Annotated in this window: 118 protein-coding genes, 1 pseudogene and 2 riboswitches (2 of these 121 only partly in view); of the genes and pseudogenes, 68 read left to right on the top strand and 51 right to left on the bottom strand. The window is 66.4% G+C overall.

The genetic code is table 11. From position 1 onward, the window contains the following. A protein-coding gene (locus KWG56_RS09610; RefSeq protein ID WP_219354584.1) for a 3-deoxy-D-manno-octulosonic acid transferase crosses the window boundary here: on the top strand, positions 1 to 147 show its final stretch. Its footprint begins 1155 nt before the window's first position; 147 of the gene's 1302 nt are visible here — the last part of the coding sequence; its start codon lies beyond the left edge, outside the window; the stop codon is at positions 145 to 147. Next, positions 144 to 1160, top strand: coding sequence for a tetraacyldisaccharide 4'-kinase (gene lpxK / locus KWG56_RS09615; protein WP_219354585.1), 1017 nt, complete (start codon positions 144 to 146; stop codon positions 1158 to 1160). Before KWG56_RS09610 ends, lpxK begins: the two co-directional genes overlap by 4 nt. Here lpxK and KWG56_RS09620 read toward each other — a convergent pair. Next, positions 1145 to 2470, bottom strand: coding sequence for a metal-dependent hydrolase family protein (locus tag KWG56_RS09620; protein ID WP_219354586.1), 1326 nt, complete (start codon positions 2468 to 2470; stop codon positions 1145 to 1147). The genes lpxK and KWG56_RS09620 overlap by 16 nt on opposite strands. A gap of 249 nt (positions 2471 to 2719) precedes the next feature. On the opposite strand from KWG56_RS09620, the gene KWG56_RS09625 reads away from it, so the two are divergent. After that, the gene (locus tag KWG56_RS09625; RefSeq protein WP_244999454.1) at positions 2720 to 3277 is read left to right on the top strand and encodes a murein L,D-transpeptidase catalytic domain family protein; all 558 of its coding nucleotides are present in this window, start codon (positions 2720 to 2722) and stop codon (positions 3275 to 3277) included. 183 nt (positions 3278 to 3460) lie between these two features. Here the strand turns inward: KWG56_RS09625 and KWG56_RS09630 are convergent, their stop codons facing one another. From KWG56_RS09630 to KWG56_RS09650, 5 genes are all read right to left on the bottom strand, one after another. Then, on the bottom strand, positions 3461 to 4252 hold the full coding sequence (locus tag KWG56_RS09630) for a TSUP family transporter (RefSeq protein WP_219354588.1): 792 nt from the start codon (positions 4250 to 4252) through the stop codon (positions 3461 to 3463). Between the two features lie 29 nt (positions 4253 to 4281). Continuing rightward, on the bottom strand, positions 4282 to 5556 hold the full coding sequence (gene purD / locus KWG56_RS09635; RefSeq protein ID WP_219354589.1) for a phosphoribosylamine--glycine ligase: 1275 nt from the start codon (positions 5554 to 5556) through the stop codon (positions 4282 to 4284). Between the two features lie 50 nt (positions 5557 to 5606). Then, positions 5607 to 6056 (bottom strand): hypothetical protein, encoded by a 450-nt coding sequence (locus KWG56_RS09640; protein ID WP_219354590.1) that lies wholly within the window; start codon positions 6054 to 6056, stop codon positions 5607 to 5609. A 16-nt stretch (positions 6057 to 6072) separates the two neighbouring features. After that, positions 6073 to 6234, bottom strand: coding sequence for a hypothetical protein (locus KWG56_RS09645; RefSeq protein ID WP_201099184.1), 162 nt, complete (start codon positions 6232 to 6234; stop codon positions 6073 to 6075). Between the two features lie 65 nt (positions 6235 to 6299). Continuing rightward, complete coding sequence (locus KWG56_RS09650; RefSeq protein ID WP_219354591.1) at positions 6300 to 6728, bottom strand: PRC-barrel domain-containing protein; 429 nt, start codon at positions 6726 to 6728, stop codon at positions 6300 to 6302. 221 nt (positions 6729 to 6949) lie between these two features. Here KWG56_RS09650 and xseA point away from each other — a divergent pair, with 221 nt between their 5' ends. The 6 genes from xseA (at position 6950) to argS (ending at position 12932) form a co-directional block, all read left to right on the top strand. Beyond that, on the top strand, positions 6950 to 8557 hold the full coding sequence (gene xseA / locus KWG56_RS09655; RefSeq protein WP_219354592.1) for an exodeoxyribonuclease VII large subunit: 1608 nt from the start codon (positions 6950 to 6952) through the stop codon (positions 8555 to 8557). Positions 8558 to 8642: 85 nt separating this feature from the next. Beyond that, complete coding sequence (gene lspA / locus KWG56_RS09660) at positions 8643 to 9149, top strand: signal peptidase II (RefSeq protein ID WP_201099178.1); 507 nt, start codon at positions 8643 to 8645, stop codon at positions 9147 to 9149. A 70-nt stretch (positions 9150 to 9219) separates the two neighbouring features. Beyond that, positions 9220 to 9783 (top strand): DUF3035 domain-containing protein, encoded by a 564-nt coding sequence (locus tag KWG56_RS09665; protein ID WP_201099170.1) that lies wholly within the window; start codon positions 9220 to 9222, stop codon positions 9781 to 9783. Positions 9784 to 9883: 100 nt separating this feature from the next. Then, positions 9884 to 10327 carry a PaaI family thioesterase gene (locus KWG56_RS09670; protein ID WP_219354593.1) on the top strand — a complete coding sequence of 148 codons (444 nt, stop codon included), beginning with the start codon at positions 9884 to 9886 and terminating at the stop codon, positions 10325 to 10327. 130 nt (positions 10328 to 10457) lie between these two features. Then, a complete protein-coding gene (locus KWG56_RS09675) occupies positions 10458 to 11129 on the top strand; it encodes a Tat pathway signal sequence domain protein (RefSeq protein WP_219354594.1) in 672 nt (223 codons plus the stop codon). After that, positions 11130 to 12932, top strand: coding sequence for an arginine--tRNA ligase (gene argS / locus KWG56_RS09680; RefSeq protein WP_219354595.1), 1803 nt, complete (start codon positions 11130 to 11132; stop codon positions 12930 to 12932). It begins immediately after the preceding gene. 3 nt (positions 12933 to 12935) lie between these two features. Here the strand turns inward: argS and KWG56_RS09685 are convergent, their stop codons facing one another. Beyond that, positions 12936 to 13097: a hypothetical protein gene (locus KWG56_RS09685; RefSeq protein ID WP_201099163.1), complete on the bottom strand. Its 162-nt coding sequence runs from the start codon at positions 13095 to 13097 to the stop codon at positions 12936 to 12938. Between the two features lie 72 nt (positions 13098 to 13169). Between KWG56_RS09685 and KWG56_RS09690 the strand changes: the two genes are divergently transcribed. After that, entirely contained in the window at positions 13170 to 14189 is a 1020-nt protein-coding gene (locus KWG56_RS09690; RefSeq protein WP_219354596.1) for an adenosine deaminase, read from the top strand. A gap of 233 nt (positions 14190 to 14422) precedes the next feature. Beyond that, positions 14423 to 15721, top strand: a complete 1299-nt coding sequence (locus KWG56_RS09695) for a Y-family DNA polymerase (RefSeq protein ID WP_219354597.1) — start codon at positions 14423 to 14425, stop codon at positions 15719 to 15721. 3 nt (positions 15722 to 15724) lie between these two features. Here the strand turns inward: KWG56_RS09695 and pncA are convergent, their stop codons facing one another. Both pncA and KWG56_RS09705 read right to left on the bottom strand, forming a co-directional pair. After that, entirely contained in the window at positions 15725 to 16357 is a 633-nt protein-coding gene (gene pncA, locus KWG56_RS09700; protein WP_219354598.1) for a bifunctional nicotinamidase/pyrazinamidase, read from the bottom strand. A 15-nt stretch (positions 16358 to 16372) separates the two neighbouring features. Further along, complete coding sequence (locus KWG56_RS09705; RefSeq protein WP_219354599.1) at positions 16373 to 17344, bottom strand: class 1 fructose-bisphosphatase; 972 nt, start codon at positions 17342 to 17344, stop codon at positions 16373 to 16375. Positions 17345 to 17472: 128 nt separating this feature from the next. After that, a riboswitch (glycine riboswitch) is annotated at positions 17473 to 17570 on the top strand. Positions 17571 to 17574: 4 nt separating this feature from the next. Further along, a riboswitch (glycine riboswitch) is annotated at positions 17575 to 17653 on the top strand. 58 nt (positions 17654 to 17711) lie between these two features. Between KWG56_RS09705 and gcvT the strand changes: the two genes are divergently transcribed. From gcvT to KWG56_RS09745, 8 genes are all read left to right on the top strand, one after another. After that, positions 17712 to 18824, top strand: coding sequence for a glycine cleavage system aminomethyltransferase GcvT (gene gcvT, locus KWG56_RS09710; protein WP_219354600.1), 1113 nt, complete (start codon positions 17712 to 17714; stop codon positions 18822 to 18824). Positions 18825 to 18960: 136 nt separating this feature from the next. Then, positions 18961 to 19326: a glycine cleavage system protein GcvH gene (gene gcvH / locus KWG56_RS09715; protein ID WP_219354601.1), complete on the top strand. Its 366-nt coding sequence runs from the start codon at positions 18961 to 18963 to the stop codon at positions 19324 to 19326. Between the two features lie 3 nt (positions 19327 to 19329). Next, positions 19330 to 19833, top strand: a complete 504-nt coding sequence (locus tag KWG56_RS09720) for a hypothetical protein (protein ID WP_219354602.1) — start codon at positions 19330 to 19332, stop codon at positions 19831 to 19833. Then, positions 19834 to 21186 carry an aminomethyl-transferring glycine dehydrogenase subunit GcvPA gene (gene gcvPA / locus KWG56_RS09725; RefSeq protein WP_219354603.1) on the top strand — a complete coding sequence of 451 codons (1353 nt, stop codon included), beginning with the start codon at positions 19834 to 19836 and terminating at the stop codon, positions 21184 to 21186. A gap of 14 nt (positions 21187 to 21200) precedes the next feature. Continuing rightward, entirely contained in the window at positions 21201 to 22769 is a 1569-nt protein-coding gene (gcvPB, locus tag KWG56_RS09730) for an aminomethyl-transferring glycine dehydrogenase subunit GcvPB (protein WP_219354604.1), read from the top strand. Positions 22770 to 22877: 108 nt separating this feature from the next. Beyond that, positions 22878 to 23801, top strand: coding sequence for an SDR family oxidoreductase (locus KWG56_RS09735; RefSeq protein WP_219354605.1), 924 nt, complete (start codon positions 22878 to 22880; stop codon positions 23799 to 23801). Between the two features lie 181 nt (positions 23802 to 23982). Then, complete coding sequence (locus KWG56_RS09740) at positions 23983 to 24387, top strand: PGPGW domain-containing protein (protein WP_244999455.1); 405 nt, start codon at positions 23983 to 23985, stop codon at positions 24385 to 24387. A gap of 133 nt (positions 24388 to 24520) precedes the next feature. Beyond that, on the top strand, positions 24521 to 24988 hold the full coding sequence (locus KWG56_RS09745) for a DUF6789 family protein (protein ID WP_201099138.1): 468 nt from the start codon (positions 24521 to 24523) through the stop codon (positions 24986 to 24988). A gap of 79 nt (positions 24989 to 25067) precedes the next feature. Here KWG56_RS09745 and KWG56_RS09750 read toward each other — a convergent pair whose 3' ends face one another. The 5 genes from KWG56_RS09750 to KWG56_RS09770 all read right to left on the bottom strand — a co-directional run bounded on the left by KWG56_RS09750 (position 25068) and on the right by KWG56_RS09770 (position 27650). Further along, positions 25068 to 25583, bottom strand: coding sequence for a F0F1 ATP synthase subunit B (locus KWG56_RS09750; protein WP_219354606.1), 516 nt, complete (start codon positions 25581 to 25583; stop codon positions 25068 to 25070). Continuing rightward, positions 25583 to 26125 carry a F0F1 ATP synthase subunit B family protein gene (locus KWG56_RS09755; protein ID WP_201099134.1) on the bottom strand — a complete coding sequence of 181 codons (543 nt, stop codon included), beginning with the start codon at positions 26123 to 26125 and terminating at the stop codon, positions 25583 to 25585. The genes KWG56_RS09750 and KWG56_RS09755 overlap by 1 nt, the downstream gene beginning before the upstream one ends. 79 nt (positions 26126 to 26204) lie before the next feature. Next, positions 26205 to 26429: a F0F1 ATP synthase subunit C gene (locus tag KWG56_RS09760; protein ID WP_201099132.1), complete on the bottom strand. Its 225-nt coding sequence runs from the start codon at positions 26427 to 26429 to the stop codon at positions 26205 to 26207. Between the two features lie 62 nt (positions 26430 to 26491). Further along, positions 26492 to 27280, bottom strand: coding sequence for a F0F1 ATP synthase subunit A (locus KWG56_RS09765; RefSeq protein WP_219354607.1), 789 nt, complete (start codon positions 27278 to 27280; stop codon positions 26492 to 26494). 4 nt (positions 27281 to 27284) lie between these two features. Then, positions 27285 to 27650: an AtpZ/AtpI family protein gene (locus KWG56_RS09770; RefSeq protein ID WP_201099128.1), complete on the bottom strand. Its 366-nt coding sequence runs from the start codon at positions 27648 to 27650 to the stop codon at positions 27285 to 27287. A 240-nt stretch (positions 27651 to 27890) separates the two neighbouring features. Here KWG56_RS09770 and ispH point away from each other — a divergent pair, with 240 nt between their 5' ends. Continuing rightward, on the top strand, positions 27891 to 28862 hold the full coding sequence (ispH, locus tag KWG56_RS09775) for a 4-hydroxy-3-methylbut-2-enyl diphosphate reductase (RefSeq protein ID WP_201099126.1): 972 nt from the start codon (positions 27891 to 27893) through the stop codon (positions 28860 to 28862). Here the strand turns inward: ispH and KWG56_RS09780 are convergent. The 6 genes from KWG56_RS09780 to KWG56_RS09805 all read right to left on the bottom strand — a co-directional run bounded on the left by KWG56_RS09780 (position 28834) and on the right by KWG56_RS09805 (position 35132). Further along, positions 28834 to 30408 carry a sensor histidine kinase gene (locus KWG56_RS09780; protein ID WP_219354608.1) on the bottom strand — a complete coding sequence of 525 codons (1575 nt, stop codon included), beginning with the start codon at positions 30406 to 30408 and terminating at the stop codon, positions 28834 to 28836. The two genes, ispH and KWG56_RS09780, sit on opposite strands and share 29 nt — an antisense overlap. Before the next feature lie 109 nt (positions 30409 to 30517). Beyond that, entirely contained in the window at positions 30518 to 31189 is a 672-nt protein-coding gene (scpB, locus tag KWG56_RS09785; RefSeq protein ID WP_219354609.1) for an SMC-Scp complex subunit ScpB, read from the bottom strand. Then, positions 31186 to 32004, bottom strand: coding sequence for a segregation and condensation protein A (locus tag KWG56_RS09790; RefSeq protein ID WP_219354610.1), 819 nt, complete (start codon positions 32002 to 32004; stop codon positions 31186 to 31188). Before KWG56_RS09790 ends, scpB begins: the two co-directional genes overlap by 4 nt. 6 nt (positions 32005 to 32010) lie before the next feature. After that, on the bottom strand, positions 32011 to 33060 hold the full coding sequence (gene nagZ, locus KWG56_RS09795) for a beta-N-acetylhexosaminidase (protein ID WP_219354611.1): 1050 nt from the start codon (positions 33058 to 33060) through the stop codon (positions 32011 to 32013). Next, entirely contained in the window at positions 33057 to 33860 is an 804-nt protein-coding gene (locus tag KWG56_RS09800) for an SPOR domain-containing protein (RefSeq protein ID WP_219354612.1), read from the bottom strand. The genes nagZ and KWG56_RS09800 overlap by 4 nt, the downstream gene beginning before the upstream one ends. Positions 33861 to 33941: 81 nt before the next feature. Beyond that, the gene (locus tag KWG56_RS09805; protein ID WP_219354613.1) at positions 33942 to 35132 is read right to left on the bottom strand and encodes a deoxyguanosinetriphosphate triphosphohydrolase; all 1191 of its coding nucleotides are present in this window, start codon (positions 35130 to 35132) and stop codon (positions 33942 to 33944) included. A 62-nt stretch (positions 35133 to 35194) separates the two neighbouring features. Between KWG56_RS09805 and erpA the strand changes: the two genes are divergently transcribed. From erpA to KWG56_RS09830, 5 genes are all read left to right on the top strand, one after another. Continuing rightward, entirely contained in the window at positions 35195 to 35581 is a 387-nt protein-coding gene (gene erpA, locus KWG56_RS09810; protein ID WP_219354614.1) for an iron-sulfur cluster insertion protein ErpA, read from the top strand. 86 nt (positions 35582 to 35667) lie between these two features. Beyond that, the gene (locus KWG56_RS09815) at positions 35668 to 36093 is read left to right on the top strand and encodes a hypothetical protein (protein WP_219354615.1); all 426 of its coding nucleotides are present in this window, start codon (positions 35668 to 35670) and stop codon (positions 36091 to 36093) included. Between the two features lie 62 nt (positions 36094 to 36155). Beyond that, the gene (locus tag KWG56_RS09820; RefSeq protein ID WP_219354616.1) at positions 36156 to 36461 is read left to right on the top strand and encodes a metalloregulator ArsR/SmtB family transcription factor; all 306 of its coding nucleotides are present in this window, start codon (positions 36156 to 36158) and stop codon (positions 36459 to 36461) included. Beyond that, positions 36458 to 37153 carry an SdpI family protein gene (locus KWG56_RS09825; RefSeq protein ID WP_219354617.1) on the top strand — a complete coding sequence of 232 codons (696 nt, stop codon included), beginning with the start codon at positions 36458 to 36460 and terminating at the stop codon, positions 37151 to 37153. Before KWG56_RS09820 ends, KWG56_RS09825 begins: the two co-directional genes overlap by 4 nt. Before the next feature lie 25 nt (positions 37154 to 37178). Next, positions 37179 to 38111: an alpha/beta hydrolase gene (locus KWG56_RS09830; protein ID WP_219354618.1), complete on the top strand. Its 933-nt coding sequence runs from the start codon at positions 37179 to 37181 to the stop codon at positions 38109 to 38111. Here KWG56_RS09830 and KWG56_RS09835 read toward each other — a convergent pair. Next, on the bottom strand, positions 38108 to 39274 hold the full coding sequence (locus KWG56_RS09835) for an MFS transporter (protein ID WP_219354619.1): 1167 nt from the start codon (positions 39272 to 39274) through the stop codon (positions 38108 to 38110). The two genes, KWG56_RS09830 and KWG56_RS09835, sit on opposite strands and share 4 nt — an antisense overlap. 96 nt (positions 39275 to 39370) lie before the next feature. Between KWG56_RS09835 and KWG56_RS09840 the strand changes: the two genes are divergently transcribed. Continuing rightward, positions 39371 to 40144, top strand: coding sequence for an AraC family transcriptional regulator (locus KWG56_RS09840; RefSeq protein ID WP_244999456.1), 774 nt, complete (start codon positions 39371 to 39373; stop codon positions 40142 to 40144). Here KWG56_RS09840 and map read toward each other — a convergent pair. The 4 genes from map to KWG56_RS09860 form a co-directional block, all read right to left on the bottom strand. After that, positions 40141 to 40914, bottom strand: a complete 774-nt coding sequence (gene map / locus KWG56_RS09845) for a type I methionyl aminopeptidase (RefSeq protein WP_219354620.1) — start codon at positions 40912 to 40914, stop codon at positions 40141 to 40143. The genes KWG56_RS09840 and map overlap by 4 nt on opposite strands. After that, positions 40911 to 41123, bottom strand: a complete 213-nt coding sequence (locus KWG56_RS09850) for a ParD-like family protein (RefSeq protein WP_219354621.1) — start codon at positions 41121 to 41123, stop codon at positions 40911 to 40913. Before KWG56_RS09850 ends, map begins: the two co-directional genes overlap by 4 nt. Positions 41124 to 41196: 73 nt before the next feature. Then, positions 41197 to 42516, bottom strand: coding sequence for a hypothetical protein (locus KWG56_RS09855; protein ID WP_219354622.1), 1320 nt, complete (start codon positions 42514 to 42516; stop codon positions 41197 to 41199). A gap of 141 nt (positions 42517 to 42657) precedes the next feature. Next, the gene (locus KWG56_RS09860; protein WP_219354623.1) at positions 42658 to 43533 is read right to left on the bottom strand and encodes a pepsin/retropepsin-like aspartic protease family protein; all 876 of its coding nucleotides are present in this window, start codon (positions 43531 to 43533) and stop codon (positions 42658 to 42660) included. A gap of 54 nt (positions 43534 to 43587) precedes the next feature. Here KWG56_RS09860 and KWG56_RS09865 point away from each other — a divergent pair, with 54 nt between their 5' ends. Continuing rightward, on the top strand, positions 43588 to 44109 hold the full coding sequence (locus KWG56_RS09865) for a PadR family transcriptional regulator (RefSeq protein WP_219354624.1): 522 nt from the start codon (positions 43588 to 43590) through the stop codon (positions 44107 to 44109). A 3-nt stretch (positions 44110 to 44112) separates the two neighbouring features. Here the strand turns inward: KWG56_RS09865 and KWG56_RS09870 are convergent, their stop codons facing one another. The 3 genes from KWG56_RS09870 to KWG56_RS09880 form a co-directional block, all read right to left on the bottom strand. Next, on the bottom strand, positions 44113 to 44853 hold the full coding sequence (locus tag KWG56_RS09870; protein WP_219354625.1) for a prephenate dehydrogenase: 741 nt from the start codon (positions 44851 to 44853) through the stop codon (positions 44113 to 44115). A 151-nt stretch (positions 44854 to 45004) separates the two neighbouring features. Then, positions 45005 to 46336, bottom strand: coding sequence for a dihydroorotase (locus KWG56_RS09875; protein WP_219354626.1), 1332 nt, complete (start codon positions 46334 to 46336; stop codon positions 45005 to 45007). A gap of 170 nt (positions 46337 to 46506) precedes the next feature. Further along, the gene (locus KWG56_RS09880; protein WP_219354627.1) at positions 46507 to 47475 is read right to left on the bottom strand and encodes a glycosyltransferase family 9 protein; all 969 of its coding nucleotides are present in this window, start codon (positions 47473 to 47475) and stop codon (positions 46507 to 46509) included. Between the two features lie 85 nt (positions 47476 to 47560). On the opposite strand from KWG56_RS09880, the gene KWG56_RS09885 reads away from it, so the two are divergent. Both KWG56_RS09885 and KWG56_RS09890 read left to right on the top strand, forming a co-directional pair. Continuing rightward, positions 47561 to 47779: a hypothetical protein gene (locus KWG56_RS09885; RefSeq protein ID WP_219354628.1), complete on the top strand. Its 219-nt coding sequence runs from the start codon at positions 47561 to 47563 to the stop codon at positions 47777 to 47779. Continuing rightward, positions 47776 to 48324 carry a hypothetical protein gene (locus tag KWG56_RS09890; RefSeq protein WP_219354629.1) on the top strand — a complete coding sequence of 183 codons (549 nt, stop codon included), beginning with the start codon at positions 47776 to 47778 and terminating at the stop codon, positions 48322 to 48324. Before KWG56_RS09885 ends, KWG56_RS09890 begins: the two co-directional genes overlap by 4 nt. Here the strand turns inward: KWG56_RS09890 and KWG56_RS09895 are convergent. Next, a complete protein-coding gene (locus KWG56_RS09895) occupies positions 48321 to 49238 on the bottom strand; it encodes a DUF4189 domain-containing protein (RefSeq protein WP_219354630.1) in 918 nt (305 codons plus the stop codon). The two genes, KWG56_RS09890 and KWG56_RS09895, sit on opposite strands and share 4 nt — an antisense overlap. A 204-nt stretch (positions 49239 to 49442) precedes the next feature. On the opposite strand from KWG56_RS09895, the gene ygfZ reads away from it, so the two are divergent. From ygfZ to KWG56_RS09925, 6 genes are all read left to right on the top strand, one after another. After that, positions 49443 to 50243 (top strand): CAF17-like 4Fe-4S cluster assembly/insertion protein YgfZ, encoded by an 801-nt coding sequence (ygfZ, locus tag KWG56_RS09900; protein ID WP_219354631.1) that lies wholly within the window; start codon positions 49443 to 49445, stop codon positions 50241 to 50243. 10 nt (positions 50244 to 50253) lie between these two features. Next, positions 50254 to 51012, top strand: a complete 759-nt coding sequence (locus tag KWG56_RS09905; RefSeq protein ID WP_219354632.1) for a 3-oxoacyl-ACP reductase — start codon at positions 50254 to 50256, stop codon at positions 51010 to 51012. Between the two features lie 230 nt (positions 51013 to 51242). Beyond that, positions 51243 to 52511, top strand: coding sequence for a cation:proton antiporter domain-containing protein (locus tag KWG56_RS09910; RefSeq protein WP_219354633.1), 1269 nt, complete (start codon positions 51243 to 51245; stop codon positions 52509 to 52511). A gap of 42 nt (positions 52512 to 52553) precedes the next feature. Beyond that, positions 52554 to 52757 (top strand): DUF2093 domain-containing protein, encoded by a 204-nt coding sequence (locus KWG56_RS09915; RefSeq protein WP_201096898.1) that lies wholly within the window; start codon positions 52554 to 52556, stop codon positions 52755 to 52757. After that, positions 52754 to 53620 (top strand): M23 family metallopeptidase, encoded by an 867-nt coding sequence (locus KWG56_RS09920; RefSeq protein ID WP_219354634.1) that lies wholly within the window; start codon positions 52754 to 52756, stop codon positions 53618 to 53620. Before KWG56_RS09915 ends, KWG56_RS09920 begins: the two co-directional genes overlap by 4 nt. Positions 53621 to 53728: 108 nt before the next feature. Then, on the top strand, positions 53729 to 54232 hold the full coding sequence (locus tag KWG56_RS09925) for a response regulator (RefSeq protein ID WP_219354635.1): 504 nt from the start codon (positions 53729 to 53731) through the stop codon (positions 54230 to 54232). Here KWG56_RS09925 and KWG56_RS09930 read toward each other — a convergent pair. Beyond that, positions 54181 to 55107 carry a lysophospholipid acyltransferase family protein gene (locus KWG56_RS09930; protein ID WP_219355263.1) on the bottom strand — a complete coding sequence of 309 codons (927 nt, stop codon included), beginning with the start codon at positions 55105 to 55107 and terminating at the stop codon, positions 54181 to 54183. The two genes, KWG56_RS09925 and KWG56_RS09930, sit on opposite strands and share 52 nt — an antisense overlap. Positions 55108 to 55138: 31 nt before the next feature. Further along, positions 55139 to 55909: pseudogene (locus KWG56_RS09935) on the bottom strand (SDR family NAD(P)-dependent oxidoreductase). Between the two features lie 110 nt (positions 55910 to 56019). On the opposite strand from KWG56_RS09935, the gene tipF reads away from it, so the two are divergent. The 4 genes from tipF to KWG56_RS09955 all read left to right on the top strand — a co-directional run bounded on the left by tipF (position 56020) and on the right by KWG56_RS09955 (position 59713). Beyond that, positions 56020 to 57294, top strand: coding sequence for a flagella assembly cyclic-di-GMP phosphodiesterase TipF (gene tipF, locus KWG56_RS09940; protein ID WP_201096891.1), 1275 nt, complete (start codon positions 56020 to 56022; stop codon positions 57292 to 57294). 103 nt (positions 57295 to 57397) lie between these two features. Next, complete coding sequence (locus KWG56_RS09945; protein WP_219354636.1) at positions 57398 to 58267, top strand: TIGR01459 family HAD-type hydrolase; 870 nt, start codon at positions 57398 to 57400, stop codon at positions 58265 to 58267. A gap of 38 nt (positions 58268 to 58305) precedes the next feature. After that, positions 58306 to 58767, top strand: coding sequence for a MaoC family dehydratase (locus KWG56_RS09950; protein WP_201096889.1), 462 nt, complete (start codon positions 58306 to 58308; stop codon positions 58765 to 58767). 1 nt (position 58768) lies between these two features. Further along, the gene (locus KWG56_RS09955; RefSeq protein WP_219354637.1) at positions 58769 to 59713 is read left to right on the top strand and encodes a bifunctional riboflavin kinase/FAD synthetase; all 945 of its coding nucleotides are present in this window, start codon (positions 58769 to 58771) and stop codon (positions 59711 to 59713) included. A gap of 227 nt (positions 59714 to 59940) precedes the next feature. Here the strand turns inward: KWG56_RS09955 and KWG56_RS09960 are convergent, their stop codons facing one another. Continuing rightward, positions 59941 to 60468, bottom strand: coding sequence for a gamma carbonic anhydrase family protein (locus tag KWG56_RS09960; RefSeq protein WP_219354638.1), 528 nt, complete (start codon positions 60466 to 60468; stop codon positions 59941 to 59943). Between the two features lie 319 nt (positions 60469 to 60787). On the opposite strand from KWG56_RS09960, the gene KWG56_RS09965 reads away from it, so the two are divergent. Next, positions 60788 to 61567, top strand: a complete 780-nt coding sequence (locus tag KWG56_RS09965) for a PhoH family protein (protein ID WP_219354639.1) — start codon at positions 60788 to 60790, stop codon at positions 61565 to 61567. A gap of 46 nt (positions 61568 to 61613) precedes the next feature. On the opposite strand, the gene KWG56_RS09970 is transcribed toward KWG56_RS09965, so the two are convergent. From KWG56_RS09970 to cysD, 4 genes are read right to left on the bottom strand one after another with little or no spacing between them, the layout of a single operon-like run. Continuing rightward, a complete protein-coding gene (locus KWG56_RS09970; RefSeq protein ID WP_219354640.1) occupies positions 61614 to 61766 on the bottom strand; it encodes a hypothetical protein in 153 nt (50 codons plus the stop codon). Next, entirely contained in the window at positions 61766 to 61966 is a 201-nt protein-coding gene (locus KWG56_RS09975; protein WP_219354641.1) for a hypothetical protein, read from the bottom strand. The genes KWG56_RS09970 and KWG56_RS09975 overlap by 1 nt, the downstream gene beginning before the upstream one ends. Positions 61967 to 62019: 53 nt before the next feature. Then, complete coding sequence (gene cysN / locus KWG56_RS09980; RefSeq protein ID WP_219354642.1) at positions 62020 to 63933, bottom strand: sulfate adenylyltransferase subunit CysN; 1914 nt, start codon at positions 63931 to 63933, stop codon at positions 62020 to 62022. Further along, positions 63933 to 64883, bottom strand: a complete 951-nt coding sequence (gene cysD, locus KWG56_RS09985; RefSeq protein WP_244999457.1) for a sulfate adenylyltransferase subunit CysD — start codon at positions 64881 to 64883, stop codon at positions 63933 to 63935. The genes cysN and cysD overlap by 1 nt, the downstream gene beginning before the upstream one ends. 491 nt (positions 64884 to 65374) lie before the next feature. Here cysD and KWG56_RS09990 point away from each other — a divergent pair, with 491 nt between their 5' ends. From KWG56_RS09990 to KWG56_RS10065, 16 genes are all read left to right on the top strand, one after another. Beyond that, complete coding sequence (locus KWG56_RS09990; protein WP_244999458.1) at positions 65375 to 67636, top strand: beta-glucosidase family protein; 2262 nt, start codon at positions 65375 to 65377, stop codon at positions 67634 to 67636. Between the two features lie 49 nt (positions 67637 to 67685). After that, complete coding sequence (locus KWG56_RS09995; protein WP_244999459.1) at positions 67686 to 70838, top strand: TonB-dependent receptor; 3153 nt, start codon at positions 67686 to 67688, stop codon at positions 70836 to 70838. A 268-nt stretch (positions 70839 to 71106) separates the two neighbouring features. Next, positions 71107 to 72639: a tryptophan halogenase family protein gene (locus KWG56_RS10000; protein ID WP_219354645.1), complete on the top strand. Its 1533-nt coding sequence runs from the start codon at positions 71107 to 71109 to the stop codon at positions 72637 to 72639. 67 nt (positions 72640 to 72706) lie between these two features. After that, positions 72707 to 73750, top strand: a complete 1044-nt coding sequence (locus KWG56_RS10005; RefSeq protein ID WP_280638375.1) for a LacI family DNA-binding transcriptional regulator — start codon at positions 72707 to 72709, stop codon at positions 73748 to 73750. Between the two features lie 76 nt (positions 73751 to 73826). Further along, the gene (locus tag KWG56_RS10010; protein WP_219354646.1) at positions 73827 to 74531 is read left to right on the top strand and encodes a helix-turn-helix domain-containing protein; all 705 of its coding nucleotides are present in this window, start codon (positions 73827 to 73829) and stop codon (positions 74529 to 74531) included. A gap of 83 nt (positions 74532 to 74614) precedes the next feature. Beyond that, a complete protein-coding gene (locus tag KWG56_RS10015) occupies positions 74615 to 74932 on the top strand; it encodes a hypothetical protein (protein ID WP_219373660.1) in 318 nt (105 codons plus the stop codon). A gap of 51 nt (positions 74933 to 74983) precedes the next feature. After that, the gene (locus tag KWG56_RS10020) at positions 74984 to 75454 is read left to right on the top strand and encodes a hypothetical protein (protein WP_219354648.1); all 471 of its coding nucleotides are present in this window, start codon (positions 74984 to 74986) and stop codon (positions 75452 to 75454) included. Between the two features lie 163 nt (positions 75455 to 75617). Further along, positions 75618 to 76100 carry a hypothetical protein gene (locus KWG56_RS10025; protein ID WP_219354649.1) on the top strand — a complete coding sequence of 161 codons (483 nt, stop codon included), beginning with the start codon at positions 75618 to 75620 and terminating at the stop codon, positions 76098 to 76100. Positions 76101 to 76202: 102 nt separating this feature from the next. Next, positions 76203 to 77513 (top strand): outer membrane beta-barrel protein, encoded by a 1311-nt coding sequence (locus KWG56_RS10030; RefSeq protein ID WP_219354650.1) that lies wholly within the window; start codon positions 76203 to 76205, stop codon positions 77511 to 77513. Between the two features lie 36 nt (positions 77514 to 77549). Next, positions 77550 to 79829 (top strand): GumC family protein, encoded by a 2280-nt coding sequence (locus KWG56_RS10035; RefSeq protein ID WP_219354651.1) that lies wholly within the window; start codon positions 77550 to 77552, stop codon positions 79827 to 79829. A 10-nt stretch (positions 79830 to 79839) separates the two neighbouring features. After that, positions 79840 to 81210 carry an O-antigen ligase family protein gene (locus KWG56_RS10040; RefSeq protein ID WP_219354652.1) on the top strand — a complete coding sequence of 457 codons (1371 nt, stop codon included), beginning with the start codon at positions 79840 to 79842 and terminating at the stop codon, positions 81208 to 81210. Positions 81211 to 81302: 92 nt separating this feature from the next. Then, the gene (gene msrA, locus KWG56_RS10045) at positions 81303 to 81953 is read left to right on the top strand and encodes a peptide-methionine (S)-S-oxide reductase MsrA (RefSeq protein WP_219354653.1); all 651 of its coding nucleotides are present in this window, start codon (positions 81303 to 81305) and stop codon (positions 81951 to 81953) included. Between the two features lie 88 nt (positions 81954 to 82041). Further along, positions 82042 to 83370 carry a 2-oxoadipate dioxygenase/decarboxylase HglS gene (gene hglS, locus KWG56_RS10050; protein WP_219354654.1) on the top strand — a complete coding sequence of 443 codons (1329 nt, stop codon included), beginning with the start codon at positions 82042 to 82044 and terminating at the stop codon, positions 83368 to 83370. 83 nt (positions 83371 to 83453) lie between these two features. After that, positions 83454 to 85295, top strand: coding sequence for an acyltransferase family protein (locus KWG56_RS10055; RefSeq protein ID WP_244999461.1), 1842 nt, complete (start codon positions 83454 to 83456; stop codon positions 85293 to 85295). Positions 85296 to 85445: 150 nt separating this feature from the next. Beyond that, the gene (mdoH, locus tag KWG56_RS10060) at positions 85446 to 87398 is read left to right on the top strand and encodes a glucans biosynthesis glucosyltransferase MdoH (protein ID WP_219354656.1); all 1953 of its coding nucleotides are present in this window, start codon (positions 85446 to 85448) and stop codon (positions 87396 to 87398) included. Between the two features lie 130 nt (positions 87399 to 87528). Continuing rightward, entirely contained in the window at positions 87529 to 87846 is a 318-nt protein-coding gene (locus KWG56_RS10065) for a hypothetical protein (RefSeq protein WP_201096861.1), read from the top strand. Positions 87847 to 87858: 12 nt separating this feature from the next. On the opposite strand, the gene KWG56_RS10070 is transcribed toward KWG56_RS10065, so the two are convergent. The 5 genes from KWG56_RS10070 to KWG56_RS10090 all read right to left on the bottom strand — a co-directional run bounded on the left by KWG56_RS10070 (position 87859) and on the right by KWG56_RS10090 (position 90621). Further along, complete coding sequence (locus KWG56_RS10070; protein WP_219354657.1) at positions 87859 to 88143, bottom strand: GNAT family N-acetyltransferase; 285 nt, start codon at positions 88141 to 88143, stop codon at positions 87859 to 87861. Positions 88144 to 88203: 60 nt separating this feature from the next. After that, positions 88204 to 88587: a hypothetical protein gene (locus KWG56_RS10075; RefSeq protein WP_219354658.1), complete on the bottom strand. Its 384-nt coding sequence runs from the start codon at positions 88585 to 88587 to the stop codon at positions 88204 to 88206. A 10-nt stretch (positions 88588 to 88597) separates the two neighbouring features. Next, a complete protein-coding gene (locus tag KWG56_RS10080; protein WP_219354659.1) occupies positions 88598 to 89377 on the bottom strand; it encodes a hypothetical protein in 780 nt (259 codons plus the stop codon). A gap of 88 nt (positions 89378 to 89465) precedes the next feature. Beyond that, positions 89466 to 89864: a dihydroneopterin aldolase gene (gene folB / locus KWG56_RS10085; RefSeq protein ID WP_201096856.1), complete on the bottom strand. Its 399-nt coding sequence runs from the start codon at positions 89862 to 89864 to the stop codon at positions 89466 to 89468. 4 nt (positions 89865 to 89868) lie between these two features. Further along, entirely contained in the window at positions 89869 to 90621 is a 753-nt protein-coding gene (locus tag KWG56_RS10090) for an SDR family oxidoreductase (protein WP_219354660.1), read from the bottom strand. Positions 90622 to 90775: 154 nt separating this feature from the next. Here KWG56_RS10090 and KWG56_RS10095 point away from each other — a divergent pair, with 154 nt between their 5' ends. Continuing rightward, complete coding sequence (locus KWG56_RS10095; RefSeq protein WP_219354661.1) at positions 90776 to 91249, top strand: NUDIX domain-containing protein; 474 nt, start codon at positions 90776 to 90778, stop codon at positions 91247 to 91249. A 48-nt stretch (positions 91250 to 91297) separates the two neighbouring features. Further along, positions 91298 to 93205, top strand: coding sequence for an excinuclease ABC subunit UvrC (gene uvrC / locus KWG56_RS10100; RefSeq protein WP_244999462.1), 1908 nt, complete (start codon positions 91298 to 91300; stop codon positions 93203 to 93205). 6 nt (positions 93206 to 93211) lie between these two features. Here uvrC and KWG56_RS10105 read toward each other — a convergent pair whose 3' ends face one another. Next, the gene (locus tag KWG56_RS10105) at positions 93212 to 93598 is read right to left on the bottom strand and encodes a PIN domain-containing protein (RefSeq protein ID WP_219354662.1); all 387 of its coding nucleotides are present in this window, start codon (positions 93596 to 93598) and stop codon (positions 93212 to 93214) included. A gap of 2 nt (positions 93599 to 93600) precedes the next feature. Continuing rightward, the gene (locus KWG56_RS10110; protein WP_201096847.1) at positions 93601 to 93837 is read right to left on the bottom strand and encodes an antitoxin; all 237 of its coding nucleotides are present in this window, start codon (positions 93835 to 93837) and stop codon (positions 93601 to 93603) included. Between the two features lie 70 nt (positions 93838 to 93907). Between KWG56_RS10110 and KWG56_RS10115 the strand changes: the two genes are divergently transcribed. Beyond that, positions 93908 to 94528, top strand: coding sequence for a carbonic anhydrase (locus tag KWG56_RS10115; protein WP_219354663.1), 621 nt, complete (start codon positions 93908 to 93910; stop codon positions 94526 to 94528). Between the two features lie 68 nt (positions 94529 to 94596). Further along, entirely contained in the window at positions 94597 to 95241 is a 645-nt protein-coding gene (gene pgsA, locus KWG56_RS10120; RefSeq protein ID WP_201096844.1) for a CDP-diacylglycerol--glycerol-3-phosphate 3-phosphatidyltransferase, read from the top strand. On the opposite strand, the gene KWG56_RS10125 is transcribed toward pgsA, so the two are convergent. Together KWG56_RS10125 and KWG56_RS10130 are read right to left on the bottom strand one after the other, a co-directional pair. After that, complete coding sequence (locus KWG56_RS10125) at positions 95238 to 95774, bottom strand: retropepsin-like aspartic protease family protein (RefSeq protein WP_219354664.1); 537 nt, start codon at positions 95772 to 95774, stop codon at positions 95238 to 95240. The two genes, pgsA and KWG56_RS10125, sit on opposite strands and share 4 nt — an antisense overlap. A 91-nt stretch (positions 95775 to 95865) precedes the next feature. Further along, complete coding sequence (locus tag KWG56_RS10130) at positions 95866 to 96081, bottom strand: DUF1289 domain-containing protein (protein ID WP_219354665.1); 216 nt, start codon at positions 96079 to 96081, stop codon at positions 95866 to 95868. A gap of 157 nt (positions 96082 to 96238) precedes the next feature. Here KWG56_RS10130 and KWG56_RS10135 point away from each other — a divergent pair, with 157 nt between their 5' ends. After that, positions 96239 to 96391: a hypothetical protein gene (locus KWG56_RS10135; protein WP_201096840.1), complete on the top strand. Its 153-nt coding sequence runs from the start codon at positions 96239 to 96241 to the stop codon at positions 96389 to 96391. Between the two features lie 116 nt (positions 96392 to 96507). Continuing rightward, a complete protein-coding gene (locus tag KWG56_RS10140; protein WP_219354666.1) occupies positions 96508 to 97305 on the top strand; it encodes a crotonase/enoyl-CoA hydratase family protein in 798 nt (265 codons plus the stop codon). On the opposite strand, the gene KWG56_RS10145 is transcribed toward KWG56_RS10140, so the two are convergent. The 4 genes from KWG56_RS10145 to KWG56_RS10160 all read right to left on the bottom strand — a co-directional run bounded on the left by KWG56_RS10145 (position 97294) and on the right by KWG56_RS10160 (position 101568). Further along, complete coding sequence (locus tag KWG56_RS10145) at positions 97294 to 98412, bottom strand: MFS transporter (protein WP_219354667.1); 1119 nt, start codon at positions 98410 to 98412, stop codon at positions 97294 to 97296. The two genes, KWG56_RS10140 and KWG56_RS10145, sit on opposite strands and share 12 nt — an antisense overlap. Positions 98413 to 98603: 191 nt before the next feature. Beyond that, positions 98604 to 99608 (bottom strand): HlyD family secretion protein, encoded by a 1005-nt coding sequence (locus tag KWG56_RS10150; protein ID WP_201096836.1) that lies wholly within the window; start codon positions 99606 to 99608, stop codon positions 98604 to 98606. 35 nt (positions 99609 to 99643) lie between these two features. Continuing rightward, entirely contained in the window at positions 99644 to 100399 is a 756-nt protein-coding gene (locus tag KWG56_RS10155; protein ID WP_219354668.1) for an ABC transporter ATP-binding protein, read from the bottom strand. Next, the gene (locus KWG56_RS10160) at positions 100396 to 101568 is read right to left on the bottom strand and encodes an ABC transporter permease (protein WP_219354669.1); all 1173 of its coding nucleotides are present in this window, start codon (positions 101566 to 101568) and stop codon (positions 100396 to 100398) included. Before KWG56_RS10160 ends, KWG56_RS10155 begins: the two co-directional genes overlap by 4 nt. 216 nt (positions 101569 to 101784) lie before the next feature. On the opposite strand from KWG56_RS10160, the gene KWG56_RS10165 reads away from it, so the two are divergent. From KWG56_RS10165 to KWG56_RS10190, 6 genes are all read left to right on the top strand, one after another. Continuing rightward, positions 101785 to 103878 carry a S46 family peptidase gene (locus tag KWG56_RS10165; RefSeq protein WP_219354670.1) on the top strand — a complete coding sequence of 698 codons (2094 nt, stop codon included), beginning with the start codon at positions 101785 to 101787 and terminating at the stop codon, positions 103876 to 103878. Positions 103879 to 104148: 270 nt separating this feature from the next. After that, the gene (locus KWG56_RS10170) at positions 104149 to 106266 is read left to right on the top strand and encodes a S46 family peptidase (protein ID WP_219354671.1); all 2118 of its coding nucleotides are present in this window, start codon (positions 104149 to 104151) and stop codon (positions 106264 to 106266) included. After that, positions 106263 to 106775, top strand: coding sequence for a GNAT family N-acetyltransferase (locus tag KWG56_RS10175; RefSeq protein ID WP_219354672.1), 513 nt, complete (start codon positions 106263 to 106265; stop codon positions 106773 to 106775). Before KWG56_RS10170 ends, KWG56_RS10175 begins: the two co-directional genes overlap by 4 nt. Positions 106776 to 106853: 78 nt before the next feature. Then, complete coding sequence (locus KWG56_RS10180) at positions 106854 to 107405, top strand: TetR/AcrR family transcriptional regulator (protein ID WP_201096827.1); 552 nt, start codon at positions 106854 to 106856, stop codon at positions 107403 to 107405. Next, positions 107405 to 109102, top strand: a complete 1698-nt coding sequence (locus KWG56_RS10185; protein WP_219354673.1) for an MFS transporter — start codon at positions 107405 to 107407, stop codon at positions 109100 to 109102. Before KWG56_RS10180 ends, KWG56_RS10185 begins: the two co-directional genes overlap by 1 nt. A 9-nt stretch (positions 109103 to 109111) precedes the next feature. After that, positions 109112 to 110218, top strand: coding sequence for an HlyD family secretion protein (locus tag KWG56_RS10190; RefSeq protein ID WP_219354674.1), 1107 nt, complete (start codon positions 109112 to 109114; stop codon positions 110216 to 110218). 114 nt (positions 110219 to 110332) lie between these two features. Here KWG56_RS10190 and KWG56_RS10195 read toward each other — a convergent pair whose 3' ends face one another. Then, positions 110333 to 111766, bottom strand: coding sequence for an efflux transporter outer membrane subunit (locus KWG56_RS10195; RefSeq protein ID WP_219354675.1), 1434 nt, complete (start codon positions 111764 to 111766; stop codon positions 110333 to 110335). Then, on the bottom strand, positions 111766 to 112001 hold the 3' end of the coding sequence (locus KWG56_RS10200) for an efflux RND transporter permease subunit (RefSeq protein WP_219354676.1). It continues 3025 nt past the right edge of the window; the window shows 236 of its 3261 coding nt (coding positions 3026-3261); the start codon falls outside the window, past its right edge — the gene reads right to left on this strand; its stop codon occupies positions 111766 to 111768. The genes KWG56_RS10195 and KWG56_RS10200 overlap by 1 nt, the downstream gene beginning before the upstream one ends.

The raw sequence follows: 112001 nt of genomic DNA on the forward strand, positions 1-112001 counted from the left end.
CCCCTGCTGGCCGACCCGGCGGCAGCCAAGGCCATGGGCGAACGGGCCAAGCGCGCGGCGGCGGAAGCAGGTGGCGGGCTGGACCGGCTGTGGTCGCTGCTGACGCCTTTGATGCCTTCCGCGCCCGCCAAGGGGATGCGGCGATGAAGCTGAACACGCCGCGATGGTGGTACATCCGCGACAGCAGCCACGCGCGAGTGACGCGCACGGTGCTGAAGCCGCTGGGCTGGATCTGGGCCGGGGTGACAGCCAGCAAGATCGCCAAGGCCACGCCGGTCGATCCCGGCTGCGCGGTCATATCGGTCGGCAATCTGACGGTGGGCGGATCGGGCAAGACGCCGGTGGCGCGCGAGACCCTGCGGCTGCTGCGCGCTACGGGCGTTGAGGCGCATGGCCTGTCACGCGGCTACGGCGGGCGGCTGGAGGGGCCGGTGCGGGTCGATCCGGCGCTGCATACGGCGGCGGATGTGGGTGATGAGCCGCTGATGCTGGCGCAGGACGCGCCGGTATGGATTTCACGCGACCGGATCGCGGGCGCCAGGGCGGCGGTCGCGGACGGGGCGCAGGCTGTGGTGCTGGACGACGGGCATCAGAACCCCGCGCTGAAAAAGACCGTCAGCCTGATCGTCGTGGACGGCGAGACGCGCGGGGACGAATGGCCGTTCGGGGATGGGTCGGTGTTTCCGTCCGGCCCGATGCGCGAGCCGCTGAAGGCCGGGCTGGCGCGCGCCGATGCGGTGGTGGTGATGCTGGCGACCGATGTGGACGCCGCTGACCCGGACCTGCTGGAGTTGTTCGGCGACCTGCCTGTCTTCATCGCCCGCCTGACGCCCGAGGGTCCGCCGCCGTCCGGCCCGCAGGTCGGATTCGCAGGCATCGCCAAGCCGTGGAAGGTCGAACGGTCGCTGAAGGCAGCGGGGTGCGATCTGGCGGACTTCGTCCCCTTCCCCGACCATGCGGCCTATAGCGCCGAGAACATGAGGTTCCTGGAGGAACGGGCCGCGGTTTACGGCGCCGGTCTGGTCACGACCGAAAAGGACTGGGTCAGGCTGACGCCCGACCAGCGCGCGCGCGTGGCGGCCTGGCCGGTCGTCGCCCGGTTCGAGGATCAGGCGGCTTTCGCCGCCTTCCTGACCCGCAGGATTCAGTCGGCGCGGTAAACCACGCCGTTGCGCATCACGAACTTCACGCGCTCCAGTTCGGTCACGTCCGTCAGAGGGTCACCCGCTACAGCAACGATGTCGGCGTTGCGACCGACGCCGATCCGGCCAGCTTCGTTGGCGATCTTCAGGTGTTCGGCGGCGCCGACGGTGGCGGCCTGAATGGCCTCCAGCGGGGTCAGACCGGCGCGGACCAGAAGCGCGAACTCCTGAGCATTGTCGCCGTGGGCCGAGACGCCCGAGTCGGTGCCGAAGGCGATCTTGACCCCGGCGTTGTGCGCGCGACGAGCCATGTCCAGCATCTTGGGTCCGGCTTCCAGCGCCTTGGCCGTTTGGGCAGGCGTGAAGAAGTTGTTGGGGCCGGAAGCCACGCGGGCCACGAAGTCACCCGCCAGCAGGGTCGGCACCAGCCAGGCGTTGTTCTGCTTGAACAGGCGGATCGACTGGTCGTCCAGATAGGTGCCGTGTTCGATGGAATCGCCGCCTGCGCGCAGGAAGGCGTTGATGCCGTCGACGCCGTGGGCGTGGGCGGTGACCTGACGGCCCATGCGGTGGGCGCTTTCGACGATGGCGGCCAGTTCAGCGTCGGAGAACTGCTGGTTCAGGCCCGCAGCGGTGTTGGACAGAACGCCGCCGGTCGCGGTGATCTTGATGATGTCGGCGCCCGAACGGACCTGAGTGCGGACGGCGCGCATGCAGTCCTCGGCGCCCGAACAGACGCTTTCGGGCGACATCAGGTGCAGGATGTCCTCGCGATAGCCGTTGATGTCGCCATGCCCGCCGTGGATCGACACCGCGCTGCCCGAGGCGATGATGCGCGGGCCGGGCACATCGCCGTTCCGGACCGCATTGCGCAGCGCAAAGATCGCCTCGTTGCTGGCGCCCAGATCGGCCACGGTGGTGAAGCCCGCCAGCAGGGTGCGGCGCGCATAACGGGCGCCCACCATGGCCTGATCGGCGTCGGACTGAACCAGGCCGTCGATGCGCGAACTGGCGCTCTGCTGACCCGTCAGGTGGACATGGCTGTCGATCAGTCCAGGCAGAACGAAGGCGTCGCGCAGGTCCACGACCTTGCCCTGAGACGCGTCGCCGACAAAGCCGTCGCGCACTTCGACGACTTGGTTCCCTCTGATCACGAGAGTTTTACCACGCTGCACAACACCGGTCGCCGGGTCGGCCAGAAGACGGCCTGCTTCGACGAACACTGTCGCCTGCGCATCCCCCATTCCAGTGACAGCCGGGGTTTGCTGCGCGAACACCGCAGTCGCCGACGCCATCAGCGCCGCCAGAGCCAAGCCCAAACGTTTCATCAAATACTCCCCCGGCATCCCTGCCCCAAAATGGCCCCACAAGGCTCAGGTTGCCTGAACCGTAACCTTTTGAAACAAACCACCCCCACGAACAAACCGCAACGAGGGCGTCGCATGCGGCTATCGAGACGAGGCATGATTCTGGGCGGTTCGGCCCTGCTGACCGGTTGCGCAAGCGCAAGCGCGAAGGCGCCGATCACGACACTGGCGCAAGCCGCACCAATCGCTTCGCCGAGTGTGGAGTTGCCGGTGATTCAGACGGGCGTTCTGACGCCGCCTCCGCTCGATCCCCGCCGTCACGTCCGCAAGGAACTGATGGACCGCGCCATGGCGGCGCTGGACACCCATCACCGAAGACTGCCGCTGCGCGACCGGATGTATCTGGTCGACTTCAAGAAATTCTCGGGCGAGGAGCGGCTGTACGAGGTCGACCTGATCAGCGGCGAAGTGAAGGTGCTGCGCACCTGCCACGGACGCGGGTCGGACCCCAGCCATTCGGGCTACGCCCAGCGGTTCTCGAACACGCCGGATTCAAACATGTCCTCGGTCGGCGCCTACGCCACCGCGGGGGCCAGCTGGGGCCGCCAGCAGGGGCCGAACGTCCTGCTGGACGGGCTGGAATACACCAACGACAAGGCCCGCGAACGCGCCATCATCATCCACGGTGCGGACTATGCGGACCCGCAGTTCCTGGCCCGCGAAGGCAAGCTGGGTCGCAGCTACGGCTGTTTCTCGGTGGCCCACACGGACTTGCCGGACCTGCGCGAACGGATGGGCGAAGGCCGCCTGCTGTACGCAGCCGCCTGAGGCGGCTCCAGGTTCGATCAGCATCTAAGAGCGTCATTTCGGGGCTGAGCGAAGCGAAGAACCCGGAACCCAGGGGTACAGCCGCACCGCGGGACACATTCGAAGCTAGATATGAGCCTCCTGGCTTCCGGGTTCGTCCTGCGGACGCCCCGGGATGACGGTCTAGCCTGATCTCGACCAGACCTAGCCGAACCAGCCCGCGACCATGATCCGCAGGGGATTGGCCGGGTCGGACAGCAGCTTGGCCACCATGCCCAGCGAGATCACGACCAGCAGAGGCCGGATCAGACGCGGGCCGAAACGCATGGCGGAATGAGCGCCCAGACGCCCGCCGATGACCTGACCCACGGCCATGCAGCCGCCCAGCAGCCACAGCACATGGCCGCCCGCTGCCAGAACCACCACAGAGATGACATTGCTCATCAGGTTCAGGGCCTTGGTGTGGGCCGTCGCCCGCGTCAAGCCCATGCCCATCAGGGTGACGAGGCTGAGCGCGAAGAAGGAGCCGGTGCCGGGGCCGAAGAAGCCGTCGTAGAAGCCGATGCCCCCGGCGACCGCGCTATAGGCCAGGGGCGTCAGGCGGGCGTGGGCGTCCTCGTCGCTGGCCTTGGGTCCGAACAGGAAATACAGGGCGATGGCGATCAGCAGGACCGGCAGCAGCACCATCAGCCAACGGGTGTCGACCACCGTGACGGCGAAGGCGCCCAGCCCGGCCCCAACGAGAGTCGCCGCCAGCGGCCATTTCAGGATGCCGAAGTCGATCCGGCCCGCCCGCCAATAGCTCCAGGTCGCCGAGGCCGTGCCGAAACTGGCCTGAACCTTGTTGGTGGCGATGGCGGCGACCGGCGGAACGCCCGCCGCCAGCAGGGCCGGAACCGTGATCAGACCGCCACCGCCTGCGATGGCGTCGACAAACCCCGCCGCCACAGCCGCAAGGCACAACAGGGCGATGATCTCGGGGGCCAGTTCAACCATGCGATACTCTCACTCGGCCGGTGTTCGGCCTATTCGCGGTCCAGCGCGCGCCAGCCTATGTCGGTGCGGTTGAAGCCGCCCGGCCAGTCGATCTTGGCGATGGCCTCATAGGCGCGTTCGCGGGCCTGGGCGATGTCGTCGCCCTCGGCGCAGACGTTCAGCACGCGCCCGCCCGCAGCGGTCAGGGCGCCGTCGTCGCGACGCTTGGTCCCGGCGTGGAACACCTGGACATGGGGGCCGAAGTCCTGATCGGCGCCGCGGATGGTCGAACCTTCCAGCGGGCTGTCAGGATAGCCCTTGGCCGCCATGACCACGCAGATCACCGTCTGGGGCTTGAAGGCCGCGGGCGGCAGGCCCGAGACATCGCCGCGCGCGCAGGCCAGCAGATAGGGCACGATGTCGCCGGCGAAGCGCATCATCAGCACCTGGCATTCCGGGTCGCCGAAACGGGCGTTGAACTCGACCACCTTGGGACCGTCCTCGGTCGCCATCAGACCGGCGTAGAGCACGCCGCGATAGGGCGCCCCCTCCTCGGCCATCTTCTGGATGGTGGGCTGGACGATCAGGTCGTTGGCCTGCTGCACCAGTGCGTCGGTGAAGACGGGCGCGGGCGAATAGGCGCCCATGCCGCCGGTGTTGGGGCCAAGGTCGCCGTCAAAGGCGCGTTTGTGGTCCTGGGCGCCGCCGAACAACACCGCCTGTTTGCCGTCGCACAGGGCGAAGAGCGAGCCTTCCTCCCCGTCCATGAACTCTTCAATGACGACGCGGGCACCCGCCGCGCCGAAACGGCCGCCCAGCATCCGCTCGATCTCGGCCTCGGCGTCCTGACGATCCGGGCTGATGGCCACGCCCTTGCCCGCCGCCAGACCGTCAGCCTTGATGACATAGGGGGCGGCGAACCGATCCAGCGCACCCTTGGCGTCGGCGACCGTCTCATAGACGCCGTAACCGGCGGTGGGGATGGCGTGACGCTCCAGGAAGGCCTTGGAGAAGGCCTTGGAGGTCTCCAGCTGGGCCGCCTGAGCGGTGGGGCCGAAACAGGGAATGCCCGCCGCCGCCAAACGGTCGGCCAGACCCGCCGCCAGCGCCAGTTCCGGGCCGACAACGACCAGATCGGCCTTGATCTCCTGCGCCAGCGCGGCCAGGCCCTCTGCGTCGTCGGCCTTGACGGCGCGAAGTTCGCACAGCTTCTCGATGCCGGGATTGCCGGGTGCGGCGACAAGCCGCGTGACCAGCGGCGACTGGGCGATCTTCCAGGCCAGGGCGTGTTCGCGCCCGCCCGATCCGACGAGAAGAATGTTCATGAGACCGGGCAATGACGGCGCCGCTGCGGTCGGTCAAGCGCCGGGCGGGCTTATTCCGGCAAAGGCGGCGCGATATCGGGGCTGTAGGCAGGCAGAGCCTGCAGTTGGGCGGCGGTCAGACTGGTCATCAGATCCTTGTTCGCGCCATTCTGGATCGGCGCCAGATCGGCGATCGGCACCATGACGTTCACCGCGCCGGGGCCCTGCAGTTCGACCACCACATGGGTCAGACGCCGCTGCGCGTCCAGCACCAGCTTGGTCACCCCGCCCAGATCCGTATTGTCTCGCGACAGCAGGTTTGCGCCCTCCAGCTGATCACGGGTCATGTTGAAGGCCAGCACCGTGTCGCCGCTGACCGCGTCAGCCTGGGCCTCAGTCGCCGGAACCGGCGGGGCGTTGGGGGCCGACTGTTCGACGACGGCGTCGTCATCATTCTGGTTGGAGCAGGCGACGAGGCCCAGCCCCAGCAAAGCCACGGTCAGGACAGTCAGACGCTTCATCGGGTTGGCCCAGGGTTCAAAGGATCGCCGACAGCACATAGACGACGAAACCCAGCAGAATTATGCTCAGAATAATCAGCCACGGGCTCATGGCGCCGCCCGCGCCGCTGCGCCGCTGAAGGCCCCGCTCACGCGGGTCGCGGTCGTCCGGGTCTGTTCCTCTGGGATCAGCGGGCATGAGACAGGAACGACGAGAGGCCCCCGCCGTTCCCGGTCATCAGCCCAAACCCAGGGCCTGCGTCCTTATGGCGCCCAGGCGGGCAGCGCCTTGACCTGATCCAGCGTCAGGCCGGTGACCACGACATGATCGTCGCCCAAGGTCTTCACCGTCAGTCCGGCCAGCGGCAGGCGCACCCAGCGTTCGCCCACGCCGGTCGGGGCGACGATCAGGCCGGTCGCCTTGCCGTCGCTGCCCACATCGACCTTTTGCACATCCCCGACATCCGTGCCGTCGGTGGACAACAGATTGGCGCCTTCCAGCTGGGCGCTTCTCAGACCCAGAACCAGAGGTTCGCCCTGCGTCATGGCGGCGGCGTCGGGCTGGGCCGTCATGGCAGGGCCGACGGCGGGGGCCGTGTCGGCTGGCGCGGCGGCGGACGGGGTCTCCTTCTGCTGGGAGCAGGCCGCGAGCAAAGCTGCTGCTGCGGCGGCGATCATCAGACTGCGGGTCATCGAACCTATCCTGGTCCAGCACCTGTGAGGCATGGCGTCGATCAGCAAGGACCACGGACCGGCGGACGGATCGCAGGAGGGGCGCTGTGGGGAGGCGCTCGGCTGATCACCCTTCGGGGGTCTGGATGGCGGTTGCCCGACTCCATGAGCGCCAAACGCATGCTGTCATCGACCGTTCCGCGCCCATTCCCGCATTCGGCGGCGCACGGTAAGGTGACCGCATGAGTGACGACTCCTACGTATTCGAAGGCCCGGCGGAACAGCCGACGCCGCGCGACAACAACCCGCCCCTGTCCATCTCGGAGCTGTCCTTCGCGCTGAAGCGGACGCTGGAGGAGCGGTTCGGCCATGTGCGGCTGCGGGGCGAAATCTCCAAGGTGAACCGCCATGCCTCGGGCCACGTCTATCTGACGCTGAAGGACGACAAGTCGGCCATCGACGGGGTGATCTGGAAGGGTGCGGTGCGGGGGCTGGGCGTCCAGCCGCAGGCGGGGCTGGAGGTCATCGTCACTGGCAAGATCACCTCCTATCCGGCGCGGTCGTCGTACCAGATCGTGATCGAGAGCATGGAGGCGGCAGGCGCTGGCGCCCTGTTGGCCCAGTTGGAGCGGCTGAAGCTGCGCCTGCGCGAAGAGGGGCTGTTCGAACCGGGACGCAAGAAGCCCCTGCCCCAGTTTCCACGCACCATCGGCGTCATCACCAGCCCGACCGGCGCCGTCATCCGCGACGTGCTGCACCGGATCGCCGAACGCTGGCCTTGTCGGGTCATTGTCTGGCCGGTGGTGGTGCAGGGCGATGCGGCGGCGGGTCAGGTGGCCAACGCCATTCGCGGGTTTGACGGTATTACGCCCGGCGGGCCGATTCCGCGCCCCGACCTGCTGATCGTCGCGCGCGGCGGCGGGTCGGTCGAGGATCTGTGGTGCTTCAACGATGAAGCCCTGGCCCGGACGGTGGCGGCGGCGCGCATCCCGATCATCTCGGCCGTGGGGCACGAGACGGACACCACCCTGATCGACTTCGTCTCGGACCGGCGCGCGCCGACGCCGACGGGCGCCGCCGAAATGGCGACGCCCGTGCTGGCGGACCTGCGCTACGCCGTTGCGGACATGGATCGGCGCCTGGTCCAGGCGGGCGGGCGGCTGATCGAGGATCGCCGCACCAGGCTGCGGGCCGTGGCGCGCGGCCTGCCTGCGCGGCCCGAAGACCTGCTGGCGCTGGCGCAGCAGCGGCTGGATCACGCCTCCAGCCGCCTGGCGTCGGGCCTGCACCGCAATGTGGCCCTGCATGAGCGGCATCTGGCCGTGGCGGCGGGCAAGCTGACGCCTGCCCTGCTGCGCGCCCGTCTGGACCGCAGCGACGACCGGCTGGGCAACGTCGCGGGACGTCTGGGCGCGGCCTTGCAGTCCAATGTGGCGCGCCATGAGCGGCGGCTGCTGCAGGCCGCCGGGCGGCTGTCGCCCGATCCGATCCATCGGCGGCTGGATCAGCGCCAGAACAGGCTGGAGGCCGTGGCCCTGCGTCTAGACGGCTGGGCGCCGCGTCGGCTGGAGCGGGACGCCGACCGGCTGTCCGCCCTGTCGCGCGCCCTGACCAGTCTGGACCCTGCCCGTCCCAAGCCCGGCTTCGCCCGCGTTGAGGGCGAGGACGGCGTCTGGATCACCGCCGCCGCCAGCTTGAACCCGGGTCAGTCGGTGCAACTGGTGTTCGGCGACGGCGCACGCGGGGCGGTGATCGAGGGCGGCGAGCCGCGCGTCGGATCGCCTGCCGCAGCGCCTAAGCCTGCGCCCAAGCCAAAGGCGCCGCCACCCGGACAGGGGGATTTGTTCTGACCCCCACGCAACGCAACCTCCATTGGCGGGGGCTGCGCTTCCTGCTAATCGCGCCCCTTCCTGTTCGTCCCGCTGAAAGCGACGCATGAAGATTCCCCGCATCGCCCTGGCCGCCTATGGCATGGCCATCGTCGTCGTCCTGCTGGACCAGATCAGCAAGGCCTGGATCATCAGCGGCCTGCAACTGCAGGAGATCGGGCGCGTCCCGGTGATCCGTCCGATCCTGAACTTCAGCTGGGTCGAGAACACCGGCGTCAGCTTCGGCCTGTTCAGCGGCGGCGAGGCCCGTTGGGGGCTGAGCATCTTTTCGATCATCGTCTCGATCGCCCTGGGCTGGTGGGCGCTGAAGTCGCAGCGGCGTCTGCTGATCGCGGCCATCGGCCTGGTCATGGGCGGCGCCATCGGCAACGCCATCGACCGCGTGCGTTTCGGCTATGTCGTCGACTTCATCGACTTTTCCGGCACGGGCGTGTTTCCCTGGGTGTTCAATGTCGCCGACAGCGCCATCACCATCGGGGTCGTCCTGCTGATTCTGGACACTCTTCTGTCCGAACGCGCCGCCAAGGTTGGCCCCGCCGCCGAAAAGTCGTAATCCACCGTCTTCACTATGCGGTCTTCGCTCCGGGGGAGCACCCGCATTAAGCCGAACAGAGCCTGAAACCATGCGTATTCGCAGTGTCGCCGTCCTGACCCTCGCCGCCTCCGCCGCGCTCGCCGTGTCGGCTTGCGGCACCATCAAGCAAGGCGTCGGCCTGACCAAGGTCGTGCCGGACGAGTTCGTCACCGTCTCGACCGCGCCCCTGACCGTGCCGCCCGAATACGGCCTGCGTCCGCCTGCACCCGGCCAGCCGCGCCCGCAGGAACTGGCCCCCGAAAGCGCCGCCCGTCAGATTCTGCTGGGCCAACGCCAAGGCGTCACCCGCACGGCGGGCGAGCAGGCTCTGGTCACGCAGGCCGGCGCCGACCAGGCCGATCCGCTGGCGATCTATGTCGTCGACGACGAGTTCGGCAACATCGCCCGTAAGGACGAAAGCTTCGCCAACCGCCTGATGTTCTGGCGCAAGAACGATTCGGCCAGCCAGGCTGCGACCACGCGCCAGACCGCAGACGGCGCCGTGACCATCGACGCCACGACCGAGGCCGCCCGCGCCCAGGCCCTGACCGGCGGTCGTCCCATCACCATCGTTCCGCGTCGCAACAGCGGCTTCAAGCTGCCGGGCCTGTAAGACCCGCCTTTCCATACGGAACCAGGACTTCTGACGGACGCTTGCCTTGGCAGCGTCCGTCTTTATTTTAAACGGACCCCATCGCGCAGGATCCGTGCCCATGACCGACGCCATCGACTTCTCCGTACTGTCCGGCGTGGAGCAGCTGCGTCTGGGCGCCAAGGCCGGGTTCACCGCCCCCATCGCCCGCACCGTCGGCTTCGACATGACCGAGATCGAGGAGGGCCGGGTGGTTTTCGAGGGCATCCCGACCGAGGCCGTCTATAATCCGCTGGGCACGGTGCACGGCGGCTGGATCGCCACCCTGCTGGATTCGGCCTGCGGCTGTGTGGTCCATTCCATGCTCAAGCCCGGCCAGACCTATACGACGCTTGAGCTGAAGACCGTCTTTCACAAGGCGCTGACGGCGGGCACGCCGGTGAGGGCCGAAGGGCGGATCGTGCAGATCGGCCGCCGCGCCGGTTTCGCCGAGGCGGATTTGCGGGGTCTGGACGGCAAACTGTACGCCACCGCCACCTCGACCTGCCTGGTGATGAGCGCCTGAGACGCAACTGAACACCCAGTTCGAAAGCGAAGGTTTGCCGCGCCTCGCTTTAGCCGCTATCAGCGGCGAGCGTTCTATGATCGGCCGCCGATCGTCGCGCGCGCCCTTTCGCTGTCGGAAATATATGCTGATGCGTCGCGTCCTAACCGCCCTCGCCGCCATTTCGATCGCGGCGTCTGTCCTGCCAGTCGCCGCCCAGGCTCAGAGCGGCCGTCAACGCGGCGGTGGTCAGCAACAGGCCGCTGGTCAGGACGAAGCGCCGCGCCGGGCGATTCGCATCGCCCCGCTGTCGCGTCGCGCGAACGCAGGCCCCTGCCCCTATGTGAAGATTCTTTACGACGCCGCCCGCTATGTCGAGTTCGAGGGTGAACGCGCCGCCATCGCCAACGTCGGCTATACGGGCGAGATCGAGAACCTGGCGTCCGACTGCCAGTATCGCGGCGACGAGCCCATCCGTCTGGACATGCGCGTCCTGTTCCAGTTCGGCCGTGGTCCGCAGGCGACCAGCGACCAGCGCACCTATCGCTATTGGATCGCGGTGACCGAGCGCAACAGCGCCATCCTGACCAAGGAATATTTCGACATCCCGGTGAACTTCGCCGGTCAGCGCACCGCCGCCGTGACCGAAGACCGCACCATCACCATTCCGCGCGCCGAAATCACCACCAACGGCGGCGCCTTCGAAGTGTTGGTCGGTTTCGACGTGACGCCGGAAATGGCCGAGTTCAACCGCTCGGGCAGCCGCTTCCGCGTCAATGCCGGAACGACGCCTGCGCCTGCCGCCGCCCCTACGAGCGAATAAATGGCTGATCTGAAGACCGTCCTCAGCGAAGCGGTCGCCGCCGCCTTCGCCGCCGAAGGCGTGGATGCGGCGCTGGCCCGCGTCACCCCGTCCGACCGTCCCGACCTGGCCGACTTTCAGTCGAACGGGGCCCTGGCCGCCGCCAAGGCGCTGAAGGCCAATCCGCGTGAACTGGCGGGCAGGATCGCCGAACGCCTGAGCGCCGATCCGCGTTTTTCCTCGGTCGAGGTCGCCGGTCCCGGCTTCATCAACCTGAAGATCGCCGACGCGACCCTGGCCGTGCGCGCCGCGGAAGTCGCCGCCGACGCCGATCACGCGGGCGCCGCGACGGTCGCCGATCCGCGCAAGGTGGTCATCGACTACGGCGGCCCGAACGTGGCCAAGCCGATGCACGTCGGCCATCTGCGCAGCGCCATCATCGGCGAGAGCCTGAAACGCCTGTTCCGCTTCCGCGGTGATGAAGTGACCGGCGACGCCCACTTCGGCGACTGGGGCTTCCAGATGGGTCTGCTGATCGTCGCCTGCGGCGATGAAGGCCTGGCCGACGCCTTCATGGTCGAGGGCGACGGTCCCTTCCCGGCCGAGACGCCCGTCACCCTGGCCGACCTCGACCGACTGTATCCCCTGGCCGCCGGCAAGGCCAAGGAAGACCCCGCCTTCCGCGACCGCGCCCGCAAGGCGACGGCGGAGCTGCAGAACGGCCGCCCGGGCTATCGCGCTCTTTGGCGGCATTTCGTGGCCGTCAGCCGCGAGGCGCTGAAGCGCGAATACGGCGACCTGTCGGTCGATTTCGACCTGTGGAACGGCGAGAGCGACGCCGATCCCCTGATGCCGGAAATGCTGGCCCATCTTAAGGACACGGGCTTGCTGGTCGAGGACGACGGCGCCCAGGTGGTTCACGTCGCCAAGCCCGGCGAGACGCGCAAGAAGAAGCTGGCCGACGGATCGGTGATCGAGGCCCCTTCCCCCCCGCCCCTGCTGGTCATCAGCTCGGAAGGTTCGGCCATGTACGGCACGACCGACCTGGCCACGATCCTGGACCGCAAGAAGGCGATCGGCCCGGACCTGATCCTGTACGTCGTCGACGAACGCCAGGCCGAGCATTTCGAACAGGTGTTCCGCGCCGCCTATCTGGCCGGATATGCGCCCGAGAAGTCGCTGGAGCATCTGGGCTTCGGCACCATGAACGGTCAGGACGGCAAGCCGTTCAAGACCCGCGCCGGCGGGGTGCTGAAACTGCGCGACCTGATCGATCAGGCGACGGAAAAGGCGCGCGAGCGCCTGCATGAAGCCAAGCTGGGCGACGACCTGTCGCCGGACGAGTTCGAGGCCATCGCGCACAAGGTGGCCATCGCCGCCCTGAAGTTCGCCGACCTGTCGAACGCGCGCACCACCTCTTACGTCTTTGACCTCGACCGCTTCATGAGCTTTGAGGGCAAGACCGGGCCGTACCTGCTGTATCAGGCGGTCCGCATCAAATCCCTGCTGAGGAAGGCCGCCGAACAGGGCGTGTCCGCTGGCCCCATCGTCATCGCCGAACAGGCGGAGCGCGATCTGGCCCTGACGCTGGACGCCTTCAGCGCGGCCGCGTCCGACGCCTATGACAAGCGGATGCCGCACCTGGTGGCGGAACACGCCTATCGCGTAGCGCAGTCGTTCTCGAAATTCTACGCCGCCTGCCCTGTGCTGGTCGCACCGGACGAGGACACGAAACGTTCGCGCCTCGCCCTGTCGGCGGCGGCCCTGCGCCAGCTGGAGACGGCGCTGGGCCTGCTCGGCATCGAGACGCCGGATCGTATGTGAGGATCAGTCCGTCTTCTTCTTGTCGGAGAAGGCGGCGTCCACCTCGTCTTCGGTGATCCGCTTGGACGGATCGCCCTTCTGGCCCAGGTTCTGTTCCTCGGTGCCGTCGCCCAGAACGCCGGGCGTGGTGTTGATCTTGACCGGCTTGTCTTGTTTGTCCGTCATTGCGGTGCTCCTTGACTGCACCACCCCAACGCTTCGCCGTTCGGCGTCGTTCCAGCTTCACAGGAGGTCTTGATGGCCCAGTCTTCGCCCCTCGACGCCTATATCGCCGGTCTGCCCAAGGCCGAACTGCACCTGCACATCGAAGGCAGCCTGGAGCCCGAACTGATGTTCGAACTGGCCCAGCGCAACAATGTCGCCATCCCCTATGACAGCGTCGAAGCGGTGCGGGCGGCCTATGACTTCTCGAACCTGCAGGACTTTCTGGACATCTATTATGCGGGGGCGGCGGTGCTGCTGACGCGCCAGGATTTCGAAGATCTGGCCTTCGCCTATTTCCAGCGGGCGGCGGCGGACAATGTGCGCCATGCCGAAATCTTCTTCGATCCGCAGACGCACACGGATCGCGGCGTGCCGTTCGGCGTGGTGGTCGAGGGGCTGATCGCGGGCATGGACCGGGCCAAGGCGGAACTTGGCGTGTCCAGCGGCCTGATCCTGAGCTTCCTGCGTCACCTGACCGAGGACGAGGCCTTTGCGACGCTTGAGGCGGCCAAGCCCTATCTGCACCATTTCATCGGCGTGGGGCTGGATTCGTCGGAGGTCGGCCACCCGCCGTCCAAGTTCCAGCGCGTCTTCGCCGCCGCCCGCGACCTGGGCCTGAAGCTGTGCGCCCACGCGGGCGAGGAAGGCCCGCCCGCCTATGTGCATGAGGCGCTGGACCTGCTGCACATCGACCGGATGGATCACGGCAACCGCTCGATGGAGGACGAGAGCCTGATCGAGCGTCTGGCCGCCGAACAGATGACCCTGACGGTGTGCCCGCTGTCGAACCTGAAACTGTGCGTGGTCAAGGATCTGAAGGACCACCCCGTGCCAGAGATGCTGCGTCGGGGCCTGCACGTGACGCTGAACTCCGACGATCCGTCCTACTTCGGCGGCTATGTGAACGAGAACTACAGCCAGTTGGCGCAGGCGGTCGGCCTGACGCGGGAACAGGTGACGCAGCTGGCGAAGAACAGTTTTGAGGGCTCGTTCCTGAGCGACGCCGAGAAGGCCGCGCGGATCGCAGAGGTCGAGGCCTACGCGGCGGCGTGATCCCCTCCACTTTCGTCATTCCGGGCGGAGGGCCGCTTGGCCCGAAGCCCCGGAACCCAGCGGCGCCGAAGGCGAAATGCGTCCGCGGCACGGACCCCAAACACCTAAACAGCGACAGGTTCGCGCTGTCGCGCGCCGCTGGGTTCCGGGTCTTCGCTACGCTGCGCCCGGAATGACGAAGGTGGGAGCGTCAGCGGCTTCCGACCACCCAATGTTCCTGATATGTTCGCATCATGGATCAGGCGAGCCCACAGCAAGACGATGGCGCGAACCTGCGCTGGCTGTTCATTGACCTGAACGCCTTTTTCGCCAGCGTCGAGCAGCAGATGAACCCCGAGTGGCGGGGCAAGCCGCTGATCGTCCGCCCGGCCGAGAGCGAATACACCGGCGCCATCGCCGCCAGCTATGAGAGCCGCCCCTATGGCATCCGCACCGGCACGCGGGTGTCCGAGGCGCGCCAGATGTGCCCCGACCTGATCGTCGCCGAGGCGCGGCCCGACGTCTATGTCGAGGTCCACAAGAAGATCATGGCCGAGATCGACCGCCATGTGCCGGTGTGGAAGGTCGGGTCCATCGACGAATGCTCGTGCGAACTGATCGGGTCGGAGCGGCAGGAGGCGAACGCGGTCGCCCTGGCGCGGCGCATTCAGGCGGGGATCATCAAGAATGTCGGCGAATGTCTGCGGTCGTCCATCGGCCTGGCGCCGTCGCGGTTCCTGGCCAAGACCGCCTGCGGGATGAAGAAGCCGGACGGGCTGACGATCCTGCGGGCCAATGAACTGCCCGGCTCCATCCTGCACCTGCCGCTGTCGACCTATCCGGGCATAGGATCGCGGATGCGCGAGCGGCTGGCGGCGGCGGGCGTGACGGACACGGCGGGTCTGTGGGACATGGGCGCCAAACAGGCCCGCGCCGTCTGGAACAGCATCGAGGGCGAACGCATCTGGCGCGGCCTGCACGGTCTGGACAGCGAACCGACGCCGGAAAAGCCCCCCGCCTCCATCAGTCACAGCCATGTTCTGGCGGCGCAGATGCGCACACCGGAAAAGGCGCGCGCGGTCGCCCGGCGGCTGATGGTCAAATGCGGGGCGCGGCTGCGGCGGATGGGGCTGACGGGGGCGGTGGTCAGCCTGCATCTGGACATGGGGCCAAAGGGCGCCAGACGCGGCTGGGACACGGCGGGCCTGACCTGCGCCGTCGCCCCGACCCAGGACACCTTCGCCCTGCTGGCCGCGCTGGACAGTCTGTGGCGCAGGGTCGAGCCCGAGTTTGAGGCCGGGCGACTGAGCTATGTCGGGGTCGGGGTCCACAAGCTGAAACCCAGCGGCGCCTTCGAGACAGACCTGTTTGATTCCGGCCCTGACCAGGGGGGCACGGCGCGGTCGCTAAAACTGTCCCAAGCCTTGGACGCGCTGAACCGCCGCTATGGCAAGGACACGGTCAGCATCGGCCCGAACGCGGGTCTGCCGGACTATATCGGCGCGAAGATCGCCTTTACGCGGATTCCCGATGCGGAGGATTTCTGGGAGTGAGGGCTAGGCGAGCAGCGTCGCCGCTTCGATCTCCGTCACGCCCCGCGCCCGGAAGCTGTCGTGCGCCGCCGCTTCAGTATCGGGCGCAATGGCGCGGCTGGCGTCGGTGATGACGATGGCCTCGAACCCTTCGCGCACGGCGTCCTCGGCGGTGAAACGAACGCAGTAGTCAAAGGCCAGACCCGCCAGAAAGACCCTTTGCACACCCAGATCACGCAGCAGGCCCGCAAGGCCCGTCCGGGTCTGGCGGTCGTTCTCGAAGAAGCCGGAGTAGCTGTCGACCGCCGGATTATAGCCCTTGCGGACCACGGCCAGGGCGCGGTCGATGGTCGGCTTCACATCGGGGTGGAAGTCGGCCCCGGCTGAACCCTGCAGGCAATGATCCGGCCACAGCATCTGGCGGCCATAGGCGACCTCAATCTCGGTGAAGGGCGTCGCGCCGGGGTGGTTGGAGGCGAAGGATATCTGATCCGACGTATGCCAGTCCTGCGTCGCGATCACCTTGTCGAACCGTTCCGCCAACTGGTTGATCAGCGGCATGATCCACGCCCCGCCCGCGACCGCCAGCGCGCCGCCCTCGCAGAAGTCGTTCTGCGGGTCGATGACCAGAAGGGCGTCGGCGGGACCGATGATCATGGCTCAGGCTCCGGTTCAGGCGCTCGCGAAGGCGTCGATTTCGTTGGCCGAGCCCAGGGCGACGGGAATGCGCTGGTGCAACTGGGTCGGCTGAACGTCGAGGATGGGCTGGACGCCGTCGGTGGTCGCCTTGCCGCCCGCCTGTTCGACAAGCAGGGCCATCGGATTGCCTTCGTACATCAGGCGCAGCTTGCCCGGCTTGTTCGGCTCGCGCTTGTCCCACGGATAGAGGAAGACGCCGCCGCGCATCAGGATGCGGTGGACATCGGCGACCATGGCCGCGACCCAGCGCATGTTGAAGTTCTTGCCGCGCGGCCCCTCCGCCCCCTGCAGCACGCCGTCCAGATAGCGCTGGACCGGCTCGGCCCAGTGACGCTGGTTGGAGACGTTGATCGCGAACTCCTTGGTATCCGGCGAAATCGTGATGTCGTCGTGGGTCAGCAACCACTGGCCGTCGTTGGACAGGGTGAAACCCTTCACGCCGTCGCCCGTCGTCAGCACCAGCATGGTCTGGGGGCCATAGACGGCATAGACGGCGGCGACCTGATGGCGGCCTGTCTGCAGGAAATCGGCCTCGACCGGCGTCGGGGTCGCCGACTTCAGCACCGAGACGATGGTGCCGACCGGCGCATTGATGTCGATGTTGGACGAACCGTCCAGCGGGTCGAACAGGGCCAGATATTCACCGGCCGGATTGGAGGCGGGCTCGACCTGATCCTTTTCCTCGGATGCGACGCCGGCGATGGCGGGACAGGCCAGAAGCGCCTGGGTCAGCATGTCGTCGGTGATGACGTCCAGCTTCTTCTGCTCCTCGTCCTGGACGTTGATCTGGCCCGATGCGCCCAGTGCGCCGACCAGGGCGCCGCCCGCCACCACGTCGCTGATCTGGGCGCAGGTTGCGGCGATCACGGTCAGGACAGATTTCAGTCCCTGCGGCGCCTCCAGCGCGGCGATGTGGTCGTCGAGACGAAGGCGGTCGGCGGACATGGAGGCTTTCCCGTAGGTTGTTGGGCGTCGCGCACTCATGGCCGCACAGGACGCGCGGGGCAAGCTCTGTCAGACCTCTGATGCACTGGCGACGCTTGACTTGAGGCCTGACTCGATGGCTTAGGTCGGTCGCTCTCGCGGGAGAGTTCGGGGCTGGGAAATCAGGCTCGACGCCGAAGGCGCAACCGCCCCGGAAACGCTCAGGCAAACGGACCGCGATAGCATACGGACGCTGGAAAGCCGCTCTTTTACGGGCGCGCCGACGGAGCAAGGCGGAAACGCCGGAATCTCTCAGGCTTCAGGACAGCGGGGGCGCGAGGACGGCGGCGAAGCTCCGCCACAACACGCGACCGCGAAAGTCTGAACCATGACCGACCAAGCTCTCAAGACCACGCCGCTGAACGCCGCGCACCGGCGCTTAGGCGCCCGCATGGTGGGTTTCAGCGGCTATGACATGCCGGTCCAGTATGAAGGCGTTCTGGCCGAACACCGCTGGACCCGCGAACATGTCGGCCTGTTCGACGTATCGCACATGGGCCAGTGCAAGATCACCGGCGCGGACGCCACGGCGCAGTTCCAGCGCTTCGTCCCCGGCGACTATGAGATCCTGAAGGCGGGCAAGCAGAAATACACCCTGCTGCTGAACAAGGACGGCGGCATCATCGACGACCTGATGGCGGGCCGCCCCGACCATGACGGCCTGTTCGTCGTCGTCAACGCCGGCAACAAGGACGAGGATTTCGCCTTCTGGAACGCCAATCTGGAAGGCGACGCCAAGCTGACGGTTCTGGACCGCGCCCTGATCGCCATCCAGGGCCCGGAGGCCGCCGAGCTGATGTCGGCCCATGAGCCGGTGCTGGCCGAGATGGGCTTCATGGAGACGGCCCGCCTGATGCTGTTCGGCGCCGACTGCTATGTCTCGCGCTCGGGCTACACCGGCGAAGACGGCTATGAGATTTCGGTCCCAGCGGATCAGGCCGAGCGCATCTGGAACACCCTGCTGGAAGACGCCCGCGTCAAGCCGATCGGCCTGGGCGCCCGCGACAGCCTGCGGCTCGAAGCTGGCCTGCCGCTGCACGGCCACGACATCGACGCCGCGACCACGCCGGTCGAAGGCGCGCTGACCTTCGCCCTGTCCAAGTCGCGCAAGGAACGCGCAGACTTCAACGGCGCCGACATCATCCTGAAGCAACTAGCCGAGGGTCCGTCGCGCGTCCGCGTCGGCCTGCACGTCAAGGAAGGCGCCCCAGCCCGCGAAGGCGCCGAGATCGCCGACGCCGACGGAAACATCATCGGCAAGGTCACCTCGGGCGGCCCCTCCCCCAGCCTGGGCAAGAACATCGCCATGGGCTTCGTGCCGCCCGCCTTTGCGGAACTGGGCACGGAACTGAAGGTTCTGGTTCGCGGCAAACCCGCCGCCGCCGAAGTCATCGCCATGCCGTTCGTGGCGCAACGCTATTACCGCAAGCCGAAGGCGTAACCCTCTCTGTCCGTCACCCTCGGGCTTGACCCGAGGGCCGGGCGATCAACCGCTCGTGCGAAGACATAGGCGCACGGACAGCACAACATCCGATCCTCGGGTCAAGCCCGAGGATGAAGGCTTTAGGAGAAGCAAGATGCATTTCACCAAGGATCACGAGTGGGTCAGCGTCGACGGCGATATCGCCACGGTCGGCATTTCCAAGCACGCGGCTGAGGCTCTGGGCGACGTGGTGTTCGTCGAGGTGCCGGAAGTCGGCAAGACCTTCGCCAAGGGCGACAGCTTCGCCGTGGTCGAAAGCGTCAAGGCGGCGTCGGACGTCTATGCCCCCGTCTCGGGCGAAGTGGTCGAGGCCAACGACGTGCTGTCGACCGCCCCGGAGACCGTCAACGCCGCCGCCGAAGCCGATGGCTGGTTCGCCAAGATCAAGATCTCGGACGCCTCGCAGCTGGACGGCCTGATGGATCAGGCCGCCTACGACGCCTTCCTGGCCACGCTGTAAGCCGTGTTCACGGTCTGCTTCACCCACGCGACCACGACGCCTTCGCAACCTGGCCTGAGCCAGTTGGTCGAGGCGGCGCTGGCCGACTGCGGGGCGGAGCGGACCGGGCTGGAAGCGGAGATTCGGCTAAGCGACGGCGCGTTGCTGTATATGTTCGGAGAAGACGCCCCGGACGGGATGCTGGCGGAATACCCGGTTCTAACGCCAGCCATCGCTGCCGCGCTGCTGGCCGTTCTGCGGCGCACCAACAGCTTCATGCTGGATGGTCCTGGCGGGAGATTGTTGGTGCGCCCTGCGGGCAATGTGGGCGAGCCCCGCACACCCCTGATGTACGAAGTCGAGCTCCGGGAGGTCGAGGACGCCGATGCGCTCACCGATCTGTTGAAAGGCCTTCGAAACAACCGCAGCACCACGCCGAGCCGTCCGCAGTCCTCGCCTTCACGCACCCCAGCCAGAGCCAAGCCGGGTTTTTCAATCACTGACTTCCTTTTCGGAAAAGCTGTCTAGATGCGCTACCTCCCCCTGACGCCCGACGACCGCACGGCGATGCTCGCCGCCATCGGCGCGAAATCCATCGACGACCTGTTTGTCGACGTGCCCGAGAGCGCGCGTCTGGACGGGCCTGTGGACCTGCCCCGCGTCGCGGGCGAACTGGAGGTCGAGCGCGCCTTGTCCGCCATGGCCGCCAAGAATGCGACCGCCGGCGCCGTGCCCTTCTTCTGCGGCGCAGGGGCCTACAAGCACCACGTGCCGGCGACGGTGGACCATGTGATCCAGCGGTCGGAGTTCCTGACCAGCTACACCCCCTATCAGCCGGAAATCGCGCAGGGCACGCTACAGTACCTGTACGAGTTCCAGACCCAGGTTGCGAACCTGACCGGCATGCCGGTCGCCAACGCGTCCCTCTATGATGGTTCGACCGCCATGGCCGAGGGCGTGCTGATGGCCACGCGCGTGACCCGCCGCAACAAGGCGGTGATCTCGGGCGGCGTCCACCCCCACTACGTCAAGGCGACCGAGACCGTGGTTCACGCCGTCGGCGTGGAGACGCAGGCGCTGGCCCCGGCGTTCGACGCCGAAGCCGCCGTCATCGACCAGATCGGCCCGGACACCGCCTGCGTCGTCGTCCAGACGCCCAACGTCTTCGGCACCGCCACCGACGTGACCAAGATCGCCGAGGCCGCCCACGCCGCGGGCGCCCTGCTGATCGTCGTGGTGACGGAAGCCGTGTCCATGGGCCTGCTGAAATCGCCCGGCGAAATGGGCGCCGACATCGTCGCGGCCGAAGGCCAGTCGATCGGCAACGCCCTGAACTTCGGCGGCCCCTATGTCGGCCTGTTCGCCACGCGCGAAAAGCTGATCCGCCAGATGCCGGGCCGCCTGACCGGCGAGACCGTGGACGCCGACGGCGAGCGCGGCTTCGTCCTGACCCTGTCGACGCGCGAACAGCACATCCGCCGCGACAAGGCGACCTCGAACATCTGCACCAACTCTGGCCTCTGCACCCTGGCCTTCACCATCCACATGAGCCTGTTGGGCGAGACGGGCCTGCGCAAACTGGCCCTGCTGAACCACGAGAAGGCCGTCGCCACCCGCGACGCCCTGGCCGCCATTCCGGGCGTGGAGGTGCTGACGCCGCGCTTCTTCAACGAGTTCGCGATCCGTCTGCCCAAGGGCAAAAAGGCCGCCGAGGTGGTGGACACCCTGGCCGGTCATCATGTGCTGGCGGGCGTCCCCTACAGCCGTCTGGCGCCCGACGCGGGTCTGGACGACGTCCTGCTGGTCGCGGCGACCGAGACCACCCTGGATCATGACATCAAGTTCCTGGCGAAAGCGCTCGCCACGGTGCTGGCGGCCTGAGCGGAGACAGAACAATGAGCACGATGAACACTGTCGGCCGCCCGACCGCCCCGAACCAGGTCGATTCCAAGCCTGCCACCCTGACCGGCGGTCGCGGCCTGTTGCAGAATGAAGCCCTGATCTTTGAGGGCGACGGCTGGGGCAAGACCGGCGTCGATCTGCCGGAGCCCAAGACCGATGCGTCGGACCTAGGCGACCTGGTCCGCAAGGATCCGATCGGCCTGCCCGGCCTGTCCGAGCCCGAGGCCATGCGCCACTACGTGCGCCTGAGCCAGAAGAACCACGCCATCGACCTGGCCATCTATCCGCTGGGGTCGTGCACGATGAAGCACAACCCGCGCCTGAACGAGAAGATGGCGCGTCTGGCCGGTTTCTCGGACATCCATCCGCTGCAGCCGATTTCGACGGTTCAGGGCGCGCTGGAGCTGATGGACACGCTGGCCCACTGGCTGAAGACCCTGACCGGAATGCCCGCGGTCGCCCTGTCGCCCAAGGCGGGCGCGCACGGCGAACTGTGCGGCCTGATGGCCATCCGCGCCGCCCACGAGGCCAAGGGCGAGCATGAGCAGCGCCGCAAGGTTCTGGTCCCGACATCCGCCCACGGCACCAACCCGGCCACCGCCGCCTTCGTCGGCTATTCCGTCGTCGAGGTCGCCCAGACCGAGGACGGCCGCGTGGACGTCGCCGATCTGGCGTCCAAGCTGGGGCCGGACGTCGCCGCCATCATGGTGACCAACCCCAACACCTGCGGCCTGTTCGAGCGCGACATCATCGAGATCGCGCGCCTGACGCATGAGGCGGGCGCCTATTTCTACTGCGACGGCGCCAACTTCAACGCCATCGTCGGCCGGGTCCGCCCCGGCGACCTGGGCGTCGACGCCATGCACATCAACCTGCACAAGACCTTCTCGACGCCGCACGGCGGCGGCGGTCCCGGCGCGGGTCCGGTGGTGCTGTCAGAGGCCCTGGCCGCCTTCGCCCCTGCCCCCTGGGTGGTGCATGACGACAACGGCTATCGTCTGATCGAGCGCGAGGAAGACGAGGCGGAACAGGCCTTTGGCCGCCTGTGCGCCTTCCAGGGCCAGATGGGCATGTATGTGCGCGCCCTGTCCTACATGATGTCGCACGGCTCTGACGGCCTGCGTCAGGTGGCTGAGGACGCCGTGCTGAACGCCAACTACATCAAGGCCCGCCTGCAGGACCTGATGAGCCCGGCCTTCCCAGAAGGCCCGTGCATGCACGAGGCCCTGTTCGACGACGAATGGCTGAAGGGCACGGACATCACCACGCTCGACTTCGCCAAGGCGATGATCGACGAAGGCTTCCACCCGATGACCATGTATTTCCCGCTGGTCGTCCACGGCGCCATGCTGATCGAACCGACCGAAACCGAGTCCAAGGCCGAACTGGACCGCTTCATCCATGCCATGCGCCTGCTGGCCGAGGCGGCGAAGGCCGGGGACGTGGACCGCTTCAAGGGCGCGCCCTTCCATGCGCCGCTGAAGCGCCTGGACGAAACCCGCGCCGCCCGCTCGCCGGTGCTGCGCTGGTCGGCCCCGGAAGGCTCAAACCAGGCGGCCTGAAAGGTCTGAACGGTCTGACCGAATGAAGCAGCGCTCGTCCCCTCGCCGGGGCGGGCGCTGTTTTCGTTTGTGCGACGCTTTTCGTCGTTTCGGGTCTAGGTTGCCCCCATGACCAACTGGACCACCCACGACATTCCCGATCAGACGGGCAAGCTGGCCATCATCACCGGCGCGACCGGCGGTCTGGGGCTGGAGACGGCGCTGGTGCTGGCGGGCAAGGGCGCAGAGGTCGTGCTGGCGGCGCGCAACCCGTCCAAGGGCGCCGAGGCCGAGCGCTTGATCCGTGAGCGCCACGCCGGGGCCAATGCCCGTTTCGACCTGCTGGACCTGGGCGATCTGGCCTCAGTCGAGGCCTTCGCGGGGCGTCATCTGGCGCAGGACCGCCCCATCGACATCCTGATCAACAACGCCGGGATCATGGCCCTGCCAAAGCGCCAGACGACGGCCGATGGGTTCGAGATGCAGTTGGGGACCAACTATCTGTCGCACTTCGCCCTGACAGGCCGTCTGCTGCCGTTGCTGAGCGCGGCCAGGGCGCGGGTGGTGCAGTTGTCCAGCATCGCGCACCGGGGCGGCCGCATCCGACTGGACGACCTGAACTATCAGAACGGGTACGGCGCCTGGCCCGTCTATCAGCAGTCCAAGCTGGCCATGCTGATGTTCGCGCTGGAGCTGCAACGCCGCAGCGGCACCCAGGGCTGGGGCCTGACCAGCGTCGCCGCCCATCCGGGGTTCGCCCGCACCGACCTGATCGCCAATGGCCATGGCGACAGTCAGCCTGGCCTGTTTGCCCTCGGTGCGCGGCTGATCGAGGGCGTGCTGAGCCATTCTGCGGTTGACGGCGCCCTGCCCATCCTGATGGCGGCGACCCTGCCGGATGCCACGCCGGGCGCCTATTACGGGCCGGTGGGGTTTCAGGAGATGAAGGGGCCGCCGGGTCGCGCCGTCATCAAGCCCCAGGCCCGCGACGCCGATGTCGCCCGACGTCTCTGGACGGAATCCGAGCGGCTGACAGGCGTGTGCTACGGCTGAGGCGTTCCGCCGCGGCTTTCATGACCAAGACTTCATCCTGGCGCCTTGGATCGGCCATTCGCCCGCGTTGTTAAGGACTTGTGGCAACCCCGCCACGGTGCGCCTTTCCTTTCCCGACGAGGGATCGCGCGGCCGTGGCGGTCGTTGTCATACGGCCTTTTCCTCCCCATCTGGCGCACCTGTGACCTACGCACCCGCTCTCATCCACCCGCAGACCGCAACACGCAGCCGTACGCTGCGCGTCGTGAAGCGCTGGGCGCTGATGGTGGGCGGGCTGTTCGTGGTGCTGCTGGGCATCCTGATCGCGCCCCTGCCCGGCCCCGGCGGCATCCCCGTCATCGCGGTCGGCCTGATGCTGATCCTGAAGTCGTCCTATTGGGCCAAGCGGCAGTTCATCCGCGCCCAGTACGCCAGGCCGAAATGGGTCTATCCCTTCCGTCGTCTGATGCGGAAGAATCCGGAGATCGCGCCGGTCTTCTGGCAACAGGCGCTGCGGGCCGAGAAGGTGGTGCTGAAACGCCCGCGTCGTCGTCTGATGCGCGCGCGTAAGGGCCTGCGTCGCTATTTCCGCAAGCTGTTCCGTTAGTTACCCCAACATCTCGCAGTTGCGTTGCTGCAACCGCTAACCACAAGAACGTGAACGCGGGGCCTCCCAACCCGGCGTATCCTGTGTGCGCGTTATCAGTGAACCGAAACATGCGTTGGGAGGCGCGAAGGTCATGATGTCACGCGTAAAAAAAGGCCTGATCGCGGGCGTCGTCGCGACCATCGCCGTATCCTTGCTTGAGATCCCGAACATGTTCCTCAACTGGTTTGATCCCTTCCAGGGGGTCATCGCCAGCATGATCGGCATGCCGGGCAACCTGGCCGTCGGCTGGGCCATCCACGTCTTCAGCGGCATCTTCATCCTGGGTCCGCTGTTCGGGGTTCTGTGCCCCCGCCTGCCGACGGACACGCCCGAAACCAAGGGCATCGTCTTCGCCGTCGGCGCCTGGGTTCTGATGATGCTGGGCGTGATGATGTTCGGCGACTATCGCACCTTCACCGCGGGATCAGGGTTCGGCACCATCGCCTGGCTGCTGATCACCCATGCGGTGTTCGGGATCGTGTTGGGCAATGTCTATGCCCGGCTGGTCGCGCGTGAAAAGCGCGGCGCCACGGTCATCGGCGGCGCACACGCCCACTGACCTGATCCGTCAGACATAAGAAAAGGGCCCCGACAGCGACGCCGGGGCCCTTTTTTCGTTCGATGCTTGCGCGTCGCGATCAGTTCAGGCGGTCGCCGATCTGAGCGATGGCGGCGTCCAACAGCGGGTCCTTGGACTGACCCGACAAACGGGCGGCCAGAATCTGTTCCGCAGCCTTGGCGGACAGGTCGACAGCAGCCGCCTTCACTTCAGCAGCAGCCTGGGCTTCGGCCTGGGCGATGCGGGTCTCGGCCATCTTCTGGCGACGGGCCAGGGTCTCTTCCAGCTTGGCCTTGGCCTCGACTTCCAGACGGCGGGCGTCAGCTTCGGCGGCGGCCATCATGTCGGCGGCCTGGGCTTCAGCCTCGACCTTCTCCTTGCGGATCTGGGCCAGCAGGGCTTCGGCTTCGGCGCGCAGGCGGGCGGCTTCGTCCAGGTCGCCCTGGATCTTGGCGGCCTTGGCGTCCAGTTGGCTGCCGACCAGCTTGGGCACGCCGGCCGCGATCAGGATGCCGAAGAAGATCAGCAGACCGATGCCGACCCAGATCTCCGGGTTGGCGAAGCTCCAGATGCCGGGTTCGAAGATCAGGTTCATCAGGCGGCTCCCTTGGCGGCGGTCAGTTCAGCAGCCGTTGCGGTCTTGCCGGTCAGACGCTCGACGATGGCGGCGGTGGTGTCCGCAGCAATGGTCGAGACATTGGCCATGGCGGCGTCGCGCGTCTTGCCGATCGAGGCTTCCGCCTCGGCGATGCGGGCGTTGACGACGGCTTCTTCCGCCGCCTGACGGGCGTTGGCTTCTTCCGTGACGCGCGCCTTGGCGGCGGCGGCGGTGGCGCGGGCGTCGGCGCGGGCCTTGTCGACCTCGGCCTTGGCCGCAGCAGCCTGTTCGGCGGCTTCGGTCTGGACCTGGCGGGCCGTGGCGACGGCGCTGGAAATCGTATCGCGGCGCTCGTCCATCACGCGACGCAGGCGCGGGCCGAAGACCTTGGCGATCAGGATATAGAGGACGAAGAACAGGACCAGCAGATAGCCGATCTGACCGGCCCAGTGCTCAGTCTGGAACTGGGGCAGACCGCCGCTGCCGTGGCCTTCAGCCTCGGTCGTGGCGTGCGTGTCGTGAGGATTGGGAGCGGCCATGGTGTCCGTTCGTTCGTAAATGCAGAAAGGCGGCGGCGACCTCAGCGAGAGACCGCCGCCGCCCTGAATCCTAAATGGATTAGGAGTTCAGGATCAGGATGCCGAGCACGAAGGCCAGGATGCCCAGAGCTTCGGCCAGAGCCGCGCCCACGAACAGGTTGCCGACTTGCGAGCCAGCGGCCGACGGGTTGCGCAGGGCGCCGTTCAGGAAGTTGGCGAAGATGTTGCCCACGCCGATGGCCGAACCGATCATGCCGAGGGTGGCCAGGCCGGCGCCGATGTACTTGGCGGCTTCAGCTTCCATGGTGAGTATCCTTGTTTAAGTCAGGTTGGTTGAAAACAGAGAGTTCGGACTGAGGTCCGGCCTTAGTGGCCTTCACCCAGGTTGACCACATCATTGAGGTAGATGCTGGCCAGAACGGCGAACACGAACGCCTGCAGGAAGGCGACGAGGAATTCGAGTGCGGTGATGGCCACGACGCCGACCATCGACAGGGCGGCGACCGGCAGACCCCAGATGCCCAGTCCCTCGCCGACGAAGGCGCCTGCGCCCAGGGCGACAACGAAGCCGGCGAAGATCTTCAGCGCCACGTGGCCGCCCAGCATGTTGCCGAACAGACGCAGGGCCAGGGTGACCGGACGCAGCAGGAAGGACAGAAACTCGATGGCGCCGACGACCGGACGCAGGATCAGAGGCGCGCTCATCGGCCAGAACAGCTTGAAGAAGCCCAGGCCGTTCTTGATGAAGCCCACGCCGATGACCAGCAGGATGGTCAGGGCCGCGAAGGTGACCGTGACGGCCAGTTGCGACGTCGGGGTGAAGCTGAGGAACATCCCCAGCAGGTTCATCGCCAGCACCAGCAGGAACAGGGTGAAGACAAACGGGAAATACTTGCGGCCGTCATGACCGATGATCGAATCGGTGACGCCGTCGATCATGTCGAACAGGCTTTCACCCGCCGTCTGCAGACGCCCCGGCACCACCTTGGCGCCCGACGTCACGAACTGCAGGAACAGGACAATGGCCACAAAGGCAGCCGTCATCGCGATATGCGAGTTCGTGATCGCCAGTTCGGTATGACCGAACACGGGCAGATTCACGGTGCCGAGGTCGACGACCTTTTGAATCTGAAACTGATGAATCGGATCGGCCATAAGCCTATCGGTCCTCGTCTTCCTCGTCGTCGAATGGGATCGATTTCTCTTCGAGCCCGCTCGCCTTCGCTTGCGCCATCAGCCGGTTGGCCGTGCGGCGCGCCATGTAAATCGACAATGCGAAGCCCAGAAGGACACCGCTGATCAGCCCCCACGGATTGGTCCCGAACAGTCGGTCCGCTCCGAAACCCAGCCCCAAGCCCAGAAAGACGCCGCCGAGCAATTCGGCGATGATCTTATAGGCCTGGCTGGAAACCGCCTGGGCCGAGAGGGCTTCAGACGTCTTCGTAGCCGTGGCCTCCGCCAAGTCGGATGCACGTTTGTTGAGGCGTTTGATCGCCTCTTCACGCGATTCCGTCGGGGTGGTCATGGGTTTGTTGCTCAGCGTCCCGGCTGAGCCGCGACGGGGTCTGAATTCGGCGCGGAAACTAATCGTGAGCGGCTGCTAGGTCAAGGCGTCGTGAACATCACCTAAACCTTTGTAGAAGTTCGACTTTCGTCGACTGTGGACAAGCCGTGACGATGCGCCGCTCTTTCAGGCGGTAGAATCTGTTGTGCGCAAGCCCTTGTCCAGATGGCGATAACGACCACGAACGACTAGGTTCCGGGCATGAACGCCCACGTCCCTCCCCCAGCTTCGCCGTTGCGCCCCATTTCTGTCCGTCTGGCGACGCCGCGCGGCTTCTGCGCCGGGGTGGATCGGGCGATCCAGATCGTTGAGCGGGCGATCGAGAGATTCGGCGCTCCGGTCTATGTGCGCCACGAGATCGTGCATAACCGCCACGTCGTCGAACGGCTGAAGGCGATGGGCGCGGTCTTCGTCAAGGAGCTGGACGAATGCCCCGACGACCGCCCGGTCGTGTTTTCGGCCCACGGCGTGCCCAAGTCCGTGCCCGCCAACGCCCGCGCGCGCGAACTGCTGTTCCTGGACGCCACCTGCCCGCTGGTGTCGAAAGTCCACGTCGAGGCCGAGCGCCATCATAATGCGGGCCGCCACATCATCCTGATCGGCCACGCGGGCCATCCTGAGGTGATCGGCACCATGGGCCAGCTGCCCGAAGGCGCCATCAGCCTGGTCGAGACCGAGGCCGACGCCGAAGCCTTTGAACGTCCCGGCGACGCGCCGCTGGCCTATGCGACCCAGACCACCCTGTCGGTGGACGACACGGCGGGCATTCTGAAGGTTCTGAAACGTCGCTTCCCCGAACTGCCCGATCCGCACAAGGAAGACATCTGCTACGCCACCACCAATCGGCAGGAGGCGGTGAAGACCCTGGGCGAAGGGTGCCAGTTGGTGCTGGTGGTCGGGTCCAAGAACTCGTCCAACTCGGCCCGTCTGGTCGAGGTGGCGGTGCGCGCAGGCGCCCACGCCGCCTATCTGGTCGATGACGCCTCACAGGTGGACTGGAGCTGGTTCGACGGTGTTCAGACGGTCGGCGTCACCGCAGGCGCATCCGCCCCCGAGCCGCTGATCGAGGCCCTGGTTGACGCCATCCGCGCCCGCTTCGACGCCACGGTCACCGAAGACGGCGGCGCGCGCGAGACGGTGACCTTCAAACTGCCGCGTCTGTTGACGGCCTGACCGCCACGGGCTGAAGGGGCAGGATCACGCGAAACAGGCTGCCCTGCCCCGGCGTGCTGGTCACCTCGATCCGACCGCCCATCAGGGCCGCCAGACCGTGGGCGGCGGTCAGGCCCAGGCCAAGACCGTCGGCGCTGCGGGTGTTGCTGTCGTCGCCCTGGGTGAAGGCTTCGAACAGGCGTTCGACCTCTGCGGCGGCCATGCCGGGTCCCGTGTCCTGAACCTCCAGCACCAGACCGTCGCCGCCGATAGCCCGCAGCGTCACGCCGCCCTTGCTGGTGAAGCGGATGGCGTTGTCGGTCAGGGCCGCCAGCAGTTTCTCGACATGGATGGCGTCGCCCATCCATTCGCCCTTGGCCGCCTCGATCTTCAGCTTGAGCCCCTTGGCGCCGGCCGCCCCGCGATAGTCGGAAGCCAGGCGACGCAGCAGGTTTTCCGGCCGGAAAGGCCGCGTCTCCAGCGTCACCGCCCCGTCGCGCAGGCGCACCACGTCCAGCAACTCCTCGATCAGGCGCAACTGCTGCTGGCCCGACGCCTTCAGGATATCCAGCCGGTCGCGCTGTTGCGGGGTGACCAGATCGGCGCCGATCACCTCGGCCATGCCCAGAACCCCGTTCAGGGGCGTGCGCAATTCGTGGCTGATGTTGGACAGGAAGCGCGTCTTGGCCGCATTGGCCGCCTCGGCCCGCTCCAGCGCCGCCGACAGGGCCGCCTCTGACGCCCGCAGACGCCGCACGTCGCTGACCATCCGCTCCAGCAGCACCGCGCCGCCGACGATCATCACCGCCAGCAGCAACAGCATCAGCGATCCAGCCTGGGTCAGGATCTGGTAGCCCGGACGCTCCGGCTTCCAGATCACCTTGCCCAACAACTGGCCCTGTCCGTCGCGCACCTCGACCCCGGCCATGCCGTGCGGCGTCGAGGCGTCACCGGGCTGGAACTGCACGTCCTCCAGCGAGAATCGCGTCTTCAGCGGCGTGATTTCGGCGGGGAAGGCCTTGAACGACGCCACCACGGGATCAGCGGCGGGAACCGGCCCGTCCGCCGTGTGGCGCACCACGGTTGAGACGCCCAGCAGATAGACCGTCCCGTCGATCCGCACGAAGGCCGACTTCAGCCGGACCGCGCCCATGGCCACTGTCGAGGCGTCACGCCCTGCCGCGTCCGCACGAACCTGATCGACCAGCGGGCGTGCGGCGCGGGCGAAGGGGTCATCGCTGCTGGCGCCCGCAGGGGCCCCGTCCTTGCTGATGCGGAAAAGGCGGCCCGCGCTGTCGTAGCCCAGGGTCGCCAGATGGCTGTGCTGGGCCTCATAGAAGGCGCCGAGGAAGCGATCGAACCAGACGTCGTCGCCCACGGCCATATGGTCCACGGCCTCGTTCCAGGTTGAGGCGGTCGTCAGGTCTTCGCCGATGATCTCCAGCGCCCGTCCCAGACGCAGCTTGACCAGGTTCTCTTCCTTGACGCGCTGATGGGCGTCGATGCCCTGACTGACCACGCCCAGAATAGCGACCATGCCGATCGCGGTCGATACAATCAGGATCACCGCGATCCTGAAGGCGCCCCACGCGCGCCCGCTCGACTTTACTGAAACCCTGCCCATTGTCGGACGCCCCTAGCCGATGTCCGATAAGACAAGATGAACGGCGGGCGTTTCAGCGGTCTTCGGCGACAAAATCCTGGGCGAACTCGGGGGTGTCGTCTTCCAGAGGCAGGCTGCCGTCCTCATCATCAGCCTCGGACGCCTTGGTCGGATCAGGCACCTCAAAGCCGACCGGCAGGGACAGGTCCAGCAGGCCCGCCGCCTTCATCTCCTGCACGCCCGGCAGATCATACAGGGTGGCCAGGCCGAAATGCTCCAGGAAGCGATCCGTTGTCGCATAGGTGACCGGGCGGCCCGGCGTACGCCTGCGCCCCCGCAGCCGCACGAAACCCATCTCCAGCAACAGATCCAACGTGCCCTTGGAGATGGTGACGCCGCGCACGCTCTCGATCTCGGCGCGGGTGACGGGCTGGTGGTAGGCGATGATGGCCAGGGTCTCCAGGGCGGCCTTGGACAGACGACGAGGCTCCTCGCGCTCCTGCGTCATCATGAAGGCCAGGTCCGGCGCAGTGCGGAAGCGCCAGCGGTCGGCGACGCATTCCAGCTCCACCCCGCGCCCTTCATAGCGGGCGCGAAGACCGGCGATGGCGCGGGCGACGTTGCAGTTGTGCGGCAGGCGGGCGGCGATTTCGGCGGCGGTCAGGGGGCCGGCGGCGGCGAACAACAGGGCCTCGACCCGGCGTTCAATCTCGGCCTCGTCGGGTTGGAAGGACAGGTCGCTCACGGCGTCAGCTCCAGCGGCTGGCCGTTTCCACGTCGTTTCAGAAACAGCTCGGCAAAGGCCTGCGCCTGGCGGATGTCCATGGCCCCCTCCTTCACCAGCTCCAGACTGGCGGACAGCGTGGAGGCGGTATAGCTGGCCTGACTGGGTCCGTCCTCATCCTCTCGGACCGGAGCGACGCGCTCCAGCGGGGTCCAGTCGGCCAGTTTAGGCATGATCTCGCGCAGCCAGTCACGCGCGGCCTCCAGCTGGAAGGCCTCCACCCGCTGGCCGGGGGCGTAGCGGCGCGCCTCTTCACGGCGGCGCTGGACCACATAGGCGCTCATCAACTCATACAGGCTGGCGTCGATGCGGTCGGACGGCACGATCACCGTCGCTTCGGGATCGCCGCGCGTGAAGACGTCGCGCTTCAGCTGGGGCCGGGCCATCAGCTGTTCGACCGCGCGGCGCATGGCCTCCAGCTTCTGCAGGCGGAAGGCCAGGGCGGCGGCCATTTCTTCGGCAGGCGGCTCCTCGCCCTTGGCCTTTTCGGTGCGGGGCAGCAGCAGGCGTGATTTCAGATAGGCCAGCCACGAGGCCATCACCAGATAGTCCGCCGCCAGGGCGAAGTTGCGACGCCGCGCCTCATGCACGAAGGCCAGATACTGTTCCGCCAGCTGGGTGATTGACAGTTTCAGCAGATCGACCTTCTGCGTCCGCGCCAGGGCCAGAAGAACGTGCAGCGGCCCTTCATAGCCGTCCAGATCGACGACGAAGGCCTCGCGCTCCTCGACCTCCTCCGCGTTGAAATCCAGATTGGGCTGGAAGGACTCGGTCATGCGGGACTAGGCCTGCGCCTCCCCCACGTCCGGCCCCTTCTTCGCCTCCAGCCTGCCGCCCAGCGACTGGAAGAAGCGCGCCTGCGCCGCCGGGGCGTCCAGCGGTTCGGGCGTGCGGACGATGCGGGCAAGCGCCGCCTCGGCGCGAGCCTTGGCCCTGCCCTTCAGCTTGCCGACCGCATCAGCGACCTCCTGCATCTCCGACAGGACGCCATTGCAGTGCAGGACTACGTCGCAGCCAGCAATCAATGATTGATTGGCGCGTTCACCCAGCGATCCCTTCAACGCCTGCATCGACAGGTCGTCGGTTAGGATCAAGCCGGAAAAGCCCAGATGCTCGCGCATCAGGCGCACGGCTTTTTTCGACTGGGTGGCGGGACGTTTTTTGTCGATGGCGGTGAAGACGATGTGCGCCGTCATGGCCAGGGGCATATCGGACAGGGCCTTGAACGGGGCGAAGTCCCAGGCGTCCAGGGTCTCGAAATCGGCCTGGACGGTGGGCAGATCCTTATGGCTGTCGGCAAAGGCGCGGCCGTGACCCGGCATGTGCTTGATGCAGGGCAGCACTCCGCCCGCCAGCAGACCTTCCGCCGCCGCCCGTCCCAGCAGGGCCACGGTCTGCGGGTCCTGGCCATAGGCGCGGTCGCCGACGATGTCGTGAGATCCCGGAACCGGCACGTCCAACACCGGCGCCAGATCGACGTTGATCCCGACCTCGTGCAGGTCATGGGCGATCAACCGCGCGCCCAAACGCACCAGATCGCGCGCGTCCTGCGGGTCGTTGGTTGACTTAAGATAGGCGTCGCCGGGCGGGTATTTGGGCCAGTGCGGCGCCCCCATCCGCTGGACCCGTCCGCCCTCCTGGTCGATCAGGATTGGCGCATCCGGGTCGCCGATCGCGGCGCGCAGCTCATCCGTCAGCGCCCGCACCTGTTCCGGCGTGTCGATGTTGCGCCGGAACAGGATGAAGCCCCACGGCCGCGCCTTGGCGAAGAAGGCCCGTTCGTCCTCCGTCAGCCGATGACCGGCGCAGCCGTAGATCGCAGCCGATGTCACCGAACGATGCAGTCCCGACCGGCAGCCTTCAGCGCATTGCAGAAGGCGACCGCGCGTTCACGCGACAGGCCCGAGAAGGTGGTGCGGTACAGGGTCGAACCGTTGGACGAGGTCACCTCCGTCACGCGCTTCTGGGCGCCCGAGGCGTACTGGCCGAAGCGACCGGCGACGGCGGCGTATTCCCGGTCCGCGATCTCGGTCGAGGAGAAGGCGCCGATCTGGACGCCGGACGATCCGGTCGCAGCCGCAGGCGCGGCGACGGCGGGTGCAGGCGCCGGGGCGGGCGCTGCCTTGGGCGCAGGGGCGGCGACGGGCGCGGGGGCCGGACGCGGAGCCGGTGCGGCGGGCGCAGGAGCGGCGGGCGTCAGGCCCTGGCCGGTCGGGGCGACGGGCGGCGGTGCGGCGGGACGCGGCGCGGGCACCTCAGGCGGCGGGGTGAAGGTCACGGGCGCGTCGGTCGTTTCCGTCTCGTCGCGATAGACGCGGATGCCGGCGGCCGGGTCGATGGGCTGGGCGTCGATGGGCGCGGGCGTCTTCAGTTCGCCGACGGGCTGGCCGACAGCCGGCGGCGCGTCGTTGGAGGCGCGCATGCCCGACCGATAGAAGAAGATCACGGCGACGATCAGCAGCAGCAGAACCGCCGCGCTGACGATCAGGGTCACCGGCGGCGCCTTGCCCCCGCCCGAGCCGACGTTGCGGCCGTTGCGCGGGTCATAGGAGTTGCGGCGGAACGGCAGGTCGTCGTCCGTCGGCGGCGTATAGGCGCCCCGGCCCGGTTTGTTGTCGTCGTCAAAAGACATGGTCGTGCTCCGCCGTATGTCCGGCGGTGCGAATCACACACGCCAGCCCTTAATCATAATCCCCCGCACGGCTCTTTCGAATCACAGATCAAGCGCGAGGTCGAGGCTGAACAATTTCTGGTGGACTTCTATCGCATAGCGGTCGGTCATCCCGGCGATATAGTCGCACACCGCACGCGCCCGCTGGGTCCGGTCGTCCGTCAGGGCGGGCACGCCCCATTCCGGCGGCATGACCTCCGGCTCGGCCATGAACAGCTCGAACAGTTGCGACAGGACGCGGCGCGCCTGGCTGCGGGTGCGGTTGACGCGGTAGTGGCGGTACATCCGCTCGAACAGGAACTTGCGCAGCACCGCCAGATCGCCGTGCATGGAGCGTGAGAAGTCCACCATGGTCCGGCGCGCCGTGCGCACATCCTCGGTCGAGGTGATGCGGTCCTCTTCCAGACGGCGTGCGGTTTCGGCCAGCACGTCCTCGACCATGACGCCGATCATGCGCCGAACAGCCTCGATCCGCAGCATCCGCTCGTCGATGCCGGGCCAGTCGCGCCGCACCGAGGCCAGCATCGGACCGATGATCGGGATCTGGTCCAGATCGGCCAGGGTGATCAGGCCCGCCTGCACCCCGTCGTCCACATCATGGTTGTTATAGGCGATGTCGTCGGCGATGGCTGCGCACTGAGCCTCCAAGGAGGCGAAGGTGCCGAGGCGCAGATCCCAGTTCGCCTCACCGTCCGTGCGGTACGGCCGCACCACCGACCAGGCCGGTTCGTCCAGCCGGTGCGACACCGGGCCGTTATGCTTGATCACGCCCTCGACCGTCTCCCAGCTGAGGTTCAGGCCGTCGAATTGGGGATAGCGGTTCTCAAGCTCCGTGATGACGCGGAAGCTCTGGACATTGTGGTCGAAACCGCCGTGGCCGGCCATCTGCACCACCAGCTCGTCCTCGCCCGCGTGGGCGAAGGGCGGGTGGCCCAGGTCATGGGCCAGGGCGATGGTTTCGGCCAGATCGTCATCCAGCCGCAGGGCGTGGGCCAGCGACCGGGCGATCTGGGCCACTTCCAGCGAATGGGTCAGGCGGGTGCGATAGTGATCACCCTCATGCGCGACAAAGACCTGGGTCTTCTCCTTCAGGCGCCGAAAGGCCGTCGCATGGATGATGCGGTCGCGGTCGCGGGCGAAGGACGTTCGGGTGCGGCTGGGCGGCTCGAAGAAGCGGCGGCCCAGGGTCTGATCGGGGCGTTCTGAGTAGGTCGCGCGGTCTGAATGGCTCAACGGATCAACTTTGAAGCAGGCGGGCCTTTGCGAACGCCCGCACGCGCCTCATATAGACACCTGTGAGCACCGTCCAATCCACAGAACCATCCACACCCACCTTCTCCGTCGCCACGCGCGCACCGGAGGGTATCACCCTGGCCGCCAGCGCCGCCAAGCGCCTGGCCAAGCTGGGCGCCGCCGAGGGCAAGACCCTGCTGCTGCGCGTCGCCGTCGATGGCGGGGGCTGTTCCGGCTTCCAGTATCGGTTTGAGCTGATCGAAACGGCCGAGGAGGACGACCTGCATATTAAGGCCGACGGCCAGACCGCCGTCATCGATCCGATGTCCGTGCCCTTCCTGAAGAATTCCCAGATCGCCTATGTCGATGAACTGGCGGGCGCCCAGTTCGTGGTCAATAATCCCAACGCCTCGTCCAGCTGCGGCTGCGGCGTCAGCTTCGCGATCTGAGCATCCACCCAGGTAGGTCCGAATAAAGGCTGGACTCCCGCCGACATTGCGCCGTTACATGAGCTCGCCTTGGGAGGGGCGTACACATGGACAGGCCGCTGACGCCGTCACCCCGGCGCATTTCTGTCTCACAGGTTTTCTGGACCGGGCTGCGCATCCTGTACGGCGGCTATTTCATCTTCGCCGTCATCCTGATCGCCGTGAAGTTCGGCGGACAGCAGCCGCCCGTCGATCAGCCCAGGGCCCAGGCCTTCTTTGATGGACTGAACGCCAGCGGCTTCGTCAATCCACTGCTGTCGACCTTTCATGTTCTCGGCGGGCTGAGCCTGTTTCTGAACCGGACGGCGCCGCTGGGCGTGGTGCTGCTGGCGCCCGCCGTGGCCGGAATCTTCTTCACCCACCTGCTGCTGACCGGGGACTGGCCGGTGGGCGTGGTCTGCGCGGCGATCTGGCTGCTGCTGGCCTGGCGTTATCGCGCCGCGTTCACGGCGCTGTGGTCCAATCGCGACTGAAACACAGCCCGCTCCGATGGCGGCGCTTGAATTTAGGAAAGATCCTAATTAGGAATATTCCTATGAACACCCTCTTCAAGGCCCTGTCCCATCCCGTGCGCCGCCGCATCATCGCCATGCTGCGCAGCGGGCCGCTGGCGTCCGGCGACATCGCCGCCGCCTTCGACATGAGCTGGCCCACCATCACCGGCCACCTCAACGCCCTGAAGGAAGCCGGTCTGGTCAGTCCCGAACGCGAGGGCCAGACCATCCGCTACCGGCTGGAGATCTCGGCGGTGGAAGAGGCCATGGCCTTCCTGATGGACATCGCCGGCACGGGAAAGCCCTCCCCCATCCCAATGACCAAGACTGAAGGGAGCCGAAGATGAAGGACCGTCTGTCGCTGCTGGACTATCTGACTGTCGCGGTCTTCACGCTGCAAGGCGCCTTCGCCCTGCATGTCGGATTGAACGGCCCGACAACGCCGATCCCGGTGCATTTCGGCCCGGATCTTCAGCCTGATCGCTGGTCAGACCGCACCGAACTGGCCCTGACTCTGGGCGGGATAGCCCTGTTGGGGCTGATCCTGTGCATCGGACTGGGTCTTGGCGCCATGCGCGCCCAATCGACAGGCGATCAGTCGCAGAAACGGTCGTTGAGGATCGGACAAGGCATCGGCCTGTTCACCCTGACCATAGTCGGCGTGCTCATCGCCTGGGCCAGTCTGGGGCAGACAAGCCTGGGACAGACAGGTCTGGAGGCGCGCGGCGGGATCTTTATGGGCGGCCTGTCGCTGGTCTTCGTGGGCGTCGGCGCCTTTATCGGACGGGTGTCGCCCAATCCCTTCGTCGGAGTTCGCACGCCCTGGGCGTTCAAGAGCCGTCTGGCGTGGGATCGGTCCAATCGTCTGGCCGGAAGACTGTTTTTCCTGATCGGCCTGTGCGGCCTGATCGCCGCCCCTGTCGCGCCCCAGCCCTTCGGCGTCACCGCCCTGACCGTCAGCATCATCGCCGTCAGCCTGATCGCCGTCTTCGAAAGCTGGCGCGTCTGGCGCACCGATCCCGACCGCCAGCCCTTCTGACCCCTGTCGCGAACGGAGACCGACCATGTTGAGCCTGATCCTCGCCGCCGCCCTGACCAGCGCGCCCGTCTCCACTGAAATCACCCTGGCCGCCAAGCCTGCGCCCCTGCATGGCACGCTGCTGGCGCCTGAGAACGCCAGCGCGGTTGCGGTCATCCTGCCGGGGTCCGGCCCCACCGACCGGGACGGAAACAGCCCGATGGGCGTCCGGGGCGCGACCTACCGTCTGCTGGCCGAGGGGTTGGCGGAACAAGGCATCGCCACCGTCCGCATCGACAAGCGCGGCATCGCCCAGAGCGCGGCGGCGGGCGGCGACGAGGCGGCCCTGCGCTTCACCGACTATTCAACCGACGCCCGCGCCTGGGCGGCCGAGGCGGCGACGCGCGCAGGCCAGCCCTGCGCCTGGCTGATCGGCCACAGCGAAGGGGCGCTGGTCGCGCTGAAGGCTGTCGAGGGCGGGGATGACAAGGTGTGCGGCCTGATCCTGCTGTCCGGCGCGGGCCGCCCAGCGGGCGTGGTGCTGCGCGAGCAGTTGGAGAGCGGCCTGCCGGAACCGCTGAAGACCCAGGCCTTCGCCGCTCTGAGCGAACTGGAGGCCGGGCGCACCGTCGCAGACACCCCGCCCGCCTTGGCCGCCTTGTTCCGTCCGTCGGTCCAGCCCTATCTGATCTCCTGGCTGCCGCTGGACCCCGCCGCCCTGATCGCCGCCTATGACGGACCGGTCTTCATCGGTCAGGGGACCACCGACATTCAGGTCACGACCACAGACGCCAACGCCCTGGCCGCCGCCGATCCGAAGGCGACGCTGAAGCTGTGGGACGGGGTCAACCATCTGCTGAAGACGGCCCCCGCCGACCGCGCCGCGAACATGGCAACCTACGCCAACCCCGACCTGCCCCTGGCGCCCGGTGCGGTCGAGGACGTGGCGGGCTTCATCAAGGCGCATCCGCGCCGCTAGACATGGCGCGCCCGGCCCGCGCCCAGCCCCAGCATCATGATCGCCACACACAGCAGACCGCAGGCGACGAAGGACGCCAGCCAGCTGTGGGTCACATCATGCAGGGCGCCGACCGCCACCGGCCCGGTCGCCGACATCAGATAGCCGACCGCCTGAACCATGCCGGACAGACGGGCCGTCTGGTGGGCGTTGCGCGCCCGGAGCGCGATGAAGGTCAGGGCCAGGATAAAGGCGCCGCCTATGCCTGCGCCGAACAGGGCGATCCACACCACCGCCAGGGTCGGCGCCAGATACAGGCCCAGAATGGCGGCCAAACCCATCACGCCCAGACCGGCGGCGATGACGCGCTGATCCTTCATCCGCCCGATCAGCGGCGGCAGCAGCAGCCCCGGCAGGGCGGTGGCCAGTTGCAGCACCCCGTGCAGCGAGCCTGCGGCGATCGGCGAATAGCCCTGGCTGACCAGGATCGACGGCAGCCAGGCGGCGACGGCGTAATAGGTGAAGGAGGTGCAGCCGAAGAAGAGGGTGATCTGCCACGCCAGACCTGAACGCCAGATGCTGCCGGAATGCAGCGGCTCGGCGGTTCCGGCGGCGGGGGCCGAGTGGCGGCGCAGTTGCGGCAGCCAGGCGATGGCGCTGACCACCGGCAGGATGATGAAGACGCCCAGCGCGACCCGCCAGTCGTAGGCCGCCTCCAGAGGCGCGACCACCGCTGAGGCGACCGCCGAACCGACGCCCATGGTGATGGCGTAAACCGCCGTCAGCCGCGCGATCTGGTTGGGAAAGTCCCGCTTCAGCAGACTGGGCACCAGGGTGTTGCCGATGGCGATACCCGCCCCCAGCACGGCGGTGCCGAAATACAGGCTCCACAACGGCCCGATGGAGCGGACGGCGATACCGACCATCATCACGATCAGGGCCAGGAACAGCACCCGCTCCAGCCCGTATTCCTTGGCCAGCAGGGCCGCGAACGGCGACACCACGCAGAAGGTCAGCAGCGGCAGGGTGATCAGCAGACCCGCCTGCCCGGCCCCGATCTGGAACGCCTGCTGGATCACCTCCAGCACCGGCCCGACCGCCGTGAACGGACCTCTCAGATTGGTGGCGAACAGAAGAACGCCCAGAATGATCCAGGCGGGATGGAGGCGGTGACGCTGAGGCATGGCGGGGTCCAATCTGTGCGCCCTCCAGATAGCAATGGCGGCGGTTGCCGGATTTGGCTATTCAGTCAGATAATTTCTGAAATCGGCCAATCGCACTTGCCCCATCCGTTCGACCCCGACGAAACCGACCTGCCGGTGACGGCCATGCACCTGGAGGCGACGGCGCATGACCGCGAGGCGCCGATGCATGTCCATCGCAAGGGTCAGCTGGTCGTCACCCTGCGGGGCGGCGTGATCTGCCGCACCGAGGCGGGCCTGTGGATGGTGCCGGCGGGCAGCGGGGTCTGGGTGCCCGGCCATATCCGCCACAGCAATGAGATCACCGCCAATGGCCGCGTGGCCCTGTTGTTCATCGACCCGGAGGTCGGGGGTCTGCCCGATCACTGCGCCAGCCTGACGCTGACGCCGCTGGTGGTGGAGTTGGTGCGGCATCTGGCCGAGCGGCCCGCCGCGCCCTATCAGCCCGGCGACCACCTGCACCGCATGGTTCAGGTGCTGCTGGAGGAGTTGCGGGGCATGGCGGTCAGCGCCCTGCACCTGCCGATCCCCGACGATCCGGCCCTGCGCCACATCGCCAACGCCCTGATCCAGAACCCGCAGGACCGTGCGCCAGTGGCCGAGTGGGCGCGGCGGGTGGCGATGAGCGAACGGTCCCTGTCGCGTCTGGTCGCGCGCAAGACGGCCATGAGCTTTGGCCGCTGGCGTCAGCAGCTGCAGATCATCATCGCCCTGCAGCGCCTGTCCGAAGGCGCCTCGGTCCAGACCGTCGCCTATGACCTGGGCTATGAGTCCGTCAGCGCCTTCATCACCATGTTCAAATCCGCCCTGGGCAAGCCTCCTGCCCGCTATGTGGCGGACGCGGCGCTCTAGGCCCGCCCGGCCTTGGCTTCGTCCGGCCGCAGGGTCAGGACGCGCACCCCGTCGCGGGTGACGGCGACGGTATGTTCGAACTGGGCGGACAGTTTTCCGTCCTCGGTCACCACGGTCCAGCCGTCGTCCTCGGTGTCGACCTTGCGCGTGCCTTGGTTCAGCATCGGCTCGATGGTGAAGACCATGCCTTCACGCAGGGCCATGCCGGTTCCCGCCTTGCCGAAATGCAGCACCTGAGGATCTTCGTGCATCTCGCGCCCGATGCCGTGACCGCAGTAGTCGCGCACGACCGAATACCCGGCCTGTTTGGCGTGGCGTTCGATGGCCGCGCCGATGTCGCCCAGCCGCGCGCCGGGCCGCACGGTGCGGATGCCCTTCCACATGGCCTCATAAGTGGTGCGGACCAGACGCCGCGCCGCCGGGCCGACATCGCCGATCAGATAGGTTTTGCTGGAATCGGCGATGAAGCCGTCCTTCTCCAGGGTGATGTCCAGATTGACGATGTCGCCGTCCTTCAGCACCTCGTCCGCTGACGGCACGCCGTGGCAGACGACGTGGTTGCGCGAACTGTTCAGCACGAAGCCATAGCCGTACTGGCCCTTGGACGCGGGGCGCGACTTCAGCTCATCGACGATATAGGCCTCGACCAGATCATTGATCTGGAGCGTGGTCATGCCCTCCAGCGTCAGCCCGTCCAGATGGATGAAGACCGAGGCCAAAAGCCGCCCCGCCTCGGCCATCAGGGCCAGTTCCTCCGTTGTCTTGATCATGCGGTCGCGACCGGCGTGTTGGCGGCGTCCACGCCCGCCGCCTTCAGTTCCCGCGCCACCAGCTCCTGAAACGTCAGCCCCGGATTGGTCTCGCACAACATGCCGATCCTGATCCAGAAAGCCGCCTGGGCGTTGATCGAGCGGTACGACGCCTTGCTGGCCCGCCGCAGCTGCTCGTGCAGCTCATCCTCGATATTGACGATCCCCACAGGGCGCTCCTGAATATATACGTTTCGTATGCGTCGTATATATTTCAACCCCAAGGCATTTCAACCCGACGACTCAGGGATTGGAGATGGTGCGTCGAATGATCGTCCAGTCTCCATCGCGACGACCCGGCGCCAGTTGCCAGTCTGGCTTAAGCGTCAGGGTCCAACCCTCCCCTTTCAAGCCGCTCTCGGTTGGGGCGACATCGACATAGCCGACCGAAAGCCGGGACCAGTCCGCCGACAACAGCCCATCTCGCTCAACCTCCAACACACCCCAGTCCGCCGCCACGCGGATCAGGCCATAGACAGAGCCCTCGGGCGGGAATGGCGTCACCCGGTTCGGGTCGAAGCTGAAGTTCGCGCCGGATGCGGGCGTGGCCAGCACGGGGCCATCCACCAGTTTTGCGCGCAAGGCGGCGATACGCACCGCCTGTGCCTGGGCACGCTCTGCCTCTTCGGTGCGGACGGTTGATCCGTCATAGCGCGCCGCACTTAACTCAAAAGCCGCATCATCAAAGGTGACAGACAATGCAAGCGCCTGGGACAGCAATTCCGGCAGGCCTGCATGTCGATCCCAAGTCTGCCGCCAGTCGGGCGCGACGCCGTCCAGCAGAACGCCGTAAGCCGGCCCTGAATAATCGGCGAAGGTGCGGGCGTATTCGCGCACAGCATCGCCTCGGCGCAGATGCTCGGCCAGATGCTGGCTCATGACGTCATCGCGCGACAGCCGCCGCCCGGTGTATTCAGCCAGCCCCTCATGCCGCTCCATAATGTTCTCGGCATCCTGCGCCTCGGGGAACTGCGCCTGACGCCACGCCCGGAATGTCAGGGCGTCCCGGATCGCCAGACGCCGGGCCTGCGCATCTGTCGCCGTCAACGCAGCGGACAGGGCCCGTAGCTCCAGCCGGAAGGACAGACGCCCCGCCTCCGTCGCCAATTGGGGTTGGTCGGCATTGCTGGCCGCCAGACCGATCTGGTCTTGGATGCGGTGCCAAGCCTCGTGCATCAACAGGACGGACAGGGCCGTCTCATCGTCAGGCAAGGGCGCCATCAACATGGTCCAGGCGCGACCATTCCAACGCACAGCGGTGTTGGCAATGGGCACATTGTCCGGCAGCAGCCCCTCGAACACCGCGCCTGTTCGCTCCAACGGCGTCTCCAGACCGTCCACATTGGCCACCACTCTGCGTGTCGCAGGATCGGCGATCAGGATCGGCCCGCACAAACTGACACCCCAGGTCCGCCCCTCGTCAGCTTCGCACAGAAGCCGGGCGCGCTCGAACACCGTATTGGCCGACGCCGCATCCAGTCGAGACTGCGCCGATGCCGCCCCCGAAGACGCCAATACAACCGCCAGCGCCAAGCCAAGACGTGAGCCGATATTCCGCACCATGAACACTCCCTCAAACACCGCACCGGCTGCGCGCGAACACGCGTTGAAGCCAAGCTTGAGTTTGAGGGAGCGAATATGACCACACCGGGGCCTGAAAAGCGCAACAGGCTGAAGTCGTGGCTCTTTACTCGGACTGCGCAATCATGCCGCAGGCGGTGCGATCACCCAGGTGCGGCGCTGCACTGGGTCGAACATCAGTTTCAGCTGGCGCAGGACCGGCATGCCGATGTTGGGGCGGCCGCCTTCGATGAAGCGGATCTTGGGGCGATGGAAAACGACGCCCGCAACGGTGATGTCTTCACCCAAACGCGCCTCATAGACATCCTGAACCCCGGCGGCGGAGGTCGCGTAGCCGATGACGGCCAGTTCTCCCTCCAGCGGCAGACCCTTGGCCAGGCTGAGCGGCAACAGGAAGTCACTGGTGTTGCCGGTGTCCAGAATGGCCGGGATCGCCCTGCCCTCCAGTTCGATGTTCAGCGACGGCAGGGCCGCACCGCCTTCGCCCAGATAGGGAACGGCTGCGCCCGCCTGGGGCGCGTTCTCGGGCGCGAACAGGGTCAGGCGGCTTTTGCCCAGATCCATCACGACATACTGGCCGGGAAAGCTGTTGGGGCCGATGATGGCGACTTCATTGGCGTGGTTGAAGGCCATGGCCGTGGCCCGTGCATTCTGGATCGCCACCCCGCCCAGGCTGGCCTTGGTGATGAAGGTCTCGAACCCCGGCACGGGCCGCCCGGTGCTGCCATCGACCGAGCGCGACGCCCCCTTGTTCTCCAGCCCCAGCTTGGCGGCGATATCCATGTCGATGATGTTGCCGTTGGTGCCCGTGTCGAACACGGCGGGCATGGGCGGATGGTCGCCGATGGTCAGCATGACCAGCACCCGGTCATTGGACTGGAACAGGGTGATGGTTTCCGGCGCAGGCGCCTGCGCCCGCGCCGGATGGGTCAGGGACGCTGCGAGAGGCGCCGACAGGACGGCGGCCGCTAGGGCCAGTTTCAGAAATGAGATACGCATGACAATCCTTCATCGAATTGGTACGATTAGGACCAATTCAGCCAAGAGCGTCAAATGACAAATCCTCCATCTGGCGTGACCGAGCTTGAGGGCGCTGTGCTGTCCGAGATTCACCACCGCCATAACCGCACGGCCTTCAAGGTGCGCCGCGCCTTCCAGACCTCCCCCTCCATCGAATGGAGCGGCAGCGCAGGTTCAGTCTATCCGGCGATCAAGCGCCTGACCCAGGCAGGACTGATCGTCAGCACGCCGATCACGACCGGCCATAAGGGCAGCCACCTGACGCTGAGCCCAGAGGGTGTTGCGGCGCTGGAGGCGTGGATATGCGATCCCGTGCGGGCGACCAGCGTGGGGGTCGATCCGTTCCGCCTGCGCGCCAGCCTGTGGGCCACGCTGACGCCCGAGGCGCGCGCGGACGCCCTGCGCCGCCTCAAACAGACCGTGGGCGCGGAACTGCAGCGGCTGAACGAGGCCATCGACGACATGGACCCCATCGAACAGGGCCGCAGCCAGTGGTCGATCCAGTTGCAGACAATGCGGCTGCGCTGGCTGAACGATCAGGACGAGGGGATTTAGGCTCTACAGCTCGTCCACGTCGTGCCGCGCCTGATCGGCTAGGGCGAAGAAACGGTCGCGGACTTCGGCGGCGAAGGGGTTGTCGCGTTCGATGGCGCGGAAGACGGCGGGGCTGTCATGGCGGACCATGTCCACGGCCTGCATCAGCCGCTCGAAACTGGCCGTCGTCATCCGCGTCGGCAGCGGCTCCATGTTCAGCAGGACGCGCGCGATCAGGTGGGTCAGGCCCTGGACGACGGCGGCCTCGCGGTCATGGTCTTCCGGGGTGACCTGAAACACCTTCAGCTTCAGCGCATGGCGGCAGAAGGCGGCGACGCGGCGGGCGTCCTTGGCCTCGCGCACCGGGCAGACGGCGATCCTCAGACCGACGATCCCGTCCTTGCCGCTCTGAGGGCCGAACAGGGGGTGGGCGCCGACGATGCGGACGCCTTCAGGCAGGGCCGCGTCCATCGCCAGCGCAGGCTTCACCTTCACCGAACCGACGTCGATCACCAGGGCGTCCGGCGCCAGATGCGGGCGGATGGCGGAGAGGGTGTCCTCCAGCGCCTCGACCGGCACGGCCAGAACCACCACCGGACAGGCGGCGGCGGTCGTCAGATCGGTCAGGACCGCATGGGCGTCGCCCTCTGACACGGCGGGATCATAGGCCGCGACCTCGAACCACGCCGACAGATGCCGCGCCGTCAGACGCCCGAAGGCGCCATAGCCGATGAGGCCCAAACAGGGGCGTTCCGGCGAAGTCATGCCCTCTCCCCCACGTCCGTCATCCTAGGCCTTGTGCCTAGGATCCATAAACTCCACCGAGGACGGTGCGCGTCGGCGGACACCGGGCATATGGATCCTCGGGACAAGCCCGAGGATGACGAAGGAGAAAAGAGCTTCACGACGTCTCCGCTCACAACGTCTCCTGGAACCGCACTGGCTGACCGTGGGCTTTGCCGATCAGTTCGCCGTCCTGCATCACCACGCGGCCACGCACGATGGTCGCCATCGGCCAGCCCGTGGCTTCGAACCCGTCGAACGGGGTCCAGCCGCAGCGCGAAGCCTGCTGGTCATGGGTGATGGTCTTCTTCGCCTTCAGGTCCACGATGGTCAGGTCGGCGTCATAGCTGACGGCCATCCGCCCCTTGTTGGCCGTGCCGAACACCCGCTGCGCGCCCGCCGAGGTCAGGTCGATGAAACGCTCCAGCGACAGGCGACCATTGGCGACGTGGGTCAGCATCAGCGGCACCAGGGTCTGCACGCCCGGCATCCCAGACGGAGAGGCGGGATAGGGCTTGGACTTTTCTTCCCTGGTGTGCGGCGCGTGGTCCGAGCCCAGCACGTCGGCGACACCCTGCTGCATGCCCCACAGCCACAGGGCGTCCACGTGGTCCTGCGACCGGATCGGCGGGTTCATCTGGGCATAGGCGCCCAGCCGCTCATAGGCCTCGGGCGCGGCCAGGGTCAGGTGCTGGGGCGTGATCTCGACGGTGGCGACATCCTTGTGGAAGCGCAGGAAGTCCATCTCGTCCTTGGTCGTGACGTGCAGGACGTGGATGCGGGCGCCCCTCTCCTTCGCCAAACCGACCAGACGCCGGGTCGAGCGGATGGCGCTTTCGGCGTCGCGGACCTCGGGGTGGCTGGTCCAGTCGCCGGTGCGGGCCAGGCCGCGACGCTCGACCAGACGATATTCATCCTCGGAGTGGAAGGTGGCGCGGCGGCGCACGTTCGACAGAACCTTGCGCACCCCCTCGTCGTCGGCGATCAGCAGATCGCCGGTCGAGGCGCCCATGAAGACCTTGACCCCGCAACAGCCGGGCAGCCGCTCCAGTTCGCCCAGATAGTCGGCGTTCTCGTGCGTACCGCCGATGTAGAAGGCGTGGTCGGTCCACATCCGGTTGTTCGCGCGGACCAGCTTGTCGGCCATGGTGTCGGGGTCGGTGGTGTTGGGGTTGGTGTTCGGCATTTCGAACACGGCGACCACCCCGCCCAGGGCCGCCGCGCGGCTGCCGGTCTCCAGGTCTTCTTTCCACTCCAGCCCCGGCTCGCGGAAATGGACCTGGGTGTCGATGACGCCGGGCAGGACCGTCAGGCCCGCGGCGTCGAACACCTCGCCGGCCGAGGCCTGGGACAGGTCGCCGATGAAGGCGATCTTGCCGTCGATCACGCCGACATCGGCCAGGCCACGTCCGGCATGATTGGCCACCTCGCCGCCTCGGACGATCAGGTCATAAGTCTGGGTCATCGGCGCACGTCCTCAATATCCATTCAGCGTCATCCTCGGGCTCGACCCGAGGATCGGACTGTCCGCACCGCAGAAGGCGACGCGTCAGCAAGATGCTTCTACCGGAACCCAGTCGGTTTGCGGAACCCTCGATCCTCGGGTCGAGCCCGAGGATGACGCCGCAAGAATGGTCAGTAACCCCGCGCCTTCAGCAGCTTCACCGCCGCCTTCAGCGCCCGCTCCCACGGCAGGTCCATCATGTGCTGGATCGCCTGATTCAGGCGCGGGTCCAGCGCCTTGAACTCCTGGAAGCTGCGCGGGCCGCGTACCGCCGCACCCTGCCACGGGCCGCGGATCGTCTCATCCGAGGGACCGAACACCGCCACCGTCGGCACGCCCGAGGCCACGGCCAGGTGGGTCCAGATCGAGTCGGCGCCGACGTACAGCACCGCCTGCGACAGGGCCGCCGCCGTCTGCAGACGCGTCAGCTTGCCCTGAAGTTCGATCACCCGCGCGCGCGGCACGGCATAGCGGATGGTGTGGGCGGCCTCGCGGTCGAACTCTTCGCCCACCAGCATCAGCCGCCCGCCCGCCAGAGGTCCGTCGTCGGCCAGAAGCTTGGTCGCCACCTTGGCGTAGCGTTCGGCGGGCCAGCGCTTGCCCATCCATTCGACGCCGGGTCCGATAGCCAGGATCGGTCCGTCACCACCCGTGGTCGGGAACAGGGCCCGCGCCTCGGCCTGAGTCTGTTCCGAGGTGAATATTTTCGGCGCCGGGGCCTCGTGCGGCTCAAGCTTCAGCACGGCGGCGGCGGCGACGACGGCGTGGACGCCCGGCTCATCCTTGCCCCGCACGGCCCGCTTCTGGCGCCGCAGCTTGCCCGACAGGGCCGAGCCGCGCATGTCCACGACCAGCCCCCATTTGGTCGCCCGCACCTGGTTCCACAGGGCGATCCAGTCGAAATGCCCCTCGCGCTCCAGCACGATCAGCTTGGCCAGGCGCGGCGTGTCGGCGAACAGGGGCGCAGACGCCGCCGATCCGACGATGGTGAAGCTGGCATTGGGCAGGCTGTCGACCAGATGCGCGAGCACGCCCGAAGACAGCACAGCGTCTTCGGCGTCCGCCTCGGCGATATAGAGGATGGGGAAACGCCCGATCATTCGTTGATTGTTACAGGGATTCTGCCCCGGCTTCATCGGCAAACGACTGTTTCCACAGGCTGGGCCTATGGTTTAGAGCCTGTCCATGACCAAAACGACCGATCCCGCCGCCTCCGCCGCCCTAGAACGCTTCAAGGCGCAGCGGGTCACGGCCATCTATCGGCTGGACCTGATCGCCAAGGGCGCGACCATTTCCTACGAAGACGGCACGCCGGTGGACATGGCGTCGGAGAAGAAGCGGCTGGAAGACGTGGTCGCCGACATGGACCGCCGCATCGCCCAGATTGAACGCGCTTTAGGGTGAGCCTGCCACTGCTGCCGGATCGGGACTGCGGCGGATGCGTCGAATGCTGCCGCGTCATTCCGCTGAACCTGCCTGAACTGGCCAAGCCCACCGGCGAACTGTGCGCCTATTGCGTGGACGGCGCGGGCTGTTCGGTCCATGCGATCCGCCCCCAGACCTGCCGCGTCTGGTTCTGCCTGTGGCGGGTGGTCGAACTGTCCGACGACTGGCGCCCCGACCGCAGCGGCGTGATCGTCCGTCCTGACGGCGTCGAGGACGGGATCATCACCCTGTATGTCGTGCGCCCGACCGAGTTTCTGGGCGGCGAGGACTTCTTCGCCACCGTCGCCGGATGGATCGCCGAGGGGATCGAGGTCGCTCTGTCCATCCCCGGCCCGGTGGGTACCTATCCCGCCCGTGCGGTGGTGACCGACTGGCTGAGGCCAGCGGTGGAGGCAGGCTATCACCCCGCCTTCGTCGACCGCGTCCTGCGTTCGCTGGACAGGCTGGCGGAACACGACTTCCAGCCCGACGGCGTGACCGCGCGGTATGCGGTCGCCTCCTAGCGCGCCCTCCACGTGCTGAAATCATGAACGAACTGTCCGCGGACGCGGCTGTTGAAGACAGCCTGGATGCTGCATGAGGCGGTACGGTCGTTCTGGCGACACAGGCGTTCAGCAGCCAGATGGGCGCGGCGCTCATTGGTTTCGACTGTGGCGAAATCCCGTTCTCCATCCAGGGTCGCGGCCTGAATGAAGCCGCCGCCGGTCTGGGCCGTGACGACGCATTTGCGCTTGGGGTTGGCCGCGCTGCAGGCGGCCAGGGCCAGGTTCGAGGCCTCTTCGCCTGTGCGATAGCCGCTGGCGACATAGAGTTTGCGGTCATAACCATCGGTCCCGTCCACCCAGGCGGCCGCCGCATGGGCCACACGCGCCTCCGGTCCCGGCCAGTAGCGGTCGATGCGCGAGTTCACGGTCCGGACGACCTCGCATGGCAGGGGCTGTTTGGACGAACACTCATCCAGAACCCGCTGACGCTGACGCCCGCCCTCACCCAGCCAGGCGACGTAGAAGGCGCCGTTGCGGTCGCGGATCACCGCCATGGAGGAATTGTTCCATTCGCCCGCAGACGCACACCCGCCCCCCATGGCGCGGTTGCACGCCTCCAGCGCCACATCCACCGACTCCCCCGGCCCCAGATAGTTGCCGTCGATCCAGATGTCCGAGGCGTCCGGGTGCCAGGCGATGGAGGCGTAGCTGTCATTGGAACGCGCGGGCCCGGCGTCGCCGCCGCTGGAATCGCGCATGCACAGGGGCATGGCGGCCACGCCCGGCCCGGCCTGGGTCATGCCCACCATCCGCTCGCCCGGCGCGCCGGAACAGGGCGACTGCGCCTGGGCCGATCCCGACGGCCACAGCACCCCAAGCGCCAGCGCCCCGGCCAGTCCCAGCATCGACCTGATGACGACAGACAACCTCATGACCCACTCCCGACCGAAAGCATGACAAGGCCCGCGTTTGCTGGGCCGATATTAGACAGCGCTAAATAACTCAGGACGGCTGGGGGCGACAAGATGCCGCAGGTTGAAATCGACGCCACGTCCGTCCGCGCCGGGCGCCATGCGGCCCGGCTATTTTCACAGCAACGCCTTCTGAAGGCGGATCGCGCGTCCTATCTTGGGCCCATGCCTGTCGCCCTTCTGTCCAGCCGCGCCCTGATCGCCGTCACCGGCCCTGACGCCCGTCCTTTCCTGCACAATCTGCTGACGCAGGATGTCGAGACGATTGCACCCGGAGAGCTGCGTTTCGGCGCCCTGCTGTCGCCGCCGGGGCGGCTGCTGTTCGACCTGTTCCTCCTTGGGACCGAGGACGGGGTTCTGCTGGACGTCGCCGCAGACCGGCGCGACGCCCTGATTCAGCGCCTGTCGATGTACAGGCTGCGCGCCAAGGTCGAGATCACAGCCGACGACCGGCCCGTCCATGCAGGCTGGCCCGTGCCCGAGGAGGGCTTCATCGACGACCCGCGCACCCCGGCGCTGGGCGGTCGCCTGTATGGCGAGGCGGCGGTAGATGCGAACGAGGACGACTACAACCGCCACCGTCTGGCGGTCGGCGTGCCTGACCCGACCAATGACGCGCCGCAGGACAAGACCTATCCGATCGAGGCGGACTTCGACCTGCTGAATGGCATCGACTTCAGGAAGGGCTGTTTCATCGGACAGGAGACGACCTCGCGCATGAAGCGGCGCGGCACGATCAAGAACCGGATGATGCCCTTGAGCTTTGGCGGCGCGCCCTTTGAGTTCGGGGCAGAGGTGCTGAACGGCGAACTGCGCGCGGGCCAGGTGCTGAGCGGGCAAGACGGCGTGGTCATGGCCCTGCTGCGCGTGGACCGGGTGGACGGCGATCTGACCGTCGATGGGCGGCCTGTGCGCTTGCATCGTCCCGCCTGGATGGGCGAGGAAGCCCCCTCCTCCAACGCGTGAGTCTGAACCCATGAAGATCGCCGACCAGATCGTCCTCGTCACCGGCGGGGCGCGCGGCGTCGGCGCCGCATCCGTGCGCGCCTTCGCCCAAGAAGGCGCCCGCGTGGTGATCAACTGGCGCAACAGCGGCGATGCGGCGAACGCCCTGGCCGCCGAGATCGGCGAACGCGCCATCGCCATCCAGGCCGGCGTCGCCGACCGCGCCTCGGTCGACGCCCTGGTCGCCCAGGCCCAGACCCATTTCGGCGGCGCGATCACCACCGTGGTCAACAACGCCCTGGACTACAGCTTCAACGGCGACGCCCGCGCCCAGATGACCGACATCAGTTGGGATGATCTGGCGGCCCAGTTCTCGACCGTCGTGCGCGGCGCCCTGAACGTCATTCAGGCCACGGCGCCCGGCATGGCGGCGGGCCGGTTCGGGCGCGTCGTCAACATCGGGACGAATCTGTTCCAGAATCCGGTCGTGCCCTACCACGACTACACCGCCGCCAAGGCCGCCCTGCTGTCCCTGACCCGCACGGCGGCGGGCGATCTGGGGCCCGACGGGATCACGGTCAACATGGTCTCCGGCGGCCTTCTGCGCACCACCGACGCCAGCGCCGCCACGCCAGATGCCGTCTTCGACCTGATCGCCGGCATGACCCCGCTGCGCTCGGTGACGACGCCGCAGGAGTTCGCCGATGCGGTGCTGTTCTTCGCCTCGCCCTGGAGCCGCGCGGTGACGGGCCAGAACCTGGTTGTCGACGGCGGGTTGGTTCGGGACTGAGATCGCCTCTTACTTTATTTTCGTAACGGTCAAGCAACGCCACACAGTCTTGGCCTCCCGCACGCCATAACGATTCCTCGTTTAGAGCCCTGCGCAACTTCGCGGCAACAGCCGCGAACCTAAAGGCAATTTCGGGTCAATCGCGACATATCGTCGCCTTGCCAATCCGCGGGCTCAACCCCAACTGCAAAGCCGTATTCAACCGATCCGTCCCCTCGACAGGAGCTGCGATGCCGCATGCCGACAGCCTGATTCTCACCCTGGTCGGGGGCTTTGTCCTGGCCTTTGCGTTCGGCATGTTGGCTCATCGGCTGCGGTTATCTCCTCTCGTCGGCTATCTGGTTGCAGGCGTCGTCGTCGGCCCTTTCACCGGCGGGTTCGTCGCCGACACCACGCTTGCGCCCCAACTGGCAGAGATCGGCGTCATCCTGCTGATGTTCGGGGTCGGGCTGCATTTCTCGCCCAAGGATCTGATGCAGGTCCGTAAGGTCGCCATACCTGGCGCCCTGGTCCAGATCACCGCCGCCACCGTGCTGGGCTGGGCGCTGGGCCGGTTCGTGCTGGGGCTGGGCGACCGCGAAGCCCTGCTGATGGGTTTCGCCCTGTCGGTCGCCTCCACCGTGGTGCTGCTGCGCGCGCTGGAGGAGCGCAAACAGGTCAAGAACGAGGTCGGGCGCATCGCCGTCGGCTGGCTGATCGTCGAGGACCTGGTCATCGTCATCGCCCTGGTCATGCTGCCCATGCTGATCGTCCCGGCTGGCGGCCAGACGGACCTGGCGGCCATGGGGGTCAATATCGGCTGGACCCTGCTGAAGGTCGTGCTGTTCGTCGCCGTCATGCTGGTGGTCGGCGGAAAGGTCATGCCCTGGCTGCTGATCCGCATCGCCCACACCAAGTCGCGTGAGCTGTTCACCCTGGGCGTCCTGGCCATCGCTCTGGGCATCGCCTGGGTCGCCTACTGGCTGTTCCACTCCTTCGCCCTGGGCGCCTTCCTGGCGGGTCTGGTGATGAACGCCTCGCCGCTGGGCCACAACGCCGCCGAACGGTCCCTGCCGCTGCGCGACGCATTCGCAGTTCTGTTCTTCGTCTCTGTGGGCATGCTGTTCGATCCGATGATCGTGGTGCGCCAGCCGTGGGGGGTTCTGGGCGTGTTGGGCATCGTCATCGTCGGCAAGTCGCTGGCCGCCCTGGTCATAACCAAGGCGTTCAAGCTGGATCGGTCGTCCGGCTTCACCGTCGCCGCCGCCCTGGCCCAGATCGGCGAGTTCTCCTTCATCCTGGCGGCCCTGGGCGTCAGCATGGGCGCCATGAGCCGCGGCACCCATGATCTGATCCTGGCCGCATCCCTGTTGTCGATCTCGCTGAATCCGTTCGTCTTCCTGCTGGCCGACCGGTTGGGCGGCAAGCCCAAACCGCCCGCCTCGACCTCGGGCTCGCCTCCAGGCAAGCCGATCGGCGCAGACGGCCCGGTGACCGATGCGGTCAGCAGCCCGGCCTGACGGCCTATTCACGACCGGCCCGCGCGCGGCTATCATGCAGGCATGGACATGACCGCTTCTGAACCCGCGACGGTGCACTACGGCGACGGCGAGTTCGCCGTGCTCAAGCCGGGACGTTTCGTCCGCTGCGCCGTCACCGACCGGCCCATTCCGCTGGAGCTTCTGCGTTACTGGAGCCCCACCCGGCAGGAGGCCTATTACAGCCCAGCCGAGTTCATCGCGCGGATGCAACAGGCCGCCGCATGATCGCCCGGCGCCGCGCCCTTCTGCTCGGCGTCGGCGCGACACTGGTCACGCCTGACCTTCTGGGCGGCCCCGCCCAGGCCCAGGGTCCGCTGCAGATGACGCTGAACGGCGCCTGGCGTCAGGGCGGATTCGCCTATGGCCGCACCGCGTCGCGCGCCCTGATCTTCGTCGATGGCGAGGCCCTGACCACCGCCTCCATCAACGGCCTGTTCGTCATCGGCTTCGACCGCGACGCCACGGGCGATGTGGTGATCGAGGCCCGCGCCAACGGCCAGTCGGTTCGCCGCACCATCACCGTCGCGCCCCACGCCTTCCCCTCGACCAGCATCAACGGCCTGCCGCCCTCCACTGTCGATCCGACCGATCCGGCCCTGCTGGCCCTGATCCGCGAACAGGTCGCCCTGAAGACCGAGGGCTTCGCCAGCCGCGTGGACAGCGACGACTTCAAGAACGGCTTCGTCTGGCCTCTGGAGACCTATCGGATCACCAGCCAGTGGGGATCGCAGCGAGTGCTGAACGGCACGCCCGCGCGCCCGCACTACGGCGTGGACATGGCCGCGCCCACGGGGACCGTCATCCGCGCCCCCGCCGACGGCAAGGTCAGCTTCAGCCGCTCGGGCATGCATTTCGAAGGCGGCATGACCCTGATCGACCACGGCCAGGGCCTGATCACCTGCTATCTGCACCAGTCGCGGCTGGACGTGACGGCGGGCCAGTCCGTCAAGCGCGGCGACGCCATCGGCCGCATCGGCATGACCGGCCGCGCCACCGGCCCACACCTGTGCTGGCGCATGAAATGGCGGGACCGCAACATGGATCCGTCACTGATGGTCGGCGCGCGGGCGCCGGAACGGCTCGCCTGAAAATCCTGCGCTGAGGGACGCGAATAAAGCCGACGCGCGGCGCCTGGACCGCCTTGCGATAGCAGGGATATCGACCTAGCTTTCGACGCGCATTCCAGTCGGGGGCAGATGCCGCATCTTCAGTCGCTCAGCGTTCTGCTCGTGGATGACAATCCGCACATGTGTGCGATCACCACCGCCGTTCTGTACTCTTTCGGCATCCGCAATGTGCTGGAAAGCCATGACGGGGCCAAGGCTCTTGCGATGCTGGACCAGCATCCCGTCGACATCGCCATCGTCGATTTCAACATGGCGCCGATGGACGGGGTCGCCTTCACCCGCCACGTCCGCACCAGCCCGGCCAGCCCCAACATCTATCTGCCGATCATCATGATGACCGGCCATTCCGAAAAGGCGCGCGTGTTCGAGGCGCGCGACGCAGGCGTGACCGAGTTCCTGACCAAGCCGATCATGGCCAAGACCATGCTGGACCGCATCAGCGCCGTGATCCTGAAGCCCCGTCTGTTCGTCCAGGCGGAAACCTACACCGGCCCATGCCGTCGCCGCCGCGACGCAGAGGGCTACGCCGGCCCGTTCCGCAGGTCCGGCGACGTGGCGCGGTCCAGGGCCTGATAGACGCTGTCGGGCCAACGCTTGTGGACCCAGAACCAGTCTTCAGGCGTCTCGCGCACCCGGTCCTCGACAAAACGATTGGCGGCCTGGATCCCGGCCAGGACATCCGCAGCCTTGTCGTCGGTGTGGCTGACCGTGATCGGCTCATGCGCCGTGACCCGGAACCGCGCGCCCGGCAGACGCACCACCGACAGCGGCTGCATCACCGTGTCGAACTTCAGCGCCAGCCGCGCTGCGCCGGGAGAAGCGTTCACCGGTTGGTCGAAGAACTGCACCTCCGGCCCCTGATTGTATTTCTGGTCGACCAGCAGCGCGATGGAATCGCCGCGCTTCATCCCCGCCATCAGGTCACGCGTCCCGTCGCCCTTGGGCGCGAACAGGCGGATGCCGTACCGCTCGCGGCTCTGGCGGATCAGGGCGTCGACATACGGATTGTTCGCAGCGCGATAGGTCACCTGACACGGCAGACCAGACGCCATTATGACCGCCGCCATCACCTCGAAATTGGCCAGATGGCCCGAGATCAACACCGCCGGCTTGCCGCCGTCGCGCAGGGCGTGCAGCCGCTCCATCCCAACCACCTCGACCCGCCCGCCTTCCGGCGTCAGCTGATCCATCACCGCCAGTTCGGCGAAGGTCCGCCCCGTGCGGTCCCACTGCTCATGCGCCAGGCGATCACGCTCGGCGGCGGGCATGGCGGGAAAGGCGATCCGCAGATTGCGCATCACCGTCTTCTGGGTGCCGGTCAGCGGCCCCAGCGTGCGAAGCAGCCAGCCGCCCAGCGTCGAGGCGCGCTCGACGCCCAGCAGGCGCAGGAAGCCGAACAGCGCCCGGAAGCCGAAGGCCTCCAGGCGCCAGATCAGATCCTGTCGCAGGTCTTTTGCGCCGCCGCTCTTGGGGCTGTTCTCACCAGGCAATCGTCAATCCACCGTCCACCACAAGGGTCTGGCCGGTCACATAGGCCGACGCAGGACTGCACAGATAGACCGCCGTGCCCGCGATTTCATCCGGCTGGCCGATCCTTTTCAGCGGCGCCGGCTCGGTGACCGTCTTCAGCAGCTCGGGATTCTCCCACAGGTATTTGGCGAAATCGGTCTGCACCAACCCAGGCGCGATGCAGTTGACCCGCACGTTCGACGGCCCCCACTACACCGCCAGATTACGCACCAGCTGCATGTCGGCGGCCTTGGAGATATTGTAGGCCCCGATCAGGGCGTTGCCGCGAAGCCCGCCGATGGACGAGATCACCAGGATGGCGCCGTCCTTGCGCTCCACCATCTGCGGCGCGACCATCTGGATCAGCCAGTGGTTCGAGATGACGTTATTCTGCAGAATCTTCTCGAACTGTTCGTCGGCGATCCCGGCCATCGGCCCGGCATAGGGATTGGTCGCGGCGTTGCAGACCAGAATGTCGATCTGGCCAAAGGCGCGGTTCGTCTCGTCGACCAGCCGCTGCAGCTCTTCTTTCGAGGCGATGTTGGCGGGCACGGCGATGGCGCGGCCTTGGCCGTATTTGGCGTTGATCTCGGCGGCGACCTCGTCGCACGGCCCGGCCTTGCGTGAGGAGATGACGACCTTCGCGCCATGTTCCGCCAGCCGTTCGGCGATGGCCTTGCCGATCCCGCGCGACGATCCGGTGATGATCGCGACCTTGCCGGTCAGATCGAACAGTTCCATTTTCCACATCCCCAGGTTTGCGGCGGGTTATTTATCAACCCGCTCTAGCCGAAAGTCTCTGATACCCTGATACTCACGCGATTCCATCCGGGAGTGGCTAAAGCCAGCCGATGCGCACCCTAACGACAGGTTTTCTGTACTTCGCCTACCTTTTCCTGGGTCTGACCGTGGGCGCCTTCCTGTGGCGCGCGGAGCTGGGCGTCGGTGCGGGCGTGGCTGGAGCCCTGGGCGCGCTGGGTTTGCTGGGCGCCTTCCACGGCATTGTGACCGGCATTTCCGAACGCCGCCTCCTGAAGAAGGAAATTCATCAGGTCCGCGAGGCGCATCGCCTGCTGGCCGATGCGATGGAGTCGACGCAAGGCGCCCTGACCGAACTGGCTCAGGCCATCGAGAGCGGGGCTCTGTCGGGCGCCGACGAACTGACCGGCGAAGTGCGGATGCTGGAAAGCCTGGTCCAGCAGATGAGCGAAAGCATCGACCAGCGCCTGTCCGCCGCCCCGACCATCGGTCTGGACACCTTCGAGGGCCGTCGTCAGGCCCAGTCGAACGTCCTGCTGCAGACCATCCATGAGGCCCTGGCCGAGAACCGCGCCGACCTCTACCTGCAGCCCGTTGTCTCCCTGCCCCAGCGCCGCACCATCTTCTACGAAAGCTTCACCCGTCTGCGTGACGCCTCTGACCGCGTCATGATGCCGGCGGAATACTTGTCTCTGGCCGAAGGCGAAGGTCTGGTTCCCGCCATCGACAATCTGCTGCTGTTCCGCTGCGCCCAGATCGTGCGCCGTCTGGCCCGTCAGGACCGGAAGGTCGGCGTCTTCTGCAATGTGGCCCTCAGTTCGCTGGGCGACGACGCCTTCTTCCCGCGCTTCCTCGACTTCCTCAGCGAGAACCGCGACCTGAACCAGGCCCTAATCTTCGAACTGGGTCAGGCCACCTTCGATGCGCGGGGCGCCATCGAGGCCCGCAACATGGCCAAGCTGGCCGACCTCGGCTACCGCTTCTCGCTGGACAAGGTGCAGACGCTGGACCTGGACTTCGCCGATCTGCAACGCGCCGACGTCAAGTTCATCAAGGTGTCCGCCGACCTGCTGATCGAACAACTGTTGGACCTGGATGGCGGCGCGCCTCTGCAGTCCATGCCTGACATCCAGGCCGCCGATTTCGCCGCCCTGACCCGCCGCTACGGCGTCGAGGTCATCGCCGAAAAGGTCGAGACGGAGCGTCAGGTCGTCGACATCCTCGAACTGGATGTGGCCATGGGCCAGGGCCATCTGTTCGGCGAACCCCGCGCCATCAAGGAGCAGGTTCTGGCCGAAACCGACCCGCCGGCCGAGTTCCTGCGCTCCACCCTGCGCAGCGCCGAGCAGCGGCGGCGCGTTCACTGATCTGCAGACGGTCGCTTCCTGACCGTCTGTCACACACCGGCAGCGTAGAAACGCCGTATCGAACGCGGTTGACGCGCCGTCATGCGCCCCATAGGTCCGGGGCATGACCCTTCCCCACGCTCTGCCTCACCTCGGCGACGTTGCCGCCGACTACGACATTCTGCTCTGTGACGTGTGGGGCGTGATCCACAACGGCCGCGAAAGCTGGGCTGGTCCGTGCGAGGCCCTGGCCCGCTTCAACCGCGAGGGCGGCCATGCCGTCCTGATCTCCAACTCGCCGCGCCCGGCCTCGGACGTGATCGCGCAACTGGATGGCCTGGGCGTGCCGCGTGAAAGCTGGAAGGCCTTCGTCACCTCGGGCGACGCCACCCGCGCCGAACTGGCCAAGCGCGCCCCCGGCCCGGCCTGGATCGTCGGCCCGGAACGCGACGGCGCCCTTTACGAAGGTCTGGGGCTTGAGCGCGCGCCCAGCGCCGCCGAGGCCGCCTTCATCTCCGTCACCGGCCCGGTCGACGACACGATCGAAACGCCGGAAGACTACCGCGAGCGCCTGGCTGTCGGCGCCGAACGCGGGCTGGAGCTGATCTGCGCCAACCCCGACCGCGTCGTGCAACGCGGCGACAAGCTGATCTATTGCGGCGGCGCTCTGGCCGACCTGTATGAATCCCAGGGCGGGCGCGTCGTCATGGCGGGCAAGCCCTATTCCCCCATCTATGATCTGGCGATCAAAGAGGCGGAGAAACTGCTGGGCCGCGCGGTGGACCGTTCACGCGTCCTGTGCATCGGCGACGGCGTCGTCACCGACGTCATGGGCGCCAACGCCCAGGCGCTGGACTGCCTGTTCATCGCCCAGGGCATCCACGGCGACCAGGCCAAGGGCGAGGACGGCGCGCTGGATCCCGCGCGTGCGGGCGCCCTGCTGAAGGCGGAAACGACCTATGCGCGATACGCCGCGCTAGAACTGAACTGGTAAGGCTCGCCATTTTGTCGCACCGCAGCTAAAGCCTCCCAATGGTCGAACTCGTTCAGCAACATCCCTCCGGCGGCTATATCCTGGAGGAACTTCACGTCGGCATGGCCGCCGAGAAGATCGTCGTCGCCACCGAACAGCGCATCCAGCTGTTCGCCGAGGCGTCCGATGACTTCAACCCGGTCCATCTGGACGAAGGTTTCGCATCCAAAACCGCCTATCGCGGACGGATCGCGCATGGGCTGCTCAGCGCCTCGTTCGGCTCAGCGGTGGTCGGCACCATCCTGCCGGGCGCGGGCTCCATCTATATCTCCCAGACCCTGGCCTTCCACCAGCCGGTGCGGATCGACGACGAGGTTCGCATCGTCATCACCGTGATCGAGGTTGAGTCGGAAAGCGCGCGCGTGAAGCTGAGCTGCGAGGGCTTCGTCAACGGCGTCATGATCATGGACGGGGTCGCCGTGGTCCGCGTGCCGCGCCGCCGCAAGCCGTCCCAACGCTGAGATGCAGATCGTCCGCGACTGGCGCGGCCTGGCTGACGCCCTGAAAGGCGCAGCGGTCGCAGTCGGCGCCTTTGACGGCGTTCACCGGGGCCATCAGGCCGTCATCGCGGGCGCCAAGGCGGCGGCCGAACGTCTGGGCGCGCCGCTGGGCGTGGTCAGTTTCGATCCCCATCCCCGCCGCTGGTTCCAGCCCGACGCCGCCCCGTTCGGCCTGATGACCGCCGACCAAATGGCCGAGGCCCTGGCGCCTCTGGGCGTGGACATCCTGTATCTTCTGCCCTTCGACGCCGAGATGGCGGGCATGAGCGATTCCGGCTTCGCCGAACGCGTGCTGGCCCAGGGTCTGGGCATTCGTCACGCGGGCGTCGGCTTCGACTTCACCTTCGGCAAGGGCCGCTCGGGATCGCCCGAAGCCCTGCGGACCTATGGCGAACGTCTGGGCTTCACCGTTTCGGTCGCTGAACGTCTGGATGACGCCGACGGCCTGAAACTGTCGTCCAGCGCCGTGCGCGAGGCTTTGAAGGCGGGCGACATGGCCCGCGCCGCCGCCATCCTGGGCCGCCCCTTCGCCATTCGCGGGGAGGTGATCCACGGCGACAAGCGCGGCCGCACCATCGGCGTGCCGACCGCAAATATCGAACTGAACGGCTATATGCGCCCCGCCTACGGGGTTTACGCCGTCCGCACCCGCCTGCCGGACGGCCGCGTTATCGACGGCGTCGCTAGCCTGGGCGTGCGGCCCATGTATGCGCTGGAGACGCCGCTGCTGGAGGTCTGGCTGTTCGACTTCGACGAAGAAATCTACGGCCAGACGGTCGACACGCAGCTGATCGCCTGGCTGCGCGGCGAAGAGAAGTTCGACGGGCTTGAGGCGTTGAAGGTCCAGATCGACGCCGACGCCAAGGCCGCACGGGCGGCGTTGGCTGTTCAAGGATCGTCATCCTAGGCGCAAGGCTTGATCGACATTCAGCCTCGAATCGTCATTCCGGGGCGTCCGAAGAACGAACCCGGAACCCAGGAGGCGCGCATCTGGCGTAGAATGGGACCAGCGGAGCGATTGTAGCCCTGGGTTCCGAGTTCTTCGCTTCGCTCAGCCCCGGAATGACGATTTGAGTGGCGGGCCAACTGAATATCGATCAAGCCTTGCGCCTAGGATGACGAAAGCGGGCGGGTTCAAACCGCCCTCAACCCCGCCGCGTACCGCTTCCAGTTCTGGACATAGTGGTCCGCCGACATCTTCAGCACGGCGACGTGTTCGGGATCGCGTTCGCGCACCACCTTGCCCGGCTGTCCCATCACCAGACTGTTGTCAGGGATGATCTTGCCCTCGGTGATCAGGGCGTTGGCGCCGATGATGCAGTTCCTGCCGATCTTCGCCCCGTTCAGCACCACCGCCCCAATGCCGATCAGGCTGTAGTCCCCGACCTCGCAGCCGTGCAGCATGGCCTGATGCCCGACCGTCACGCCGCGCCCCAGCGTCAGCGGCGAACCGGGGTCGGTGTGCAGCACGGCGCCGTCCTGAACATTGCTGTCCGGCCCCAGGATGATCGGATCATTGTCCCCGCGCAGCACCGCGCCGAACCAGACGCTGGCGTTTTCTTGAAGAATCACGTGACCTATCACCGAAGCATTCGGCGCGATCCAGTATTCCCCCTCGGGCGGAAGCTGAGGACTATTGTCGTCAAGTGCGTAAACAGTCATCCGTTCACCGATCATCTACAAAAAATGGGGGCTTTAAGCCCTCGTAAACCACGTTAGCATCAAACTGTTGATGCGATTCGGGAGCCGCTATTCGCCCCCGGATCCGAAGCCGGATCAAGCCCGGTCCGGTCAGTAGTCGGGGCTTTCGCGTGGCGCGTTGGGATCCTGGTTCGGTTGTTCGGCGGCGGGTTCATCCCGTTTCTGACGGCCCTGCTGTCGATCCGGGCGGTTGCCGTGCGGGCCGCGATCCTCTCCTCCCCAAGACCATCCAAGGCGGAACCCGTGCGGGTCCGCCTTTTTTCATGCCCTGGAGGCGTCCATGACCAAGCGTGCGGCAATGAAGCGTCAGTCCCGTGAAAGCGGAATCCTGGATTCACGCGACTTCATCGAAGAGTCGAAAGTTCGCCGGCTCCATACGCCCAACAACTCGCGATCGGGCTGGTCGCCCAATCCGTCGAACGACGACAGGGATCAGGGCTATCTCAAGACGCTGAAGCCGAAGTCCGAAGGCCAGACCGAACTGATGCAGGCCATCGACGCGCATAATCTGGTCTTGGCGCTGGGTCCGGCAGGCACGGGCAAGACCTATCTGGCGGTGGCCAAGGCGGTCGAGGCGCTGGAGGCGGGCAAGGTCGGACGCATCGTCCTGTCCCGTCCTGCGGTCGAGGCCGGTGAATCCATCGGCTTCCTGCCCGGCGACATGGAGGACAAGCTGGCCCCCTATCTGCGCCCGCTCTACGACGCTCTATCGGACCGTCTGTCGATGAAGCGGGTCAAGGCGTTGATGGCCGAAGGCCTGATCGAGATCGCCCCCATCGGCTATATGCGCGGCCGCACCCTGAACAACGCCTTCATCGTCGTGGATGAGGCCCAAAACTGCACCTACGTTCAGTTGAAGATGCTGCTGACCCGCCTGGGCTGGCACTCGACCATGGTGGTGACCGGCGACCCGCAGCAGTCCGACCTGCTGCCGGGCATTTCGGGGCTGTCGGACATCTCGGCGCGGTTGGAAGCGGTGGACGACATCGCCGTGGTGCGCCTGGCCGAACGCGACATCGTGCGTCACCCCCTGGTCGCCTCGATGATCGGGGTGCTCTGATCCTCAAGCGTCGCCCGATGGCCCATACCGTCGGGCGACAGTCTTGCTACAGACCTGCCGCAGGGCCGTCCGGCTCGTCCGGTTCGCCGTCGGCGTCCTTGTCGACAAAATGGGTCGGCGGGTTGATGGGATGAAACAGCAGGGCCAGCAGCCCGCCGAGGATCAGCAACACCAGTAGCGCGGTTCCCGGGCCGACCATCACGAACCACCCAGCCGCGCGACGATGTCCGGGTCGCGTTCCGAAGCCGCCACCTCTGTGTCAAAGACACGTTCCGCCTGCTCCAGATCGGCGAACCGCCGCTCGTCTGATCCGCGCAGACTGGTCAGGACATAGGCGCCGTCGCCCTCCTGCTGCAGGACCACGCCGCTGCGGGCGTGAAGAACGCGAACCTCGGTCATCAGCTGTCTCCTCTGATGACCCAACGCGCGATCCGGCGATTGGCGCCGCCGTCTCAGATGGCGAAGTCTTCAGGCGGCTCTCGCCCCTCCAGCCAGCCCACGATGCGTTCAGCGGCCTGTTCCGGGGTCATGGAGGTGGTGTCCACCACGATCTCGGGGCTTTCCGGCGCCTCGTACGGACTGTCGATGCCGGTGAAGTTCTTCAGCTCCCCCGCCCGCGCCTTGCGGTACAGGCCCTTCACATCGCGCGCTTCGGCGACATGCAGCGGGGTGTCGACGTGGACCTCGATGAACTCGCCGTCGTTCATCAACGCCCGCGCCAGCGCACGCTCGGCCCGGAACGGCGAGATGAAGCTGACCAGCACGATCAGCCCTGCATCCACCATCAGCCTGGCCACCTCGGCGACGCGGCGGATGTTTTCGACCCGATCCTCCTCGGTGAAGCCCAGGTCGCGGTTCAGCCCATGGCGGACATTGTCGCCGTCCAGCAGATAGGTGTGGCGTCCGTCGGCGTGCAGCCGCTTCTCGACCAGATCGGCGATGGTCGATTTGCCGGCGCCGGACAGGCCGGTCAGCCAGATCACCCTGCCCTTCTGGTTCTTGATCGCGGCGCGCGAGGCCTTGTCGACCGACTGGGCCTGCCAGTGGATGTTGTGGGCGCGGCGCAGGGCGAAATGCAGCATCCCCGCCGCCACCGTGCGGTTTGAAATCCGGTCGATCAGGATGAAACCGCCCAGATCCTTGTTGGCGCCGTAAGGCTCAAACGCGACCGGCGCATCCAGCGACAGATTGCAGACGCCGATCTCGTTCAGTTCCAGCCGCTTGGCGGGCTGCTGCTCCAGCGTATTGACGTTCAGCCTGTGCTTGGGTTCGGTGATGGTCGCGCCGACCAGCCGCGCGCCCAGCTTCAGCAGATAGGGACGGCCCGGCAGCATGGCCTCGTCATCCATCCAGACCAGCGTCGCCTCGAACTGATCAGCGGCCTCGGGCGGGGCGTCGGCCGCGGCCAGGACATCACCGCGCGAAATATCGATCTCGTCGGCCAGGGTCAGGGTGATCGACTGGCCCGCAACCGCGTACGACAGATCACCGTCAGCGGTGACGATGCGGGTGACGCGCGAGGTCTTGCCCGACGGCAGAACGCGCACAGGATCGCCGGGCCGCACGGTTCCCGCCGCGATCTGGCCCGAGAAGCCCCGAAAATCCAGATTGGGCCGATTGACCCACTGCACTGGCAATCGGAACGGATCGGCGGACAGTTCGTCCCCGACCTCCAGCCCCTCCAGCAAGGCCATCAGCGGCGGACCGTCATACCAGGGCGCCCGCGCGGTCGGTTCGGTGATGTTGTCGCCGCGAAGCGCCGACATGGGGATGGCGTGGAAATCGCTCACGCCCAGCCGGGCGGCGAAGTCGCGATACTCGGCCAGGATTTCGTAGAACCGCGCCTGGGACCAGCCGACCAGATCCATCTTGTTCACCGCCAACACAATGTGCCGGATACCCAGAAGGCTGACCAGATAGGAATGGCGTTTCGTCTGGGTCAGCACGCCCCGGCGCGCGTCGATCAGAATGACGGCGGCGTCGGCGGTCGAGGCGCCCGTGACCATGTTTCGGGTGTATTGCTCGTGCCCCGGCGTATCGGCGACGATGAACTTGCGCGTCTCGGTCGAGAAAAAGCGATAGGCCACGTCGATGGTGATGCCCTGCTCCCGCTCCGCCGCCAGACCGTCGACCAGCAGGGCGAAGTCGATGTCGCCGCCCTGGGTGCCGACCCGGCGGCTGTCCGCCTCCAACGCCGCCATCTGATCCTCGAAGATCATCTTGGAATCATAGAGCAGCCGCCCGATCAGGGTGGACTTGCCGTCATCCACGCTGCCGCAGGTGATGAAGCGCAGCAGGCTCTTGTGCTGGTGGACGTCCAGATAGGCGTCGATGTCGCGGGCGATCAGGTCGGACTGGTGCGCCATCAGAAATAGCCCTCGCGCTTCTTCTTCTCCATCGAGGCTGACTGGTCGTGGTCGATCACCCGGCCCTGACGCTCGGACGTTGTGGTCAGCAGCATTTCCTGAATGATCTGCGGCACGGTCGCCGCCGTGCTCTCGACCGCCCCGGTCAGGGGGTAGCAGCCCAGGGTGCGGAACCGGACCGAGCGCATCTGAGGCGTCTCGCCGGGACGCAAGGGGAAACGGTCGTCATCGACCATGATCAGAGCGCCGTCGCGCTCGACCACCGGCCGTTCAGCCGCCAGATACAACGGCACGATCGGGATCTGCTCCAGATGGATGTATTGCCACACATCCAGCTCGGTCCAGTTGGAGATCGGAAAGACGCGGATGCTTTCACCGGGGCGTTTGCGGGTGTTGTACAGCCGCCAAAGCTCGGGCCGCTGGCTCTTGGGGTCCCAGCCCTGCTCGGCGGTGCGGAACGAGAAGATGCGCTCCTTGGCGCGGGACTTCTCCTCATCGCGCCGGGCGCCGCCGAAGGCCGCGTCGAACCCATGCAGCGCCAGCGCCTGTTTCAGTCCTTGCGTCTTCCACAGGTCCGTATGCAGGGCCGAACCGTGGTCGAACGGATTGATACCGCGCGCGACGGCCTCCGGGTTCTGATGCACCAGAAGTTCGACGCCCAGTTCGGCCGCCATGCGGGCGCGCATCTCGTACATGGCGCGGAACTTCCACGTCGTATCGACATGCAGCAGCGGGAACGGCGGACGAGACGGATAGAAGGCCTTCCGGGCCAGATGCAGCATCACCGCCGAATCCTTGCCGATCGAATACAGCATGACCGGACGCTCGGCCTCAGCCGCCACCTCGCGCATGATGTGGATCGCCTCCGCCTCCAGACGCTGGAGATGCGTCAGGCGTTGGCTCGTCACGGCGGGTTCGGGGCGTGTCTTCAGAAGCAGGGATGCAGCCACGGTTTTCACTCTCGTCTGAGAGCGACCTCACACGTCAGAGCGGTGAACGGCGCAAGCGATGGATACTGCATGCGCGGCTTAGATTTCATGTCCGTCGCCCTAGGCGTCGCCCCTCATCCGCTATCGCAGCGCACAATGTCCACATCACAGGGGTTGAAACGACATGTGATTGTGAACGTTTCCAAACGTGACGCGAACAAGGCGGTTTTGTGTTGTGAACGCTCTCAAACCATGCTTATTTCCGATCATGAGAAGGCGGAGACCTTCCATTTTGAGGGAGCGAAAGTGATCGGCAGCCCACGCGGGTGCCGGCGTTGGCTGCAAGCAGCCCTTTTCTCTTGAGCGACTGTTCAGCTCCGTTCGCGGAGGAACTGAAGGATGCGAGACGATGACCGACCGGTTTTCGTCAACGCTCTCGCTCGCCCTCTGACCGACTGGTGTGTGTTATCGCAAAGTCACTGTCGGGGGTCGCCTGAATGTTTAAAAAATCCATGCTCATCAGCACGTTCGCCCTTGTCATGGCGGCAGGCCTGAGCGCCCCCCATGGCGCGTCGGCGGACGCCGCCGCCCCTGAAACCGTCGCCCCGAACGCCCAGGCCGTCGCCGCCCGCGCAACCGCCCTGGTCGGCCAGATGACCCGCGACGAGAAACTGCAGCTGATCCACGGCTATTTCCCGCCCTTCGCCGACCGCACGCCCGGCGCCCCCGTCGCCGACATGATTCCGTCCGCTGGCCACATCCCCGGCATCCCGCGCCTGGGCATCCCCGACCTGCGCGAGTCGGACGCCAGCCTGGGCGTCGCCAACCAGGTCGAACAACGCAAGGGCGACGTCGCCACCGCCCTGCCCTCCAGCCTGACCACCGCCGCCTCATTCGATCCTGAAATCGCCTATGCAGGCGGCGTCATGATCGGCGGCGAGGCGCGCGCCAAGACGTTCAACGTGCTGCTTGCGGGCGGCGTGAACCTGACCCGCGACCCTTGGGCGGGCCGGAATTTCGAATATCTGGGCGAAGACCCGCTGCTGGCCGGCATTCTGGTCGGCGACCACATCCGCGGCGTCCAGTCGAACAACATCGTCGCCACCATCAAGCATTTCGCCTTCAACTCTCAGGAGACGGGGCGGATGATCATGGACGCCCGTCTGGACGAGGCCGCGCTGCGTGAAAGCGACCTTCTGGCCTTCCAGATCGGGATCGAGCGCGGCCATCCCGGCTCGGTCATGTGCGCCTACAACAAGATCAACGGCGACTGGGCCTGCGAGAACGACTTCCTGCTGAACCATGTGCTGAAGGGCGACTGGAAGTACGACGGCTGGGTCATGTCCGACTGGGGCGCCGTCCATTCGACCGAAAAGGCTGCGCTGGCGGGTCTGGATCAGGCGTCCGGTCAGGAACTGGACCGCGCCCTCTATTTCGACGCCCCATTCCGTGAAGCTCTGGACGCGGGCCGCATTCCCGAAGCCCGCCTGGACGACATGGCGCACCGCGTCGTGGTCGGCCTGATCAAGGGCGGCGTGCTGGATGCGCCGGTCGTGAAGACCGAACAGCCCATCGACTACGCCGCCAACGCCGAGGTCGCGCAACGCGCCGCCGAGGCCGGCATCGTCCTGCTGCGTAACGAAGGCGGCCTGCTGCCCCTGGCCAAGACCGCGCAGAAGATCGTGTTGATCGGCGGCCATGCCGATGTCGGCGTCCTGTCGGGCGGCGGCTCGTCTCAGGTGCGTTCGGTCGGCGGTGCGCCGGTCGAAATCCCGCTGACGTCAGGCGCCGCCGCCTCGTTCGCGCGCATCACCTGGCATGCCTCGTCGCCGTTGAACGCCATCCGCGCCCTGTCGCCCAACGCCACCGTCACCTACGTCGACGGCAAGGACGCCGCGGCCGCAGCAGCAGCCGCCCGCAGCGCGGACCTGGCCATCGTCTTCGCGACCCAGTGGACGACTGAGGCCGAGGACGTCGAGAACCTGTCCCTGCCTGACAATCAGGACGCCCTGATCGACGCCGTGACCGGCGCCAACCGCAAGACGGTCGTGGTGCTGGAGACCGGCGGTCCGGTGCTGATGCCCTGGCTGAACAAGACCCCTGCCGTCATCCAGGCCTGGTATCCGGGCCAACGCGGCGGCGAAGCCATCGCCCGCATCCTGTTCGGCGACGTCAATCCGTCCGGCCGCCTGCCGATCACCTTCCCCGCCTCCGCCGACCAACCGCCGCGTCCTGTCGTGCCAGGTCTGGCCGAGCTTCAGGCCGTTGACGCCGCCGCCGCCGCCAACCCCGGCGCCCCGCAGGTCGAAGGATTGAAGCCGTTCACCGTCGAATATCCGGAGGGCGCCGATGTCGGTTACCGCTGGTACGCGCGTCAGGGTCTGAAACCCCTGTTCCCGTTCGGCCATGGCCTCAGCTACACCCGCTTCGCCTATTCCAACCTGACGACGTCGACCACTGACGGCCTGACCGTCAGCGTGGACGTGACCAACACCGGCTCGCGCGCCGGGGCCGAGGTTCCCCAGCTGTATGTCGCGCCTGCGAACGCCGCCAACCCGCGTCGCCTGGCCGCCTTCGCCAAGGTGACGCTGCAGCCGGGCGAGACGCGCCGGGTCACCCTGCACGCCGAGCCGCGCATCCTGGCCAACTACGACACGGCCCTGCCCGGCTGGCGCATCGCCCAGGGCGATTACCGCATCAGCGTGGCGCGTGACGCCGCCGACACGGGGCTGCACGCCGACGTCCAACTTTCCGGGTCGACCATCAGACCTTGAACCCAAAGCCGCATAACAAACCGCGGCGCCACGAGGAGGGATAACCAAAATGAGAATTCACAAGAGGCCCATGCTGGCCGCCTTGCTGGCCAGTTCGGCGCTCGTCGCGCCGGCCTACGCCCAGACCGCTGATCAGGACGCGACCGAGGTCGGCGAAATCGTCGTCACCGGCATCCGGGCGTCCCAGGCCAAGGCCATCGACATCAAGCGCAACGAAACTGCGCTGGTCGACGCCATCTCGGCTGAAGACATCGGCAAGCTGCCCGACGTCACCGTCGCCGACGCCCTTCAGCGCGTCGCAGGCATTCAGATCCAGCGGAATGCTGGTGAAGGCGCGACAGCCAACATCCGCGGTCTGCCGCAGGTGGTCACCCTGCTGAACGGCGAACAGTATCTGGCGGCCGGCAACTTGGGCGGCGCTCAGCCAAGTCTGAACGATGTGCCGTCGCAGTTGATGAGTTCGCTGGTCGTCTTCAAGTCACAGGACGTCCGCAACGCCCTGTCCGGCATCTCCGGCACCATCGATCTGCGCACGCGCCGCCCGATGGACTTCAAACACGGCGCCACCGTCTATACCGCCGCCGAATACCAGACCGGCGACCGCACGGGCGAGAGCGACTACCTGTTCAACGGCCTGCTGAACTGGCGCGGCGACCGTTTCGGCGCGCTTCTCTCCGGCGTTGTCAGCAATTCGAACCTGGGCAACAACTATTCGGGCGTTTCGGGCGCCCTGTTCGGCAACAACGACTGGGGTGGTGACGCCGACAACTGGATCGCGCCGCACGGCTACGATTCCTTCGCGCGCGTCGTCGAACGTGACCGCTACAGCCTGAACGGCTCGTTCCAATACGAAATCGAAGACGGCATCCGCCTGACGGGTGAAGTCTTCTACACCCACCAGAAAGATTACAACCGCGCTGCCGGTCTGAACATTTCGAACCGCTGGAACGGTGTGACCTGGACGACGCCGACAGCCTATGAGACGACGGCCGTCAACGGCAGCAATGGCAAACCGTGGCTGAACGTCAGCGAATACGACCTCGACGTCTGGTGGATGAACTCCTTCACCGTCAATCGCGTGAATGAAACGGAATCCACGAACTTCAACCTGCAACTGGACTACGACAAGGGGGGGCCGTTCACCTTCACCGCCCGCGCCATCAAGGCTAATGCGTCGCTGCTCAGCATGAACGGCCAGGTTCAGGGCGACCTGTCGAACTGGCAGTATGGGCCCGACCGCGCCTTCACCCTGTTCCGTCAGGAAGGGGATCGGACGCGCGGCACCTTCTTCCCGTCCTCCATCGCCTCGCAATACCCCGCCGCTCAGTACTCGAACGGCGTGATCGGATCGCAGGGCGGGCGCTACATCAACCCGAACCCGTATGGTTATGGCGCCGACCCGCTGGTTCATCTCAACATCGGTGGAAGCAAGGCGGTCTGGAGCGGCTTCAACAATCCCCTCCCGGGCGGCCTGGGCGTCAAACCCCTGACCGACTATATGTCGAATCTCGACAGCTATACGGTCGGCGCCTACTCGTCGGAGGGCAACCAGAGGAACGAGTCGGATCTCACGGTCGTTCGCTTCGATGGCGCCTATGAGTTCCAGCAAGGCCCCGCATTCGGCTTCCTCACCCGCGTTGACGCCGGCATTCGCCACAGCGCCCGTGAAGTGAAGATCACCAACTTCCACCTGTTCTCGAACTTCTACGAGGGACAGGGGGCCGGCAATCAGGCTGGATGCGCCGCGCAGTGGAAAGCCATCGACGTCGTGATGGACAACCCGCAGTGCATGTCGGGTGAATATGTCTCGAACCCCAGCTTCGATCCCACCAAGGCGATCGCGACGGCCCCGAGCATCTGCACCGGCGGCGCGGTGGCGAACGCCCCGACCTGCTTCCAGGGCTATACGGTCAACCGCCCGTCGCCGCTGAAGTCCAACAACAACACCTACTTCCTATCTGACTACGGCTCGATCACTTCCGGCCTGCCCGGCGTCTGGGTCGCTGACCCCCGCGACTTCGACGATGTGGTCGCATTCCAGAACCGCGTCTTCGGCAACGCCTTCGAAGTCATCGTTCCGGGCAATTCCTATGACGTCGATCTCTTTGAGGACGCCGCCTATGTGAACGGCAACATCGAGGTGGGCAAACTGCGGGGCGACATCGGTCTGCGCATGGTCCGCACCGAACTGCGTGCGCGCCAGAACCTGACCGGCGATGTTCGCGCCTACGGCGACACCAATTATGACGTCGGCGACACCATCGCGAGCCGCAGCTATACGGACTGGCTGCCTACCGTGAACCTGTCGTACGACATCAACGACAAGCTGCGCCTGCGTGCGGCCTACGCCAAGACCATGATCCCGCTGGATCTGGGCAACTACGGCGGCGGCGTGACCATCGCGACCGCGGACTCCAATGGTCCGACGCCGCAGGATCCGACGGCATCGCCTGTCGGCGTTCGTCGCGTCACCGGCGCAACGCTGGGCGGCACGGTCGAACTCAACCCGTGGCGGTCGACCAACTACGACGTGGCGCTGGAATATTATTACGGCCCGGCGACCATGTTCAACGTCGCCCTGTTCCGCCTGGACATCGAAAGCTTCGTCACCCGGGACACCATCCCCAACAGCGGTTCCTATGCTGACGGCGACGGCGTCGTTCGTCGCCTGGTGCCGGTCAACCGTCCGGTTCAAGGCAGGGGCGGTCAGCTTCAAGGTGTCGAACTGGCTGCAAAGATTGGCTTGTCTGACTTCATCAGCACACCGATCTTGTCTGATTTCGGTTTTGACGGCAGCTTCACCTATTCGGATAGCCAGCAAACCGGGCATGATCTCCGTCAAGTAAAACTGGCATTCCCGGACAACTCCAAATATTCGCTCAATGCTGCAATCTGGTATCAGGGTGAACGCCTCCAGGCTCGTGTAGCTTACAACTACAGAACAGCCCGACTGGCGCAACTATTCGGAAATGCAGAAGATGATAAAGGCGGCGCGATCCCCGTCTATCAAGACGAATCCCATTATGTGGACGCGAATATTACATACAATGTGAATGACATGGTCACGATTTACGCCAACGGATCCAATGTATTCGGCGAGATCGAGAACTATTACATGCAGTTCACGCCTGGCCAGAAACAGTTCCATAGCCGGAACCAGTTCGAGCCGCGTTACTCGATCGGCATTCGCGCACGCTTCTAAGACTCTTTCCTGAGCGACTGGCCGGCGATGACTCTCTGTTGTCGCCGGCCTCTTTTTTCGCGTAACAACCCTATGCAAGATCCCCCCAGAAGGATCACCTTCGGATCAGCCCCTCGCACTTCGCCCACGACGCTCCTTCCGGTGACGTCTGGTCGTTGCGCCCGCGCCGTTCCCAACTGATCCGCGCTCGCGACCCAGGGTCGCTGATTGGCCGGAGCACCCGTTAATTCCCAGCCCTGACCAGGGCCAAAGCCGCGTGAGGTCCGCCATGGATGATCCCCGTCGCCCCATCAAAAAGATCTGCATTGTCGGCGGAGGCTCGGCCGGCTGGATCGCCGCCGCCCTCTTGTCCGAGCATTTCAAGGGCAAAGTGGCTGAGATCGAACTGGTCGAATCCGATGACATCGGCATCGTCGGTGTCGGCGAATCCACCATTCCGCCCTTCCTGCAGATGCTGACCCGTCTGGGCATCAACGAACAGGAATTCCTCCAGGAGGTTCAGGGCAGCTTCAAGCTGGGCATCCTGTTCAAGGACTGGAAGCTGAAGGGCGAGGAATACATCCACCCCTTCGGCTATTTCGGCGTGCCCGTCGAACTGGGCGACCTGTATCAGGTCTGGCTGCGCGCGCGCGCCGAAGGCTATACGCGGGGCCTGCAGGAGTTCGCGGCGGCGTCGGTGATGCTGAACGAAGACCGCTTCACCCTGCCCTTCAAGGCGCCCCGCACGCCGATCGCCAGCGCCTCCTACGCCGTGCACATCGACGCCCGCAAGATGGCGCGCTACCTGCGCCGCTTCTCCGAGGCCCGTGGCGTCACCCGTACCGAGGGCATCGTAGAGAACGTCACACAGCACCCCAATGGCTTCGTCGAATCCGTCATCCTGAAGGACGGTCGCCGGATCGAGGCCGACTTCTTCATCGACTGCACAGGCTTCCGCGCCCTGCTGATCAACAAGACCCTGGGCGTCGGCTATCATGACTGGTCGCAGTGGCTGCTGAGCAACCGCGCCGTCGCTCTGCAGGTCACGAACCCGACCCCGCCCGGCCCCTACACCCTGGCCCACGCCCAGGATGCCGGCTGGTGCTGGCGTATTCCGCTGCAGCAACGCAGCGGCGTCGGATATGTCTTCTGCGACCGCTACTGCAGCGATGACGAGGCCCTGGCCACCCTCCTGAAACAGGCCGATGGCGAGCCGGTCGTCGATCCATGGATCATCCCCTTCAAGACCGGCATGCGCGAGAAGCTGTGGGACAAGAACGTCCTGTCGCTGGGTCTTGCGGGCGGCTTCATCGAGCCGCTGGAGTCCACGGCCCTGCACCTGATCTATCGCGGCATGGATTTCTTCCTGCGCTTCATGCCTGACGCCGACTGCGACCCGGTCCTGATCACGGAATACAATCAGCGCATGACGCAGGATTACGAGGAGATCCGCGACTTCGTCATCATGCACTACGCCATGACCCAGCGTGAAGATAACGCCTACTGGCGCGAGATCCGCAACATGGAGATGCCGGAATCCCTGAGCAGCAAGATTGACCTGTTCAAGGTCAACGGCACCATCCGCGAAGGCGTGGACCTGATGTTCCGCAGCGTCAGCTGGCAGTCCGTTCTGGAAGGCATGGGAGTGAAGCCGCGCGCCTATCATCCATTGACCGACCGGATCGATTTCACCGACATGCCCCGCTATCTGGATCAGGGGGCGGCCGCCATACGCCACGCCGTTCTGGGGCTGCCGACACACGGCGACTTCCTGCGCGACCACTGCACGGCGCCGTCGCCGGAATGGCTGGCGCCCGTGTAGGATGCGATCCGACTTTCGTACGGTGAAGACCGGCTCTATGTAGAGCCGGAAACAAGGAAGCTGTCGTTTGCGCCGAGCGGTTACAATCAAACACGTCGCTGCAGAGGCCGGCGTGTCGCTTCAGACCGTCTCTCGGGTGATGAACAAGGAGCCGAACGTGCGTCCGGTCGTGCAGGAGCGCGTTCTGGCCGCCGTGGCCAAGCTCGGTTACGTGCCCAGCCTGGCGGCGCGGCGCATGGGCGGCTCGCGCTCCTTCCTGCTGATGGCGCTGAACGACAAGGAACGCACCATCGAGGGCTGGCGCTCGGGCGAAGGCACGGACTGGGTCGACCAGATGCTGATGGGCGGCATGTTGAAGTGCGAGACGCACGGCTATCGCATGATCTTTGAACTGGTCGACACCGGGTCCGAACATGTCGAACGTGAAGTGACGGCGGCCATTTCGGCCCTGCACCCTGACGGCGTGATCCTGACGCCGCCGCACTCCGACAACCCCGTCATCACGGGCCTGCTGTCCAAGCTGGGCCTGCCCTTCGCCCGCATCGGCTCTGTGGCCACGGGCGACGGCTTCTCGATCTCGATGGACGACGGCAAGGCGGCCGAGTTCGCCACTCGCCGCCTGCTGGAGTTGGGCCATACCCGCGTCGCCTTCATCACCGGCAGCGACCAGTATGTGCTCAGCGGCGCCCGGCTGGATGGCTATCGCGAGGCGATGAGGTCGTCCATTGGCGGACTTGATGAAGCCCTGATCGGACGCGGCGACTTCAGCTATGAGTCCGCAGTCGACGCTATGGAGACCCTGCTGGCCCTGCCCTCGCCGCCCACCGCCGTCGTCGCCAGCAACGACCGCATGGCTCTGGCCGCCCTGCGCACCGCCGAGAAGCACGGCCTGTCGGTGCCGCAAGACCTGTCTGTGATCAGCTTCGACAATACGCCCCTGGCCAGGTTCGCCGACATGTCGTCTGTAATTCAGCCTATCGCCGAAATGACCTCGACAGCCGCTGACCTGCTGATCCGGTTCAAGAGCGGCGTCCCCGAGCTTCCCGACAGCAGCGTGGTCGCCTTTGACTTTGTCGAACGCGGATCGACCGCTGCGAAAGGTGCGGGCTGAATCAGACCCATGCCGCCGAATCGAGCTTTACCGTCAGGGGTGGACGCCGCCCCTGAGAAGGCATTAACCTTTTAAAATGACGCCGCTTGCCGAAAACAAGCCAGGTCCCGCCAACCTGCTGACCGATCGCGAGCGCGAAGTGATGGCCTATGTCGCCGCCCACTACCGCAGCAAGCAGATCGCCCGGCTCACCGGCAAGGCCCCAAAGACGATCGACGCCCAGGTCGCAAGCGCCTGCAGGAAGCTGGGCGTCGCATCCCGCGACGAGGCCGTGCGGCTGCTGCTTGATGAAGGCGCACTCCAGCCCATGGGGGAAAATCCCCATAGGGAATCAGACGCAATAGGCGCGGACATGATTGTCGGCTTTCCTCCACCTGTTCACGTGGAGGGAACAAATGACGATGACAGACCATGCTCGGCAACCGATCTCGCCGGACGACCTGATGCCCCCGATGACCTACGGCGACTTCCAGAAGGCTCTGGAGCTGGTGGCGTCGGGACGTACGCACCGGAACATGATCCCGTTCCTGGTGTCCGCCCTGCAACAACAGGCGCCCTTTCTGTCCGGACAGATGTTGATGTTCGAGATCCTGTGCTCGGCGTCCTGCCTGTCAGACCTGCCGAAGAGACCGCTCCACAGTTAAGCCCTGCCGGTCGCCCGTTTCTGCGACTGCTGACAGCCGTCGGCATCGCGCTTGGACTGGCGATCATCGTGCCTGCGGCGCTTTACGGCGCAGTCTCCTTGCAGAGACTGGTCCAGTCGATCCAAGCGCAGCCCTGAATCCCGTCGAAATTCAACTTCAGCAAACCGCCGTCGCGCGGTGGAGCTCCCTCATGTCCGATCAACTGCAGGCCGCAGCCCGCGTGGCCGCCATCATCAATGAAGCCGAACGCGCGATGGATGACGCGATGTCGCGCGCCTCGCTTCTCGTCGCCGAACTGCCGCAGCTGCAAATTCAGGCCGGCGTGAACGGCGCCTGGGCCCAACCCGCCGTCGCCTCCGTCTGCTCCGCACTGACCGACATGACCACGGCGCGCGGCTCCCTGATTGAGGCGCACCGAAGCCTGTCGGCGGTGCAGCGCAAACTGGGCATCACCGTCGCGGAAATTCCTGGCAACTCAAAAGAAGTCCCGTCAAAGCCGACGGCAGCCATTGAAAACATCGTGCAACTGCGCGCCTGACGTCTTTACCGCCCCCGCCCCCTTGTCCATGGTGCCCCCAGGAGGGTCGCCATGGACCTGCTTCAGGCACTCGCCACGCTCTATCAAATTCTGGGCTTTGCTGCGGGGTTCATCGTCATCGCCGTCGCGCTGTTGCTGGGCGGACCGTCTCATCGCGCCTGCGCGATCATCGCTCTGGTTGATGCGCTGGGCCTGTACGTCCTGATGTCCGCGTTGGATTTGAATCAGGTCGAGTGGATGGTCCAGCTTCGCTCGATCCTCGTCTTTCTGGCGTACGGCCTAGTTGTCTTCCGCTGGAGCGACCGGTGGCTTGTTCTTCTGATGGGCCTGCAAGGATTCGCTGTTCTCCTGCATCTATCCAACCTGCTCGACGACAGCATTCACACGGCCACCACCAGCCTGCTGCTAAATGCCACAGGGTGGTTGATGCTGATCTTGCTTGCAACAGCCTCTGTCGCCCATGCCTTTCAGCGAAGTGATGAAAAACGACGTTACACATCCAAAGCCCTGCCTTTACCTTAGGCTTTGACAAGGTTAATGAATGCGGCTTCAGACAAGCTGAACCGTTTCCTTTTCGCAACAGCGAAAAACATCACTGCCAAGCTCTTTGAATAACGCTGGCATTAAGCTAGACGGTTCGGGCATAGTGCACACACTAACTTAACCACCTATCGGAGGGGCCACCATGTACAAGTCCGTTCTTATCGCTGCAGCCATGCGCGCATTTGCGCTGGCGGCTGGCACGGCTGTCGTGGCCGTTCCCGCCATGGCCGTCGCACAAGATCAGGTCGCGGCGCTGAGCACCGCAATCCAGGCTGCGGTCGTCCAGGCTCAGGCAGATGCTGCTGCCCAGGGCCTCTCAGCCGAACAAACCCAGGCTGCTGTTGAAGCCGCCATCCAGCAAACCATCGCCGTCAGCGGTGCAAGCCCCGCGACAGCTACGGCTGCTCTGGGCGCTGCCCGCGCCGCACTGGCCGCTTCGGGCGCCCTGTCGCCGGCCGCCGCTGCAGCCGTCGGCTCGGTTCAATCCCAAGTTTCGGCAGCCGCGAACCCGACCGGCGCTGGTGCCGCTTCGGGCGGCGCCGTCGGCGGCGCACCGCTCGGCGCACCGCCCTCGGCCGGCGGCGGCGGCGGCGGCGGCTCGGACTACCGTCCGGCCAAGAACTAATCTGTGTCGGGCCGGATTCGACATCCGGCCCGATCCTTAATTCAAGCTGCATATGAAACGAGCCGATTCGCTTGGCTCGCCCTATAAGATTTAGAGGTTACCATGTCCGTGATGCGGAAAGGGCTGGCGCTTGTCGCGGCCGTGACCACGATTGCCCCCGCCGGCATGGCTTCGGCGCAATCGTCCAACAGCGCACTTCGCGCCGCCTTGGCTCAGTCGGGAGATCTGTTCGCCCGTGACCGTGCAGTCGCTGTGCGTGACCGCGCTCACCCCGAATATGAAGCTCTCGGCCTGCCGGCCGGCGCCTTCACCGTCTTCCCGCGCCTTCAGGCCGACGTCGAGTTCAACGACAACGTCTACGCCACCGAAAACGGCGCTGTGGATGACATTATTTTCCGCGTTAAGCCTGAACTGGCTGTGGAATCCGGCTGGTCCCGCCACTTCCTTCAGGCCTATGTGCGCGGCGATTTCAGCCGCTATTCGGATTACGGCACTGAAGACACCAACAACTGGGGCATCGGCTCCTCGGGTCGGGTCGATATCAATCGCGCCGCCAATATCGCCTTCGGCGCCGACTATGCGGAGCTGACGGAGCCCCGCACCTCGTCCAACACCCCGGTCGCCAGCGCTAAGCCGATCGAATATGATCTGACGCAGGCCTTCATCGCCGCCACGCGCGTCACGGGGCGCCTGAAGCTGTCGGGTCGTGGTGATTTCCGTTCGTTCGACTATCGCAATGGTGAAACCCTGACGGGCGCCGTCATCGACCAGACCAACCGCGACCGTGACGTCTCGAGCCTGTCGGGCCGCGTCGATTACGCTTTCAGCCCCGCGACCGCCTTCTTCGTGCAGGTCACTGGCAATGACAGAAGCTACAAGGTCGCTTCGACCCCGACCGATCCGAACCGCGACTCCTCGGGATATGAAGCTCTGGTCGGCGTCAACTTCGAAGTCGGCGCCGTCGCCCGCGGCGAGCTCGCCGTCGGCTACATCAGCCAAGAGTATGACAGCGCCGCCTTCAGCAACATCGACGGCTTCGGCGCCCGCGCCCAGGTGCAGTGGTTCCCCACGGAACTGACGACCTTAACGGTCACCGGTTCGCGCACCATTGAAGATTCCGGCATCGTCGGCTCGGGCGGCTATCTGTCGAACGGCGTGGGCCTGGCTGTGGATCATGAACTGCTGCGCAACGTGATTCTGAGCGCCAACACCAACTTCAACCGTGATGAGTACAACGGCATTGATCGCGATGACGACCGCTTCAGCATTGCTGCGGGCGGCACCTATCTGCTGAACCGGAACCTGGGCGTCAGCCTGACGGCCAGCCACCTGAAGCAGTCCTCGGACGGCGCGAACGCGGGCGTGAAGTACAACGTGAACCGCGTCATGCTCTCCTTGGTCTCACAGTTCTAAGCGTAAGGCTGTCATTTCCGACAGCATGGTCTCCTCATGAATCAGATTTTCGACGCGCGCTCGGCACAAGCCGGTTCACGGGGCGAGCCTTCGGGTGAATGGGGAGAGGGAGGCGGCTGGTCCGCCTCCCTCGGCCAGGCGATTGATCTTCATCGCCTGATCGCCGTCTTCCGCCGTCGGTTGAAGCTGTTTCTGGCTGTCGCCATTCTGGTGATGGTGGCGACCATCGTCGTCACGGTTCAGGCGACACCGCTCTACACCGCCACCGCCAATCTGATGATCGACACCCGCAAGGCTCAGGTTGTCGATTCGGCAGCGGTGCTTTCCGGCCTGTCGGCTGACTCCAGCGTCGTCGACACCGAAGTCGAAATCCTGAAATCCCGCCAGTTGGCTGAGCGCGTCGTCGATACGCTGAAACTGCAGGATGATCCCGAATTCAACAACGCTCTCGGCAACCCTGGCCCGATCAAGTCGGTAATCGGCGGCATCGGCGTCTTGTTCGGCGCAGCCGCCCCTGACGCGGCCCGCGACCGTCTCGACGCTGTCGCCGCGCAGAAGGAGAAGGAGCAGGTCGTTGATGCGGTGCTGAAGCGCCTGAGCATCCGCCGGGCCGGTCTGACCTATGTGATGAACGTCGGCTTCGCGTCGGAAGACCCGGCCAAGGCTGCGCGGATCGCCAACACCTTCGCCGATCGCTATCTTCTGGAGCAGTTGGAAGCCAAGTTCGACGCCACCCGCCAGGCCAATGTCTGGCTGAACGATCGTCTCGGCGAACTGCGCGTTGAAGTGCAACAGGCCGATGCGGCTGTGGCCCAGTACCGCGCCGCCAACAACCTGTTGAGCTCGCAAGGCGCCACACTGACCGAGCAGGAAATCTCGACCTACAACCAACAGCTCGCCACCGTCCGCGCCCAGCAGGCCGAAGAGGAAGCCCGTCTGCGCACTGCACGCGGTCAGCTGGCCGCCGGTTCGACCGGCGAAGACGTCGGTGAAGCCCTGGGTTCGCAGGTCGTGCAGCAACTGCGCGCCCGCCGCGCCGAGGTTTCGGGCCGGGTCGCCGACCTGTCCAGCCGCTATGGCCCCCGCCACCCCGACATGCTGCGCGCCCAACGCGAGCTGGCCGATATCGACAGCCAGATCCAGGCCGAGATTCAACGCATCATCTCCAACCTGGAAGCCCGCGTTCAGGTGGCCCGTGAACGCACCAGCTCCATGGCGTCCAGCCTGGGCGGCGCCCGCGGCACCCTGGCCGCCAACAACGCGGCCGGCGTCCGTCTGTCGGAACTGGAGCGCAACGCCCAGTCCGTCCAGACTCTGTACCAGAGCTTCCTGGACCGCTTCAAAGAGACCAGCGCCTCGGAAGGCATCGAACAGTCCGACGCCCGCGTCGTGTCGCGCGCCAAGATCCCGACCAAGCCGTCTTCGCCCAACATCCCGCTGAACCTGGCCCTGGGCTTCGTGCTGGCCATCGGCGGCGGTCTGGCAGGCGTGGTCCTGGCTGAAATGCTCGACTCGGGCCTGACCACGGCCGAGGACGTAGAGCGCAAGCTGGGCCTGCCCAACCTCGGCTCGGTGCCGATGATGTCTTCGGTCGCCGATCCGGTGGACCGCGACGAAACCCCGGTCGACTATGTCCTCAAGAAGCCGCTGTCCGGTTTCGCGGAGTCGGTCCGCGCCCTGCGCGCCTCGATCCTGTACTCGCGCGTCGGCAAACAGACCAAGGTCATCACCCTGACCTCCGCCCTGCCCGCTGAAGGCAAGACCACGACCTCGGTCTGTCTGGCGCGCGTCGCCGCTCAGTCGGGCGCCCGCGTGGTTCTGGTCGACTGCGACCTGCGTCGCCGCAACGTCAACCGACTGCTGGGCGTCGAGCCTGAAAAGGGCCTGATCGAGGTTCTGAACCGCAGCGCCACCCTGGACCAGGCCCTGTTGCTGGACGAACCGTCAGGCGCCTATGTCCTGCCGCTGGCCAAGAACAGCTTCACGCCCAAGGACGTGTTCGGCTCCGAGGCCATGACCCAGCTGATCGCTACCCTGCGTGAAAGCTTCGACCTGGTCATCCTGGACACCGCGCCGGTTCTGGCCGTCGCCGACACCCGCGTTCTGGCCTCGCGTTCGGATGCGACCGTGGTTCTGGCCCGCTGGCGCAAGACGCCTGAAAAGGCCATCGCCAACGCCCTGAAGCTGCTGGAGCAATCCGGCGCCCACGTCTCGGGTCTGGCCCTGACGCAGGTCGATATGAACGCCCAGGCCCGCTACGGCTACGGCGACTCCGGCTACTATTATTCTGAATATAAGAAGTACTACGCCTCCTGAGGCGGACTGAATGTCTGAGACCTCACATCGTCGTCGTCGCCGTTCTACGGCGTTTGCCGGGCCGTCCTCAAAGGGCGGCCCGGAGCGCGTTGATTGGCGCAGTCGCATCATGCTGGGCGTCGTCCCAGCCCTACTGTTCGCCGCCCACCTGACCTTTGGCGCCAACCATGTCGCCGCGGCCCAGTGGCTGAGCGTGGTGCTGGGCCTGTTGCTGGTTGCGGCCCTGGCCGCGCCGCCTGCGCGCATCGGGCTTTTTGACCTGAAGCCGGTCTGGCCGCTGGCCGTTCTGTTCCTGATCACACTGGGCGTGGCGGCATGGAGCCTGACGCCATTCACGCCCGGCGGCCCTCATCCGATCTGGACCTGGGCGGACATGGCCGGATCGTCGACCGTGAACCGGTCGGCGACCATTCTCGAAATGACCAAGCTGGTGGGCCTGGGCTGCGTCTTCGTCCTGGGTTGTCTGCAAGGCGCCCGGTCGGACCGGGCGCGCGCAACGGTCGATGTCCTGCTGGCGCTCGGCGCCGTTTATGCGGCCATAGCCTTGCTGAGCTTCCTGTCCGGGGGGCAGATCATGGCGGGCGGGCGTCTGTCAGGCGGCTTCCTCAGCGCCAACAGCGGCGCCTCGGTCTTCGGCATTCTGACCGTCATCGGTCTGGCCAACCTGCTGCGGCGCTGGCGTCAGGCCAAGGGCGCGGACGTCATGAAACAACTGGGCGAAGTGGCTGTGCCGCTGGCCTTTGTCCTGCTGTTCGTCACCTGCCTGGTGCTGACGGCTTCGCGCATGGGCGTGGCGGCGACCGTCGTCGCGGCGGGCGTGCTGCTGCTGTGGGACATGATCGAGAACAAGGGCCGCCGTCTGCCGGTGCTGATCAGCGGCGCCGTGCTGCTGGTCGTCGGCGCCGTTCTGCTGCTTGGCGGCAATGATCTGTTGTGGTCGCGTTTCGATGCTCTGGATCGCGACACTCTGGTGCGGACCAGCATCTTCACCGCCCACTGGCAGGCCTTCCTGGATTCGCCGCTGTTCGGATACGGCCTGGGCACGTTCAACGACGTGAACAGCCAGATCATGACGGCGGAGAACTACAAGGATCTCTGGCTGATCCGCGCGACCCACAACCTCTATATCCAGTGGCTGGAAGAGGCAGGCATTGTCGGGGCCACGCCGATGGTCCTGCTGATCGGGGTGATCATCGCCGTAGGCGTCTGGCGCACGGGCAAGGTCCGCAAGGGCCAGACGACGGCGCGCGGTCTGGTCGCCGCCAGCCTGGTGGTGCTGATCCACGGCACGACGGACTACGCCTTACAGACGCCGTCCATCGCGGCCTTCTGGGCCTTCCTGCTGGGGCTTCAGTTCGCGTTCGGACAAAGCCGCGCCTGACAAAGGTCGCGGCGAACGCCTTCTCCCGCTGGGCAAGTCGATCCGACGTCCCCATATGGGCGCTGAAGACGATTGCCGAAAAGGAACGCTCCATGCTGTTCACCAAGACCGCCGAACTGCCGACGCCGGAAACCGCCCTGCCCGGCCGCGCCACGCCGCTGCATACGGACGAGGTGCATTTCGTCACGGGCCGCCCGCTGAAGGGCCCACACCCCGAGGGGTTCCAGACCGCCATCTTCGGCATGGGCTGTTTCTGGGGCGTCGAGCGCATCTTCTGGAACCTGCCCGGCGTCTGGGTCACCTCGGTCGGCTATTCCGGCGGCATCACGCCCAACCCGACCTATGAGGAAACCTGCACAGGACGCACGGGCCATACCGAGGTGGTTCAGGTCGTGTTTGATCCGAAGGCGACCTCCTATGCCGAACTGCTGAAGGCCTTCTGGGAGAACCACGACCCGACCCAGGGCATGCGCCAGGGCAATGACATCGGCACCACCTATCGCTCGGCCATCTACACCCTGAACGACGAACAGCAGCGTGAGGCCGAGGCGTCGCGCGACGCCTATCAGGCGGCCCTGACCAAGGCGGGGCGCGGCGTCATCACGACCGAGATCGAACCGGCCGGCGTCTATTATTTCGCCGAGGATTATCATCAGGGCTATCTGGCCAAGAACCCCAATGGCTATTGCGGCATTGGCGGCACCGGCGTCGTCTGCCCCATCGGCGTCGGCGTTCAGGCCTAACCGCGTCCGACAAAACGCCCCAGGTCGCCGGGTTTCGCCCGGCGACCTGCCGGGGTAGGGATGGGTCAAAACACCAAGGGAGCCGTCCATGTCCGCCTTCGTCCATCCTGACGAAATCCGCAGCCGTTTCTCGGCCGCCCTGTCGGCCATGTACCGCGCCGAGGTGCCCCAATACGGCGATCTGCTGACCCTGGTGGCGGACATCAACGCCCAGACGCTGAAAACCGACACCGCCAACGCCGACCGGCTGGCGGCGTCAGGCGAACTGGCGCGCCTGTCGCAGGAGCGGCACGGCGCCATCCGCGTCGGCACGGCGGACGAACTGGCCACCATCGCCCGCACCTTTGCAGTCATGGGGATGGAGCCTGTCAGCTATTACAACCTCGCGCCCGCTGGCGTGCCGGTTCACTCCACCGCCTTCCGGCCTGTCGATCCGGCCGCCCTGGCGCGCAATCCGTTCCGGGTCTTCACGTCCCTGCTGCGGCTGGAGCTGATCGAGGACGAAGCGCTGCGTGAAGAGGCGGCGGCGACCCTGGCGCGGCGCGACATCTTCACCCCCGGCGCGCGCGAACTGATCGACACGGCGGAACGGACGGGCGGCCTGGACGAGGCGCAGACAGATAAGTTCGTCGCCGAACTGCTGGAGACCTTCCGCTGGCACGCCCAGGCCACCGTCAGCGCGGAAACCTATGAGCGTCTGGTCGCCGCGCACCGCCTGATCGCCGACGTGGTCAGCTTCAAGGGCCCGCACATCAACCACCTGACGCCGCGCACGCTGGACATCGACGCCGCGCAGGCCGCCATGCCTGCGCGCGGCATCACGCCCAAGGAGACCATCGAAGGTCCGCCAGCCCGCGAATGCCCCATCCTGCTGCGCCAGACCAGTTTCAAGGCGCTGCAGGAGCCGATCACCTTCCCGTCCGACGCCGGCGCCGTGGCAGGCGCGCACACCGCCCGCTTCGGCGAAATCGAACAGCGCGGCTGCGCCCTGACCCCGACAGGCCGCGCCCTGTATGACGAAGCTTTGGTCAATAAGGACTTCTCCGCCCTGCCCGACGACTGGACCGCCATGCGTCGCGAAGGCCTGGGCTGGTTCCGCTATCGCGCGACGCCGCAAGGCTTGGCTGCGCGGGCCGAGACCGATGATCTGGAAGCCCTGATCGACCTGGGCCACGTCATCGCCGAACCCATCACCTATGAGGACTTCCTGCCCGTCAGCGCAGCGGGCATCTTCCAGTCCAATCTGGGAACTGAGGCGCGGGCGTCCGCCTATGCGGTCGATCCGGCCAAGGCCGATTTCGAAAAGGCGCTGGGTCGGCCGGTCCAAGACGAGATGGCGCTGTATCAGGCCGCGCAGGACGCCTCGATCGCCGCCACCCTGACCGCCCTCGGTCTTGCGCAACCTGAAGCCGTTTGAGCGGCAAGCCACAACCCAGACCGGCTCAAGCGAGACCATTCGCCCGCTTGCTTGACCGTACGGAGCGGATCATAGACGCGCCCGTGACCTCGTCTTCTGCCACGTCTGCGCGTCGCTATGATCTGGACTGGATCCGCGTAAGCGCCTTCGCCCTGCTGATCCTGTATCACGTCGGCCTGGTATACGGCGTCTATGGCTGGCACGTGCACAGCGCCCACACCTTCGAGTGGATGCGCGAGGCGATCCTGATCACCAACCCATGGCGGCTGACGCTGCTGTTTCTGGTGTCCGGCGCGGCCCTGCGGTTCATGACCCTGCGCCGAACGCCGCGTGAGGTGACCCGCGCCCGGTTCGCCCGTCTGGTCCCGCCCTTGCTGTTCGGCACGGTGGCGCTGGTGCCGCTGCAGTCGTGGATCGAGGCGCGCGACAAGGCGAACTGGCCCGGCGGCATGGACGGCTATCTGGACTGGATGGCGCGTGAGTTCAGTTGGCGCGGCCTGATGGACGGCGTTCCGGTCAACCATCTGTGGTTCATCGTCTATATCGCCGCCTACAGCGCGGTGACGATCCTGCTGTGGCGCCAGCCCGGCCTGATCCAGCGCATCGGCGACTGGCTGGAGCAGCATCTGCGGGGCTGGCGCGTGCTGGTTCTGCCGATCCTCTATCTGATCTTCATCCGCATCGCCCTGTTCCCCTATTTCGGCCTGACCAACACCCTGACGGTGGACTGGTACAATCACGCCCTGTCGCTGGTCGCCTTCGTCTTCGGCTTCGCCATCGTGGGCCGCGAGAGCATCTGGCGCGACATGGAGCGGCTGCGCTGGGTCAGCGTGACCCTGGCCGCCGTCGCCCTGCCGATCATGATGGCCCAGGTCTGGCATCCGGGCGGGCGGGCCTTCTGGGGCGTGCCCAAGGCCATCGTCTATGGCATCGACCAGTGGGCGGTGATCACCGCGATCCTGGGCTTTGGCAGCCTGTATCTGCGCGACAGGTCCAGCCCGGTGCTGAAGTATCTGACAGAGGCCACCTTCCCCCTGTATCTGGCGCACCAGACGGTTCTGGTGATCGCGGTCTGGATCATCCGCCCGGCCAATCTGTCGGCGCCGGTGGAGCTTTTGTCGCTGGTGCTGATCACCTTCCTGGGCAGTCTGGCCATCTATGAGGTGGTCAAGCGCATCCCCTTCATCCGGCCGCTGTGGGGGCTGAAGCCGCTGGACGACAAGCCCTGGCCCATCGACCTGCGGCCAGAGGCCAGGACGCCCTATCGTCGTCGTCGGCATCTGCTGGGCGTCGGGGTGGCAGCCCCCGTGATCGCCCTGCTGGTCGTCGCGGTCGCCATCGCCGCCTATCCCGACTTCAACAACGCCACCCAGTATCTGAGCGAGCTGGGCGGGGCCACGGCGCGCAAGCCGATGATCTTCAACGCCGGCCTGTTCGCAGCCGGGCTCATGGCGGCCCTGGCGGGGATCGGTTTCGGCCTGACCATCTATGCCCTGACGCGCGCACGCATCCCGGCCGCTGTCATCGCCATCGTCTTCATTCTGGCGGGCGCAGGCCTGTCGCTGTCGACCCTCTATCCATGGCCGGACCCGCGCCACATGGTCATCAACCTGGGTCTGGGCATCCAGTTGGCGCCCCTGCTGCTTCTGTGGGGCCTGGCCGCGCGAAACGACCTGACGCGGTTGAAGATCTTCCTGGCCGTGACCTTCGTTCTGATGGCCATCCTGACCGTCATGACCAAGCATCTGGTCTTCCCCGGCACGGTCAATGACGCCAATGTCGGGTGGTGGGAGCGAATCTACGCCATCGTCCTGGTATGCTGGGTCGGGGTCGCCGCCTGGGTTCTGGAGCGAAAATTGCGACAACTCGCCATCGAAGCGCCGCTTGACGGCCTTCACGAGGCCGTGATCGCAAATCCGCGGTAGGAATCCACGCTTTTTTTCGCTCAGATCAACATCGCGTGATTGAAAATCGCGCGAATGTGATCGACTATAGGCGAAGTCGCTGCAGTGCAGCATTCCGCGTCGCCCCGCCTTCCGGACGACGAATGGTCATCAGGGGGCATCTTGAACGGCATGACCAAGCTGTCTATCCGCGCTGTCGAACACGCCGACATCCAGAAGACGATCGCACCCTGGGCCTGGCTGCCTGACGAAGCCCCCCTGGAGATGCCGCGCCAGTCGCTGACGGACACGACCGCCTCGGCGGGATCGGTCACGCCGGTCACCTCGCCGCGCAACATCGCCATGCGTCGACTGATGCTGCTGGCCGGAACCCTGTTCATGGCCGGTCTGTCGGCTATCGCCCCCTTCTATCTGTACGCCCGTGAAGGCTGGGACGGCACCGAGATGCTGGCCTTCGGCATCTTCATGGTTCTGATCACCGCCATCTCCTGCTGGTTCGTCAGCGGCCTGATGGGTCTGGTCGTCATGCTGCGCGGCAAGGACCAGGCCGACCTGATGTTCGCCGCCCACCCGCAGACGCCGCGCACCCGCACCGCCCTGCTGATGCCGCTGTACAACGAAGACGCCCGCGCCTCGTTTGCGCGCCTGGCCCAGATCGACGCCTCGCTGGCGCGTCTCGGCGCCTCGGCCGCCTTCGACATCTTCGTGCTGAGCGACTCGACCAAGGAAGAGGCGATCACCTCTGAACTGTCGGTGTTCCAGTCCTTCCGCATGAACGCGGGGTCCAAGGCCTTCTATCGCCGCCGCACCGACAATGCCGAACGCAAGGTCGGCAACCTGTCGGAGTGGATCCGTCGCTTCGGCGCCGCCTATGAGAACATGATCGTTCTGGACGCCGACAGCACAATGGCGGGCGAGACCCTGCTGCGCATGGTTGACGCCATGGAGCGCAACCCCGGCGTCGGCATGATCCAGACCGCCCCGGTCATCATCAAGGCCCGCACCATCTTCGCCCGCGTGTCACAGTACAGCGTGCGCCTGTACGGCCGCGTCGCCGCCGCGGGCCTGGCCTACTGGACCGGTTCGGAATCCAGCTACTGGGGCCACAACGCCATCATCCGCACGCGCGCCTTCGCGGCCTGCTGCGGCCTGCCGTCGCTCAAGGGCAAGAAGCCCTTCGGCGGCCATATCCTGAGCCATGACGTGGTCGAGGCCGCCCTGATCCGCCGCGCGGGCTGGGCCGTGCACGTCACCGCCGCCCTGGACGGATCGTGGGAGGAGACCCCGCCCTCGATCACCGATTTCATCCGTCGCGATCACCGCTGGTTCCAGGGCAACCTGCAGCACCTGGGCCTGATCGGCGCCAAGGGCCTGTCGCCCATGAGCCGCCTGCAGCTGGTGATGGGCTGCATGGCCTATCTGTCGTCGCCCCTGTGGCTGGCGTCGCTGATGGTCGGCCTGTTCATCCAGATGTTCTATCCGGTGGACTGGACCAGCTTCTTCTACATCCTGAACCCGCAGTTCACGCCCTTCATGCTGGCGTCCTTCCTGTCGGGCGTGCTGCTGATCGGGCCCAAGTTCATGGGCGCCGCCCTGGTGCTGAGCCGCCCGGCCGAACGCCGCGCCTTCGGCGGACGCCGCGCCATCGCCAAGGGCATGGCCGCCGAGATCGCCCTGTCGGCCATCCTTGCCCCCATACTGATGGTCGCCAACACCAAGGCCTTCATCCAGATCCTGTCCGGCCACGACGCCGGCTGGACCGCCCAGCAGCGTGAGGCCGACGGCCTGGCCTGGTCCGACGCCTTCCGCGCCATGCGCTGGCAGATGGCCGCCGGCGTGGCCTTCATCATTCCCCTGTGCGTCCGCCCCGACCTGGCGACTTGGTTCGCCCCCATCGTCCTGCCGCTGCTGCTGGCCGCGCCGATCTCAGTGTGGACCTCGCGCGTGCGCTCGGGCGACAGGCTAGCGGCCAAGGGCTTCCTGGTGACCCCGGCTCAGGACGGCGTCAGCGTCAATCCGGCCGTGCTGCACACGCCCCGCTCGCCCCTGCGCGCCGTCGCGGGCGGCGTCCTGGCCCCCGTCGTCGCCCCGGCCATGGTCCCGGCCCGCGCGCCTGAACTGTAAAAAGGTCGCCAAACCGGTGAAAAACGATGCGTCGCGGCCACAGAGCGGACACAACCGTTAAACCGCCGCTCGACGGCGCGCGCGGGAACACGCACCTTGTCAGGGCTCGCGATTAGAAGGAGCCGATTCCATGACTAAGAAGACCGGATCAGACGCCAAGCCCGACCTTCGCCTGGTCGGAACCGAAGCCGCCATCTACGACCTGATGCGCGCGCCTGAGACGACGGGCGAACGCGTCAAACGCCTGCAGCTTGAAGCCCATGCCCTGGCCTTGGAAGAGATCGAGCAGCTGGAGCGCCTGCTGCTCCAGGCCGCCGAAAAGGCCAAGGAAATCGCTGGCGGCGGCGACGCCTATCCGGTCGGCGCCCGTGAGATCGCCTCGCGCATCGCCGCCGACCTGCCGACGCGGGCCGAGACCATCAAGACCATCGTCAACCGCATCGGCTGACGATCTGCGCCCTCAGGCCAGCACGTCGTCATAGTCCGGGTGGCGCTTGTGCCAGGCCACGGCGTAGCTGCAGCGCGGGAACAGCATCAGCCCCTTCTCGCGGGCGTATTCCGCCATCGACTGCATGAACTTGGCCGCCGCGCCTGAACCGCGCAGCCCCTTCTCCGCCTCGACGTGCAGGATCATGCGGGCGCCGCCGCGAACGGCGTAGTCCGCCCAAACCTTGCCCGCGCCCGCATCCCCGTCGAAATCCTGCTCGAAGCGGTTTTCGATCGCATCGTCCTTGAACTGACCCATGATGAACTCCTTCGAGCCATCAACAGACGGGGCGGAGGGACGTTCCATCGGGCGGGTGCGTCAGATAGGCTTGTTCTGCAGCAGGTTGATCAGTCCCAGCGCGCTTTTCACCGTGAACCAGACGCTGATCAGGAACCAGATCAGCAGGGACAGGATCAGGAAGGGAATGCCGACCAGCACGACTGAGGCGATGGCGCTGACGATGATCGCGACCCATGCGGCGATGGTCCACCAGAAGACGGACCAGAACAGGGCGATCTGCGCCTCGATATGCTGGCGCGCCACGCCCACCGCCGTATTGCGCGTGACATAGGAAACGACCAGCCCGACCAGAACCAGCACATTCGCGCTGGGGATCGACAACAGGAACAGAGCCCAGGCGATCAGGGCGCCGACCTTGCCCTCTGGCTCCTGGCCCGATGTGAAGTTGGGCTGGGTCGTCATGATCGCTCCGTCAGAACAGCAGGGTGCGCGGATTGGCGACGGGCTTGCCGTCCTTCAGCTTCCAGACGCCGGAGGCCGCGCGCGCCAGCACCCACAGCGCCAGCAGGAACAGGACGAAAACCCCGACATTGACGACCACCAGCAGGGCGCCGACCACCGCCGTCACCGCCGCGATCCACAGGGTGCGCTGCTGATAGATGAAATGGCTCCGCGCCAGGGCGTCGTCCGACGCCCGCCGGACCGTCACCGCCAGCAGAGCCAGAACCGCAGAGGCGCCGAAGGTCGGCACCGCCAGAAGGATCAGCACATAGATGGCGTACAGGCCCATGGGCGCAGCCGGGGCGGACGCCTTGCGCTCCGCCTGTTCTTCACGCGCCAGCGCCTCACGCATCGCCGCGACCGGAGCGGCCGACGGAACCGGACGGTCCGGCTGAAACTGGGTCTGAGGTTCGGTCTGGGCGCGCACCCGACGCTTGCGGTCCGCCGAGAACCGCGTTTCAAGCGGCGCGCCGAAGGTTTCCGTCCGGTCGAACGGCCCCGGCTCCAGCGGCTCAACCGGTTCCGCGAAGGCCGGGGTCAGGGGCGCAGGCTCAGGGGGATCAAACAGGTCCGGCTCCCGCTCATCGACCGGGTCGTCGGTCGGCGTGAACACGGGGGTGATGATGGCGTCAGACTGCGCCTCACGCGGTCGGCCCGCCAAGGCGCGCGGCGATGCAAAGCCGACCAGATCATCCAGATCCTGATCGTGGTTTACGCCCGCTGGGCCTTTCGGATCGCCGGGTTCGGCCATGGGTATCGAACGCTTTCTCACGCCGCTCGCGGCTGGGATTCGCAAGCGACAATGGCCGGGTCGCGGGCCAGGCGCAACCGATCAGACGTTAGCGAGACAGCACGATCTCGCAGCCCGGCGCGATCACGGCCTGCAAAGCGCCCGGCTTTTCGATCCGCACGGTCGCCTTCTGGACCCGCCGATCGTCCAGACAGGCCCGCGCCAGACGTTCGGCGAAGGTTTCGACCAGGCCGATATGACCCTCGGCGGCGATGGCGCGCGCGGCGTTGGCCACGGTTTCATAGTTGATGGTGTCGCCCAGCCGTTCGATGGGTTTCGGCTCCAGCTCCAGCGACACGTCGATGACCAGGCGCTGAAGACGCCCCTGCTCGTGGTCATAGACGCCGATCCCGGCCTCGACCTCCAACCCGCGCACAAAGACGCTCAGACGTTCGTAACGCAGCGGCTCATCCGCCGGAAACGGCGACACCGACGACGACTGGACCACGCGGCTACTCCTGGATGTCGGGGGTGCGCCAGGCCAGATGCTGGCCCCCGTCGACGGCGATCATCTGGCCCGTCACCATGCGGGCGTCAATGAGCCACAGCACGGCGTCGGCGACCGCCTCGGGACTGCCGGGGGTTTCCAGCAGGGTGCCGCGCGCTTCGGCGGCGAATTCTTCGGGCGTCTGGTGGATCGACGGCAGGGTCGGCCCCGGCCCCACCCCATTGACGCGGATGCCCGGCGCCAGCGCCTGGGCCAGGGTCTGGGTCGCCCACCAAAGGCCGTTGCGAGACAGGCTGTAGGAGAAGAAGCGCGGGTCCGGCTTCAGCACCTTCTGGTCCAGCAGATTGATGATGACGCCTTGGCTCGTCTGGACGGTGAAGGCTTCCGCCAGAACCAGGGGCGCCCGCAGATTGGTTTCGATATGGGTGTCCCAGCTTTCGCGGGTCAGGCCGCCGATCCGGTCGTCCTGAAACACCGAGGCGTTGTTGACCAAGACCGTCACCGGCCCCAGCGCCGCATTGGCGGCGGGGATCAGGCCGCGCACGCGGGCCTCATCCTTCAGGTCGGCCTGCAGCAGACAGGCGCGACGTCCCATGCCCGCGATCTCATCGGCCAGGGATTGTGCCTCGTCGCCCGAGGCATGGTGGTGGATCGCCACGTCGAAGCCGGCCTTGGCCAGCGTCAGGCAGATCGTTCTTCCGATCCTGCGCGCCCCGCCCGTGACCAGCGCGACGCCCCGCACCGACGGTTCAGTCAACCCGACCGAACTCGAAATAGTTGATGGCCGCGAAGACGGCGATGAAGGCGAAGATGATGCCGAGAGCCAGCATGGGATGCTCCTGTTCGTTCCACCCCGATTAAAGCGGAGCGGCGCGCTGTTCAAGCCGCGATAACCCCGTCATGCTCGCCTCATGACCACCTGGCGCCGGCACGTCGAACCCTTCACCCGCCCGCTGTTCTTCGCCTGGTCCCGGCTGACGCGGGGCAAGACGCTGGGCGTGCGGGGCGTGGCGGTGGATGGCGACGGGCGCGTGCTGCTGGTCAAACACACCTATCTGGCGGGCTGGTGGCTGCCGGGCGGCGGGGTTGATAGAGGCGAAACGACCCAGGCCGCCGTGGTGCGCGAACTGCGTGAGGAAGGCGGTCTGATCGCACGCGGCGAGCCAACACTGCTATCCGTCCATTCCAACGAGCGGTTCTTTCCCGGCGATCATGTCGTCGTCTTCCGCATCGACGCTTTCGACATGGGCGAGCGAACCAGTCATGGCGAGATCGCCGAGATCGGCTGGTTCCATCCCGACGCCCTGCCCGACGACACTCACCGGGCCACGCGGGCGCGGATCGAGGAGATCTTCAAGGGACGACCCGCCGACGCCCTGTGGTGACCGGCTTCTCAATCGCGTCTGTGAGCGGGCGCGCCTATATAGGGCGCGATGATTTCGAGCGATCCCCCGATTCCTGACACGACGACCGCTGAAGCGGCGCAACCGCAAGCCGCGCCTCTGGCCGCCGCCGCCCTGATCGCAGACGAGGCCCGGCGCGCGCCGGACAAGCCGGGCGTCTATCGCATGTATGGCGAGGACGGCTCGTGCCTGTACGTCGGCAAGGCCAAGTCGCTGAAGAAGCGCATCATCCAGTATGCGCAAGGCCGCTTCCACACCCAGCGCATCGGCCTGATGGTGTCGCAGACCCGGTCGATGGAGCTGGTGGTCACGGCGTCCGAGACCGAGGCCCTGCTGCTGGAATCCAACTTCATCAAGAAGCTGAAGCCGCGTTTCAACGTCCTGCTGCGCGACGACAAGTCCTTCGCCGAACTGATGATCCGCAGCGACCATCGCGCCCCGCAGATCAGGAAACATCGCGGCGCCCATACGACGCCGGGTCAGTATTTCGGCCCCTTCGCCTCGACCTGGGCGGTGAACCGGACGCTGAACACATTGCAGAAGGCCTTCCTGCTGCGATCATGCTCGGACAGCGTCTATGAGACCCGCACGCGGCCCTGCATGCTGCACCAGATCAAGCGCTGCTCGGCGCCCTGCACCGGCCTGATCTCGCTGGAGGACTACGGCGAACTGGTCACCGAGGCCGAGGCCTTCCTGCGCGGCAAGTCGCGCGCCGTCATCAGCCGCCTGTCCGGCGAAATGCAGGCGGCGTCGGACGAGATGGACTTTGAACAGGCGGCCCGCGTGCGCGACCGCATTCGCGCGCTGTCGGCCATTTCGATGGAGAACTCGGTCAGCGCCGACAGCGTGGCGGAAGGCGACGTCTTCGCCCTGCACACCGACGGCGGACAGGCCTGCGTGCAGGTCTTCTTCTATCGCGCGGGCCAGAACTGGGGCGGGCGGGCCTATTTCCCGCGCGTGGACAAGACCGACACCGACCCGGAGATTCTGGCCGCCTTCCTGGGCCAGTTCTACGAGGACAAGCCGATCCCGCGCCTGATCCTGTCCAACGTCCGCCCGCATGAGTTGGAGCTGCTGGAGGAGGCCTTCTCGATGAAGGCGGAGCGCAAGATCGAGATCGTGCGGCCCCAGCGCGGCGAGAAACTGGCGCTGGTCGACCACGCCCTGACCAATGCGCGCGAGGCTTTGGGGCGTCGTCTGGCCGAAAGCTCGGCCCAGGGCAAAATCCTGGACGAGGTGTGCGAGGCCTTCGGTCTGGACGCCCGGCCCGAGCGGATCGAAATCTACGACAACGCCCATATCCAGGGGACAAATGCTGTGGGCGGCATGGTGGTGGCGGGACCGGACGGCTTCCAGAAATCCCAGTACCGCAAGTTCAACATTCGCGGCGAAGACCTGACGCCCGGCGACGACTACGGCATGATGCGCGAGGTGATGCGCCGCCGCTTCGCCCGACTGGTCAAGGACGAGGAGGAAGGCGAGGACGCCGTGCGCCCTGACCTGCTGCTGATCGACGGCGGCGCGGGGCAGTTGGCCGAGGTTCTGGCTGTGATGGCCGAGATGGGCGTCGACGACATCGCCGTGGTCGGCGTGGCCAAGGGGCCGGATCGCGATGCGGGGATGGAGAAGTTCTTCATGCCCGGCAAGGCGCCCTTCATGCTGCCGCTGAAGTCGCCCGCCCTCTATTATCTGCAGCGGCTGCGTGACGAGGCCCACCGTTTCGCCAACGGCGCCCACGCCAAGCGCCGCTCGATGGACATCAAGAAGAACCCGCTGGACGAGATCGAAGGCGTCGGCCCCGGCCGCAAGAAGGCCCTGCTGCACGCCTTCGGATCGGCCAAGGGCGTGGGCCGCGCCTCTGTGTCCGATCTGATCAAGGTGGACGGCATCAGCCAGCCCCTGGCCGAACGCATCCACGCCTTCTTCCGCAAGAGCTGACCGCCCTCACCACTCCAGCAGGGTCAGCCCCGGAACATCGCGGAAATCATCGCCTTTCCGCGTCACCAGAACCGCCCCCGCCACCAGGGCCTGGGCCGCGATCATGCGATCAAGCACCTTGCAGCGCGAGAAGCCGCAGGCCGCGATGATTTGGCGATAGGCCAGGGCCTCCGCCGAACCAAATGGAAGCACCGGCACGACGTCCAGCAACGCGTCCAGTCGGCGCGCCCGATCCTGAGCATCGCGATCTGGGCGGACAAGGCCAGCCTCCAGTTCGATCCGACTGACGACCGACAGCAAGAGCGGAGGCGCCAGGGCGTCCACGCGTGCGTCGATCTCATCGTCGCCGTCCCGCAGGTGAATGGCGACAGTGGTGTCGAGCAGATAGGCCACGTTTAAAGGCCGGACCGATCGGGGATTTCGACCTCTTCGCGCACGCCGATGCTGGACGGCTTGGGCAGGCTGCGCAGCTTGGCCAGCATCTCCTTCACGGATTTTCTCTTGGGTGAGATCGTCACCACATCGCCCTTGCGCTCGATCTCGACCTCGACGCCCGGACCGAACGAAATCTCCTTGGGCAGGCGTACGGCGTCGCTATTGCCGCTGCGGAAGGTTCGGCTGGTCACAGTCATGAGGCGCTCCTTTCGTATATACGCGTATACACGATTTCTTGCCGTCGCCCAAGGCGCTAGAGAATGCCGCATGAGCGCATCCGAAGACGAACTGACCGCCGGCTATCACCGCTTCCGCGCCGAACATTGGCCTGCCGCCCACGCGGAGTATGAGGCGCTGGTCAAGGGCCAGAAGCCGCACACCCTGATCGTGGCCTGTTCCGACAGCCGCGCCGACCCGGCCCTGATCTTCGACGCCAAGCCGGGCGAGTTGTTCGTGGTCCGCAACGTGGCCAATCTTGTGCCGCCTTATGAGCCTGACGGCCTGCTGCACGGCGTGTCTGCGGCGCTGGAGTTCGGAGTCAAGGTTCTGAACGTGCGCCGCATCGTGGTCATGGGCCACGCCCACTGCGGCGGGGTCAACGCCATGCTGAACGGCGCGCCCGACAACTGCGCGGACTTCGTCGCCCCCTGGGTGGCGCAGGGCACGCCGGTCGTGCGCCATGTCGCCGAAACCGTCGATGCGCACGAAGTGGAGCGCGCGGCGGAAGAGGCCATCGTGCGCCTGTCGATCCGCAATCTGCGCACCTTCCCCTGGATCGCCGAACGCGAGGCGGCAGGCGACCTGACGCTCAGCGGCCTGCATTTCGGCATCGCCGACGGCGTGCTGCGCGCCCTGACGGACAAGCCCAGGTTCGAACCCCTGACCTGAACATTGGCCTGAACATTGGCCTGATCGCCGAACCATGCGACACCCGGCGGGTTGCAACGGACATGACGATGAGCACCGGCCACCATATTAATCCGATCCCGAACATCCTGACGGGCATCCGACTGTTCGCCGGGGTGGTGATGTTCGCCATGCTGGCGGGGGCGGCGCCCGGCGCGCTGGACGCCTGGCTGTCGCCCGACACCCAATTGCAGTTTGGGGTGTGGGCCTTCTGGATCTTCGTCATCGCCGCCTCGACCGACTGGGTCGACGGCTTCCTGGCGCGACGCTGGAACTCGACCACGCGCTGGGGCGCAATTCTGGACCCCATCGCCGACAAGGTTCTGATCACCGGCGCCATTCTGGGCGTGCTGGCCTCTGGCTCCCTGCCCGGCATCGCCCTGCCCTGCGGCCTGATCCTGTTCCGCGAGTTTGCAGTTTCGGCCCTGCGCGAAACCATGGCGGGCCGCATCGAACTGCCCGTGACCCTGGCGGCCAAGTGGAAGACCACGGTTCAGATGGTGGCGCTGGCCGCCCTGCAGCTGACCCTGTTGTGGAGCGGTTTCGGCCTGCAGAACGAGGATGGCTCACCCTTGTCGTGGCAACCGGCGTTTGAAACCTTTGCGGTCTTCCTGATCTGGTTCGCCGCCGTGATCACCCTGTGGACCGGCTGGCAGTATTTCCGCGAAGCCCGCCGTCAGATGCAGGATCTTTAGGGCCTTAGCGTCAGACCCGCCGGGGTGGCTTCGAACGCCGACAGCCGCCCCAGGTAGCTCATGCCCAGCAGCGAATAGGACAGGCCGTCTTCGAACACGAGGGCCTGAACCTTGTCGATCCGCGCGCCCGACACGGACACCGAAGACAGTTCAACCGGCGCCGCCCGCACCATGCCCGACGCCGTCTGAACCTTGCCGGTGAAATCTGAAGGGGCCGGATTAACGCCCAGCCGCCGGGCGTCGTCGCGCGTCAGGGCGACCAGACTGGCGCCGGTGTCCACCAGCACGCGCACCGCATGGCCGTCGATGCGGGCCTGTGCCCAGTAGTGACCGTCAGCGGCGCGCATGACCTGTGCGGGACGGCCTGTGGCAGGCTCCAGGACCGTGGCCTGAGCCTGGACGACCGGGATCGGAGCGGAAGCCGCCAGCGCCTCTCCGCCGCCTTCGAGGTGACGAATGACCAGGGCCGTGCTGAACGCGGCGAGCAAGGCCCCGCTGAGAACGGCTGCAGACTGGAAATCGACACGGATCATCAAAGGCGCTGTGGCTGCATCGCAAGACGCGACATCGCCGTTCTAGGCGCCCGAGGTTGGGATGCCGTGAAGCGACTTGGCTGATGAAACCTTAAAGCTTGGACGGATCGACCTGCGAGCGCCGCGACGGCAGGTCCGCCATGACCGCCGCCCGTTCATCATCCGTCAGCGCGCGCCATCCGGCGATCTCTTTCAACGTCCGAAAACAGCCCAGACACAGGCCGCTTTCGCCATCGACGGCGCACACCATCACGCAGGGCGTGGCGATCGCCTTGGGCGGCGCAGGGCGGACGGCGGGCTCGGTCATCGTGACACTGTCACAAAATTTACTCCGAATGCTGAGCGATAAATTTGCATTTTTTGCGAAACTGACTATCTTGGGTTCTGACGCGAAACGACTGAGGGTGGAATCCCCATTGGTACGACGTGTCTCTTTTCATCGTTCTGCGAAAGGAGACGCCAAGATGAACGATAAGGAGCGTAACCTCCAACACGCCATGATGTCCTTCGCCCTGTGGGGCGGGATGCTGGTGAACACGCGGCAGATGCCGTCCAACTCCAATCGGGTGGTCAGCCATCCGTCCAACTTCGTACCCTATACGATCAAGAAACGCTGACGGCCTGAAGGGCTGACAGCCAGGAAGCCCCGGTCTTATCCGGGGCTTTTGCAATTCCGGGCTTGCGTGACGCGACGGCGCTGGCCGATGACGGCTCCCAGACACGGAGACGACGCATGGGCCTGATCGCTGAAGACAGACAGGGCGACATCCTGATCTGGACCCTGAACCGCGAGGCGCGCCTGAACGCCCTGCCCGACATGACGGATGGCGATGAGTTCGCCAACGCCTGCGCCCGCGCCAACGCCGACCCATCCGTAAAATGCGTGGTCCTGACCGGGGCCGGTCGGGCCTTTTCCGCAGGCGGCGACCTGACGGCCATGCGCGACAAGCGCGACCTGTTCGAAGGATCGGGCGCCGAGATTCGCGTCCGCTATCGCCGCATCGTCCACCGCATCGTGCGGTCGCTGTATGATCTGGAAATGCCGCTGGTGTCGGCGGTGAACGGCCCCGCCATGGGCCTGGGCTGCGGCATCGCCACCACCGCCGACATCCGCATCGCCTCGGACCGCGCCAGCTTCGGCGTGCCGTTCCTGAAACTGGGCATTATTCCCGGCGACGGCGGGGCGTGGCGCCTGCCGCGCGATGTGGGATACGCCCGCGCGGCGGAAATGCTGTTCACCGGCCGCAGCATCGACGCCGAGACGGCCGAGCGCTGGGGGCTGGTCAACCGCGTCGTGCCGCATGAGCGGTTGATGCAGGAGACCCTGACCACCGCCGCCCAGATCGCCGCCCAGCCGTCCCAGGCCCTGCGCATGGCCAAGACCCTGATGCGGCAGGGGCGCGACCAGACGTTCGAGCAGATCCTGGAGCTTTCGGCCGCCATGCAGGCCATCGCTCACATGACCGAAGACCATCAGGAAGGCGTCGCCGCCGTGCTGGAGAAACGCCCCGGCGACTTCTCAGGCCGGTGAAGCGTCGCGGAAGCTGAAGCTGAGCGCGAACATGCCAAGGCAGATCGCACTGCTGAGCGCCAGCGCCACGCCCGGCGATACATTCAGGGCCACGGCATAGACGGCGGGGGCCGCTGCCTGAACATAGCGGGCGGGCGTCAGGATCAGCGCCTGCCGCATCCCGTACCGCTCAGCTCCGAACACCTTCAGAGGCAGAGCGCCGGAGGCCACGGACAGGAACCCGTTAGCCAAGCCCTGCCCCACCGCCACCAGGGGCGCACCGACTGCACCGAGCAGGACCGCCAGCAGGGCTCCTGTCGGGTGGAACAGTGTGGCCAGCCGCGCCGTCAGGATCGGATGCGAGCGGTGCAGCACGGTGATGTCCAGCAGGCGCACCGCCATGGCGCTGGCCGCCATCAGACCCGCCGCCCAGGCCGCGCGCTCCACCGTCATGCCCAGATCGACCAGCAGGCGCGGCAGGTGCGCCGCCATGGCCGAGGCCACCGCCCAAGCCCCGGCGAAGAAGATCGCCATGCGGATCATGGTCGGGCTCCAGCGTATCGTCGACACATCAACCGCCGCCTTCATCTGCCCCTTGTGCTGGGGCAGGATCGTCAGGGCGATCGGCAGGCAGACGAACAGATGCAGGGCCGCCCAGAAGCCGAACACGGCGCGCCAGCCCGCCAGGTCCAGCACCTCGCGGCTGATCGGCCAGCCCAGCGCCCCGCCCAAGGCGCCCAGCAGGGACACCGCCGCGATCGCGCGCCGCGCGCCCTGCCCCTGCATCTCGACCAGAACGGCGAATGCCGTGCCGTAAAGACCCGCCGCCATGCCGACGCCCAACAGCACCACGCCAAGGCACAGGACCAGCGGATGCGGCGCGACGGCCATCATCAGAAGGGCGACGACGAAGGCCAGGTTTGACGCCGCCAGCACCCGCGCCCCGCCGACACGCTCAATCGCCTGGCCCGCATAGGGCGTCAGGACGGCGGAGACCAGAAAGGCGCCGGAAAGCGCCAGAAACACCGGCCCTGTGCCGATCCCCAGCGCCGCCGCCGCAGGATCGGCCATGACGCCCAGAAGATAATAGCTGGAGGCGAAGGCCACCGCCTGGCCCAGGCCAAGCACGAGAACAATCATACGAACAGAAGACATCGCCCGGAGATGCCGCAGGCCGCGCCGCGCGGAAATCGAGTTTCAGGGCCGCGCCCTGTGCGAAAAACTCACAGGCTGATGATCCCCGGCCTCACACGGCAAAAGAAAAGGCGGCCGGGGTCGCGCCCGGCCGCCTCTTCTGTCTTCAGGTCTTCGGACCCTGCTTATTGCGAACGCATCGCCTGGGCCGGGCCGACGCCGGTCGTCGCCTGGCGCTTGGCGCCCGCCGTCTCGCCGGGCTTCATGAACTTGACCAGAACCCGCTGGCCGATCAGCAGCGGCGCATCGCCAGCCGAGGCCACGACCTCGACCACGCGCTCGTCGGTGCGTTGCGACGGATCGTCGGAAGCCAGTTTGCGGGCGCCGAACACCGCCGCACGGCGCAGCACCGTGCCGATGTAGATCTTGCTGGAATCGCCCTCGGGGCTGATCTCGACCGCTTGACCGTCGGTCAGGTTCGGCAGGTCGCTTTCGACCACTTCGGCGCGGACGATGCGCGGGGCGTCGGGCTCCAGGTCGAACATGGTCGAGACGTTCAGGGTCGAGGCGCCGGCGCCGGGGTTGGCGTAGCGGCGAACGATCCGGCCGGCGCTGGGCGCGCGGATGACCGTCAGTTCCTGATTATAGCGGGCCTGATCCAGTTGGGCGCGGGCGGTCTGGACCGCAGCGACCTGCGAACCCATGCGGGCCTGGGCCGTGGCCACGGCGTCCGCCGCCTGATCGACACGCTGGGCGGCGACGAAGTTGGTGGCGGCCAGACGCTGCAGACGCTCCTGCTCGCGCTGGGCGGTGCGGATGTCGACGCGGATCTGGTTCAACTGGCTTTCGGCCTGGGCCACGGCGGCGGCGGCGCTCTGCACGGCCAGACGCGGTTCATCGTCTTCCTGGCGGGCCAGGATCTGGCCTGCGGTGACGCGCTCGCCTTCCTGGACCAGCACCTCACGGACGATGCCGCCGCGACGGGCTGCGATCTGGATAATGCCGCCCTCGACATCGACCTTGCCGTTGGCGATGGCCGCATAGGGGCTCTCGACCTTGGTGGCGGCGGCCTTGGCCTGTTCTTCCTTCTTGGTCTTGGCGGCGGACTGGAACAGCATGAAGCCGACCCCCAGCACGATCACCAGCAGCAGGCCGAACCATGTGCGTTTTTTCTTCAGGAAGCCGGGCATTGGGCGTTTCGTCCTAAGGGGTTCAGTCGTGTTGTTCAGTGCGACGCCAGGATGGCGTTCGGATCGGGAATGCGGCGTTGGTCATCAAGGATCTTGCCGTCCTCGATGTGGATGACCCGGTCAGCCCAGGCCTCCAGGCGCGGGTCGTGGGTCACGCAGATAACGGCGGCGCCGTGTTCGGTGGCGGCGCGGCGCAGCAGCTTGATCACCACCTGACCGTTCTCGCCGTCCAGGGCCGAGGTCGGTTCATCGGCGAACAGGATCTTGGGATCCTTGGCCAGGGCGCGGGCGATGGCGACGCGCTGCTTCTCACCACCCGACAGGGCCGCGGGGCGCAGGTGCAGGCGGTGGCCCAAACCCACTTCCTCCAGGGCGATCGTGGCCCGCTTCTTCGCCTGACCGGACGTCAGCCCCTGGAACTTCAGCACCGTCTCGACCTGCTGCAGCGCGGTCAGGGCCGGAAACAGGTTGAATCCCTGGAAGATGAAGCCGCAGTTATCCAGCCGGAACTTGTCGATCCGCCCGGTGGACAGGCGCCACAGGTCATCGACGTCCAGAATGTCGACGCGCCCCTCTTCGGGCTTCAGCAGACCGGACAGGGCGGCGATCAGGGTCGATTTGCCCGACCCCGACGGTCCCATGACCATGGTCAGGTCGCCGTGCCGCGCATCGAAATCGACGCCTTTCAGCACCTCGACCCAGGACTTGCCGGACTTGAAGCGCTTGACCACGCCGTTGGCTTCGATGGCGAAGTCGCCGTGCTTGCCGTGGACTTTCGTGTGAATATTCATCGCAGCAGGTCCGCCGGTTGGCTGTTCTTGAGAATGCCCAGCGACAGCAGGCCAGACGCCATGGCGATGGCGATCAACCCCGCCCCAACCACGACCAGCAGCCATAACGGCAGGGAGATGATGACCGCCCCCATCGTGGCCAGCAGCGAAACCAGCCAGGTCAGGAAGATGGCGGCGGCGACGCCGACCACGCCGACCCAGAAGCTGAGCTCGACCACGATGCGGCGCAGACTGCCCATGCCGACGCCCAGGGCGCGAAGAGAGGCGAACTCCTTGATGTTGGCCATGATCGCGCCGCGCAGGGTCTGCCAGGTGATGGCGACGCCGATGATGACGCCCAGCACCACGCAGCCGCCGATGATGATGACCAGAATGCCTTCTTCGAACATGGCGCCCGCGTTGGCGTCAGCCAGTTGCTGCTTGGTCCAGGCCTTCCACTGGCCCTTGCCCATTTCATTCAGCTGATCGACGACGACCTGGGCGCGGGCGGGATCGCGCAGCTTGATCATCAGAGGGCCGACGCGCGGGCCGGTGTCGGCCTGACCCAGCATCCGCAGGGTGTCGCGCGACATGACCACGCCCGGCTGCATCATGTTGGGATAGCCGCGCGTCACGCCCACGACGGTCACCGTCTGACCGTTGTACAAGGCCTTGTCGCCCAGCTTGACCCCCAGCGTATTCAGGGCCGTCTCGTCCACCGCGACGGTGTAGGGCTGACGCAGGGCATCGACCAGTTCCTGTGAATAGTCGGTCGGAATCGTCACCGAACCGGGACGGGTGTCGATGATGCTGGTTTGAACCCATTTCTGACGCGGCGCGCCCTGGCTGGCGTTGTCCGCCTGGCTCTTGGTGGGATCGACGTTCTTGATGTTCTGGAAAGAACCGCCTGCCCCGTCCAGCGGCATCACCTCGGTCACCTCGGGATGGTTGTAGGCCAACGGAATGAACCGGCGCGGCACGCCCGACGGTCCGTTCATGATGCTTTTGGCGCCCGGCTGCAGGATGAAGATGTCTGCGCCCGAGCGCTCGATGGTCGCGGTGAAGCCCTTGCCGATGCCGATGAAGACACCGGTCATGGCCAGGACCAGCAGGCCCGACAGGGCCAGCGCCATGACCGCCGCCATATAGCGGCGCCACTCGAAAAGCAGCGTTGAAAGCGCAAGCGACATGTTCGTCGATAAACCCCTGGTACGTCCGTCTATCTGACGGCGCGCCACCCTGTGGCCAAGTTAAATCGGGGTAAGGGTTTGGGGCTCCGCGCCGTTGCTTCGCGTAAAACGTGCGATTAAGGCGGCACAGGTCGCTTTGCGTCGCCCCCTTTATGGCGCTAGTTACAGAATAACACATGGGACAAAAACGTCCCGCCCCCCGGGAGACTATCCATCATGTCCTTGCCTTCACTTCGCCTCACCGCCTCGCTGGCCGCGCTGGGCGCCGCGACCGCGGTCCTGTCGGCCCCCGCCTCGCCCGCCAAGGCGGACGAGGGCATGTGGACGTTCGACAACTTCCCCATCGCGACGGTGAACCAGAAGTACGGCACCAACATCGACCAGGCCTGGCTGGACCGCGTGCGCAACGCCGCCGTTCGCCTGCAGGGCTGCTCGGCCTCGCTGGTGTCGGGCGAAGGCCTGATCCTGACCAACCACCACTGCGTCGTGTCGTGCGTGCAGGACCTGTCCACGGCCCAGAACGACTACGTCAAGAACGGCTGGATGCCCGCCACCCGTGAAGACGAAAAGAAATGCCCCGGCCAGACGGCTGAAATCCTGACCGACATCGTTGATGTGACCGCCCGCGTCACCGGCGCCGGCGCCGGTCTTGAAGGCGCCGCCTTCGTCCAGGCCCGCGCCGCCGAGATCGACAAGATCCAGAAGGAGACCTGCGGCGACGACCAGAAGCTGACCTGCCAAGTCATCAGCTTCTACCGCGGCGGCCAGTACAAGCTGTACAAGTTCCGCAAATATGACGACGTGCGTCTGGTCTTCGCGCCCGAGTTCCAGGCGGCCTTCTTCGGCGGCGACCCGGACAACTTCAACTTCCCGCGCTACGCCCTGGATGCCGGTTTCCTGCGCATCTACGAGGACGGCAAGCCCGTCGCCACGCCGAACCACCTGATCTGGAACGCCAACGCGCCCAAGGAAGGCGACGTGACCTTCGTCGCGGGCAACCCCGGCTCGACCTCGCGCCTGCTGACCATGGCGCAGCTGGACGTGCTGCGCGACCAGCAGATGCCGTTGACGCTGATCCAGTCGTCGGAACTGCGCGGCCGCCTGATCGAATACGCCACCACCGGCGAAGAGCCCAAGCGCGTCACCGTCGATCCGCTGTTCGGCCTGGAGAACAGCTTCAAGGTCTTCTACGGCCAGCAGGGCGCCCTGACCGACCCGGCCTTCATGGCCACCAAGCGTCGCGAAGAACAGGAGCTGCGCCAGCGCGTCGCCGCCGACCCGACCCTGGCCGCCAGCATCGGCGATCCGTGGGCCGATCTGGAGCGCATCTCCGCCACCCAGCGCGATCTGTTCCTGCCCTACCGCCAGCTAGAATCGGCCGCGGGTCAGCGTTCGTCGCTTTACGGCTATGCCCGTTCCATCGTGCGCGCCTCCAAGGAACGCGCCAAGCCGGTGGCGGAGCGCCGCGCCGGTTATTCGGACGCCGACATCGCGTCGCTGGGTCGCCGCCTGGCGACCGAGACCCCGATCTCGACCGATCTGGAGAAGATCTTCATCGACTTCTGGCTGTCCAAGACCCGCGAATACCTGACGGTCGACAACACCGAGGTTAAGGCCCTGCTGGGCACGGAAAGCCCTGAACAGGTCGCCGCCCGTCTGGTCGACGGCACGCGCCTGGCCGACCCGGCCTTCCGCGCCCAGGCCCTGGCCATGACGCCGGAGCAACTGGCCGCATCGGGCGACCCGCTGATCAAGTTCGTGCTGGACAACGACAACGCCGCACAGGCCATCCGCACCCAGTGGGAGGCCGCTGTCTCGGGCCCGACCAGCCGTGCGGGCGAGAAGATCGCCCAGGCCCGCTTCGCTGTTTACGGCACCAACCTGTATCCCGACGCGACCTTCTCGCTTCGCCTGTCCTATGGTCAGGTCAAGGGCTGGACCTATCGCGGCGTGACCGTGACGCCCTTCACCGAGATCGGCGGCCTGTATCAGCGCAACACCGGCGCCGAGCCGTTCAACGCCGCAACCGACTGGCTGGCGGCCGAGAACAAGGTCAACAAGTCGACCGTCTATGACTTCGTCTCGACCAACGACATCATCGGCGGCAACTCGGGCTCGCCCGTGATCAACGCGAAGGGTGAAGTCATCGGCGCGGCCTTCGACGGCAACATCCACTCGCTGGGCGGCAGCTTCGGCTATGACGGTGAGCTGAACCGCACGGTTTCGGTCTCGACCGCCGCCATCACCGAGGCCCTGCGCAACGTCTACAACCAGCCGCGCCTGCTGCGCGAACTGGGCGTTCGTCGGTAAAGACTGACCGCCTCTCCCTCCCCCCTGCGGGGGAGGGGGACCGCGTAGCGGTGGAGGGGGCGACGCAACCGTCAGCCGTGGAGGCGCCCCCTCCGTCTCGTCGGCTTCGCCGCCGATCCACCTCCCCATCGCTGCGCGACAGGGAGGAAAGTACGCCCCCGTCTGACGCATCGCCCTGCTAGGCTCCTCTCGTCCTTCCAGCCGATTTCAGACTATTCAGACGAATTGGACTCTGTTTTTCCTAGCCAGGGTCTGAACTAGGAGTTCTCCATGCGTCATCTGCTCGCCGCCTCCGTCGCGGTTCTGGCCTTCGCCGCCGCCACCTCCGTTCGCGCTGAGGAGGGCATGTGGACCTATGACAACTTCCCCATCGCCCGCGCCAACCAGACGCTGGGCACGAACATCGACCAAGCCTGGCTGGACAAGGTGCGTCTGTCGTCGGTGAAGTTTGGCGGCTGTTCGGCGGGCATCGTCTCGGGCCAGGGTCTGGTGATGACCAACAACCACTGCGTGGCCACCTGCGTCGCCAACCTGTCCACGCCCCAGCTTCAGTACGGCGAGACCGGCTTTACGCCCAAGAGCCGCGAGGAAGAGCTGAAATGCCCCGGCGCCACCGCCGAGGTCCTGACCGACATCACCGACGTCACCGCCCGGATGCACAAGGCCGGCGAAGGCCTTGACGGACAGGCCTTCAGCCAGGCGCGAGAGGCCGAGGCCGGACGCATCGAAACCGAAGCCTGCGGTAATGATCCCAAGATCCGCTGTCAGGTCGTCAGCCTGTACCGGGGCGGCCAGTTCAAGCTCTACAAATTCCGCAAATACTCCGACGTCCGTCTGGCCTGGGCGCCGGAAGACCGCGCGGCGACCTTCGGCGGTGATCTGGACAACTTCTCCTTCCCGCGCTTCGCCATCGATGCGGCCTTCATCCGCCTGTATGAAGACGACAAGCCGGTCGAGACGCCTGTCCACTTCGCCTGGAACCCCAACAGGCCGACCGAGGGCGAGCCCGTCTTCGTCACCGGCAACCCCGGCGCCACCCAGCGCCTGCTGACCCAGGCCCAGCTGATGACCATCCGCGACGTGGTCCTGCCGATGGACCAGCTGATCGCGTCGGAACTGCGCGGCCGCCTGATCCGCTATTCCGAAGAAGGCGCCGATCAGGCCTTCATCGCCATGGACCCCATTGTCGGCGTTGAGAACACCTACAAACGCGGCCTGGGCCGGATGCGCGCCCTGACCGATCCCGCCTTCATGGATCAACTGGCCGGTCAGGAGACCGCCTTCCACCGTCAGGTCGCCGAGAGCGAAGCCCTGTCGGCCCAGGTCGGCGATCCATGGGCCACGCTGGCGGCGATCCAGCCCGTCGCCCGCGAGATGTACGCCCCGATGGCGCTGCTGGAAGGCGGCACCGGCATGGGCACGACCTCGGTGGCGGGCGGGTCGCAGTTGTTCCAGTGGGCGCGGGTCATCGTGCGCGGCGCCCAGGAGCGCGCCAAGCCCTCGGACCAGCGTCTGAGCGAATATGCCGACAGCCGCCTGCCCGCGGCTCAATCCGGCCTGTTCGCCGAACGCCCGACCTATCCGGAGCTGGAGCAGATCCGTCTGGAATGGTGGCTGTCCAAGACCCGCGAATGGCTGACCGTCGACAGCCCCCACGTCCGCGTCCTGCTGGGCCGCGAAAGCCCCGAGCAGTTGTCGGCTCGCGTCGTCTCCGGCACAAAACTGGCGGACCCCGCCGTGCGCCGCGCCCTGTGGGAAGGCGGGCTGGCCGCCGTTCAGGCGTCCGACGATCCGCTGATCAAATACGTGCTGTCGATCGATGAAGACGCCCGCGCCGTCCGCACCGAATGGCGCAACAAGGTCGACGCCCCGACCGCCCGCGCGTCCGAACAACTGGCCGCCGCCCGCTTCGCCGTCTATGGCGACGCCGTCTATCCGGACGCCACCGGCACCCTGCGCCTGACCTATGGCCGCGTCGAAGGCACAGATGTTCCGGGCCAACGCATTCCCGCCTTCACCACCTTCGCCGGACTGTGGGACCGCGCCACGGGCGCCGAGCCGTTCAACGTGGCGCCCAAGCTGTTGGCCGCCAAGGACCGGATCGACCCCAATGCGGTGATGAACATGGCGGTGTCGTCCGACACCATCGGCGGCTCGTCCGGTTCGCCCGCCGTCAACGCCAAGGGCGAGATCATCGGCGCCAACTTCGACTCCACCGTCCTGACCCAGCGCAACGCCTATGGCTATGACCGCAACGTCAATCGCAGCGTCATCGTCACCACCCAGGCCGTGACCACCGCTCTGCGCGACGTGTACGGCATGGACCATCTGGTTCAGGAACTGGGCGCGGCGACGAACCAGACCCCGGCCCGGAGAGCCCGTCGTTGAGCCCAGTCGTCTTTCGGGCGGCGACCGTCGATGATGTCGCCGCCCTTCACCCCCTGATCGAACGCGCCTATCGCGGCGACAGCGCCAAGGCGGGCTGGACGCACGAGGCGGATTTCCTCTCGGGCGAACGCACCAGCGTCGAGGAACTGTCCGCGGTCATCGCCGATCCCGAACGGGTCATTCTGATGGCCTATCGCGACGGGACCCTGATCGGCTGCGTGCAGGTCGCCCGATCCGCTGACGACCTCGGCTATCTGGGCATGTTGACCGTTGATCCGGCGTTGCAGGCCGGCGGCGTCGGTCGTCAGCTTCTGGCCGCCGCCGAGGCCGAGGCGATCCGCCGTTTCAACGCCCGGCGAATGGAGATGACCGTCATCCAGCGCCGCGCCGAACTGATCGCCTGGTACGAGCGACGCGGCTATGTCCGCACCGGCGAACAACGCCCCTTCCCGCTTGATCCGCCACGGCCCGAACTGGCGTTCGTGGTGCTGGAGAAGGCGCTGGGCTGATCCATCTCACAGGGAGCGAGAGCGCCACAAAATGGCCCCTTGCAAAACGGACACGGATGTCCACTTAAGCGCGTCACCATGTCGCGCCCTATCCGAAAAGACGCCGCCAACAACCGAGCCGCCCTGCTGAAGGCGGCGCGCGAACTGCTGTCCGAACAGGGGCTGGATGTCCCGCTGGACCTGATTGCAGAGCGGGCGGGCGTCGGGCGCGGCACCCTTTACCGCCATTTCGCAGACCGCACCGAACTGGCCTTGGCCGTGCTGATCGACGGGATCGACGACCTGGACGCCCGCACCCGCGCCCGAGGCGAGGCGCCCGAGGTCTTCTTCTGGTTTGTCGAGGAGCTGGCCGATCTGGTCATGCGCAATGCAGGTTGGTCCGATGTTTTGCGGAACGTCCGTTCGCCAGACGCGCTTACGCCATTGCGGCAACGCTTGACCGAGGCGGGCGCCGGGCCCCTGGCGCGCGCACAGGCGGCGGGATTGGTGCGGAAGGATCTGGGGCCGATGGACTTGCGTCTGATCGCCACTCTGCTGGGTTCAGGCTTTCAGGGCGCCGACGAGGCTGAACGCCGCGCGGTCTCGGCCCGCACCCGCCTGATTGTGCTGAACGGGTTGAAGGCGCGCTGATGGCCCCCAACAACTGGCATCTGCCCTGGGAACAGTATGTCGAGACGCTGAAGCCGCACGAGCGGCCGATGATGCCCGGCTCGCCCGCCACCCCGGACCACAGCTGGCCCACGCGGATCATGTACGCCGTCACCGGTCTGATGGTCGCCACGGTCGGCAGCCTGGGCAATGGCGCGATCACAGCCAATGTTCAGAATCTGCAAGGCTCGCTGGGCATCACCGTGACCGAGGCCGCCTGGCTGCCGGTCGTCTTCGTCATGACCAACGCCTGCATGAACCTGATCCTGGTCAAGTTCCGCATGCAGTACGGCCTGCGTCTGTTCACCCAGATCTTCCTGGGTGCCTTCGTGCTGGTGTGCGCGGCCCACCTGTTCGTCGACAACTATCAGTCCACCCTGCTGGTGCGCGCCATTGCGGGCATGGCGGGGGCTGGTCTCAGCAGCCTGGGCTTCCTCTATCTGATCCAGGCCTTCCCTGCCGCGCACCGGCTGAAAGGGCTGATCATCGGCATCGGCCTGACCAGTTTCGCCGTGCCCATCGCCCGACTGATCATGCCCGGCCTGCTGCAACTGGGCGACTGGCGCGCCTTCTATCTGTACGAACTGGGCATGTGCCTGATCGCCTGGGGCGCGGTGCAGGTGGTCAAGCTGCCGCCGTCCGAGAAGATGCGCGTTTTCGACCGGCTGGACTTCGTCACCTTCGCCCTGTTCGCGCCGGGGGTGGCCCTGCTGTGCGCCGTGCTGGGCCTGGGCCGCATCGTCTGGTGGACGGAGGCGCCGTGGCTGGGCTGGGCCATGATCGGGGCCATCGTCCTGCTGACCGCCGCCTTCGTGGTCGAGTACAACCGCGCCAATCCCCTGATCAACATCCGCTGGCTGACCGGCGCGGACATGCTGCGGCTGTTCGGGGCGATTCTGCTGATCCGCATGGTGCTGTCGGAACAGACCTCCGGCGCCGTGGGCTTTTTGACAGTAGTCGGCCTGGGGCCCGATCAGCTGATGGGCCTGTTTGGCGTCATCCTGGCGGCCATGGTCGCGGGCACCGCCGTCAGCGCCTTCACCCTGAACATGGAGAAGCTGAACAAGCCCATCGCCATCGCTCTGGGCCTGATCGCCATCGGCGCCTTCATGGACAGCCACTCGACCCTGCTGACCCGCCCGGCCCAGCTCTATGTCAGCCAGGCCCTGATCGCCTTCGCCTCGGCCATGTTCATCGGCCCCGCCCTGATGCAGGGCGTGGTCAAGGTGCTGACCCAGGGCAAGCAGAACCTGATCAGCTTCATCGTCATGTTCAGCGTGCTGCAGAACGTGGGCGGTCTGGCGGGCAGCGCCCTGACCGGATCGCTGCAGATCATCCGCGAGAAGTTCCACTCCAACCAGTTGGCCGCCGACATCACCAGCATGGACCCGCAGGTGGTCCTGCGCCTGCGCCAGCTATCGGGCGCCTATTCGTCCACCATCACCGACCCCGCCCTGTTGAATGCAGAAGGCGCCGCCCTGCTCGGCCGCCAGGTGACGCAGCAGGCCAATGTCCTGGCCTATAACGACGTCTTCCTGATCATCTCCATGCTGGCCGCGATCGGCTGCGTCTGGGTCACCATCACCCATCTGCGCCCCCGCTGGAAAGCCAAGCGAGACGCCCAACGCGCCGCCCAACAGGCGCCCGATTCCTCCGCCGTCGCCTCCGCCGTCGATTGAGACTGACCCATGACCGACACCGCCCCCGCCGCCCCCGCCGCAGCACCCGCGCCTCAAGCCCCTCCGGCCGCCCCGCCGCCTGAGCCGAAGAAGCGCGTGCTTTGGACCGTGGTCGCCGCCTGCGTCGCCGCCCTGGGCGTGCTGGTCGTGCTGTTCGCCTGGCAGCTTCCGCCCTTCACCGGCCATGTCCAGCGCACCGACAACGCCTATGTCCGCGGCCAGGTCACCCTGATCAGCCCCCAGGTCAGCGGCTATGTGGTCGATGTGCCGGTCAAGGATTTCCAGACCGTCCAGGCTGGTCAGTTGCTGGCCCAGGTCGACGACCGCACCTACAGCCAGCGGGTCGAACAGGCGACCGCCACCCTGCACGCTGCAGAGGCCGCGCTGGCCAACTCGGCCCAGTCACAGGCCTCGGCCCGCGGCTCGGTCGCCCAATACGCCGCTACCATCGCAGGCGCAGAGGCCAATCTGGCCAAGGCCCAGGCCGACGCCAACCGCGCCCGCACCCTGAAGGCCGGCGGCTGGGTGTCCCAGGCCAATGTCGATGTCGCCGAGACCGCCCTGCGCAGCGCCCAGGCCCAGGTCGCCCAGGCCCGCGCCCAACGCGGCATCGCCGAAACCAGCGTGGAGTCCGCCGTGGTCAGCCGCGACAGTCTGGCCGCCCAGGTCGAGAACGCCCGCGCCGCCGTGCGCCTGGCTCAGATCGACCTGGCCAACACCCGCATCGTCGCCCCCCGCGCGGGCCGTCTGGGCGAGGTGGGCGTGCGTCAGGGCCAGTATGTCACCGCTGGCACCCAGCTCATGGGTCTGGTCCCTGACACCATCTGGGTCACGGCCAATATGAAAGAGACGCAGATGCGGAACATCCGCGTCGGCCAGCCGGTCGAGCTGAAGGTGGACGCCCTGGGCGGTCAGGCCCTGCGGGGTCGTGTCGAACGCATCGCCCCCGCCGCCGGCAGCGAGTTCAGCGTCATCCGCCCCGACAACGCCACCGGCAACTTCACCAAGGTCGCCCAGCGCATCCCCGTCCGCATCCGCATCGAACCCGGCCAGGAAGCCGCCCAACGTCTGGCGCCCGGCATGTCGGTCGTGGCGAGGATCGATACGGGGGCGTGATCCGCCCCTCACCCGTCCGTTGCAACGCGCAAAAAGAAAAGGGCGGCTCGTCTAAGAGCCGCCCTTTGTTTGTCTCCAGAACCGTCCTCTAAAAGACGATCGGCAAGGCTGATCTCAGCTCTCGGCCTGCCAACCGCCCGCCAGCGCCTTGAACAGGGCGATCTGGTAGGTGGTCACCAGGGCGTCGGACTGCGCCAGGGCGGCGTCGGCGGCGGCCTGTGTGCGCTGGGCGTCCAGCACCGTCAGGAAGTTGTCAGCGCCAGCGTTGAACCGCTGTTGCGACAGGGCGGCGGCGCGGGCCGCCTGGTCACGCGCCTCGGTCAGGGCCGCACGGCGGTCCAGTTCGTTGGCGTAGTTGCTCAGCGCCGTTTCCGTCTCCTGCAGGGCCGTCAGCACCGTCTGGTCGAAGGTGGCCAGGGCCGCATCCGAACGGGCGTCAGCCGCCTTGATCTGGGCGCGGGCGGCGAACACGTTCGGGAACGACCAGCTGATCAGCGGGCCGAAGCTGAAACGATAGTTCTGGCTGTCGCCCAGTCCGTTGGATTCCAGCGCGGTTGAGCCGAACGATCCGCCCAGGCTGATGCGCGGGAAGAGGTTGGCGGTGGCCACGTTCACACGAGCAGCAGCCCCGGCCAGATTGGCCTCGGCCTGCCGCACGTCGGGACGACGCGCCAAGAGGGCCGCGCCATCGCCGACCGGGATCGGCTGGTTCAGCTGGGGCGGACGCACGCAGGCGGCTGCGGTCTGATCGACCTCGGCCGGGGTGCGTCCGGTCAGGGTCGCCAGACGGAACAGAGCCTCGGCGCGCGCCGCACGCAGGGTCGGCAGGGTCGCCGCGGTCTGGGCCACGGCTGCACGGGCGCGGGCCACGTCCAGACCCGTGCCAGCGCCTGAATCCAGCAGGGTCTGGGTCAGGCTGCCGGTGTTGCGCTGCAGCTCCAGCGTCCGCTCCGCCACCGCGATCTGGGCGTTGGCCGAGCAGGTGTCGGCATAGGCCCGTGCGGTTTCGGCCGCGACCGTCACCTGAACCGCAGCGAGGGCGGCTTCGGCGGCGCGGGCGTCGGCGCGGGCGGCGCGGACAGTCGATTCCACACGTCCGAACAGATCGACTTCGTAGCTGGCCGAAAGGCCCGCGTCATAGGTGTCGATCTCCGGCGCCTTCTGCCCGTCGGGCAGACCGACCACCGTGGCGGCCGAAGCCCGGCTGCGCTGAACCTGGGCGCTGGTCGTCGTGGTCGGGAAGCGGCCCACGCGGGCCTCCGACAGCGACGCCCGAACCGCGCGCAGGTTGGCGAAGGCGGCCTCGAGCTGGTTGTTCTCGGCAAAGGCCTGACGGATCAGGCCATCCAGCGTCGGGTCATCGTACAGCCGCCACCAGTCGTCGCGCGCCTGAGCGGTCGAGACGGTGGGGCTGGTCGAGCCGACGAAGGCGCCTGCGCCCGTGACGGGCAGGTCGGCGACCGGCGCCTTTGGCCCGACCGCGCAGGCTGCAAGCAGGGCGCTGGCGGCTGCGGCGGTCAGGAACGAGAGGGTCTTGTTGCGGGTCATCAGTGATCCCCTCCCCGGCCAGTGACGGGCGCAGGCGCGTCAGGGTCGGTCAGGCTGGATGGTTCGTCATACTGGACGGTCTTGGTCGGCGTCGGCTTGTGGGACTGCGGCAGTTTGGCAGAGAGCCACCGCGTGACGACATAGAAGACCGGCGTGAAGATCAGACCGAAGAAGGTCACCCCGAGCATGCCCGAGAAGACGGACGTGCCCAGCGATTGCCGCATCTCGGCCCCCG

Origin of the sequence: Brevundimonas nasdae (assembly GCF_019395145.1) — a bacterium.
GTDB lineage: Bacteria > Pseudomonadota > Alphaproteobacteria > Caulobacterales > Caulobacteraceae > Brevundimonas > Brevundimonas nasdae.

Coding starts and splice junctions, on each gene's coding strand:
- lpxK (WP_219354585.1), top strand. CDS start 144: ATGAAGCTGAACACGCCGCGATGGTGGTACATCCGCGACAGCAGCCAC.
- KWG56_RS09620 (WP_219354586.1), bottom strand. CDS start 2,470: ATGAAACGTTTGGGCTTGGCTCTGGCGGCGCTGATGGCGTCGGCGACT.
- KWG56_RS09630 (WP_219354588.1), bottom strand. CDS start 4,252: ATGGTTGAACTGGCCCCCGAGATCATCGCCCTGTTGTGCCTTGCGGCT.
- purD (WP_219354589.1), bottom strand. CDS start 5,556: ATGAACATTCTTCTCGTCGGATCGGGCGGGCGCGAACACGCCCTGGCC.
- KWG56_RS09640 (WP_219354590.1), bottom strand. CDS start 6,056: ATGAAGCGTCTGACTGTCCTGACCGTGGCTTTGCTGGGGCTGGGCCTC.
- KWG56_RS09645 (WP_201099184.1), bottom strand. CDS start 6,234: ATGCCCGCTGATCCCAGAGGAACAGACCCGGACGACCGCGACCCGCGT.
- KWG56_RS09650 (WP_219354591.1), bottom strand. CDS start 6,728: ATGACCCGCAGTCTGATGATCGCCGCCGCAGCAGCAGCTTTGCTCGCG.
- xseA (WP_219354592.1), top strand. CDS start 6,950: ATGAGTGACGACTCCTACGTATTCGAAGGCCCGGCGGAACAGCCGACG.
- lspA (WP_201099178.1), top strand. CDS start 8,643: ATGAAGATTCCCCGCATCGCCCTGGCCGCCTATGGCATGGCCATCGTC.
- KWG56_RS09665 (WP_201099170.1), top strand. CDS start 9,220: ATGCGTATTCGCAGTGTCGCCGTCCTGACCCTCGCCGCCTCCGCCGCG.
- KWG56_RS09670 (WP_219354593.1), top strand. CDS start 9,884: ATGACCGACGCCATCGACTTCTCCGTACTGTCCGGCGTGGAGCAGCTG.
- KWG56_RS09675 (WP_219354594.1), top strand. CDS start 10,458: ATGCGTCGCGTCCTAACCGCCCTCGCCGCCATTTCGATCGCGGCGTCT.
- argS (WP_219354595.1), top strand. CDS start 11,130: ATGGCTGATCTGAAGACCGTCCTCAGCGAAGCGGTCGCCGCCGCCTTC.
- KWG56_RS09685 (WP_201099163.1), bottom strand. CDS start 13,097: ATGACGGACAAACAAGACAAGCCGGTCAAGATCAACACCACGCCCGGC.
- KWG56_RS09690 (WP_219354596.1), top strand. CDS start 13,170: ATGGCCCAGTCTTCGCCCCTCGACGCCTATATCGCCGGTCTGCCCAAG.
- KWG56_RS09695 (WP_219354597.1), top strand. CDS start 14,423: ATGGATCAGGCGAGCCCACAGCAAGACGATGGCGCGAACCTGCGCTGG.
- pncA (WP_219354598.1), bottom strand. CDS start 16,357: ATGATCATCGGTCCCGCCGACGCCCTTCTGGTCATCGACCCGCAGAAC.
- KWG56_RS09705 (WP_219354599.1), bottom strand. CDS start 17,344: ATGTCCGCCGACCGCCTTCGTCTCGACGACCACATCGCCGCGCTGGAG.
- gcvT (WP_219354600.1), top strand. CDS start 17,712: ATGACCGACCAAGCTCTCAAGACCACGCCGCTGAACGCCGCGCACCGG.
- gcvH (WP_219354601.1), top strand. CDS start 18,961: ATGCATTTCACCAAGGATCACGAGTGGGTCAGCGTCGACGGCGATATC.
- gcvPA (WP_219354603.1), top strand. CDS start 19,834: ATGCGCTACCTCCCCCTGACGCCCGACGACCGCACGGCGATGCTCGCC.
- gcvPB (WP_219354604.1), top strand. CDS start 21,201: ATGAGCACGATGAACACTGTCGGCCGCCCGACCGCCCCGAACCAGGTC.
- KWG56_RS09735 (WP_219354605.1), top strand. CDS start 22,878: ATGACCAACTGGACCACCCACGACATTCCCGATCAGACGGGCAAGCTG.
- KWG56_RS09745 (WP_201099138.1), top strand. CDS start 24,521: ATGATGTCACGCGTAAAAAAAGGCCTGATCGCGGGCGTCGTCGCGACC.
- KWG56_RS09750 (WP_219354606.1), bottom strand. CDS start 25,583: ATGAACCTGATCTTCGAACCCGGCATCTGGAGCTTCGCCAACCCGGAG.
- KWG56_RS09755 (WP_201099134.1), bottom strand. CDS start 26,125: ATGGCCGCTCCCAATCCTCACGACACGCACGCCACGACCGAGGCTGAA.
- KWG56_RS09760 (WP_201099132.1), bottom strand. CDS start 26,429: ATGGAAGCTGAAGCCGCCAAGTACATCGGCGCCGGCCTGGCCACCCTC.
- KWG56_RS09765 (WP_219354607.1), bottom strand. CDS start 27,280: ATGGCCGATCCGATTCATCAGTTTCAGATTCAAAAGGTCGTCGACCTC.
- KWG56_RS09770 (WP_201099128.1), bottom strand. CDS start 27,650: ATGACCACCCCGACGGAATCGCGTGAAGAGGCGATCAAACGCCTCAAC.
- ispH (WP_201099126.1), top strand. CDS start 27,891: ATGAACGCCCACGTCCCTCCCCCAGCTTCGCCGTTGCGCCCCATTTCT.
- KWG56_RS09790 (WP_219354610.1), bottom strand. CDS start 32,004: ATGACCGAGTCCTTCCAGCCCAATCTGGATTTCAACGCGGAGGAGGTC.
- KWG56_RS09800 (WP_219354612.1), bottom strand. CDS start 33,860: ATGTCTTTTGACGACGACAACAAACCGGGCCGGGGCGCCTATACGCCG.
- KWG56_RS09815 (WP_219354615.1), top strand. CDS start 35,668: ATGGACAGGCCGCTGACGCCGTCACCCCGGCGCATTTCTGTCTCACAG.
- KWG56_RS09820 (WP_219354616.1), top strand. CDS start 36,156: ATGAACACCCTCTTCAAGGCCCTGTCCCATCCCGTGCGCCGCCGCATC.
- KWG56_RS09825 (WP_219354617.1), top strand. CDS start 36,458: ATGAAGGACCGTCTGTCGCTGCTGGACTATCTGACTGTCGCGGTCTTC.
- KWG56_RS09830 (WP_219354618.1), top strand. CDS start 37,179: ATGTTGAGCCTGATCCTCGCCGCCGCCCTGACCAGCGCGCCCGTCTCC.
- KWG56_RS09835 (WP_219354619.1), bottom strand. CDS start 39,274: ATGCCTCAGCGTCACCGCCTCCATCCCGCCTGGATCATTCTGGGCGTT.
- map (WP_219354620.1), bottom strand. CDS start 40,914: ATGATCAAGACAACGGAGGAACTGGCCCTGATGGCCGAGGCGGGGCGG.
- KWG56_RS09855 (WP_219354622.1), bottom strand. CDS start 42,516: ATGGTGCGGAATATCGGCTCACGTCTTGGCTTGGCGCTGGCGGTTGTA.
- KWG56_RS09860 (WP_219354623.1), bottom strand. CDS start 43,533: ATGCGTATCTCATTTCTGAAACTGGCCCTAGCGGCCGCCGTCCTGTCG.
- KWG56_RS09865 (WP_219354624.1), top strand. CDS start 43,588: ATGACAAATCCTCCATCTGGCGTGACCGAGCTTGAGGGCGCTGTGCTG.
- KWG56_RS09870 (WP_219354625.1), bottom strand. CDS start 44,853: ATGACTTCGCCGGAACGCCCCTGTTTGGGCCTCATCGGCTATGGCGCC.
- KWG56_RS09875 (WP_219354626.1), bottom strand. CDS start 46,336: ATGACCCAGACTTATGACCTGATCGTCCGAGGCGGCGAGGTGGCCAAT.
- KWG56_RS09880 (WP_219354627.1), bottom strand. CDS start 47,475: ATGATCGGGCGTTTCCCCATCCTCTATATCGCCGAGGCGGACGCCGAA.
- KWG56_RS09885 (WP_219354628.1), top strand. CDS start 47,561: ATGACCAAAACGACCGATCCCGCCGCCTCCGCCGCCCTAGAACGCTTC.
- KWG56_RS09895 (WP_219354630.1), bottom strand. CDS start 49,238: ATGAGGTTGTCTGTCGTCATCAGGTCGATGCTGGGACTGGCCGGGGCG.
- ygfZ (WP_219354631.1), top strand. CDS start 49,443: ATGCCTGTCGCCCTTCTGTCCAGCCGCGCCCTGATCGCCGTCACCGGC.
- KWG56_RS09905 (WP_219354632.1), top strand. CDS start 50,254: ATGAAGATCGCCGACCAGATCGTCCTCGTCACCGGCGGGGCGCGCGGC.
- KWG56_RS09910 (WP_219354633.1), top strand. CDS start 51,243: ATGCCGCATGCCGACAGCCTGATTCTCACCCTGGTCGGGGGCTTTGTC.
- KWG56_RS09915 (WP_201096898.1), top strand. CDS start 52,554: ATGGACATGACCGCTTCTGAACCCGCGACGGTGCACTACGGCGACGGC.
- KWG56_RS09920 (WP_219354634.1), top strand. CDS start 52,754: ATGATCGCCCGGCGCCGCGCCCTTCTGCTCGGCGTCGGCGCGACACTG.
- KWG56_RS09925 (WP_219354635.1), top strand. CDS start 53,729: ATGCCGCATCTTCAGTCGCTCAGCGTTCTGCTCGTGGATGACAATCCG.
- tipF (WP_201096891.1), top strand. CDS start 56,020: ATGCGCACCCTAACGACAGGTTTTCTGTACTTCGCCTACCTTTTCCTG.
- KWG56_RS09945 (WP_219354636.1), top strand. CDS start 57,398: ATGACCCTTCCCCACGCTCTGCCTCACCTCGGCGACGTTGCCGCCGAC.
- KWG56_RS09950 (WP_201096889.1), top strand. CDS start 58,306: ATGGTCGAACTCGTTCAGCAACATCCCTCCGGCGGCTATATCCTGGAG.
- KWG56_RS09955 (WP_219354637.1), top strand. CDS start 58,769: ATGCAGATCGTCCGCGACTGGCGCGGCCTGGCTGACGCCCTGAAAGGC.
- KWG56_RS09960 (WP_219354638.1), bottom strand. CDS start 60,468: ATGACTGTTTACGCACTTGACGACAATAGTCCTCAGCTTCCGCCCGAG.
- KWG56_RS09965 (WP_219354639.1), top strand. CDS start 60,788: ATGACCAAGCGTGCGGCAATGAAGCGTCAGTCCCGTGAAAGCGGAATC.
- KWG56_RS09970 (WP_219354640.1), bottom strand. CDS start 61,766: ATGGTCGGCCCGGGAACCGCGCTACTGGTGTTGCTGATCCTCGGCGGG.
- KWG56_RS09975 (WP_219354641.1), bottom strand. CDS start 61,966: ATGACCGAGGTTCGCGTTCTTCACGCCCGCAGCGGCGTGGTCCTGCAG.
- cysN (WP_219354642.1), bottom strand. CDS start 63,933: ATGGCGCACCAGTCCGACCTGATCGCCCGCGACATCGACGCCTATCTG.
- KWG56_RS09990 (WP_244999458.1), top strand. CDS start 65,375: ATGCTCATCAGCACGTTCGCCCTTGTCATGGCGGCAGGCCTGAGCGCC.
- KWG56_RS09995 (WP_244999459.1), top strand. CDS start 67,686: ATGAGAATTCACAAGAGGCCCATGCTGGCCGCCTTGCTGGCCAGTTCG.
- KWG56_RS10000 (WP_219354645.1), top strand. CDS start 71,107: ATGGATGATCCCCGTCGCCCCATCAAAAAGATCTGCATTGTCGGCGGA.
- KWG56_RS10010 (WP_219354646.1), top strand. CDS start 73,827: ATGACGCCGCTTGCCGAAAACAAGCCAGGTCCCGCCAACCTGCTGACC.
- KWG56_RS10020 (WP_219354648.1), top strand. CDS start 74,984: ATGGACCTGCTTCAGGCACTCGCCACGCTCTATCAAATTCTGGGCTTT.
- KWG56_RS10025 (WP_219354649.1), top strand. CDS start 75,618: ATGTACAAGTCCGTTCTTATCGCTGCAGCCATGCGCGCATTTGCGCTG.
- KWG56_RS10030 (WP_219354650.1), top strand. CDS start 76,203: ATGTCCGTGATGCGGAAAGGGCTGGCGCTTGTCGCGGCCGTGACCACG.
- KWG56_RS10035 (WP_219354651.1), top strand. CDS start 77,550: ATGAATCAGATTTTCGACGCGCGCTCGGCACAAGCCGGTTCACGGGGC.
- KWG56_RS10040 (WP_219354652.1), top strand. CDS start 79,840: ATGTCTGAGACCTCACATCGTCGTCGTCGCCGTTCTACGGCGTTTGCC.
- msrA (WP_219354653.1), top strand. CDS start 81,303: ATGCTGTTCACCAAGACCGCCGAACTGCCGACGCCGGAAACCGCCCTG.
- hglS (WP_219354654.1), top strand. CDS start 82,042: ATGTCCGCCTTCGTCCATCCTGACGAAATCCGCAGCCGTTTCTCGGCC.
- mdoH (WP_219354656.1), top strand. CDS start 85,446: ATGACCAAGCTGTCTATCCGCGCTGTCGAACACGCCGACATCCAGAAG.
- KWG56_RS10065 (WP_201096861.1), top strand. CDS start 87,529: ATGACTAAGAAGACCGGATCAGACGCCAAGCCCGACCTTCGCCTGGTC.
- KWG56_RS10070 (WP_219354657.1), bottom strand. CDS start 88,143: ATGGGTCAGTTCAAGGACGATGCGATCGAAAACCGCTTCGAGCAGGAT.
- KWG56_RS10075 (WP_219354658.1), bottom strand. CDS start 88,587: ATGACGACCCAGCCCAACTTCACATCGGGCCAGGAGCCAGAGGGCAAG.
- KWG56_RS10080 (WP_219354659.1), bottom strand. CDS start 89,377: ATGGCCGAACCCGGCGATCCGAAAGGCCCAGCGGGCGTAAACCACGAT.
- KWG56_RS10095 (WP_219354661.1), top strand. CDS start 90,776: ATGACCACCTGGCGCCGGCACGTCGAACCCTTCACCCGCCCGCTGTTC.
- uvrC (WP_244999462.1), top strand. CDS start 91,298: ATGATTTCGAGCGATCCCCCGATTCCTGACACGACGACCGCTGAAGCG.
- KWG56_RS10110 (WP_201096847.1), bottom strand. CDS start 93,837: ATGACTGTGACCAGCCGAACCTTCCGCAGCGGCAATAGCGACGCCGTA.
- KWG56_RS10115 (WP_219354663.1), top strand. CDS start 93,908: ATGAGCGCATCCGAAGACGAACTGACCGCCGGCTATCACCGCTTCCGC.
- pgsA (WP_201096844.1), top strand. CDS start 94,597: ATGAGCACCGGCCACCATATTAATCCGATCCCGAACATCCTGACGGGC.
- KWG56_RS10125 (WP_219354664.1), bottom strand. CDS start 95,774: ATGATCCGTGTCGATTTCCAGTCTGCAGCCGTTCTCAGCGGGGCCTTG.
- KWG56_RS10130 (WP_219354665.1), bottom strand. CDS start 96,081: ATGACCGAGCCCGCCGTCCGCCCTGCGCCGCCCAAGGCGATCGCCACG.
- KWG56_RS10135 (WP_201096840.1), top strand. CDS start 96,239: ATGAACGATAAGGAGCGTAACCTCCAACACGCCATGATGTCCTTCGCC.
- KWG56_RS10140 (WP_219354666.1), top strand. CDS start 96,508: ATGGGCCTGATCGCTGAAGACAGACAGGGCGACATCCTGATCTGGACC.
- KWG56_RS10150 (WP_201096836.1), bottom strand. CDS start 99,608: ATGCCCGGCTTCCTGAAGAAAAAACGCACATGGTTCGGCCTGCTGCTG.
- KWG56_RS10155 (WP_219354668.1), bottom strand. CDS start 100,399: ATGAATATTCACACGAAAGTCCACGGCAAGCACGGCGACTTCGCCATC.
- KWG56_RS10160 (WP_219354669.1), bottom strand. CDS start 101,568: ATGTCGCTTGCGCTTTCAACGCTGCTTTTCGAGTGGCGCCGCTATATG.
- KWG56_RS10165 (WP_219354670.1), top strand. CDS start 101,785: ATGTCCTTGCCTTCACTTCGCCTCACCGCCTCGCTGGCCGCGCTGGGC.
- KWG56_RS10170 (WP_219354671.1), top strand. CDS start 104,149: ATGCGTCATCTGCTCGCCGCCTCCGTCGCGGTTCTGGCCTTCGCCGCC.
- KWG56_RS10180 (WP_201096827.1), top strand. CDS start 106,854: ATGTCGCGCCCTATCCGAAAAGACGCCGCCAACAACCGAGCCGCCCTG.
- KWG56_RS10185 (WP_219354673.1), top strand. CDS start 107,405: ATGGCCCCCAACAACTGGCATCTGCCCTGGGAACAGTATGTCGAGACG.
- KWG56_RS10190 (WP_219354674.1), top strand. CDS start 109,112: ATGACCGACACCGCCCCCGCCGCCCCCGCCGCAGCACCCGCGCCTCAA.
- KWG56_RS10195 (WP_219354675.1), bottom strand. CDS start 111,766: ATGACCCGCAACAAGACCCTCTCGTTCCTGACCGCCGCAGCCGCCAGC.